At 59.4% G+C, this 113,419-nt stretch carries 109 protein-coding genes and 1 riboswitch; of the genes, 65 read left to right on the forward strand and 44 right to left on the reverse strand.

The features are described 5' to 3' along the window. Positions 1 to 247: 247 nt before the first annotated feature. From TU84_RS16550 to TU84_RS16580, 7 genes are all read left to right on the forward strand, one after another. Positions 248 to 1,690, forward strand: a complete 1,443-nt coding sequence (locus TU84_RS16550) for a TldD/PmbA family protein (RefSeq protein WP_048370833.1) — start codon at positions 248 to 250, stop codon at positions 1,688 to 1,690. Beyond that, positions 1,690 to 3,027: a TldD/PmbA family protein gene (locus TU84_RS16555; protein WP_048370835.1), complete on the forward strand. Its 1,338-nt coding sequence runs from the start codon at positions 1,690 to 1,692 to the stop codon at positions 3,025 to 3,027. Before TU84_RS16550 ends, TU84_RS16555 begins: the two co-directional genes overlap by 1 nt. 137 nt (positions 3,028 to 3,164) lie before the next feature. Continuing rightward, positions 3,165 to 4,595 carry a multidrug transporter subunit MdtD gene (gene mdtD, locus TU84_RS16560; protein WP_048370838.1) on the forward strand — a complete coding sequence of 477 codons (1,431 nt, stop codon included), beginning with the start codon at positions 3,165 to 3,167 and terminating at the stop codon, positions 4,593 to 4,595. Between the two features lie 217 nt (positions 4,596 to 4,812). Next, positions 4,813 to 6,150 (forward strand): ATP-dependent RNA helicase DbpA, encoded by a 1,338-nt coding sequence (dbpA, locus tag TU84_RS16565; protein ID WP_241486415.1) that lies wholly within the window; start codon positions 4,813 to 4,815, stop codon positions 6,148 to 6,150. Positions 6,151 to 6,260: 110 nt separating this feature from the next. Beyond that, the gene (locus TU84_RS16570) at positions 6,261 to 7,439 is read left to right on the forward strand and encodes a BaiN/RdsA family NAD(P)/FAD-dependent oxidoreductase (RefSeq protein WP_048370843.1); all 1,179 of its coding nucleotides are present in this window, start codon (positions 6,261 to 6,263) and stop codon (positions 7,437 to 7,439) included. Between the two features lie 129 nt (positions 7,440 to 7,568). Beyond that, the gene (gene yccS, locus TU84_RS16575) at positions 7,569 to 9,743 is read left to right on the forward strand and encodes a YccS family putative transporter (RefSeq protein WP_048370844.1); all 2,175 of its coding nucleotides are present in this window, start codon (positions 7,569 to 7,571) and stop codon (positions 9,741 to 9,743) included. A gap of 74 nt (positions 9,744 to 9,817) precedes the next feature. After that, on the forward strand, positions 9,818 to 10,270 hold the full coding sequence (locus tag TU84_RS16580) for a GNAT family N-acetyltransferase (RefSeq protein WP_048370847.1): 453 nt from the start codon (positions 9,818 to 9,820) through the stop codon (positions 10,268 to 10,270). Here TU84_RS16580 and TU84_RS16585 read toward each other — a convergent pair. After that, entirely contained in the window at positions 10,267 to 10,563 is a 297-nt protein-coding gene (locus TU84_RS16585; RefSeq protein WP_048370849.1) for a winged helix-turn-helix domain-containing protein, read from the reverse strand. The two genes, TU84_RS16580 and TU84_RS16585, sit on opposite strands and share 4 nt — an antisense overlap. Positions 10,564 to 10,605: 42 nt before the next feature. Next, on the reverse strand, positions 10,606 to 11,100 hold the full coding sequence (locus TU84_RS16590; RefSeq protein ID WP_048370851.1) for a YgjP-like metallopeptidase domain-containing protein: 495 nt from the start codon (positions 11,098 to 11,100) through the stop codon (positions 10,606 to 10,608). 189 nt (positions 11,101 to 11,289) lie between these two features. Here TU84_RS16590 and TU84_RS16595 point away from each other — a divergent pair, with 189 nt between their 5' ends. Then, a complete protein-coding gene (locus TU84_RS16595; protein ID WP_048370853.1) occupies positions 11,290 to 11,682 on the forward strand; it encodes a hypothetical protein in 393 nt (130 codons plus the stop codon). Between the two features lie 129 nt (positions 11,683 to 11,811). On the opposite strand, the gene fba is transcribed toward TU84_RS16595, so the two are convergent. The 5 genes from fba to tkt form a co-directional block, all read right to left on the reverse strand. Beyond that, the gene (gene fba, locus TU84_RS16600; protein ID WP_007913760.1) at positions 11,812 to 12,876 is read right to left on the reverse strand and encodes a class II fructose-bisphosphate aldolase; all 1,065 of its coding nucleotides are present in this window, start codon (positions 12,874 to 12,876) and stop codon (positions 11,812 to 11,814) included. 231 nt (positions 12,877 to 13,107) lie between these two features. After that, complete coding sequence (locus TU84_RS16605) at positions 13,108 to 13,326, reverse strand: hypothetical protein (RefSeq protein ID WP_048370857.1); 219 nt, start codon at positions 13,324 to 13,326, stop codon at positions 13,108 to 13,110. A 32-nt stretch (positions 13,327 to 13,358) separates the two neighbouring features. Continuing rightward, the gene (locus TU84_RS16610) at positions 13,359 to 14,522 is read right to left on the reverse strand and encodes a phosphoglycerate kinase (RefSeq protein ID WP_048370859.1); all 1,164 of its coding nucleotides are present in this window, start codon (positions 14,520 to 14,522) and stop codon (positions 13,359 to 13,361) included. Positions 14,523 to 14,548: 26 nt separating this feature from the next. Next, the gene (epd, locus tag TU84_RS16615; protein WP_048370861.1) at positions 14,549 to 15,604 is read right to left on the reverse strand and encodes an erythrose-4-phosphate dehydrogenase; all 1,056 of its coding nucleotides are present in this window, start codon (positions 15,602 to 15,604) and stop codon (positions 14,549 to 14,551) included. 121 nt (positions 15,605 to 15,725) lie between these two features. Next, positions 15,726 to 17,723, reverse strand: a complete 1,998-nt coding sequence (gene tkt / locus TU84_RS16620; RefSeq protein WP_048370863.1) for a transketolase — start codon at positions 17,721 to 17,723, stop codon at positions 15,726 to 15,728. A 261-nt stretch (positions 17,724 to 17,984) separates the two neighbouring features. On the opposite strand from tkt, the gene TU84_RS16625 reads away from it, so the two are divergent. The 4 genes from TU84_RS16625 to TU84_RS16640 all read left to right on the forward strand — a co-directional run bounded on the left by TU84_RS16625 (position 17,985) and on the right by TU84_RS16640 (position 22,665). Continuing rightward, the gene (locus TU84_RS16625) at positions 17,985 to 18,980 is read left to right on the forward strand and encodes an ArsR/SmtB family transcription factor (protein ID WP_048370865.1); all 996 of its coding nucleotides are present in this window, start codon (positions 17,985 to 17,987) and stop codon (positions 18,978 to 18,980) included. Between the two features lie 19 nt (positions 18,981 to 18,999). Then, on the forward strand, positions 19,000 to 20,190 hold the full coding sequence (gene metK / locus TU84_RS16630) for a methionine adenosyltransferase (protein WP_048370866.1): 1,191 nt from the start codon (positions 19,000 to 19,002) through the stop codon (positions 20,188 to 20,190). A gap of 353 nt (positions 20,191 to 20,543) precedes the next feature. Beyond that, positions 20,544 to 22,181 (forward strand): NAD-dependent DNA ligase LigB, encoded by a 1,638-nt coding sequence (gene ligB, locus TU84_RS16635; protein WP_048370867.1) that lies wholly within the window; start codon positions 20,544 to 20,546, stop codon positions 22,179 to 22,181. Positions 22,182 to 22,269: 88 nt separating this feature from the next. Further along, positions 22,270 to 22,665: a DUF1090 domain-containing protein gene (locus TU84_RS16640; RefSeq protein ID WP_048370869.1), complete on the forward strand. Its 396-nt coding sequence runs from the start codon at positions 22,270 to 22,272 to the stop codon at positions 22,663 to 22,665. Positions 22,666 to 22,749: 84 nt separating this feature from the next. On the opposite strand, the gene TU84_RS16645 is transcribed toward TU84_RS16640, so the two are convergent. Then, a complete protein-coding gene (locus TU84_RS16645; protein WP_048370870.1) occupies positions 22,750 to 23,199 on the reverse strand; it encodes a c-type cytochrome in 450 nt (149 codons plus the stop codon). A 129-nt stretch (positions 23,200 to 23,328) separates the two neighbouring features. On the opposite strand from TU84_RS16645, the gene mltA reads away from it, so the two are divergent. Next, entirely contained in the window at positions 23,329 to 24,471 is a 1,143-nt protein-coding gene (gene mltA, locus TU84_RS16650) for a murein transglycosylase A (RefSeq protein WP_048370872.1), read from the forward strand. Between the two features lie 298 nt (positions 24,472 to 24,769). Then, positions 24,770 to 25,471: a 7-cyano-7-deazaguanine synthase QueC gene (queC, locus tag TU84_RS16655; protein WP_048370874.1), complete on the forward strand. Its 702-nt coding sequence runs from the start codon at positions 24,770 to 24,772 to the stop codon at positions 25,469 to 25,471. Positions 25,472 to 25,538: 67 nt separating this feature from the next. On the opposite strand, the gene TU84_RS16660 is transcribed toward queC, so the two are convergent. Both TU84_RS16660 and TU84_RS16665 read right to left on the reverse strand, forming a co-directional pair. Next, positions 25,539 to 26,414 (reverse strand): queuosine precursor transporter, encoded by an 876-nt coding sequence (locus TU84_RS16660; RefSeq protein WP_048370876.1) that lies wholly within the window; start codon positions 26,412 to 26,414, stop codon positions 25,539 to 25,541. Then, positions 26,404 to 27,003, reverse strand: coding sequence for a helix-turn-helix transcriptional regulator (locus TU84_RS16665; RefSeq protein WP_048370877.1), 600 nt, complete (start codon positions 27,001 to 27,003; stop codon positions 26,404 to 26,406). Before TU84_RS16665 ends, TU84_RS16660 begins: the two co-directional genes overlap by 11 nt. Before the next feature lie 353 nt (positions 27,004 to 27,356). Here TU84_RS16665 and TU84_RS25635 point away from each other — a divergent pair, with 353 nt between their 5' ends. Continuing rightward, the gene (locus tag TU84_RS25635) at positions 27,357 to 27,746 is read left to right on the forward strand and encodes a hypothetical protein (RefSeq protein ID WP_082148744.1); all 390 of its coding nucleotides are present in this window, start codon (positions 27,357 to 27,359) and stop codon (positions 27,744 to 27,746) included. Positions 27,747 to 27,789: 43 nt separating this feature from the next. On the opposite strand, the gene TU84_RS16670 is transcribed toward TU84_RS25635, so the two are convergent. Next, positions 27,790 to 28,176: an MAPEG family protein gene (locus TU84_RS16670; protein WP_048370879.1), complete on the reverse strand. Its 387-nt coding sequence runs from the start codon at positions 28,174 to 28,176 to the stop codon at positions 27,790 to 27,792. A gap of 309 nt (positions 28,177 to 28,485) precedes the next feature. On the opposite strand from TU84_RS16670, the gene TU84_RS16675 reads away from it, so the two are divergent. The 3 genes from TU84_RS16675 (at position 28,486) to TU84_RS16685 (ending at position 32,270) form a co-directional block, all read left to right on the forward strand. Continuing rightward, the gene (locus TU84_RS16675; RefSeq protein WP_048370881.1) at positions 28,486 to 29,751 is read left to right on the forward strand and encodes a cation:proton antiporter; all 1,266 of its coding nucleotides are present in this window, start codon (positions 28,486 to 28,488) and stop codon (positions 29,749 to 29,751) included. A 154-nt stretch (positions 29,752 to 29,905) separates the two neighbouring features. Further along, positions 29,906 to 30,277 carry a hypothetical protein gene (locus TU84_RS16680; RefSeq protein ID WP_048370882.1) on the forward strand — a complete coding sequence of 124 codons (372 nt, stop codon included), beginning with the start codon at positions 29,906 to 29,908 and terminating at the stop codon, positions 30,275 to 30,277. Position 30,278: 1 nt separating this feature from the next. Beyond that, a complete protein-coding gene (locus TU84_RS16685) occupies positions 30,279 to 32,270 on the forward strand; it encodes a pyrroloquinoline quinone-dependent dehydrogenase (RefSeq protein ID WP_048370884.1) in 1,992 nt (663 codons plus the stop codon). A 137-nt stretch (positions 32,271 to 32,407) separates the two neighbouring features. Here the strand turns inward: TU84_RS16685 and vapC are convergent, their stop codons facing one another. From vapC to TU84_RS16700, 3 genes are all read right to left on the reverse strand, one after another. Then, positions 32,408 to 32,806, reverse strand: a complete 399-nt coding sequence (gene vapC, locus TU84_RS16690) for a type II toxin-antitoxin system tRNA(fMet)-specific endonuclease VapC (protein ID WP_048370886.1) — start codon at positions 32,804 to 32,806, stop codon at positions 32,408 to 32,410. After that, a complete protein-coding gene (gene vapB / locus TU84_RS16695) occupies positions 32,806 to 33,036 on the reverse strand; it encodes a type II toxin-antitoxin system VapB family antitoxin (protein ID WP_048370888.1) in 231 nt (76 codons plus the stop codon). Before vapB ends, vapC begins: the two co-directional genes overlap by 1 nt. A gap of 80 nt (positions 33,037 to 33,116) precedes the next feature. Further along, positions 33,117 to 34,049, reverse strand: a complete 933-nt coding sequence (locus TU84_RS16700; RefSeq protein ID WP_048370889.1) for a LysR family transcriptional regulator — start codon at positions 34,047 to 34,049, stop codon at positions 33,117 to 33,119. 108 nt (positions 34,050 to 34,157) lie between these two features. On the opposite strand from TU84_RS16700, the gene TU84_RS16705 reads away from it, so the two are divergent. The 3 genes from TU84_RS16705 to TU84_RS16715 are packed head-to-tail and all read left to right on the forward strand — an operon-like array spanning position 34,158 to position 36,708. Then, positions 34,158 to 35,399 carry a D-amino acid dehydrogenase gene (locus TU84_RS16705; RefSeq protein ID WP_048370891.1) on the forward strand — a complete coding sequence of 414 codons (1,242 nt, stop codon included), beginning with the start codon at positions 34,158 to 34,160 and terminating at the stop codon, positions 35,397 to 35,399. A gap of 29 nt (positions 35,400 to 35,428) precedes the next feature. Next, complete coding sequence (locus TU84_RS16710; protein WP_048370894.1) at positions 35,429 to 35,779, forward strand: RidA family protein; 351 nt, start codon at positions 35,429 to 35,431, stop codon at positions 35,777 to 35,779. Positions 35,780 to 35,805: 26 nt separating this feature from the next. Then, complete coding sequence (locus TU84_RS16715) at positions 35,806 to 36,708, forward strand: transporter substrate-binding domain-containing protein (RefSeq protein ID WP_048370896.1); 903 nt, start codon at positions 35,806 to 35,808, stop codon at positions 36,706 to 36,708. A gap of 9 nt (positions 36,709 to 36,717) precedes the next feature. Here TU84_RS16715 and TU84_RS16720 read toward each other — a convergent pair whose 3' ends face one another. Further along, positions 36,718 to 37,359 (reverse strand): HD domain-containing protein, encoded by a 642-nt coding sequence (locus TU84_RS16720; protein ID WP_048370898.1) that lies wholly within the window; start codon positions 37,357 to 37,359, stop codon positions 36,718 to 36,720. On the opposite strand from TU84_RS16720, the gene TU84_RS26310 reads away from it, so the two are divergent. Next, positions 37,358 to 37,522, forward strand: coding sequence for a hypothetical protein (locus TU84_RS26310; RefSeq protein ID WP_164488148.1), 165 nt, complete (start codon positions 37,358 to 37,360; stop codon positions 37,520 to 37,522). The two genes, TU84_RS16720 and TU84_RS26310, sit on opposite strands and share 2 nt — an antisense overlap. Before the next feature lie 28 nt (positions 37,523 to 37,550). Continuing rightward, positions 37,551 to 38,516, forward strand: a complete 966-nt coding sequence (locus TU84_RS16725; RefSeq protein ID WP_048370900.1) for a GlxA family transcriptional regulator — start codon at positions 37,551 to 37,553, stop codon at positions 38,514 to 38,516. Positions 38,517 to 38,603: 87 nt separating this feature from the next. Here TU84_RS16725 and TU84_RS16730 read toward each other — a convergent pair whose 3' ends face one another. Further along, positions 38,604 to 39,323, reverse strand: coding sequence for a 16S rRNA (uracil(1498)-N(3))-methyltransferase (locus TU84_RS16730; RefSeq protein ID WP_048370902.1), 720 nt, complete (start codon positions 39,321 to 39,323; stop codon positions 38,604 to 38,606). A gap of 105 nt (positions 39,324 to 39,428) precedes the next feature. After that, positions 39,429 to 40,835, reverse strand: coding sequence for an adenosylmethionine--8-amino-7-oxononanoate transaminase (locus TU84_RS16735; RefSeq protein WP_048370904.1), 1,407 nt, complete (start codon positions 40,833 to 40,835; stop codon positions 39,429 to 39,431). Between the two features lie 286 nt (positions 40,836 to 41,121). Here TU84_RS16735 and TU84_RS16740 point away from each other — a divergent pair, with 286 nt between their 5' ends. After that, positions 41,122 to 41,673, forward strand: coding sequence for a cytochrome b (locus TU84_RS16740; protein WP_048370907.1), 552 nt, complete (start codon positions 41,122 to 41,124; stop codon positions 41,671 to 41,673). Positions 41,674 to 41,705: 32 nt separating this feature from the next. Continuing rightward, positions 41,706 to 42,284 (forward strand): YceI family protein, encoded by a 579-nt coding sequence (locus TU84_RS16745; protein ID WP_048370909.1) that lies wholly within the window; start codon positions 41,706 to 41,708, stop codon positions 42,282 to 42,284. A 70-nt stretch (positions 42,285 to 42,354) separates the two neighbouring features. Here TU84_RS16745 and TU84_RS16750 read toward each other — a convergent pair whose 3' ends face one another. From TU84_RS16750 to ahcY, 3 genes are all read right to left on the reverse strand, one after another. Continuing rightward, the gene (locus TU84_RS16750; protein WP_048370911.1) at positions 42,355 to 44,196 is read right to left on the reverse strand and encodes a DEAD/DEAH box helicase; all 1,842 of its coding nucleotides are present in this window, start codon (positions 44,194 to 44,196) and stop codon (positions 42,355 to 42,357) included. A 385-nt stretch (positions 44,197 to 44,581) separates the two neighbouring features. Beyond that, the gene (gene metF, locus TU84_RS16755; RefSeq protein ID WP_048370913.1) at positions 44,582 to 45,427 is read right to left on the reverse strand and encodes a methylenetetrahydrofolate reductase [NAD(P)H]; all 846 of its coding nucleotides are present in this window, start codon (positions 45,425 to 45,427) and stop codon (positions 44,582 to 44,584) included. 71 nt (positions 45,428 to 45,498) lie between these two features. Further along, the gene (gene ahcY, locus TU84_RS16760) at positions 45,499 to 46,908 is read right to left on the reverse strand and encodes an adenosylhomocysteinase (RefSeq protein WP_048370915.1); all 1,410 of its coding nucleotides are present in this window, start codon (positions 46,906 to 46,908) and stop codon (positions 45,499 to 45,501) included. Between the two features lie 22 nt (positions 46,909 to 46,930). Next, positions 46,931 to 47,037: riboswitch (S-adenosyl-L-homocysteine riboswitch) on the reverse strand. Positions 47,038 to 47,235: 198 nt separating this feature from the next. Between ahcY and TU84_RS16765 the strand changes: the two genes are divergently transcribed. Further along, entirely contained in the window at positions 47,236 to 47,637 is a 402-nt protein-coding gene (locus TU84_RS16765) for an acyl-CoA thioesterase (RefSeq protein WP_047279442.1), read from the forward strand. Between the two features lie 114 nt (positions 47,638 to 47,751). Next, a complete protein-coding gene (locus TU84_RS16770; RefSeq protein WP_048370919.1) occupies positions 47,752 to 48,600 on the forward strand; it encodes a formate/nitrite transporter family protein in 849 nt (282 codons plus the stop codon). 144 nt (positions 48,601 to 48,744) lie between these two features. Here TU84_RS16770 and trhA read toward each other — a convergent pair whose 3' ends face one another. The 9 genes from trhA to pilG all read right to left on the reverse strand — a co-directional run bounded on the left by trhA (position 48,745) and on the right by pilG (position 60,615). Further along, positions 48,745 to 49,362, reverse strand: a complete 618-nt coding sequence (trhA, locus tag TU84_RS16775; protein WP_048370921.1) for a PAQR family membrane homeostasis protein TrhA — start codon at positions 49,360 to 49,362, stop codon at positions 48,745 to 48,747. 174 nt (positions 49,363 to 49,536) lie between these two features. After that, complete coding sequence (locus tag TU84_RS16780; protein ID WP_048370924.1) at positions 49,537 to 49,971, reverse strand: hypothetical protein; 435 nt, start codon at positions 49,969 to 49,971, stop codon at positions 49,537 to 49,539. Then, positions 49,958 to 50,557, reverse strand: coding sequence for a transcriptional regulator (locus tag TU84_RS16785; protein WP_048370925.1), 600 nt, complete (start codon positions 50,555 to 50,557; stop codon positions 49,958 to 49,960). The genes TU84_RS16780 and TU84_RS16785 overlap by 14 nt, the downstream gene beginning before the upstream one ends. Positions 50,558 to 50,716: 159 nt before the next feature. Further along, positions 50,717 to 51,190, reverse strand: a complete 474-nt coding sequence (locus TU84_RS16790; RefSeq protein ID WP_048370927.1) for a chemotaxis protein CheW — start codon at positions 51,188 to 51,190, stop codon at positions 50,717 to 50,719. Beyond that, positions 51,183 to 57,101 carry an Hpt domain-containing protein gene (locus TU84_RS16795; RefSeq protein ID WP_048370929.1) on the reverse strand — a complete coding sequence of 1,973 codons (5,919 nt, stop codon included), beginning with the start codon at positions 57,099 to 57,101 and terminating at the stop codon, positions 51,183 to 51,185. The genes TU84_RS16790 and TU84_RS16795 overlap by 8 nt, the downstream gene beginning before the upstream one ends. Positions 57,102 to 57,125: 24 nt before the next feature. Beyond that, entirely contained in the window at positions 57,126 to 59,183 is a 2,058-nt protein-coding gene (locus tag TU84_RS16800; RefSeq protein ID WP_048370931.1) for a methyl-accepting chemotaxis protein, read from the reverse strand. Between the two features lie 53 nt (positions 59,184 to 59,236). Beyond that, positions 59,237 to 59,776 (reverse strand): chemotaxis protein CheW, encoded by a 540-nt coding sequence (locus TU84_RS16805; RefSeq protein WP_048370933.1) that lies wholly within the window; start codon positions 59,774 to 59,776, stop codon positions 59,237 to 59,239. A 10-nt stretch (positions 59,777 to 59,786) separates the two neighbouring features. After that, positions 59,787 to 60,164 carry a twitching motility response regulator PilH gene (gene pilH, locus TU84_RS16810; RefSeq protein WP_048370936.1) on the reverse strand — a complete coding sequence of 126 codons (378 nt, stop codon included), beginning with the start codon at positions 60,162 to 60,164 and terminating at the stop codon, positions 59,787 to 59,789. Positions 60,165 to 60,207: 43 nt separating this feature from the next. Continuing rightward, positions 60,208 to 60,615 carry a twitching motility response regulator PilG gene (gene pilG / locus TU84_RS16815; protein WP_048370938.1) on the reverse strand — a complete coding sequence of 136 codons (408 nt, stop codon included), beginning with the start codon at positions 60,613 to 60,615 and terminating at the stop codon, positions 60,208 to 60,210. Positions 60,616 to 60,955: 340 nt separating this feature from the next. Here pilG and gshB point away from each other — a divergent pair, with 340 nt between their 5' ends. The 7 genes from gshB (at position 60,956) to TU84_RS16850 (ending at position 66,963) form a co-directional block, all read left to right on the forward strand. Continuing rightward, positions 60,956 to 61,909 carry a glutathione synthase gene (gene gshB / locus TU84_RS16820; RefSeq protein WP_048370940.1) on the forward strand — a complete coding sequence of 318 codons (954 nt, stop codon included), beginning with the start codon at positions 60,956 to 60,958 and terminating at the stop codon, positions 61,907 to 61,909. A 77-nt stretch (positions 61,910 to 61,986) separates the two neighbouring features. Next, positions 61,987 to 62,886: an energy transducer TonB gene (locus tag TU84_RS16825; RefSeq protein WP_048370942.1), complete on the forward strand. Its 900-nt coding sequence runs from the start codon at positions 61,987 to 61,989 to the stop codon at positions 62,884 to 62,886. A 177-nt stretch (positions 62,887 to 63,063) separates the two neighbouring features. After that, entirely contained in the window at positions 63,064 to 63,636 is a 573-nt protein-coding gene (locus tag TU84_RS16830; protein WP_048370944.1) for a YqgE/AlgH family protein, read from the forward strand. Beyond that, complete coding sequence (gene ruvX / locus TU84_RS16835) at positions 63,636 to 64,076, forward strand: Holliday junction resolvase RuvX (RefSeq protein ID WP_048370946.1); 441 nt, start codon at positions 63,636 to 63,638, stop codon at positions 64,074 to 64,076. The genes TU84_RS16830 and ruvX overlap by 1 nt, the downstream gene beginning before the upstream one ends. 83 nt (positions 64,077 to 64,159) lie before the next feature. Then, positions 64,160 to 64,678, forward strand: a complete 519-nt coding sequence (pyrR, locus tag TU84_RS16840; RefSeq protein WP_048370948.1) for a bifunctional pyr operon transcriptional regulator/uracil phosphoribosyltransferase PyrR — start codon at positions 64,160 to 64,162, stop codon at positions 64,676 to 64,678. Between the two features lie 12 nt (positions 64,679 to 64,690). Continuing rightward, entirely contained in the window at positions 64,691 to 65,695 is a 1,005-nt protein-coding gene (locus TU84_RS16845; RefSeq protein WP_048370951.1) for an aspartate carbamoyltransferase catalytic subunit, read from the forward strand. Next, positions 65,692 to 66,963, forward strand: a complete 1,272-nt coding sequence (locus TU84_RS16850) for a dihydroorotase (RefSeq protein WP_048370953.1) — start codon at positions 65,692 to 65,694, stop codon at positions 66,961 to 66,963. The genes TU84_RS16845 and TU84_RS16850 overlap by 4 nt, the downstream gene beginning before the upstream one ends. Positions 66,964 to 67,062: 99 nt before the next feature. Here the strand turns inward: TU84_RS16850 and TU84_RS16855 are convergent, their stop codons facing one another. Next, positions 67,063 to 67,479, reverse strand: a complete 417-nt coding sequence (locus tag TU84_RS16855; RefSeq protein ID WP_048370954.1) for an NINE protein — start codon at positions 67,477 to 67,479, stop codon at positions 67,063 to 67,065. Between the two features lie 252 nt (positions 67,480 to 67,731). Between TU84_RS16855 and TU84_RS16860 the strand changes: the two genes are divergently transcribed. After that, positions 67,732 to 68,379: a C40 family peptidase gene (locus TU84_RS16860; protein WP_048370955.1), complete on the forward strand. Its 648-nt coding sequence runs from the start codon at positions 67,732 to 67,734 to the stop codon at positions 68,377 to 68,379. Between the two features lie 100 nt (positions 68,380 to 68,479). On the opposite strand, the gene TU84_RS16865 is transcribed toward TU84_RS16860, so the two are convergent. Beyond that, complete coding sequence (locus TU84_RS16865; RefSeq protein ID WP_048370956.1) at positions 68,480 to 69,472, reverse strand: type IV pilus twitching motility protein PilT; 993 nt, start codon at positions 69,470 to 69,472, stop codon at positions 68,480 to 68,482. Between the two features lie 57 nt (positions 69,473 to 69,529). On the opposite strand from TU84_RS16865, the gene TU84_RS16870 reads away from it, so the two are divergent. The 10 genes from TU84_RS16870 to TU84_RS16915 all read left to right on the forward strand — a co-directional run bounded on the left by TU84_RS16870 (position 69,530) and on the right by TU84_RS16915 (position 77,206). After that, positions 69,530 to 70,216: a YggS family pyridoxal phosphate-dependent enzyme gene (locus TU84_RS16870; RefSeq protein ID WP_048370958.1), complete on the forward strand. Its 687-nt coding sequence runs from the start codon at positions 69,530 to 69,532 to the stop codon at positions 70,214 to 70,216. A gap of 31 nt (positions 70,217 to 70,247) precedes the next feature. Further along, entirely contained in the window at positions 70,248 to 71,066 is an 819-nt protein-coding gene (gene proC, locus TU84_RS16875) for a pyrroline-5-carboxylate reductase (RefSeq protein ID WP_048370961.1), read from the forward strand. 11 nt (positions 71,067 to 71,077) lie between these two features. Continuing rightward, complete coding sequence (locus TU84_RS16880; RefSeq protein WP_048370963.1) at positions 71,078 to 71,665, forward strand: YggT family protein; 588 nt, start codon at positions 71,078 to 71,080, stop codon at positions 71,663 to 71,665. 152 nt (positions 71,666 to 71,817) lie between these two features. Beyond that, positions 71,818 to 72,957 carry a homoserine O-succinyltransferase MetX gene (metX, locus tag TU84_RS16885; protein ID WP_048370965.1) on the forward strand — a complete coding sequence of 380 codons (1,140 nt, stop codon included), beginning with the start codon at positions 71,818 to 71,820 and terminating at the stop codon, positions 72,955 to 72,957. A 7-nt stretch (positions 72,958 to 72,964) separates the two neighbouring features. Further along, positions 72,965 to 73,585, forward strand: a complete 621-nt coding sequence (gene metW / locus TU84_RS16890) for a methionine biosynthesis protein MetW (protein WP_048370967.1) — start codon at positions 72,965 to 72,967, stop codon at positions 73,583 to 73,585. A 25-nt stretch (positions 73,586 to 73,610) separates the two neighbouring features. After that, positions 73,611 to 74,033: a DUF4426 domain-containing protein gene (locus tag TU84_RS16895; RefSeq protein ID WP_048370974.1), complete on the forward strand. Its 423-nt coding sequence runs from the start codon at positions 73,611 to 73,613 to the stop codon at positions 74,031 to 74,033. Next, on the forward strand, positions 74,030 to 74,626 hold the full coding sequence (gene rdgB / locus TU84_RS16900) for an RdgB/HAM1 family non-canonical purine NTP pyrophosphatase (RefSeq protein WP_048370975.1): 597 nt from the start codon (positions 74,030 to 74,032) through the stop codon (positions 74,624 to 74,626). The genes TU84_RS16895 and rdgB overlap by 4 nt, the downstream gene beginning before the upstream one ends. Next, a complete protein-coding gene (hemW, locus tag TU84_RS16905; protein WP_048370976.1) occupies positions 74,623 to 75,837 on the forward strand; it encodes a radical SAM family heme chaperone HemW in 1,215 nt (404 codons plus the stop codon). The genes rdgB and hemW overlap by 4 nt, the downstream gene beginning before the upstream one ends. Before the next feature lie 9 nt (positions 75,838 to 75,846). Next, entirely contained in the window at positions 75,847 to 76,173 is a 327-nt protein-coding gene (locus TU84_RS16910) for a DUF3392 domain-containing protein (protein ID WP_019409176.1), read from the forward strand. 199 nt (positions 76,174 to 76,372) lie between these two features. Beyond that, positions 76,373 to 77,206, forward strand: a complete 834-nt coding sequence (locus TU84_RS16915; RefSeq protein ID WP_048370977.1) for a DMT family transporter — start codon at positions 76,373 to 76,375, stop codon at positions 77,204 to 77,206. A 44-nt stretch (positions 77,207 to 77,250) separates the two neighbouring features. Here TU84_RS16915 and trmB read toward each other — a convergent pair whose 3' ends face one another. The 4 genes from trmB to TU84_RS16935 form a co-directional block, all read right to left on the reverse strand. Further along, positions 77,251 to 77,973: a tRNA (guanosine(46)-N7)-methyltransferase TrmB gene (gene trmB, locus TU84_RS16920; protein ID WP_048370979.1), complete on the reverse strand. Its 723-nt coding sequence runs from the start codon at positions 77,971 to 77,973 to the stop codon at positions 77,251 to 77,253. 9 nt (positions 77,974 to 77,982) lie between these two features. After that, the gene (locus TU84_RS16925) at positions 77,983 to 78,777 is read right to left on the reverse strand and encodes a thiazole synthase (protein WP_048370981.1); all 795 of its coding nucleotides are present in this window, start codon (positions 78,775 to 78,777) and stop codon (positions 77,983 to 77,985) included. A 57-nt stretch (positions 78,778 to 78,834) separates the two neighbouring features. After that, positions 78,835 to 79,035 (reverse strand): sulfur carrier protein ThiS, encoded by a 201-nt coding sequence (thiS, locus tag TU84_RS16930; protein WP_048371198.1) that lies wholly within the window; start codon positions 79,033 to 79,035, stop codon positions 78,835 to 78,837. 80 nt (positions 79,036 to 79,115) lie between these two features. After that, complete coding sequence (locus TU84_RS16935) at positions 79,116 to 79,487, reverse strand: DUF423 domain-containing protein (RefSeq protein ID WP_048370985.1); 372 nt, start codon at positions 79,485 to 79,487, stop codon at positions 79,116 to 79,118. A gap of 44 nt (positions 79,488 to 79,531) precedes the next feature. Here TU84_RS16935 and mtgA point away from each other — a divergent pair, with 44 nt between their 5' ends. Then, a complete protein-coding gene (gene mtgA, locus TU84_RS16940; protein ID WP_082148745.1) occupies positions 79,532 to 80,290 on the forward strand; it encodes a monofunctional biosynthetic peptidoglycan transglycosylase in 759 nt (252 codons plus the stop codon). 227 nt (positions 80,291 to 80,517) lie between these two features. Here the strand turns inward: mtgA and rpoH are convergent, their stop codons facing one another. From rpoH to ftsY, 4 genes are all read right to left on the reverse strand, one after another. Further along, positions 80,518 to 81,372: an RNA polymerase sigma factor RpoH gene (gene rpoH, locus TU84_RS16945; RefSeq protein WP_048370987.1), complete on the reverse strand. Its 855-nt coding sequence runs from the start codon at positions 81,370 to 81,372 to the stop codon at positions 80,518 to 80,520. Positions 81,373 to 81,484: 112 nt separating this feature from the next. Continuing rightward, complete coding sequence (ftsX, locus tag TU84_RS16950) at positions 81,485 to 82,510, reverse strand: permease-like cell division protein FtsX (protein WP_048370988.1); 1,026 nt, start codon at positions 82,508 to 82,510, stop codon at positions 81,485 to 81,487. Next, positions 82,507 to 83,178 (reverse strand): cell division ATP-binding protein FtsE, encoded by a 672-nt coding sequence (gene ftsE / locus TU84_RS16955; protein ID WP_048370989.1) that lies wholly within the window; start codon positions 83,176 to 83,178, stop codon positions 82,507 to 82,509. The genes ftsX and ftsE overlap by 4 nt, the downstream gene beginning before the upstream one ends. Further along, on the reverse strand, positions 83,175 to 84,596 hold the full coding sequence (gene ftsY / locus TU84_RS16960; protein WP_048370990.1) for a signal recognition particle-docking protein FtsY: 1,422 nt from the start codon (positions 84,594 to 84,596) through the stop codon (positions 83,175 to 83,177). The genes ftsE and ftsY overlap by 4 nt, the downstream gene beginning before the upstream one ends. A 356-nt stretch (positions 84,597 to 84,952) precedes the next feature. On the opposite strand from ftsY, the gene TU84_RS16965 reads away from it, so the two are divergent. The 11 genes from TU84_RS16965 to TU84_RS17015 all read left to right on the forward strand — a co-directional run bounded on the left by TU84_RS16965 (position 84,953) and on the right by TU84_RS17015 (position 98,184). After that, positions 84,953 to 86,308, forward strand: a complete 1,356-nt coding sequence (locus TU84_RS16965) for a M16 family metallopeptidase (RefSeq protein ID WP_048370991.1) — start codon at positions 84,953 to 84,955, stop codon at positions 86,306 to 86,308. Next, on the forward strand, positions 86,301 to 87,791 hold the full coding sequence (locus TU84_RS16970) for a M16 family metallopeptidase (RefSeq protein WP_048370992.1): 1,491 nt from the start codon (positions 86,301 to 86,303) through the stop codon (positions 87,789 to 87,791). The genes TU84_RS16965 and TU84_RS16970 overlap by 8 nt, the downstream gene beginning before the upstream one ends. Then, positions 87,791 to 88,399 carry a 16S rRNA (guanine(966)-N(2))-methyltransferase RsmD gene (gene rsmD, locus TU84_RS16975; RefSeq protein ID WP_048370993.1) on the forward strand — a complete coding sequence of 203 codons (609 nt, stop codon included), beginning with the start codon at positions 87,791 to 87,793 and terminating at the stop codon, positions 88,397 to 88,399. Before TU84_RS16970 ends, rsmD begins: the two co-directional genes overlap by 1 nt. 180 nt (positions 88,400 to 88,579) lie before the next feature. Next, positions 88,580 to 89,833, forward strand: a complete 1,254-nt coding sequence (locus TU84_RS16980; RefSeq protein ID WP_048370995.1) for a M16 family metallopeptidase — start codon at positions 88,580 to 88,582, stop codon at positions 89,831 to 89,833. Between the two features lie 103 nt (positions 89,834 to 89,936). Then, positions 89,937 to 91,283: a M16 family metallopeptidase gene (locus TU84_RS16985; protein ID WP_048370997.1), complete on the forward strand. Its 1,347-nt coding sequence runs from the start codon at positions 89,937 to 89,939 to the stop codon at positions 91,281 to 91,283. Beyond that, positions 91,276 to 92,709: a M16 family metallopeptidase gene (locus TU84_RS16990; RefSeq protein ID WP_048370998.1), complete on the forward strand. Its 1,434-nt coding sequence runs from the start codon at positions 91,276 to 91,278 to the stop codon at positions 92,707 to 92,709. The genes TU84_RS16985 and TU84_RS16990 overlap by 8 nt, the downstream gene beginning before the upstream one ends. A gap of 82 nt (positions 92,710 to 92,791) precedes the next feature. Continuing rightward, entirely contained in the window at positions 92,792 to 94,147 is a 1,356-nt protein-coding gene (locus TU84_RS16995; protein WP_048371001.1) for a M16 family metallopeptidase, read from the forward strand. Next, positions 94,140 to 95,684 carry a M16 family metallopeptidase gene (locus TU84_RS17000; protein WP_048371003.1) on the forward strand — a complete coding sequence of 515 codons (1,545 nt, stop codon included), beginning with the start codon at positions 94,140 to 94,142 and terminating at the stop codon, positions 95,682 to 95,684. The genes TU84_RS16995 and TU84_RS17000 overlap by 8 nt, the downstream gene beginning before the upstream one ends. A gap of 44 nt (positions 95,685 to 95,728) precedes the next feature. Beyond that, complete coding sequence (locus tag TU84_RS17005) at positions 95,729 to 96,724, forward strand: hydrolase (protein ID WP_048371200.1); 996 nt, start codon at positions 95,729 to 95,731, stop codon at positions 96,722 to 96,724. Then, entirely contained in the window at positions 96,724 to 97,569 is an 846-nt protein-coding gene (locus tag TU84_RS17010) for an AraC family transcriptional regulator (RefSeq protein WP_048371005.1), read from the forward strand. Before TU84_RS17005 ends, TU84_RS17010 begins: the two co-directional genes overlap by 1 nt. A gap of 345 nt (positions 97,570 to 97,914) precedes the next feature. After that, positions 97,915 to 98,184 carry a hypothetical protein gene (locus tag TU84_RS17015; protein ID WP_048371007.1) on the forward strand — a complete coding sequence of 90 codons (270 nt, stop codon included), beginning with the start codon at positions 97,915 to 97,917 and terminating at the stop codon, positions 98,182 to 98,184. Positions 98,185 to 98,622: 438 nt separating this feature from the next. Here the strand turns inward: TU84_RS17015 and TU84_RS17020 are convergent, their stop codons facing one another. Then, positions 98,623 to 99,477: a sulfurtransferase gene (locus TU84_RS17020; RefSeq protein ID WP_048371009.1), complete on the reverse strand. Its 855-nt coding sequence runs from the start codon at positions 99,475 to 99,477 to the stop codon at positions 98,623 to 98,625. A 30-nt stretch (positions 99,478 to 99,507) separates the two neighbouring features. Next, complete coding sequence (locus TU84_RS17025; RefSeq protein WP_048371011.1) at positions 99,508 to 100,176, reverse strand: TetR/AcrR family transcriptional regulator; 669 nt, start codon at positions 100,174 to 100,176, stop codon at positions 99,508 to 99,510. Positions 100,177 to 100,332: 156 nt separating this feature from the next. Here TU84_RS17025 and TU84_RS17030 point away from each other — a divergent pair, with 156 nt between their 5' ends. The 5 genes from TU84_RS17030 (at position 100,333) to TU84_RS17050 (ending at position 104,909) form a co-directional block, all read left to right on the forward strand. Beyond that, positions 100,333 to 101,763 (forward strand): coniferyl aldehyde dehydrogenase, encoded by a 1,431-nt coding sequence (locus TU84_RS17030; protein WP_048371013.1) that lies wholly within the window; start codon positions 100,333 to 100,335, stop codon positions 101,761 to 101,763. 22 nt (positions 101,764 to 101,785) lie between these two features. Then, positions 101,786 to 102,331: a hypothetical protein gene (locus tag TU84_RS17035; protein ID WP_048371015.1), complete on the forward strand. Its 546-nt coding sequence runs from the start codon at positions 101,786 to 101,788 to the stop codon at positions 102,329 to 102,331. A 33-nt stretch (positions 102,332 to 102,364) separates the two neighbouring features. After that, positions 102,365 to 103,960 (forward strand): GMC family oxidoreductase, encoded by a 1,596-nt coding sequence (locus TU84_RS17040; RefSeq protein WP_048371017.1) that lies wholly within the window; start codon positions 102,365 to 102,367, stop codon positions 103,958 to 103,960. Positions 103,961 to 104,075: 115 nt separating this feature from the next. After that, a complete protein-coding gene (gene coaD / locus TU84_RS17045) occupies positions 104,076 to 104,558 on the forward strand; it encodes a pantetheine-phosphate adenylyltransferase (protein ID WP_047278434.1) in 483 nt (160 codons plus the stop codon). Between the two features lie 99 nt (positions 104,559 to 104,657). Further along, positions 104,658 to 104,909: a YfhL family 4Fe-4S dicluster ferredoxin gene (locus TU84_RS17050; RefSeq protein ID WP_003213796.1), complete on the forward strand. Its 252-nt coding sequence runs from the start codon at positions 104,658 to 104,660 to the stop codon at positions 104,907 to 104,909. Positions 104,910 to 105,001: 92 nt separating this feature from the next. On the opposite strand, the gene mutM is transcribed toward TU84_RS17050, so the two are convergent. Next, positions 105,002 to 105,814, reverse strand: coding sequence for a bifunctional DNA-formamidopyrimidine glycosylase/DNA-(apurinic or apyrimidinic site) lyase (mutM, locus tag TU84_RS17055; protein WP_048371021.1), 813 nt, complete (start codon positions 105,812 to 105,814; stop codon positions 105,002 to 105,004). Then, complete coding sequence (locus TU84_RS17060) at positions 105,815 to 106,627, reverse strand: HDOD domain-containing protein (RefSeq protein ID WP_174479335.1); 813 nt, start codon at positions 106,625 to 106,627, stop codon at positions 105,815 to 105,817. 201 nt (positions 106,628 to 106,828) lie between these two features. Here TU84_RS17060 and TU84_RS17065 point away from each other — a divergent pair, with 201 nt between their 5' ends. Continuing rightward, positions 106,829 to 108,025 (forward strand): class I SAM-dependent rRNA methyltransferase, encoded by a 1,197-nt coding sequence (locus TU84_RS17065; protein WP_048371023.1) that lies wholly within the window; start codon positions 106,829 to 106,831, stop codon positions 108,023 to 108,025. A gap of 102 nt (positions 108,026 to 108,127) precedes the next feature. On the opposite strand, the gene TU84_RS17070 is transcribed toward TU84_RS17065, so the two are convergent. Next, positions 108,128 to 109,813, reverse strand: coding sequence for a DUF4153 domain-containing protein (locus TU84_RS17070; protein WP_048371026.1), 1,686 nt, complete (start codon positions 109,811 to 109,813; stop codon positions 108,128 to 108,130). A 272-nt stretch (positions 109,814 to 110,085) separates the two neighbouring features. Between TU84_RS17070 and TU84_RS17075 the strand changes: the two genes are divergently transcribed. Beyond that, complete coding sequence (locus TU84_RS17075) at positions 110,086 to 111,225, forward strand: MFS transporter (protein WP_048371202.1); 1,140 nt, start codon at positions 110,086 to 110,088, stop codon at positions 111,223 to 111,225. Positions 111,226 to 111,452: 227 nt separating this feature from the next. Further along, positions 111,453 to 113,300, forward strand: a complete 1,848-nt coding sequence (gene ilvD / locus TU84_RS17080; RefSeq protein ID WP_048371027.1) for a dihydroxy-acid dehydratase — start codon at positions 111,453 to 111,455, stop codon at positions 113,298 to 113,300. Positions 113,301 to 113,419 lie beyond the last annotated feature (119 nt).

Below are 113,419 nucleotides of genomic sequence, written 5' to 3' on the forward strand. Positions count from 1 at the left end.
TCGGTTGGCACGTACTGATTGGTCGTCGTATTCTTTTTCATGGACTCGCCCTCGCTGTCGTTGGCTTCTAATAGAATGCCACCGTGGCGCACAGACGCCTCGGCTTGGGCGAGTCCATGTAATTACAGATCCATGACGTTTCATTCTCCCCCGCTTGCCCCCACCTCTACGCAGGCCTACTCTAGGGCCTCGTTTCGCGTCTCACTCCCCGCTGTACACCCGATTTCCCGCTTTCGGAGGTCCGTGCATGTTCGATTTCCACCCTCAGCTCAAGCAGCGCTTCGCCGCCCTGCGTACCCGAGCCGAGTTCTTTTCGCTGCGTTATGTACGTGAATCCGGGCAATACCTGTCGGTACGCAAGAACATCGCAGAACCGCCTTATTTCAATCACGATCAAGGGGCGATGCTGACCGTCCGGCTCAAGGGCGTGGAAGCCTACGCGGCCACCAACGATTTATCCCAGGCGGGGCTGCAAGCCGCGTTGGAACGTGCCGAAGCCCAGGCCCAGTTGATCGCCGACCACGCGCTGCTCGACCTGAGCCACGAGCCGGTGTCTAACGCCAAGTTTGATTACTGCTCGCCCGATCTCGACCAGGCGTTCCCGTCCCTGAGCGACTGCTATGCGCTGCTGGGCGCCGAGTCAGCCGCCGTGCCCAAGGACGAGCGACTGGTCAGTTGGGTCGCCTCGCTGGGGCTGACCCATGTCGAGCAGATCTACCTCAACAGTGCAGGCGCCGAGCTGCGTCAGGCGCAACGCTTTGTCTTCCCCGGCATGAGCGTGACCGCCTACGACGGCCAAGACAGCCAAAGCCGCACCCTGGGCCGCGATAACTTTGGCCAGCAAGGCGGCGCCGATGTGATCCGCCGCTGCGGGCTGATCGGCGCAGGCCCCACGGTGGCCGACCAGGCGCTGCAATTGCTGCTCGCCCCCAACACCCCGCAAGGCACCCGAGACCTGCTGCTGATGCCCGACCAGATGATCCTGCAGATCCACGAGTCCATCGGCCACCCGCTGGAGCTGGACCGGATCTTGGGTGACGAGCGCAATTACGCTGGCACCAGCTTCGTCAAAACCAGCGACTTCGGCAGCCTGCAATACGGCTCCAAACTGCTCAACGTGACGTTCGACCCGACGATTCCCGAGCAGCTCGCCAGTTACCGCTTTGACGATGACGGCACCCCGGCCAGCAAAGAATTCTTAATCCGCGAAGGTCTGCTCCTGCGCCCGCTGGGCGGCGCGCTGTCGCAGTTCCGCGCAGGCCTCGAAGGCGTGGCCAACAGCCGCGCGTGCAGCTGGAACCGCGCGCCGATTGACCGCATGGCCAACCTCAATATCGAGCCGGGCGATCAGTCCATGGCGCAGTTGATTGGCGGCATCGAGCACGGCATTTTGATGGCCAACAACCGCTCGTGGTCGATTGACGATGCCCGCAACAAGTTCCAGTTCGGCTGCGAATGGGGCCAGTTGATCGAAAATGGCGAACTCAAAGGTGTGGTGAAAAACCCCAACTACCGGGGTATTTCCGAGCAGTTCTGGCGCAACCTCAGCGCCGTGGGCGACGCCAGCACCTTTAAAGTGCTGGGCACGCCCAACTGCGGCAAAGGTGAACCCAACCAGGTGATCCGCGTGGGGCACGCGTCCCCGGCCTGTGTGTTCAGTCAAATTGATGTGTTTGGAGGGGATGCCTGATGGGTACGCCAATGAGTCAGGCCGAGCAGTTCGAAGGGTTGGTGGCGTGGCTGCGCAAGGCGCTGGTCAGCCCCGAGCAGTTCACCGTGGGCTACAACGCCGAAACCTCGGAATTTATTCGCTTCAATAAGGGCAAAGTGCGCCAGGCCGGTGTGGTTCAGCAAGCCAGCCTTAGCCTCAAGCTGATCAACGAAGGCCGCCATGCCAGCGTCAACGTGACCCTGGCCGGTGAGCCTGCGGTTGACCAACAACGCGTGGCCGATGCGCTGAAACAACTGCGCGACACCGTGCCGCTGCTGCCGGTCGACCCGTACCTGCTGCTCAACCCCGAGCCGTGGCACAGCCACACCGAGCAGGCCGAAGCGTTGCCGGACACCGCGCAGGTGCTGGATGAAATCCGCCGCGCCGCCCACGGGGTCGATCTGGTCGGTTTCTACGCCAGCGGCCCGATCAGCTACGGCTACGCCAGTTCACAAGGCGCGCTGGGCTGGCATGAGGCCAACAGTTTCAACTTTGACTGGAGCCTGTTCCACAGCAACGGCCAAGCGGTTAAAGCCAGCTACGCCGGTGCCCAGTGGGACAGCGAGCGCTTCGCCCAGCGCATGCAACTGGCCCGCGAGCAATTGGCGTTTCTCGACCGCCCGGCCCACGTGCTGGCGCCGGGTGAGTACCGTGCTTACCTGGCCCCCGCGGCACTGGAAGAAGTCATGAGCATGCTCTGCTGGGGCGGCTTTTCGGCCCAAGCGCTGGCCAGCAAATACAGCCCGCTGCAAAAGCTCTATGGCGGTGATGCCGAGCTGAGCCCGCTGGTGTCGCTGGACGAACACGTGAGCCAGTCGTTAAGCCCGGCGTTTTCCGGCGAGGGCTACCCGCGCCAGGACTTGTCGCTGGTCAAACACGGCAAGGCCGCCGAGCAACTGGTGAGCTCGCGCAGCGCGGCCGAATACGGCCTCAAGGTCAACGGCGCGCCGGGCAGCGAAGCACCCAGCGCACTGGCGATGGCGGCCGGGCAACTGGCGCAAGCCGACATCCTCAAGCAGTTGGGCACCGGGTTGTACATCAGCAACCTGTGGTACTTGAACTACTCTGATCAACCAGCAGCACGCCTGACCGGCATGACCCGGTTCGCCACGTTCTGGGTCGAAGACGGCGAGATCAAGGCCCCGGTCAACACCATGCGGTTTGATGACAGCGTGTACAGCCTGCTGGGTTCGCAGCTAGAAGCACTGACGGCAGAGCGGGAGCTGCTGGTCTCGGCCAGCACCTACGACCAACGCCAGACTGCATCGAATCTATTGCCGGGTGCAGTGGTCAAAAAACTCACGCTCACGTTGTAAGAGGCAGCATCACTCCAAATTGTGGGAGCGGGCTTGCTCGCGATGGCAGCGGCACGATGATGCAGGCATACCGAGTCGCCTGCATCGCGAGCAAGCCCGCTCCCACAGGTTTTTGAATGATCACAACAAGAGGTCCTATGCCCGAACGTCCGGTTCTCACGCCCGAAATTTTACGGTGGTTGCCTTGGGTAGTGGCCATCGCGTTCTTCATGCAGTCGCTCGACGGCACGATCCTCAACACCGCACTGCCGGCCATGGCCAGCGACCTCAAGGAAAACCCGCTGCGCATGCAAGGGGTGATCGTTGCCTACATGCTCACAGTGGCCTTGCTGATCCCGGCCTCGGGCTGGATCGCTGACCGCTTCGGCACCAAAAAAATCTTCTTCAGCGCCATTTTGCTGTTCAGCCTAGGTTCGCTGCTGTGCGCCTTGTCCGGCACGCTCAACGAATTGATCGCCGCCCGTGTGCTTCAAGGCCTGGGCGGTGCCTTGATGGTGCCGGTCGGGCGGCTGGTGGTGCTTAAGGCCTACCCGCGTTCAGAACTGGTGCGGATCATGGGCTTTATTACCATCCCCGGCCTGCTCGGCCCGCTGATCGGCCCCACCCTGGGCGGCTGGATGGTGCAGTACCTGAGCTGGCACTGGATCTTTTTGATCAACCTGCCGGTGGGCATGCTCGGCTGCTGGGCGGTCTGGAAAATGATCCCCGACTTGCGCGGCGACGGGCGCTCACGCTTCGATGCCTGGGGCTTCTTACTGTTTGGCGCGGCCATGGTGTTTATCACCATTGCCATGGAAGGCCTGGGCGAACTGCACATGCCGCACCTGCGGGTCATGTTGCTGCTGTTTGCCGGGCTGGCGTGCCTGGCGGCGTACTGGCTGCGGGCCGCCAACATCAGCAACCCGCTGTTTTCCCCGACGCTGTTTAAAACCAAGACCTTTGCCGTGGGCATTTTGGGCAACCTGTTTGCCCGCCTGGGCAGCGGCGCCTTGCCGTTTCTGGTGCCGTTGCTGCTGCAAGTGGCGCTGGGCTACTCACCGTCAGACGCCGGCATGAGCATGTTGCCACTGGCAGCCGCCGCCATGCTGGCCAAGTGGGGCGCACGGCCGTTGATCGAACGTCTGGGCTATCGCACGATCCTGACCGGCAACACACTGGCACTCGGCATCATGCTGGCCAGCATGGGCCTGGTCACGGCTCAAACCCCGTACCCGCTGCTGCTGACGATGCTGGCGATTTTGGGGGCCATCAACTCGCTGCAGTTCACTGCCATGAACACCGTGACCTTGATCGACCTGGACGATGCCAGCGCCAGCAGTGGCAACAGCTTGCTCTCGGTGGTGGCGCAGTTGTCGTTGAGCCTTGGGGTTGCCTGTGCCGGTGCCTTGCTGGGGGGGTTCTCGGGTGACGGCGCCGGTGACGACGTGCACACCGTGCTGGGGGCGTTCCAGTTGACGTTCCTGACCGTCGGCATCATGGCCATGCTGGCGGCGGCGATATTCTTGCAACTGTCACCGCAGGATGGGCGCAAGCCCAAAGCCAACTCGGAGCATGAGCTGGATCATTAACCCGTTCACTCTGTAGGAGCGAGCTTGCCTCGCGATCTTTTAAAAAGATCAAAAGATCGCGAGACAAGCTCGCTCCTACAGAATCCTTGGTGACTTCTCGTCCAGAATGTTCGGGCATTGGGCAACGGGCTGTTACACTGCGCGACATTTTGTTTTGCAGGCCAGTCCCGTGACCACCATTGCCACCGCTTTCAACACGCTCCCCCTGTCCGCCGCCATGCTGGCTAACCTCGACTCCCTCGGTTATGCCCAGATGACGCCGATTCAGGCGCAGAGCTTGCCGGTGATCCTCAAAGGCATGGACCTGATCGCTCAGGCCAAGACCGGCAGCGGCAAAACCGCCGCCTTCGGCATCGGCCTGCTGAACCCGATCAACCCGCGCTACTTCGGCTGCCAGGCGCTGGTGATCTGCCCTACCCGCGAACTGGCTGACCAGGTGGCCAAGGAAATCCGCCGTCTGGCCCGCGCCGAAGACAACATTAAAGTGCTGACCCTGTGTGGCGGCGTGTCGTTCGGCCCGCAAATCGGCTCGCTGGAGCACGGCGCGCACATCATCGTCGGCACGCCGGGGCGTATCCAGCAGCACTTGCGCAAAGGTTCGCTGGTGCTCGACGGCCTGAACACGCTGGTGCTCGACGAAGCCGACCGCATGCTCGACATGGGTTTCTACGACGCCATCGAAGACATCATTGTGCAGACCCCGGCACGCCGCCAGACCCTGCTGTTTTCGGCCACTTACCCGGTGGGCATCAAGCAGTTGGCCTCCAAGTTCATGCGCGACCCGCAGCAAGTCAAGGCTGAAGCGCTGCACACCGACAGCCAGATCGAGCAGCGTTTCTACGAAATCGCACCCGACGAGCGCATGAGCGCCGTGACCAAAGTGCTGGGGCACTTCCGTCCGCAGTCGTGCGTGGCGTTCTGCTTCACCAAGCAGCAGGTACAAGAAACCGTTGATCACCTGACCTCCAAAGGCATTTCGGCGGTTGGCCTGCACGGTGACCTGGAACAGCGCGACCGCGATCAAGTGCTGGCAATGTTCGCCAACCGCTCGACCTCGGTACTGGTTGCCACTGACGTAGCCGCCCGTGGTCTGGACATCGACGCGCTGGACATGGTGATCAACGTTGAGTTGGCGCGTGATTCGGAGATCCACATTCACCGCGTGGGCCGTACCGGCCGTGCAGGCGAAAAAGGCATCGCGATCAGCCTGGTGGCACCGTCTGAAGCGCACCGCGCCCAGGCCATCGAGCAACTGCAAAAGGCCCCGTTGAACTGGGAATCGCTGGACACCCTGACCTCCAAGGGCGGCGCCCCGTTGCTGCCAGCCATGAGCACTCTGGTGATCGGCGCAGGCCGCAAAGACAAAGTCCGCCCGGGCGACATTCTGGGTGCCTTGACCGGCGACGCAGGCATCCCCGGTGCCCAGGTCGGCAAAATCGCGATCTTTGACTTCCAGGCCTACGTGGCCGTGGATCGCACCGTTGCCAAGCAGGCTTGCCAGCGCTTGAGCGAAGGCAAAATCAAAGGCCGCTCGCTGCGCGTTCGGGTGTTGTAACCCCCCCCCTGTAGGAGCGAGCTTGCCTCGCGATCTTTTGATTTTTAAAAGCAAAGATCGCGAGACAAGCTCGCTCCTACACGATTATCTGAAGTTTTGAGGACACCGCTTTGCGTACCACCGACGTTGTGATTATTGGCGCTGGCGCCGCAGGTTTGATGTGCGCGCTGACCGCTGCCGGGCGTGGGCGCAAGGTGTTGCTGATCGACCACGCCAACAAGGCGGGCAAAAAAATCCTGATGTCGGGCGGTGGTCGCTGCAATTTCACCAATATGTACACCGAGCCGGGTAACTTCCTGTCGCAGAACCCGCACTTCTGCAAATCAGCGCTGGCCCGCTACACCCAATGGGATTTCATCGAACTGGTGAGCAGGCACGGCGTGCCTTACCACGAGAAAAAACTCGGCCAGCTGTTTTGCGATAACAAGTCCAGCGACATCCTTGAGATGCTCCTCAGCGAGTGCCAGCAAGCCGGTGTCAGCCTGCACCTGGACACCTCGGTTGAGCAGATCGAAAAAACCGACAGCGGTTACAGCCTCAAGACCACGCTGGATCAGTTGAACTGCCAGTCGCTGGTGATCGCCACCGGCGGCTTGTCGATCCCGACGCTGGGCGCCACCGGGTTTGGTTACCAAGTGGCCAAGCAGTTTGGCCACACCTTGCTGCCGACCCGCGCAGGGCTGGTGCCGTTCACCATTACCGATCAGCTCAAAGAGATTTGCAGCGAACTGTCGGGCACCTCGGTGGACTGCCTGGTGAGCTGCAACGATCAGAGTTTTCGCGAGAACATTCTGTTCACCCACCGCGGCCTGAGCGGCCCGGCGATTTTGCAGATTTCGTCGTTCTGGAACAGCGGTGACACGGTTGAGATCAACCTGTTGCCGGATCTGGACGCGCTGAGCTGGCTGCAAGCGCAACAGGCCGAACGCCCGAACAGCGAACTGAAAACCCTGCTCGGGGAAATCTTCACCAAGAAGATGGCCAACTTGCTGGCCGAGCATTGGTTCGTGTCCAAACCCATGAAGCAATACACCCCAAGCGAACTGGCCGACGTGGCTAACAAGCTGGCGTGCTGGACTGTCGTGCCCGCCGGGACCGAAGGCTATCGCACCGCCGAAGTCACGCTGGGCGGCGTGGACACCCGCGAAGTGTCGTCCAAGACCATGGAATCGCTAAAAAGCCCGGGGCTGTATTTTGTCGGCGAAGTACTGGATGTGAGCGGCCACCTGGGCGGTTTCAACTTCCAGTGGGCGTGGGCGTCGGGGTATGCCGCCGCGCAGTACGCCTGACACAGGCGTACCTTCAACGCGGGTTTGCATTCAGGCAAAAAATATTTTCTGTCCGATGTGAACAGTGCCATTGCACTAGCGTCTTATCTGGCTCAATTTAGCGAATCTCGAGCCAGGCACCGCCACTCCATGTCATCGACCTCTTTCAGCCAATCACTGCGCCGCTTGTGGGCGCGGGACAAGTTCAGTTACAGCGTCCGGGTGTTCATCGCCCTGACCGGCAGCATGGCTTTTTGCTGGTATCAGGACGAGATGTCGCTGCTGATTCCTTTGTTCCTGGGGATTATTGCCAGCGCCCTGGCCGAAACCGATGACAGCTGGCAAGGCCGCCTGAATGCGTTGCTGGTCACGCTGGTGTGCTTCAGCGCCTCGGCGCTGAGTGTCGAATTACTCTTCCCCTACCCTTGGCTGCTGGTCATCGCGCTGGCCCTGGCCAGTTTTGCCCTGACCATGCTCGGGGCGCTGGGTGAACGGTACGGGGCGATTGCCTCGGCCACGTTGATTCTGGCCGTGTACACCATGATCGGCGTGGACCAGCGCGGCGGCGAAGTCACCGATTTCTGGCACGAGCCGCTGTTGCTGGTGGCCGGTGCGGCCTGGTACGGGCTGCTCTCGGTGCTGTGGCAGGCGCTGTTTTCCAACCAGCCGGTGCAGCAAAGCCTGGCGCGGCTGTTTTGGGAACTGGGCCTGTACCTCAAGCTCAAGTCGGCACTGTTCGAACCGGTGCGCAAGCTGGATGTAGAAGCAGGCCGCCTGGAGCTGGCCCGACAAAACGGCCGTGTAGTGGCCGCGCTCAATACCGCCAAAGAGATTATTTTGCACCGGGTCGGCAACTCGCGGCCGGGCTCGAAAATCAGCCGTTACCTCAAGCTGTACTTCCTCGCGCAAGACATTCACGAACGCGCCAGCTCGTCGCACTACCCGTACAACGCACTCGCCGATGCGTTCTTCCACAGTGACGTGATGTTCCGTTGCCAACGCCTGCTGCGCCAGCAAGGTGTGGCCTGCCAGCGCCTGTCGGAGTCGATCAAGCTGCGCCAGCCGTTTGTCTATGACGACAGTTTTGCCGAGGCCTTGGGCGACTTGCACGCCTCCCTCGAACACTTGCGCATCCAGAGCAACCCGGCCTGGCGCGGGCTGCTGCGCTCACTGCGCGCGCTGGCGGCCAACCTCGGCACGCTGGACCGTTTGCTCAGCGATGCGAGCAACCCCGACGCCCTGGCCGACGCCACCGACAGCAGCCTGCTGGACCGTTCGCCGCGCAACCTCAAGGACGTGTGGTCGCGCCTGCGTCAGCACCTCACACCGACGTCGCTGATCTTTCGCCACGCCCTGCGCCTGCCTTTGGCGCTGAGCATCGGCTTTGGCATGGTGCACTGGATTCACCCAAGCCAAGGCTACTGGATCATCCTCACCACGCTGTTTGTCTGCCAGCCAAGCTACGGCGCGACGCGGCGCAAGTTCAGCCAGCGGATCATCGGCACGGCCATCGGTCTGGCGGTGGGCTGGGCGCTGTTCGACCTGTTCCCCAACCCCATCATTCAGTCGCTGTTTGCGGTAGTGGCCGGGGTGGTGTTCTTTACCAACCGCACCACGCGTTACACCTTGAGCACGGCCGCCATTACTTTGATGGTTCTGTTCTGCTTCAACCAGGTGGGCGACGGTTACGGGCTGTTCTTGCCACGGCTGTTCGATACCTTGGTGGGCAGCGTGATTGCGGCGGCAGCGGTGTTCCTGTTCTTGCCGGACTGGCAGGGCCGTCGGCTCAATCAGGCGCTGGCCAATACCTTGAGCTGCAACAGCCAGTACCTGCGCCAGATCCTCCAGCAATACGCCCAGGGCAAAAGTGACGACCTGGCCTATCGTCTGGCCCGGCGTAACGCCCACAACGCCGATGCGGCGCTGTCGACCACGCTGGCCAACATGCTGATGGAGCCGGGGCATTTCCGTAAGGACGCCGACATGGGCTTCCGCTTTCTGGTGCTCTCGCACACCTTGCTCAGTTATTTGTCGGGGCTGGGCGCGCATCGCGGCACTGAGCTGCCGGCAGAGCTGCGCGAGCAGTTGATCGAAGGCGCCGGGCGGCGCATTGCTGACAGCATCGACCAGATTGCCCAAGGCTTGAGCGCCAAGCTGCCGGTGCCGGTGCAAAGCGACGAGGAAGAAAAACTGGCCAATGAGCTGGAGCAGATGCCGGATGACATTGATGAGAACCTGCGGCTGGTGCAAACCCAGTTGGCGCTGATCTGCCGTCAACTCGGCCCATTGCGCACCCTAGCTGCACATTTGGTCAAAGCTCCGTAGGATTTATCGCAGCTTGGCGCCAGTCAGTATCACGCCTACTATCGGGCCATCGTTTCGATAACAAGGACAACACCGTGACCACTGACTGGCTCTGCAAACACCACGACGATCTGGGCAAAGAACAGCTCTACGCCATTCTGGAGCTGCGCTCGGAAGTCTTCGTCGTTGAACAGAAATGCGCGTATCAAGATGTCGACGGCCAAGACCTGTCGGGCGATACGCTGCACGTGATGGGCTGGCAAGACGACAAGCTGGTGGCCTACGCCCGCTTGCTCGACCCCGAATCCCAAGGCGGCGACGTGGTCATTGGCCGGGTGATCATTGCACCCCAAGGCCGCGGGCAAAAGCTTGGGCACCGCCTGCTGGAAGTGGCGCTGGAAAACATCGAAGAGTATTGGTCCGGGCAACCGATTTTCATGTCCGCGCAAGCGCACTTGCAGCCATTTTATGAGCAGCACGGGTTTCGGGCCGAAGGCGAGACGTACCTTGAAGATGACATCCCGCACATCGGCATGCGCCGTGCTTAAGGGTAACCGAGCACCTGCTTGATCTGCTCCAGGTGCTGGCCGACCCAGGCTTTGTCGATCGGCCCCCAGCTGTGAATCAGGTAGCGCCCGGCATGGTTGCGGGCGCCGTCCTGTTGTTCAAACTCACACACGATGTCCAGATCGGCCAGGGCGGCAATGGTGTCCTGGGCCGTACGGCGCGGCATGCCGGTGACATCGGTCAGCGCTGGCACACTGCTGGCGGTTTGGCTGTCGATCAACCAGGCCACGTACAAACGCCGGTAAAAACTGCTTTTGGTTTTACTGACTTCCATTCAGAACTCCCGTTATGTAGTACGCCACCTGTAGGTGCGAGCTTAAGTGCGGGCATCGCGCCAGGTCAGGTACACCCGCAGGTCAAACTCCAGTTGGTGATAACCCGGCAGCATGTGTTCGCACAGTTTGTAGAACGCCTTGTTGTGGTCGGACTCTTTGAGGTGCGCCAGTTCGTGCACCACGATCATCCTCAAGAACTCTGGCGCAGCTTCCTTGAACAACGAGGCCACGCGCAGTTCTTTTTTGGCCTTGAGCTTGCCACCCTGCACCCGCGAAATAGTCGTGTGCAAGCCCAGCGCACGGTGGGTGAGGTCGAGGCGGTTATCAAACAGCACCTTGTCAAAGGACGGCGCGTTGCGCAGGTATTCCTGTTTGATCTCGTGCGCGTAGGCATACAAGGCCTTGTCGCTCTGCACCGCATGGCGCTGTGGATAACGCTCGTTCAGGTAGCTGCCCAATTGGTCGCGCTCGATCAATTGGCGCACTTGATCCTGCAACGATTGGGGGTAAGCCTGGAGGTATTTGAGAACGGTCATGGGGCGCCAACGCACAGCGTAAAAGTTCGCCAGTGTAGCGAATCCAGCTTTTATGGCTACCTTGTCAGACTTTTACGTTGCCAAGAGGCGGACACTTCCGAGAAAGCGTGGGGACCGCAAGCGCTGCTTGCCGCATGGAAAGGCCGGGGGCTATCTTCTTGAGTCGCCGATGATCCCCGTGGAAGAGACATGAAAAAGACGACGCCCGACGGTCCTAAAGCAAAACGCATTCAGCGTGATGATCATCTGCACGATGATGCAACCCAAGACCTGCTCCAACGCCTGCGCGAAGACCCTCCCGTAGACCTGGAGACCTTGCAGCCGACACTGGCGCAAGGCATCAGCCCTGAGTCACCGTTTGCCGTGCTGGCAGATGTTCGCGCCCTGCAAGCTTTGCAGCACGTGTCGATCATGCTCAAGGGGGCAGAAGAGGTGTCGGATGAAATCACCGAAATGGCCAGCGGCATCGAGCGCGGGCTGGTGTGGTCGCTGGTGCACTCGGTCGAGATGGCCCGCTCACTGGTGGACGCCCTGCTCAAGGGCAACGGCATAGATCCCGAAAAAATACACCACACCTTGTAGGAGCGAGCTCGCCTCGCGATCTTTTGATCGTTTAAAAGATCGCGAGACAAGCTCGCTCCTACAGATGAATCCGTGTACCAGGCACAAAAAAGCCCGCATCGCTGCGGGCTTTTTCATGACGCTTAAGGCTTAGTTGACCTTGGCGTTCAGCTCACCTTTGAGGTAACGCTGGTACATGGCTTCCAGGGAGATCGGTTTGATCTTCGAGGCATTGCCAGCGGTGCCGAAGGCTTCGTAACGGGCGATGCACACGTCGCGCATGGCCGTTACGGTAGCGCCGAAGAACTTGCGCGGGTCGAACTCGCTTGGGTTGGTTGCCATCAGGCGACGCATGGCGCCAGTCGAGGCCAGACGCAGGTCGGTGTCGATGTTGACCTTGCGCACGCCGTACTTGATGCCTTCAACGATTTCTTCAACCGGCACGCCGTAGGTTTCTTTGATGTCGCCGCCGTACTGGTTGATGATCGCCAGCCACTCTTGTGGCACCGAAGACGAACCGTGCATTACCAGGTGAGTATTGGGGATGCGCTTGTGGATTTCTTTGATGCGGTCAATCGCCAACACGTCGCCGGTAGGTGGCTTGGTGAACTTGTAAGCGCCGTGGGAAGTGCCGATGGCGATGGCCAGGGCGTCCACTTGGGTGCGTTTTACGAAGTCTGCGGCTTCTTCCGGGTCGGTCAGCATTTGGCTGTGATCCAGAACGCCTTCAGCGCCGATACCGTCTTCTTCGCCCGCCATGCCGGTTTCCAGGGAACCTAGGCAGCCCAGCTCGCCTTCAACCGACACACCGCAAGCGTGCGCCATGGCAACGGTTTGCTGAGTCACGCGAACGTTGTAGTCGTAGTCGGTAGGGGTTTTACCGTCTTCGCCCAGCGAGCCGTCCATCATGACCGAGCTGAAGCCCAGCTGGATGGAGCGCTGGCAGACGTCAGGGCTGGTGCCGTGGTCTTGGTGCATGCACACCGGGATATGCGGGAATTCTTCGATGGCCGCCAGAATCAGGTGACGCAGGAACGGCGCACCTGCGTACTTGCGCGCACCGGCCGAAGCCTGAACGATCACCGGGGAGTCAGTCTTGTCAGCGGCTTCCATGATCGCGCGCATCTGCTCAAGGTTGTTGACGTTGAAGGCTGGAACGCCGTAGCCGAATTCGGCGGCGTGGTCCAACATCTGGCGCATGCTGATAAGTGCCATTGTGTGTGTCTCTCCCGGACAAGGGTCGTTAATCGTGCAAGCCTGCCGTAGCGGCGGCTGCGATTCAAGTTATTGCAGATCGGGGGTTGGCCCCGGTGCTGCGAATTCGATGCGGCTGAAACGTTACAGCTCCAGCCCTGGCTGGTCGGCCCTATGTAGGAGCGAGCTTGCCTCGCGATCTCTTAAAAATTCAAAAGATCGCGAGGCAAGCTCGCTCCTACAGTATTAGCCTCAAGGGCACCCGCGCCCTTTTGAGGCTTGCGGGGTCTCGTATTTTTCCAGCGCTTCAGGCCCTGAGCGTTTATTGACCAGCGGCACGCTCTGCGCCTGCCAGTCGGCCTGGTAGCAACCACTCTCTTCGGGAGTGGCGGCCTCTGCCGGCGGCGGGGCCGAACCGGCGCAACCGGCCAAAAAGCCCGCAACTATCAACAGCGGTAACAACTTGACCATGTCCATGCTTCCTTTCAGGGCCTGAGTCATAGTCAGGCTTTGGCGCGGCTTTCCAGAATTTCAACAGCAGGCAGTACCTTGCCTTCAACGAACTCCAGGAAGGCACCGCCACCTGTAGAGATGTACGAAATTTGATCAGCAATGCCGTATTTGTCGATGGCTGCCAAGGTGTCGCCACCGCCAGCAATCGAGAAGGCTTCGCTGTCAGCAATGGCCTGGGCCAACACTTTGGTGCCGTTGCCGAACTGGTCAAACTCGAACACGCCTACCGGACCGTTCCACAGAATGGTTTTGGACGATTTCAGCAGGTCAGCGAAGTGCGCTGCAGTTTGCGGACCAATGTCCAGGATCATGTCGTCAGCGGCCACGTCGCCGATCAGTTTGACGGTCGCTTCGGCTGATTCTGCAAATTGCTTGGCAACCACAACGTCGGTTGGCAGCGGCACGTTGACCTTGGCCGCGATGGCGCGGGCAGTGTCCAGCAGGTCGGGTTCGTACAGCGATTTGCCTACCGGGTGGCCGGCAGCCGCCAGGAATGTGTTGGCAATGCCGCCGCCAACGATCAGCAGGTCGCAGATCTGGCTCAGGCTGTTCAGCACTTCGAGTTTGGTCGACACCTTGGAGCCGGCAACAATGGCCGCCATTGGCTTGGCCGGGGCGCCCAGGGCTTTGCCCAGCGCTTCCAGTTCAGCAGCCAGCAACGGGCCCGCAGCGGCAACCTTGGCGAACTTGGCAACGCCGTGGGTCGAGCCTTCAGCGCGGTGCGCTGTACCGAAAGCGTCCATCACGAACACGTCGCACAGGGCGGCGTATTGCTGGGCCAGTTCGTCAGCGTTTTTCTTTTCGCCCTTGTTGAAGCGCACGTTTTCGAACAACACGATGTCGCCCGCTTTAACGTCGACGCCGTTCAGGTAGTCGCTGACCAGCGGCACTTCGCGGCCCAGGGCTTTGCTCAGGTAGTCAGCGACTGGCTTGAGGCTGTTCTCGGCCGAGAACTCGCCTTCAGTCGGACGCCCCAGGTGCGAGCAGACCATAACCGCTGCGCCTTTTTCCAGGGCCAGCTTGATGGTCGGCAGCGAAGCAAGGATGCGCGCATCGCTGGCGACAACACCGTCCTTTACCGGGACGTTGAGGTCTTCGCGGATCAGTACGCGCTTACCTTGGAGATCGAGGTCGGTCATCTTCAACACGGTCATGGGTCGCAGTTCCTGAGTTTCTAATGTTAGAGAGCGGGTTTAGGGTGAGTGATGTGCAAATAGTGCTCGGCCACATCGATCATTCGATTGGCAAAACCCCATTCGTTGTCGAACCAAGCCAGCAGGTTCACCAGCCGTGGGCCGGAAACGCGGGTCTGGCTGGCATCGACGATGGCCGAATGCGGGTCGTGGTTAAAATCGCAACTGGCGTGCGGCAACTCGGTGTACGCCAACAGGCCTTTGAGCGGGCCGCTGGTCGCCGCCTCGCGCAGTACACGGTTAACTTCGGTGGCGTCGGTGTCACGCGCCGTGACCAAGGTAATGTCCAGACATGACACATTCAGGGTCGGCACACGTACGGCTTTGGCTTGAATCCGCCCGGCAAGTTCCGGCAATAAACGCTCAATACCTTTGGCGAGGCCGGTGGACACCGGAATCACCGACTGAAACGCCGAGCGTGTACGACGCAGGTCTTCATGGTGGTAGGCATCAATCACCGGCTGGTCATTCATGGCCGAGTGGATCGTGGTAATCGATACGTACTCAAGGCCGAACGCTTCGTCGAGCAGGCGCAACAGCGGCACGCCGCAGTTAGTGGTGCACGAGGCGTTGGACACCAGGCGCTCGTCGCCGGTGAGGGTGTGCTGGTTGACGCCATACACGATGGTCGCGTCGACATCAGCTTCGCTGGCCATTGGCTGCGAGAACAGTACACGGGGTGCCCCGGCATCGAGAAAGCGCTGGCCGTCGGCACGGGAGTGATAGACGCCGGAGCATTCCAGCACCAGATCCACGCCCAGCGCGGCCCAGTCGATACCTTCGGGGGTGGCACTGCGGAACACTTTCACGCAGTCGCCATTGATATGCAGGCAGTCGCCTTCGATCCGTATGTCGCCGGGGAACCGGCCATGGGTGGAGTCGAAGCGCGTCAAATATTCGAGGCTGGCCATATCGGCCAAATCATTCAGTGCAACAATTTCAAACCCGGCAGCCGCCCCTCGCTCAAACAACGCACGCAAGACGCAACGACCAATCCGGCCGTAGCCGTTGAGTGCAACTTTGTAAGGACGCAGTTGAGGCATGGGGTTCTCTTATCAGGGTGTAAACACAACGATCCCCCGTAGGAGCTGCCGCAGGCTGCGATCTTTTGATGTTTAAAAGATCGCAGCCTTCGTACCTCGGCAGCTCCTACGGGGGGATTGCTTAGTCTTCCAGCAGCTCTTCAGCCTGACCCAGGATGTTTTCCACGGTGAAGCCGAACTCTTCGAACAAGGCAGGCGCAGGCGCCGACTCGCCGTAGGTGGTCATGCCGATCACGCGGCCTTCCAGGCCCACGTACTTGTACCAGTAGTCTGCGTGGGACGCTTCGATCGCAATACGCGCGCTAACCTGCAGCGGCAGAACCGACTGCTTGTAGCCTGCATCTTGAGCTTCGTACACGCTGGTGCATGGGATCGACACCACACGGACCTTGCGGCCTTGCTCGGTCAGTTTCTCGTACGCCTGAACGGCCAGGCCGACTTCGGAACCGGCCGAGATCAGGATCAGCTCAGGCTCGCCTGCGCAGTCCTTGAGTACGTAACCACCGCGGTTGATGTTGGCGATCTGGCCAGCATCACGGGTTTGGTGGTTGAGGTTCTGACGCGAGAAGATCAACGCGGACGGGCCGTCGTTGCGCTCCAGGGCGTATTTCCAGGCCGCTGCAGATTCCACTGCATCGCATGGGCGCCAGGTGTCCAGGTTCGGCGTGGTACGCAGGCTGGTCAATTGCTCAACCGGCTGGTGCGTCGGGCCGTCTTCGCCCAGACCGATGGAGTCGTGGGTGAACACATAGATCACACGCTGCTTCATCAGGGCCGACATGCGGATGGCGTTGCGGGCGTATTCCATGAACATCAGGAAGGTCGCGCCGTAAGGCACCAGGCCGCCGTGCAGGGCAACGCCGTTCATGATGGCGCTCATGCCGAACTCACGTACGCCGTAGTACACGTAGTTGCCGCTGGCGTCTTCAGCGCTCACACCTTTGCAACCTTTCCACAGGGTCAGGTTGGAACCGGCCAGGTCAGCCGAGCCGCCCAGCAGTTCAGGCAGCAGCGGGCCAAAGGCGTTGAGGGTGTTTTGGCTGGCTTTACGGCTGGCGATGGTTTCGCCTTTGGCCGCGACTTCAGCGATGTAGGCGCTGGCCTTGGCATCGAAGTCGGCAGGCAGCTTGCCGCTCAGGCGACGGGTCAGTTCGCTGGCCAGTTCCGGGAACTCGGCAGCGTAGGCGGCGAAGCGCTTGTCCCACTCGGACTCAACGGCAGCACCGGCTTGCTTGGCATCCCATTCGGCGTAGATATCGGCCGGAATTTCAAACGGGCCGTGGTTCCAGTTCAGCGCAGTGCGGGTCAGGGCGATTTCGTCGTTGCCCAGTGGAGCACCGTGGCAATCTTCTTTGCCTTGCTTGTTCGGCGAGCCAAAACCGATGGTGGTTTTGCAGCAGATCAGCGTTGGCTTGTCGCTTTTACGCGCGGTGTCGATGGCGGTTTTGATTTCTTCAGGGTCGTGACCGTCAACGTTGCGGATCACTTGCCAGTTGTAGGCTTCGAAACGCTTTGGCGTGTCGTCGGTGAACCAGCCTTCAACTTCGCCATCAATCGAGATGCCGTTGTCGTCGTAGAACGCGATCAGCTTGTTCAGGCCCAGGGTGCCGGCCAACGAGCCAACTTCGTGGGAAATGCCTTCCATCATGCAGCCATCACCCAGGAACACGTAGGTGTGGTGATCGACAACGTTGTGGCCAGGACGGTTGAACTGCGCGCCCATGACTTTTTCAGCCAGGGCAAAGCCCACGGCATTGGCCAGGCCCTGACCCAATGGGCCAGTGGTGGTTTCAACGCCCGGCGTGTAACCGAACTCCGGGTGGCCCGGGGTACGGCTGTGCAGTTGGCGGAAGTTTTTCAGATCGTCGATCGACAGGTCATAGCCGGTCAGGTGCAACAACGAGTAGATCAGCATCGAGCCGTGGCCGTTGGACAGCACGAAGCGGTCACGGTCAGCGAACGAAGGATTGCTCGGGTTGTGCTTCAGATAATCGCGCCACAGTACTTCGGCGATATCCGCCATACCCATAGGGGCACCTGGATGGCCGCTGTTGGCTTTTTGCACGGCATCCATGCTGAGTGCACGAATGGCGTTGGCACGCTCACGACGGCTGGGCATCGCTGTTCTCCTGGGTATTGAAAGTTAAATCGAAACGGAAAAAAGGTGAGCATTTTCCCTCACCCACCGCCTTCGGGGCAATGACAGATAGTCGCTTGAAGCGTTTTTCATGCGCTTAACCGTTCAACCTGTTGAAGATCGGACATTTCATTTCGTTATTGAGTGCAGGTCATCCGACCAACGAACCGGTTATCGATCAATATCAAAAAGTTTTGATATTGAACTTGCGAGGTGTGAGACGGGTAACTAGACTGCGCCCCCATGAACTTACGCGTGCCTTCTATCCGCCATGACGATTGCGACGAGCTCTCCGCCCTGTGCAAGGCCGGAGGTGACCCGCTGCGACTCAATGTGCTGCGCGCGTTGGCCAACGATTCATTTGGAGTGCTGGAACTGACGCACATATTTGCCACCGGCCAGTCAGGCATGAGCCACCACCTCAAGGTGTTGTCCCAGGCACAACTGGTGGCCACGCGTCGCGAAGGCAATGCCATTTTTTATCGTCGTGCCCTGCCCCACACCGAACTGCTGGGCGGCAAGTTGCATGCTGCATTGCTGGAAGAGGTCGACAACCTGACCCTGCCCGCCGACGTGCAAGCGCGCATCAGTGCCGTACATGGACAACGAGCAGCGGCCAGCCAGGACTTTTTCTCGCGTATCGCCGAGAAATTTCGAGCTCAACAGGACTTGATCGCTGGCGTGCCACAGTATCGGGACAGCGTGTTGACGCTGCTCGACAAACAGAGCTTCAGCCCAGCCGCCACGGCCCTTGAAGTCGGCCCCGGAGACGGCAGTTTTTTGCCCGACCTGGCCCAACGCTTCCAGCACGTCACGGCACTGGACAACAGCTCGGTAATGCTTGAGCTGGCCCGCCAGCTGTGTGAACGCGAGTCACTGAACAACGTCAGCCTGCTCTTGGCCGACGCGCTGCACGATGCGCACCTGCAGGCCGATTGCGTGGTGGTGAACATGGTCTTGCACCATTTCGCGGCACCGGCCGATGCACTCAGGCAACTGGCCACCTTGTTGAAACCTGGCGGTAGCCTGCTGGTAACAGAGTTGTGTAGCCATAATCAGGCGTGGGCCCGCGAGGCTTGCGGCGATCTGTGGCTAGGTTTTGAACAAGATGATCTGGCCCATTGGGCCACCGCTGCGGGACTCGTTCCCGGGGAAAGCCTCTATGTAGGCTTACGTAATGGTTTCCAGATTCAGGTCCGCCACTTTCAGCGGCCGGCTGGCGACACTCACCATCGGTAAATATTAGGAAACCGTCGAGATGAGCGAATACTCCCTTTTCACCTCCGAGTCCGTGTCTGAAGGGCATCCGGACAAAATCGCCGACCAGATTTCTGATGCGGTGCTGGACGCCATCATTGCTGAAGACAAGCACGCCCGTGTGGCCTGCGAAACTCTGGTGAAAACCGGCGTGGCAATCATTGCAGGCGAAGTCACAACTTCGGCCTGGGTTGACCTGGAACAGATCGTTCGTGACGTGATCACCGACATCGGCTACACCAGCTCCGACGTCGGTTTCGACGGCGCGACCTGCGGTGTCATGAACATCATCGGCAAGCAGTCCCCTGACATCAACCAGGGTGTTGACCGCGCCAAGCCTGAAGATCAGGGCGCCGGTGACCAGGGCCTGATGTTCGGCTACGCCAGCAACGAAACCGACGTGCTGATGCCAGCACCGATCACCTTCTCGCACCAACTGGTTCAGCGTCAGGCTGAAGCCCGTAAATCCGGCCTGCTGCCGTGGTTGCGCCCGGACGCCAAGTCCCAGGTCACCTGCCGTTACGAAAACGGTAAAGTGGTTGCCGTTGACGCCATCGTGCTGTCGACCCAGCACAACCCGGAAGTGTCGTACAGCGACCTGCGCGAAGGCGTGATGGAGCTGATCGTCAAGCACGTGCTGCCGGCTGAACTGCTGCACAAAGACACCCAGTTCCACATCAACCCGACTGGCCAGTTCATCATCGGTGGCCCGGTGGGCGACTGCGGCCTGACCGGCCGCAAGATCATCGTTGACACCTACGGCGGCATGGCCCGTCACGGCGGCGGCGCGTTCTCGGGTAAAGACCCGTCCAAGGTTGACCGTTCGGCGGCTTACGCCGGTCGTTACGTGGCCAAGAACATCGTGGCTGCCGGCCTGGCTGAGCGTTGCGAGATCCAGGTTTCCTACGCAATCGGCGTCGCTCAACCGACTTCGATTTCGTTGAACACCTTCGGCACTGGCAAGATCTCTGACGACAAGATCATCAAGCTGGTACGTGAAGTGTTCGACCTGCGTCCATACGCCATCACCACCATGCTCGACCTGCTGCACCCGATGTACCAGGAAACAGCCGCATACGGTCACTTCGGCCGCACGCCGCAGACCAAAACCGTTGGCAACGATACCTTCACCACGTTCACGTGGGAGCGTACCGACCGCGCTGAAGAACTGCGCGCCGCCGCTGGTTTGTAAGTAAGCCAGAAGCCCCGGACAGGTCACTGTCCGGGGCTTTTTTGTGCCTCACAACATCTGCCCGCTCCTATCAAACATAAAATAAGTGATTGATTCTAAAGGCCTTGTAGGAGCGAGCTTGCTCGCGATCTTTTGATCTTGATCTAAGAGCCCCCCTCACCCTAGCCCTCTCCCGAAGGAGAGGGAACCGATTGGGGGATGCTGAAGATATTCGGTGGCCTGTTTGCTGCGCGACAGCGCGGCGTCGAAGACGGGGCGGCAACGCCTACAGAAACACTCGGCAACCCTCCACCCTCCCGCGCTAAAAATCCTCCGCTAGCCTTAAGCGTTCACTCCGGGCAAGGACGCTCATGATGCTGGCCATACTCCGCGTTTTCAGTGGGCTTTTGCTCGCGCTTCTCAGTTTCAACACCCTCGCCAACCCCTGCGCCGACGAGCAAGCCCTGCGCCAGCAACTCAAGGTGTGGGACGACAGTTACCACCGCTTGGGGGTTTCTCTGGTCAGCGATGCGGTATACGACCAACTGCGCAGCCGCCTGCAACTCTGCGCAGCTGTGGATAACCCGTTGCAAACGGCAAGCGGCCCGATGGCTCATCCCGTGGCGCAAACCGGGCTGGCCAAGCTGGCAGATGAGCGCACCGTTGAACGCTGGATCAAGGGCCGTCAGGACCTGTGGGTGCAGCCCAAGGTGGATGGCGTGGCCGTCACGCTGGTCTACCAACAAGGGCAACTACAGCACGTTATCAGCCGCGGCGACGGGCTTAGCGGGCAGAACTGGACGGCGGCTGCACAGGTGATCAGCGCCATCCCGCAACGCTTGCCACAGCCTGTGGACATGTTGTTGCAAGGTGAACTCTATTGGCGGGTACCCGGACATGTTCAGGCCAAGGCGGGCAGCGTCAACGCGCGCAGCACCGTGGCCGGATTGATGGCCCGCCATGCGCTGAGCCCTGAACAAGGCCAGGGCATTGGCCTGTTCGTATGGGATTGGCCCCAAGGCCCGCACGCCCAAAGCGAGCGGCTGGCCCGTTTGGCCGAGCTGGGTTTTACCGACAGCCAAACCTACAGCCAGCCCATCGACCATCTGGACCACGCCCGGGACTGGCGCGAGCATTGGTTTAACACCCCGCTACCGTTCGCCAGCGATGGCGTGGTGTTGCGCCAAAGTCAGCGCCCGGCCGCCGAGCGTTGGCAAGCTAAACCACCCAACTGGGCCGCCGCATGGAAATACCCGCACGCCCAGGCGCTGAGCGAAGTGCGTAAGGTTACGTTCAACATTGGCCGCACCGGGCGTATCACGCCCATGCTGGAACTGATCCCGGTGCGCCTTGATGACCGCACGATCAAACGCATTAGCGTGGGCTCGCTGCAACGCTGGCAAGATCTGGATATTCGCCCCGGCGACCACGTGGCCATCAGCCTGGCGGGCATGACCATTCCTAGGCTCGACAGCGTGGCCTTGCGCGCCAGTGAACGAATTGAAGTCCTGGTGCCCCAGCCCAATAACTTCCATGCTTTGAGCTGCTGGTCGGCAACACCGGGCTGTGAACGTCAGTTTTTGGCGCGGCTCAATTGGCTCAGCAGCAAGAAGGGTTTGGCCATGCCGTTTGTCGGGCCCGGTACCTGGAATACGCTGATTCAAGCCGGTGAGGTCAATAACCTGCTCGATTGGTTGACCCTGGACGCCGCCCGGCTTGCTAACATTGGCGGCTTGGGCGAGCGCAGCAGCGAACGTTTGCTCGCCAGTGTGCACGCGGCGCGGCAACAACCGTTTGCTCGATGGGTCAAAGCGTTGGGCTTACCGCCCACCGGCGATGCGCCGTTGGGGCAATCATGGCAAGCGCTGGTCGCGCGCGATGAACAGGCCTGGCAGGCATATGCCGGGATAGGTACCCAGCGTGCTGCGCAATTGACTGAATTTATGCGTGAGCCGAACGTACAGGCTTTAAGTGAACAGTTACGGGCGGCCGGGATTGCCGGTTTCGACTAGAAACTGCCCACAGCGTTACGCGAGGCGTATGCTGCGTCCGGGTTTTTGAATTGTGTTTATTGTCATTATTTTTGTCACGGAGCTTTTTATGAAACGTTTTTCACCGCTTGTTCTCTTGACTGTTTGCGGCCTGCTGGCCGCCCCTGTGATGGCTGCCGACCCTGCTCCAGAGCTGACCGGTTGCGCCGCTAAAAAACAAGCCATCACCCTGCAACTTGAACAGGCACGCGCCCACGGCAACAGCAACCAAGCGGCCGGCCTGGAAAAAGCTCTGAGCGAAGTGACGGCGAACTGCACCGACGCGGGCCTGCGCAAAGAGCGTGAAAACAAGGTGCTCGACGCCAAGCACGAAGTCAGCAAGCGCCAGGCCGACCTGGACAAAGCCATGAAAAAAGGCGACCCGGAAAAAATCGACAAGCGCAAAACCAAGCTCGCCGAGTCACGTAAAGAGCTGCAAGAAGCGCTGGATCAGCTGGACAAGTAATTCGCTGAACCACCCTGTAGAAGCGAGCTTGCCTCGCGATCTTTTAAACAATCAAAAGATCGCGAGGCAAGAGATTGTGCCCACTCAGTGATTCCTGAATGCCTTGTGGCACGCACTGCACGTGTCCTGAACCTTCTGCACCGCAGGCGTCAGGTGGCTGGCTGAGTACGGCTGCTGCTGGCTGGCGATCACCAACGCTCCTGTCGCTGCTTCCAGCTCGCGGGCCAATGCTTCAAACCGTGCCTGTTGCTGCCAGACTGCGTCGGTGGCGCTGGTTTTATCGGAGTCCTTCACCTGCGGGAAATGCGCCCACGGCTGATACGCCAGCGCATCGAGCTGCATGGCGGCTTCAGCAAAGCGCGGACCGTTAAACGGTACCCGGCCCTTCAACATGCCGCTCAGCTCTTCACTGGTACTGAGCATTTGTTTGAAAATCGCTTTACGCTGACCCAGCGGTGAGTCCGGATCAATGCCGCCACACGCCGACAGCGTCAGGCAGGCCAGCAACACAATGCAACATTGTTTAAAAGTCATGGTGGCTTCACGTCACGAAAATCGGTCGCCAGTATCCTCGTGTCACTCGCAAAGACCAATACCCCTATTAAATATACGGGTTGCCTCGACGGTTATTTGACCTCGGCAACTCTTGAAGGAACCTCGCTGATGAGATCACTTTTCAAGCCGCTGGCGTGGGCGCTGCCGATTGTCATGCTGCTGGCCGGGTGCAATGGCACCGACAAAGACACCGCCAAACCGGCCCCGCATACCACCTACAGCAAGGCGGACTGGAGCGCGCTGCCGGAAGTGACCGGTGTTGACCTGCAAAACGGTTTCGCCTCATGGCGCAGCGCGTGCACACGGCTCAAGGCCGACCCTAACTGGGGCAGCCTGTGCAGCGCTGCCGCCAGCTTGCCGGCCAACCCGAGCGTGGCTGAAGTGAGCAGTTTTCTGCAAACCCACCTGGACGTTTACAGCTTGCGCTCGGCCGAAGGCAGTAGCGACGGCTTGATCACCGGCTACTACGAGCCGGTCTACCCTGGCAGCCTGAAACAGACCTCCGCGGCCCATGTGCCTATTTACGGCGTGCCGTCTGATTTGATCGTGGTGAACCTGGACAGCATCTACCCGGAACTCAAGGGCAAACGCCTGCGCGGTCGCCTTGAAGGGCGTGTGCTCAAACCGTACGACACCGCAGAAACCATCAACAACCAAGGCCTCAATGCGCCGGTACTGGCCTGGCTGACCGACCCGATGGACCTGCAATTTCTGCAAATTCAGGGATCGGGCCGCGTGCAACTCGACAATGGCCGCCAACTGCGCATCGGCTACGCCGACCAAAACGGCCACCCGTACAAACCGATTGGCCGCTGGTTGGTGGAACAGGGCGAGCTGAAAAAAGAAGACGTCACCATGGGCAGCATTCACGCCTGGGCAGTGGCTCACCCTGAGCGCGTGCACGAACTGCTGGCCAGCAACCCGAGCTACGTGTTCTTCACGCAAAACCCTGACAGCAACGAAGGCCCGCGCGGCTCGTTGAACGTGCCATTAACGGCAGGTTACAGCGTGGCAGTGGATCGCAGCGTCATCCCGCTGGGCAGCTTGCTGTGGTTGTCGACCACCCAGGCAGACGGCCAGCCGATCGTACGCCCGGTTGCCGCCCAAGACACTGGCGGCGCCATTGCCGGTGAAGTGCGCGCAGACTTCTTCGTAGGCACCGGCCCCGAGGCCGGGAAAATCGCGGGCGACATGAAGCAGAAAGGCAACATCTGGCTGCTGTGGCCCAAAGGCGCAGCGTTGCCGCAATAACAACCAATGCCTCTGTGGACCTGCCGCACCGTCTTCGACGCCGCGCTGTCGCGCAGCAAACAGGTCACCGAGTATCTTCAGCCCCCCCCAATCGGTTCCCTCTCCTTCGGGAGAGGGCTAGGGTGAGGGTTGCTCTTAGACCAAGATCAAAAGATCGCGAGACAAGCTCGCTCCTACACGATGGGGAGTCAGATAAGTCTTCTTCTATATCTAGAAAACTCCTGCAAATCCTCCCCCGCTTGTTCCTGCCCACCTCGCGGAATAGTCTCGACGCTCGCCCTATTTATCGAGACCTCACATGACTAACAAAGCGGTTATCGTCTTCAGTGGCGGGCAAGACTCGACGACGTGTCTGTTACAGGCGCTGCCTCTGTATGACGAAGTGCACTGCATTACCTTTGACTACGGCCAGCGTCACCGCGCGGAAATTGACGTTGCACGGGCGCTTTCCAAGCAACTGGGCGCCACTAAACACACCGTTCTGGATGCCTCTCTGCTCAATCAATTAACGGTCAGCAGCCTGACCCGCGAAGATATGGCCGTGCCCAACGCGTCAGCACCTGAAAACGGTTTACCGAGTACCTTCGTGCCAGGGCGCAATATTGTGTTTCTCACCCTGGCGTCTATTTATGCCTACCAGGTGCAGGCCAACACCGTGATTACCGGCGTGTGCGAAACAGACTTTTCAGGCTACCCGGACTGCCGCGACGCGTTCGTCAAATCACTGAACCAGGCCATCACCTTGGGCATGGCCTACGACGTACGCATCAAAACGCCATTGATGTGGCTAAACAAAGCCGAAGTGTGGGCGCTGGCCGATGAGTACCAGCAATTGGCCGTAATTCGTGACCAAACCCTGACCTGCTACAACGGCATCCAGGGCGCAGGCTGCACTCACTGCGCCGCCTGCAGCTTGCGGGCAAAAGGGTTGGCCGAGTACTTGAGCGACACAGCAGGTGTTCGCCAACGCTTGCAGGCAAAGCTGCTAAAAGCCGCATAGCGCCTTGCACGTCAGCCACTATCAACACGCTGGGCGTGTTGATAGTCAGCGAATCATTGCCGGGCGATTACCTGCTCTCCACCGTCATGTATTTGTTTAACAGCGCCCTCATGCCATACGCCGGGAACACGTTAAAAAATGCAAAGCTCACTTTGATAAGAATCTGGATAACGATCATGTCAAGGATGACACTGGTTTCCATAACGCCATAAAACGCCAGAAAGCAAAAAAGAAAACTGTCAATAATGACCGCGATAAAGGTGCTCAGGAACACCCGGAGAAACAAGAACCTCGAATTCGTCAATTCTTTAATCTTGCACAGCAAGTAGGTATTGACGTACTCCGATACCAAAAATGAAATTAACGACGCGATCAGCACTGAAGACAGGTGACCAATCACCTGGTTATAGGGCGCATCCAGTTTCCAGTCAGACAGCCCTGGCAGGTAAGTCGTTACGCTGAGCATGGCAATAATGAGTGCATTACTCACAAAGGCAAAAAATATGGCCCTTCTTGCAAGCCTGAGGCCATAAGACTCGTTGAGTACATCCACAATAAGAAAGGTCAACGGGTATAAAAAAGCCCCCGGTGTTACCACAATGCCCGGCCACTCCAGAAAAATTGGTTTGGTGGCCGCAATACTGGTGAATATGTAGAGGGTAAATAACAGCAGGTTCAAAACAACATAGATCATCCATGAACGTTCGTGACGGTCTTTGAAGTCGTAGGCGGTCACAGAGCCCTCTTGCGAGTAGAGCTTTTTATGAATTGTCTTGACCTCGGCCGGATTAAAATTATCCATCACCTCGCTGCTTATTAACTCAGACAGCTTAACTTTGATCACTTTACCGGTTGCCACCACCATGACAATGACCCGGCTTTTATGATTATCGAAGCCGAGCAGTTTGTACCTGGAGTTATCCGCTTCGCACTTACAGGTCATTGAAGCGCTCCTCGACGATATACCCGATCACACATAGCCCACTCGATTCAACCGACTGACCGTCCACGATACTGAGCCGCAAAGTGCCCGTGTCGTATGCCAAGTGGTCGCCAACCTTGTTCACACAGCCCTTGTGAACGATCAAGACATCACCGGCCCCATAAGATGCATAACGTCGATATTCCAAAATAACAGCCACCATGTTATGAGCCGAACCGAAATAGTAAGTGAGTGGAAAACGCGTCACCAATTCACCAATTGGCTTATCAAGACAACTGATTAATTGCCCTTCTTTTAGAACAGGTACAGCCGCCGGATTCATGTTCCCTTCGATTGAAGCACTCCGCTCCAGCGTTTCTTTTTCTTCAAAATCTATTCGTTCTATTTCTTCGTAAGACACGCCAAAAAAATTAGATATCTTGCGCACAGTGGAGTGCTGAACATTAGATACCTTACCTTCTAAAATATTGTAGATCGTGGTTCGTGTCAGGCCACTGGCAACACACAGTGATACCTGACTTTCTCCGCGACTCTTGATCAAATAGCGAATATTACTTTTTAAATTTTTATTCTTTTCTTTTCGATGCATCTTGCCCCCTCACACTGTACACGCCGAGCCTACGACTTACCTTCAACGCTTGAGACGGACTCATAGTGCAAATGTTTCGCCCATAAAACCAGCAAGGAAAACAAGACAAAAAATTTCATCTCACACGCAGTCTTTTTATCACGAATGAACTATCCGCCTAGCATGTAGGCAACTTGCACAGCCATAGCGTTAAAAACACGGCGAATTATCTGCACATATTTTTATTATTGATTACTTGAGATTAACCATTACTTTGGACACGTGTTAACTTTTATGAAAAGCACGTTTAATACTTATTGCACGCAGAACTGACACTCACCCAATAGCCATCCTCCCTACGCTTGGGGTTTCCCGTGAAAAAAGCATCTCCGGCTTCAATCGACTTTGTGCCAGAAGGCTCTGCAATTGACACGCTTGTGCTGGACCGCGCAGCCGCTGATCGGGCACTCGATTTCTATCTGCCCGATACGTCAATGCTCGATGTATCACCATCAGCCATTACAACACTCAAGGACAGCGCCAACCTTCAAGCCGCCTTGAGCTGTGCGTCTGATTTGCTGCGTTGCGCAGCGCGATCGGCCAATGAAGTCAGCAATGCGCTAAACGGAGTACAACGTGAACACGCGTTACTGATCATCAACAGGGTCGAAAAAGCCAGACACTACATTGAAAATTCTCTGGCCGGGCTGACAGCTTCGTGGGAAATGATCCCGGGACAACCCGATTGGCAGGCAACTGAGTGACTGACAGGGGGCGCTGGTTCGCCCCCGGCAGGACACACGCAAGTTACATCGACACAAAAAAGAAGCTGACAATCAGCCCCATGCCGACAAACCAGACAATCGAGCGCAACAGCGCCCAGTCGGCCAGGTAGCAGATGATGTACAGCAGGCGGCTGGTGATGAATAGCACCGCCAGCACATCGATGGTCACTGGTTGGGCGTTGCCCACGATGTCGGCAATGATCACCGCCGCCGCAAAGGCCGGGGTCACTTCAAAGCTGTTGAGCTGCGCGTTGTGGGCGCGTTTGGCAGACCCTTCTAGGGTGGCGAGAAACGCGCGCGGGTCATGGTTTTGTCGGGGGCCGAACTTGCCTTGGCTGAACTTGGCAATGCCAGTACAGACGTACGGCAAACACAGGGCAATCAGTACACACCAGAAGGCAACGGTCATGGGACTTTCCTTTTTAGAGTTTCATCACGAGCATGCCGATCAGCACCCGTCCACAGGCTAAGAGCGTCCGGCGGCCAAAAGGTTCTTGGCGCTGCTGGTGCTCGCTTGGTTGTAACAGCCGCGGTCTAAACTTCCAGCGATCTTTTGCGCTTTGCGTGGGTCCAAACAAACCACCGCCACCTGCACCAACGCCTACGCTTAACCCAGGGTGTGCCGGGTAAAGATGTGTCCCTGAGCGCTGCGATTACATCAAACACACAGTCCGACCCGTTCGGGCTTCCATTCACTCACGCCACCACAGGATCCCGGATGCTTGAGCTTGTTGCTGCGTTTATCTGCCTGACTTCACTACTCACGTATGTGAATTACCGTTTTATCGGCCTGCCGCCAACGATTGGCGTCATGGTCACTGCCCTTATGTTTTCGCTGCTGTTGCAGGGTTTGAGCTTTCTCGGCTATCCGGGGCTCGAAGACCGTGTGCAAGAGCTGATCGGCCAGATCGACTTCAGCGATTTGCTGATGAACTGGATGCTGTCGTTCTTGCTGTTTGCCGGCGCCTTGCACGTTAACTTCAATGACGTGCGCAGTTATCGCTGGCCCATTGGCCTGCTGGCCACCTTCGGTGTGCTGATCGCGACCACGGTCATCGGCAGCCTCGCTTATTACATTTTCGAGCTGTTCGGCTGGCATATCAGCTTCCTGTATTGCTTGCTGTTTGGTGCGCTGATTTCCCCGACCGACCCGATCGCCGTGCTGGGTGTATTGCGTACGGCCAACGCGTCCAAGCCGCTGAAAACCACCATTGTGGGCGAGTCGTTGTTCAATGACGGCACTGCGGTTGTGGTGTTCACCGTGTTGCTCGGCATCGTGCAACTGGGCGAAACCCCGAGCCTCAGCGCGACCGCCATGCTGTTCGCCCACGAAGCCATTGGTGGCGTGGTGTTTGGTGGTCTGATCGGGTACCTGGTGTACCTGATGATCAAAAGCATCGAGCAGTATCAGATCGAGGTGATGCTGACCCTGGCGCTGGTGATCGGCGGCTCGGCCATGGCCAGTGAGCTGCACGTGTCTGCGCCGATTGCGATGGTGGTGGCCGGTTTGATCATCGGCAACTTGGGCCGCAACAAAGCCATGAACGACATGACCCGTCGCTACATGGACGGCTTTTGGGAACTGCTCGATGACATGCTCAACGCGCTGCTGTTTGCGTTGATCGGTATGGAACTGTTGCTGCTGCCATTCTCGTGGCTGCACTTGCTGGCGGCTGGCGTATTGGCCCTGGCGATTCTGCTCTCGCGCCTGCTCACCGTGGCCCCGGCCATTGTGCTGCTGCGTCGCTGGCGCACCGTGCCGCGTGGCACCATCCGCATTCTCACTTGGGGTGGCCTGCGTGGCGGTGTATCGGTGGCCCTGGCCCTGGCGTTGCCGTTGGGCCCGGAGCGCGACTTGATCCTGAGTATCACCTACATCGTGGTGCTGTCTTCGATCCTGCTTCAAGGTCTGACCATCGGCAAACTGGTCAGCCACGTCACCAAAGATGCGCCAGCACCTGCTGAATCCGAACACGCGCATTAAGCCTCAAAGCCCCCGCTCTACCGGCCCGGGCTGCGATTGTTGATCGCCAACAATCGCGGCCCGGCGCTCATTTCGTCCTGTTCCCGGCGTTTCCCGTCAGCTTGGCTACACTCCTTTCAAAATGTAAAAAAGTACGTCACGAAAGGAGAAAGTGATGAGTTCGTCTGCTGCCTATGCACCACCCCGGCGCCATCTCGGCGCTTACATCGTGATCATCACCGCGTTGATTGCTTTGTGTATCACTGCGTGGCGGTTCTTTACGCCGTTATCCGGGATAACCGATTCCGGTGGCGCGATGGTCGCCATGCTGGCCGAGTTTGTGCTGTTTATCCTGGGCCTGTTACTGATCAAGACAGAGGCCGGAGGGGCCAGGGCTTTCTTCCTGTTCCTGGCTTGGGTAGGTGTTATCGGGACGTTTTTTGCCGCCTTGTTGCTACATGGCTGGTGGACTGCCGCCGTGCTGGTTGTGTGCGCTGTAGGTGTCCTCATTGAAACGTTTGGCAGCAAGCCAACAAGGAGCGCGTGAGATGAGCACAATGAAAAAGAACCTTTTGGCAGCACCTGCCCTTTGTATGCTTGCGGGCATTTCTACAGCCCATGCAGACACGACCTACGTGGTTCCACCGCCTCTTCTGGCGCAGTCCAGCGTCTCTGCTGAGGACGCCAAGCTGCCGATTCCGACCGGTAAAGAATGGGACACCTTCCACGGCCAGCTCAGCTCGCAGAAGTACTCGCCGCTGACGCAAATCAACAAGGACAACGTCGGGCAGTTGAAGAAGGTCTGGCAGTATTTCACCGGGGACATGTCTGACGGCACCGGTAAAACCCCGGCCACCGTCTGGTCCGCCACGCCTATCTTCGCCAACGACACGCTGTACGTGGGCACACCGTTCTACCGCATCATTGCCCTTGAGCCCGAGACCGGCAAAGAGAAGTGGGTGTATGACACCAAGTCCGCATTGGTGGCCGAAACCCAGCCCGCGCTGAAGTCCCGTGGTGTGTCCTATTGGCAGGAAAAAGACCCGCAAGCGGGTGTTGCCTGTCAGAAGATGGTGTACCTGGGCAACATGACCGCACAGTTGTACGCCGTTGATGCTGACACCGGCAAACCGTGCGAAAACTTCGGTAAAAACGGTGTTGTAGACGTTAACCAGTGGAACAAGCAGAACAACAAATGGCCGTTGTCGCAGTTGCAACCGCCAACCGTGATCGGCGACAAGCTGATCGTGGGCTGGGCCGGTAAAGACTGGGAATACGAAGTCGAATCGCCAGGCTCGCTGTTTGCCCTCAACGCCCGCACTGGCGAGCTGGAATGGGAATTCAAGCCGATCCCTGAAGAGGAAGCCGGCAAAACCGGTACCGCCAACATCTGGACCGCCATGTCCTATGACCCGGCGCTGGGGTTGCTGTACATCCCTGTGTCTTCGCCGTCGCCCAACTACTGGGGTGGCAACCGCACCAACCCGATTCCGCTGGGCACCTCAACCACGGCGCTGGATATCAACACGGGTAAAGTCGTGTGGTCGCGTCAGTGGGTTCACCACGATATCTGGGACTACGACATCAACTCTGCGCCGACGCTGATGGACATCACCGTGAATGGCAAACCTGTAGCGGCGCTGGTACAAGCGACCAAAATGGGCTTCCTGTTCACCGTGGACCGTCGCACCGGTGAAGACGTGTGGCCGATTGAAGAACGTCCGGTGCCTAAAGGCGAGGCCAAGGGTGAAGTCTACTCACCGACCCAACCGTTCCCGACCAAGCCTGCACCGCTGCTGGATCAGTCGAAAAAACCGGCCATCTGGAAAATCGCTGACATTGTCGGCTTTGGCCAGTGCAGCAAGATGTGGGACGGCCTGGAATACAACGGCATGTACTCGCCGCCCGGCCTCAAAGGCAATGGCGTGCTGGCCTACCCGGACAGCGCCGGTGGTGTGCAGTGGGGTGGCGTAGCGTTCGACCCGGTCAGCCAGGTCGCCATCGTCAACACCTCGCACATCGTGCAGATGATCAAGCTGTGGGATCGCGAGGCCTACGACAAACAGCCTAAAGAATCCGGTAACGAAAACGGCTTCTACCCACAAATCGGCGCGCCTTACGGCATGTCGTTGGTCAACGCGCAGAACTGGGCCGGCATGCCGTGCTGGGCTCCGCCGTTCGGTGAACTGGTGGCGATCAACATGCAGACCGGTGACGTGAAATGGCGTCGTCCGATGGGTGCTGTTCAACAGTGGGGCTGGTACATGCCGCCAGACATGGGTTCGCCAACCATTGGTGGCCCGGCGGTGACAGCCGGTGGCGTAGTGTTCATTGGCGCCTCGATGGACGCCAAGGTACGCGCCTACGCACTGGATGACGGTAAAGAACTGTGGTCTGACATCGTCATGGCCCCCGCCGTCGCCAACCCTGCGGTGTACGAATACAAAGGCAAGCAATACGTGGCCTTTGTCGCAGGCGGCAACTCGATCATGAAAGATCAAGTCGGCGACCAAGTGGTGGTGTACGCGCTGCCGAAGTAAGACTTGGCGAGTTGTGACTGGTGGGAGCGGGCTTGCTCGCGATGCTATCGATGCGGTGTGCCAGACAGGCCGCATCGCCTGCATCGCGGGCAAGCCCGACTCCCACACCTCTATGGGTATGACCCTAAATCAGGTTGTTATCTCCAGTCCTCGATACGCAAACCGGGAACACGTTCGAATTCTCGGGTGTTGTTTGTCACTAGAACCAAACCCAATGATCGGGCATGACCGGCAATCATCTGATCGTAAGGGCCAATCGGCGTGCCCAATTTTGCTAACTCAGCACGAAGCTGGCCCGTGTTGGCTGCGGCTTCCCAATCATATTTGAGCACCTCCAACCGTGCGGCAAAGCCCTCAACCACAGCTAAATTGCGCTGCGGGTTTGAAGATTTTTCCGCCCCGAACACCAATTCCATCAACGTCACGGTGCTGATGCATAACTGCCCGTGATGCGCGTTAAAAGCTTCACGCACATACTCAGGCCGGTTCTTGATTGTGAAAATACAAATGTTGGTATCGAGCATGAACTTAAGCATCAGAATTCATCCCGCTGTTGATCAGCCGGTTGTTCACGCTCGCTCATGAAGTCTGCTGTAACACCTTCGCCCTCAAACCAGCTGTCCCACGATTCCCCCGCCGGTGTGATTATTCGCGCTCTGCCTACGGCGATGATATCAACGCGTCTCACATCGTCAGGTAGCGCAGCCGCTTTAGGAAGTCTGACTGCCTGGCTTCGATTACTTTGAAAAACCGAACCTTGTTCCATGCTAAACCTCCGGGATATGTCGCTCGTATATCCCATCCTAGTTTTCGTCTCTTACAAGTCAATGCCCCATTAAGAAAGCATCAATCCCCCCGACGAGTGGCGTCAGCCCCTTCTATCCGCCGCAGCTGTTCATTGGCTCGCTCGGCGAACAATTCCAGTAACCCTTCCAGCAGATGCACCGGCGCTTCGTCGGCGCGGGTCAGGGCGTACAGGGTGATCGGCAATGCCGGGCTCAACGGGCGGATGACGGTGCTTGCCGCTGAGGCGCCCAAGGCGGTGAACGGGTCTATCACGGCCAGCCCCGCTCCCGATTCCACCATCGCTCGCGCCAGCGAGTAGGTCTGCACCGCAATGTTGATGCGCGGGGGCGGCTCGATGGTTTTCAGGTAGCTGTCCAAGCGCGCAAACAACGGATCGGCGCTGCTCAGGCCAATCAACGGGGCGTCCGCCAGTTCATGCAGCGCCAGCGACTCGCCCTCACGGTCTTCGCTCCAGTAACCCCGTGGCGCCAACGCGACCAGCACGCTGTGTGCCAACGCCTGGGCCTTGAGCCCCGGGTGGTCGGGCAGTTTCAAGGTCAGCGCTACGTCCAGTTCACGCATCAGCAGGCTTTGCACCAGTTCACGACTGTGTGCGCTCGCCAGTTCGCAGCGGCTGTCGGGGTAGCGGCGTGTCCACTCGCCAATCACTGGCGGCAACAAGGACAACGCCAACGCAGGCGTGCTGCCGATGCGCAAGCGATGCCCCGGTGTGCGCCGCAAGCTTTCGGCCAGACGCTGCACGCCTTGCACGCTCTCGCTGACTTTTTCGACCTCACGCTCCAGCAGCAAGGCCTCGGGGGTGGGCTGCAGTTTGCCGCGCACGCGCAAGAACAACGGAAACCCCAGTTGCATCTCGGCATGCTGCAGGACTTTGCTCACCGCAGGTTGCGAGACATGCAGCAACTGGGCGGCGGCGCTGATGGAGCCGGTCTGGCGAATAGCCTGGAATATTTCGATGTGGCGCAAGCGCATGGCAGCAGTCCATAACCTTTGTTTATGGGTGAAGCATCTTTAATCATTGTTCAGCGCCTGTCACCTGCCCCTAATCTGAAACCCGCACAACAGTGGGTAAGGACTGACATGGCACAGCGCGTTTGCATCATCGGTGGTGGAGTTATCGGGCTGGCAACGGCGTATGCGCTGGTGCGCGAAGGCTTTGACGTGAGTGTGATCGAAGCCCGCCCGACCCTCGGCAGCCAGACCAGCTTTGCCAATGGCGGCCAATTGTCGTACCGCTATGTCGCCCCGCTGGCCGATGCTGGCGTGCCGTTGCAGGCGCTGGGCTGGATGTTGCGCGGCGACTCACCGCTCAAACTGCGCCCGCGCATGGACCCGGCGCAATGGCGCTGGCTGGCCTCGTTTGTGGCCGCCTGCCGGGGGTCGGTCAATCAGCGCAATGGCGCACATTTGCTGCGTTTGGCATTGCTGAGCCAGGCCACGTTGCAGCAATGGCGCGAGGAAGATCATCTGGACGGGTTCCAATGGCGGCGTAACGGCAAGCTGGTGGCTTTTCGCGAACCGTCGCACTTCGCCAAGGCCCGGCAAAAAGTTATCCACAGCTCGTTTCAGCAAGCGCTCTCTGCCAGCGAATGCTCGGCCCTGGAGCCCGGTTTGCAGGGCTCCACGTTTGTCGGCGGCATTTACACCCCCGATGAAGAAGTCGGTGATTGCCACGCCTTCTGCCAACAGTTATTCGCCCGTTTACAGGCCTCGGGGCGTTGCACATTTCTGCTGGGCAAAACCGTCACCCGTTTGCATCACGAGCACGGTGTGGTCAAAGCCGTGCACATGGGTGACGAGGTGCTGCCGGTCGATCAACTGGTGCTCGCAGCGGGGCATAATAGCCCGGCCTTGAGCCTGCCGGGACTGAATTTGCCGCTGTATCCGCTCAAGGGGTACAGCCTCACATTGCCGTTGAGCGACCCCGGCAAAGCCCCCGATGTGAGCATCACCGATTACGACCGCAAGATCGTGTACGCGCGCATTGGCGAACAGTTGCGCATTGCCGCGATGGTCGACATCGTCGGTTTTGATGCCTCACTCGACCCCAAGCGCCTCGCGCAAATGCGCCAGCTGGCCCAAAGCACTTTCCCCGAAGCGGGCGATTACCAACACGCCATTGAGTGGGCAGGTATGCGCCCGGCCACCCCCAGCGGCGTACCGATTCTGGGCGCCAGCGGCTATCGCAACTTGTGGCTCAACCTGGGCCACGGCGCGCTGGGCTTTACCCTGGCTTGCGGCAGCGGGCGCTTGCTGAGCGAGCTGATTGCACACCGCAAAACCTCCATTGACCTGCAAGGTCTGGCCTTGCACGCCGCCTGACATTGACCCAAACCTTAAGGAAATGCCCGATGACGATTCACCGCATTCACAGCAATGACCGTTTAAGCGCCGCTGCGACCTATGAGGCGCTGGTGTTTCTGTCCGGGCAGGTGCCGACTGGTAGCGAGGACATTACCGCGCAGACCGAAGAAGTCCTGAGCAAGATCGACGCCTTGTTGGCCGAAACCGGCAGCAGCAAGGACCACATCCTCAACGCCACGATTTACCTGCAAAACATTGAGCGCGACTTCGCGCCCATGAACGCGGTGTGGTCTGCCTGGCTGTCTGCGGGCAAGGCGCCGACGCGCACCACGCTGCAAGCGCAACTGGCCCGGCCGCAGGTGCTGGTGGAAATCAGCGTGATTGCTGCCCGTCACTAATCAGCTTGAAACCGGAGAATAAGAAGATGAAAAAGCTCACCTTGATCAGTTGCACGCTGGGCCTTTTGCTCAGCCACTCACTGCACGCCAGCGAAGCGCCGTTGCAGGGCACACTCAAAAAAGTCGCTGATTCCGGGAGCATAACCCTGGGTTATCGCGATGCATCGGTGCCTTTTTCCTACGTAGGCGACAACACAGGCAAGCCGATGGGCTATTCGGTGGAGCTGGCGAACAAAATCGTCGAGCGCATCCAGCAGCAAATCGGCGGCGCGCCACTGAAGGTCAAATACAACCTGGTGACCTCGCAAACCCGTATCCCGCTGGTGCAAAACGGCACGGTTGATCTGGAGTGCGGCTCAACCGGCGTGACGGCCGAGCGGCAAAAACAGGTGGCGTTCTCGTATGGCTTTATCTACGTCAAAGGCCAGTTGCTGACCGCCAAAAACAGCGGCATTCAGGGCTTTGACGACCTGCGCGACAAGAACGTCGTGACCACGGCGGGCACCACCAATGAGCGCTTTCTCAAGAGCTACAACGCCGACCACAAGATGAACATGAACGTGATCAGTGCCAAAGACCATGGCGAGGCGTTCAAGATGCTCGAAACCGGCCGTGCTGTGGCCTTTTACATGGATGACGCGCTGCTCTACGGCGAACGCGCCAAAGCCCGCGACCCGCACAACTGGGTGGTGGTGGGTCACGAGCAGTCGCGTGAAATCTACAGCTGCATGGTGCGCAAGGACGACCCGCAGTTGCTGGCGGTGGTGAACCAGGCGCTGGCGGATCTGTACCAGTCGGGCGAGATCAACGGCATCTATCAGCGCTGGTTTGAGCAGCCGATTCCACCGAATGGCCTGAACCTGGAGTTCCCGATGACCGCCGAACTGAAGCAGATCATCGCCAAGCCAGTGAGCGATCCGGTGGAGTAAACCCCAGGCTTACGACACCCACGGCGACGTGCGGATGATCTCGACGAAGTTCAGTGGCTTGAAGCTTGGGTCGATGTCCACCAGCACGTCGGCGTTAACCGTGCCGAAGGTGGTGTCGGGGCGGTGTTTGAAGCCGTTGGCGAAGGCACAGAGGATGCATTCCTTGAAGCCTTCGCCACGCGGGTGCGCATGCACCACGGCTTCGCGTTGCTCAGTGGGGAACGCCGCGTAATCAATGCCCAGCACGTCCATTTCTACGCCCGCCGTCACCAGCGCCACGTTCGGCCGAAGGTGTTGCGGCACGCCCGGCGTGGTGTGCAGGGCAATGGACAACCAGACTTGTTCGACATCATCGTCGCTCAGGCCAAAGGGTTTCATGAAGGCTTTGGCGCTGTTGGCGCTGTCCACTTCAAACCGTTCGTTGTCACTGCGATGGCCTTCAACCAGGCCCAGATCATGGAACATCGCCCCCACGTACAAAAGCTCCGGGTCATAGGCCAATTGCTTGCGTTGGCCGCTCAGCGCGCCAAACAAAAACACCCGCCGCGAGTGGTTATAAAGCAGATCGGACTCCACATCACGGATGTATTCGGTCGTTGCTTTTGCCAAGGCGCTGTCCGGAATGGCGATGCCTGCGATGGTCTGACTCATGACGAACTCCTCGATCAAGCGCCGGGGTGGCGCTGTTGAGTTCAGTGTGGACCGCGTCCTCTATGGCAACAATCGTCACGCAGGTGCGATTCGTGCCAATCAGATGGCAATGCCGGCCACGCCTTTTAACAGGCTTGCCACAGCGGGCGGCGGCGGTATTTGATGTAACACCCCTCAGACGGCGAACCCTGATGACCTTGAAGATCGCATTGATCGTTTTCCCCGGCGTGCAGGCCCTGGATGTGACCGGGCCCATGGATGTGTTCGCCGAGGCCAATGTGTTTCTGCCGCCCGCTGAGCGCTATCAACTGGAGGTGCTGGGCCTTGAGGCAGGCTTGCTGGCCTGCTCCAACGGCTTGTCGATCCAGGCCCATCGGCATTTCACCGAGGCCAGCACCGCCTACGACCTGGTCTTGTGTGCTGGCGGCCCGGCCCTGCCCGATCAGGATTTTGGCCCGGCGTTTTATAGCTGGTTACGCACACTGTGCCGCCGCTCGCGACGCTTTGGTTCGATCTGTAACGGGGCGTTGATGCTCGCTCGCGCAGGCTTGCTGGACGGCCGACGTGTGACCACCCACTGGGGCGATGTTGCAGCCTTGGCGCGCCTGTGCCCGGGCGCCAAACTGGAAGCCGATCGCTTGTATGTGCAGGACGACAACGTGTTTACGTCGGCCGGGGTGACGGCCGGGATTGATCTGTCGCTGTATGTGTTGTGCCAGGATCATGGCCCCGAGATCGCACTCAGCGTGGCCAAACGGCTGGTGGTGTTTACCCAGCGTTCGGGCGGGCAGTCGCAGTTCAGCCCGTTTCTGACAGCGACCACCCCGGACGATTCGCCGGTGGCGGCGGTGCAACGGTTTGTGCAGGCCAATCTGCGTGCGGATCTGACCATCGGTGAACTGGCGCTAGCGGCCAACATGAGCCCGCGCAACTTCTCTCGGGTATTTGCCCGTGACACCGGTATTACCCCGGCACAATTTGTTGAAGGTGCGCGGGTGGATGCCGCCCGCGCATTACTGGAAAACCCGGCGCTGGCCCTCAAGACCGTGGCCTACGAATGCGGTTTTCGCGATGCGCATCACCTGCGCAGCGTGTTCATGCGCAGGCTGGGCGTGTCGCCGCAGCAGTTTCGGGCGAACTTCGCGGTGATGGCGTAACGAGTATTCCTGTAGGAGCGAGCTTGCCTCGCGATCTTTTGATCTTTAAAAGATCGCGAGGCAAGCTCGCTCCTACAGGTCAATCGTTTAGAAATCACCCCACAGTTGCTGGGCCACGGCCAGCGCGACTACGGGCGCCGTTTCGGTGCGCAGCACACGCGGACCGAGGCGGGCCGGCTGGAAGCCTGCCGTTTGAGCGTGCTCCACTTCGTTATCGGTCAACCCGCCTTCCGGCCCGATCAAAAACGCCAGGCGCGCAGGCTTGGCGTGGCTGGTCAGCGGCGCTGACACCGGATGCAGCACCAGCTTGAGGTCGGCTTCGGTGGTTTTGATCCAGTCACTGAGCAATACCGGCGGGTGAATCACCGGCACCCGCGAACGGCCACACTGCTCACACGCACTGATCGCCACTTGCCGCCAATGCGCGAGGCGCTTGTCAGCACGTTCATCTTTGAGCCGCACTTCGCAACGCTCACTCATGATCGGAGTAATTTGCGTCACGCCCAATTCAGTGGCCTTTTGAATCGCCCAGTCCATACGCTCACCACGGGACAACCCCTGGCCCAGGTGAATGGCCAACGGCGACTCAACTTGCCCGGCAAAGGTTTCGTCGAGCACCACGCGCACACGTTTTTTGCCGACTTCCAGCAAGCGCCCCAGAAACTCCTGACCCGAGCCGTCGAACACTTGCAGGGCATCGCCCTCGGCCATGCGCAGCACGCGGCCAATGTAATGCGCCTGGGCTTCAGGCAGTTCATGCTCACCGAGGCTCAACGGGGCGTCGATAAAGAAGCGGGACAATCTCATTTAATTTCTCTGAAAAAAAGCCCTCTGTAGGAGCGAGCTTGCCTCGCGATCTTTTGGCTTTAAAAAAAGATCGCGAGACAAGCTCGCTCCTACAGGGGATTAAAATTAACCCGGGTCGCGGAAGTCTGGATGGAAGTTCGCCGGCACGGCCACGCTGATGTCCGTACGCGTCGCGATGTCGATGCCTTCGCTGGCCACTTCAGCCAGAAAATCGATCTGCTCGGGGGTAATCACGTAAGGCGGCAAGAAATACACCACACTGCCTAACGGGCGCAACAACGCACCCCGCTCCAGCGCGTGCTGGAAGACTTTCAGGCCGCGTCGTTCCTGCCACGGGTAAGCCGTTTTGGTGGCTTTGTCCTGGACCATTTCTATCGCCAGCACCATACCTGTCTGACGCACTTCCGAGACATGTTCATGCTCGGCCAGGTGGGCCGTTGCGCTGGCCATGCGCTGGGCGAGTGCCTTGTTGTTTTCGATGACGTTGTCGTCTTCAAAAATATCCAGCGTGGCCAACGCCGCCGCACACGCCAGCGGGTTGCCGGTGTAGCTGTGGGAATGGAGGAAGGCGCGCAGGGTCGGGTAGTCGTCGTAGAACGCGCTGTACACCTCATCGGTGGTCAGGCATGCCGCCAGCGGCAAGTAGCCACCGGTCAAGGCTTTGGACAGGCACAGGAAGTCTGGCGTGATGCCGGCCTGTTCACAGGCAAACATTGTCCCGGTACGGCCAAAACCCACGGCGATTTCGTCGAGGATCAGGTGCACGCCATATCGGTCGCAGGCCTCACGCAACAACGTGAGGTACACCGGGTGGTACATGCGCATACCGCCCGCGCCCTGAATCAGCGGCTCGACAATCACCGCCGCAATCGTGGCATGGTGCTCGGCCAGGGTCTGTTCCATGGCCTGAAACATCGTGCGCGAGTGGGCTTCCCAGCTCACGCCTTCAGGGCGCAAGTAGCAATCGGGGCTCGGCACTTTGATCGTGTCGAGCAGCAAAGCCTTGTAGGTTTCGGTGAACAGCGGCACGTCACCCACCGACATCGCGGCCATGGTTTCGCCGTGGTAGCTATTGGTCAGCGTTACGAACCGTTTTTTGTCAGGCTGGCCGCGGTTGAGCCAGTAGTGAAAGCTCATCTTCAGCGAGACTTCGATACACGACGAACCATTGTCGGCATAGAAGCAGCGGGTCAGGCCTTGAGGGGTCATCTTGACCAGGCGCTCGGACAACTCGATCACCGGCTGATGGCTGAACCCCGCGAGAATCACGTGCTCCAGTTGGTCGACCTGGTCCTTGATACGCTGATTGATACGCGGGTTGGCGTGGCCAAACACGTTGACCCACCAGGAACTCACGGCATCCAGATAGCGTTTGCCTTCGAAGTCTTCGAGCCACACGCCTTCACCGCGCTTGATGGGGATCAGCGGCAACTGTTCGTGATCTTTCATTTGGGTGCAGGGGTGCCACAACACGGCAAGATCGCGCTGCATCCATTGATTATTCAGGCCCATTTCCACTCTCCTGGCGCTGGTTCCCGGCGTCTGCGGGCAAACAAGCCTGCAAGCCTATGCAATGCGCAAGCTCGTCACAAGTCATTACGTTTATCCATAGACACGCATATTTACATTCAAGGCACGGCTCGGCATAAAACACCGCACGCGGCTATTGTTAACGTTTGCTTAATGCATGATCCCCAGGCTACAGATCGTATTTATCGATGTTTTGCAGCAAAAAAATGCGCTTTCATTCGATAGGTAAACCATTAGTCTTAACGTCAATTCCCACAGGATGTTGGCAATGCAGCTACGTAACTCGTCTTCTCGCTATGGTGCCGTGAGTATTTTCCTGCACTGGTCAGTCGCGCTGGCCGTGTTTGGGTTGTTCGCATTGGGCTTGTGGATGGTCGGTCTCGACTACTATGACCCTTGGCGTAAAGAAGCGCCGGACCTGCATAAAAGCATCGGTCTGACGCTGTTGGCGGTCATGTTGATCCGTGTTGTCTGGCGGTTCATCAGCCCGCCGCCCCCTGCTTTAGAAACGTATAGCCCTGCAACCCGTATCGGCGCCAAGTTCGGTCACGCTTTTCTGTACCTGAGCTTGTTTGCCCTCATGATCGCGGGATATTTGATCTCGACGGCCGAAGGCGTGGGTATCCCTGTCTTCGGTCTGTTTGAAGTACCGGCACTGATCTCCAGCCTGCCCAATCAGGCTGATGTTGCTGGCGTTGTGCACCTGTGGCTGGCCTGGACCGTGGTGATCTTTGCTGTTCTGCATGGTCTGGCTGCCTTTAAACACCACTTCATTGACCGTGATGCGACCCTAAAACGTATGCTGGGCCGCAAAGCCTGATGCTCAACCTCAATTCAAAAGGAATAGAACGCATGTTGAAAAAGACGCTCGCTGCTCTGGCACTTGGGACTGCTCTGCTGACCGCCGGTCAAGCCATGGCTGCCGACTACACCATCGATAAAGAAGGCCAGCACGCTTTCATCGACTGGAAAATCAGCCACTTGGGCTACAGCTTCGTGCACGGCACGTTCAAGGACTGGAAAGGCACCTTCTCGTGGGATGCGGCCAAACCTGCCGACAGCAAAATTGACATCACTCTGCAAACCGCCAGCCTGTTCTCCAACCACGCAGAACGTGACAAGCACATCGCCAGCAAAGACTTCCTGGACGTCGCCAAATACCCTGAAGCGACCTTCAAGTCGACCAAAGTGGTGCCAACTGGCGACAAGACAGCTGACGTGACCGGCGACCTGACGCTGCATGGCGTGACCAAGCCTGTGACCTTCAAAGCCACATTCAACGGCGAAGGCAAGGATCCATGGGGCGGCGAACGTGCTGGCTTCAACGCTACCACCACGCTGAACCTGAACGACTTCGGCATCAAAGGCCCAGGCCCAACTGCTCAAACGCTGGACCTGGACATCTCGCTGGAAGGCGTGAAGGCCAAGTAATAGCGCTTTTAGATGGCTAAAAAAACGCCCCCAATCTTTCGGTCGGGGGCGTTTTTTATGCAGCGTTAACTCAGCGGTTGCGAGTCAACAGTGCAGGCTTCTCGCCACGAGGGCGGTTCGGCAGTTGATCCAGCTGCTCAGGGGTCAAAAAGCGATCGCTTTTGGACTCTTTGTGCATGATCTTCGGCTGGTTCTCACGTGGGCCTTTAACCGCTGGCTCTTGACGCGCAGTATCGCGCGCCGGGCGGTTGTCGCGACGGGCCTGGCCATCACGTGGGGCGCCGTTGCGTGGGCCGCTGCGCTTGGCTGGCGGGGTGCCAGTGCTGGCGCCGCTGCCGGTACGCGGGCCGTTTTGACGACCACCCGAACGGGCCGGAGTGCCAGCGCCTTGCGCCGGAGCGCCCGGACGACGGTCGCGGCCCTGGTTGTTTTTGTTTTGGTACGGGCTGACGTAATCAGCGCGGTTACCAAAGTTATCCACATCGTCATCACGGAACTCGTCCGGCGCACGGTTGGCGTCGGCACGAGGGGTTGGCTGACGCTGCTCACGGACAGGCTGGGCGCTGCGTGGCTTTTGCTCACGGGCTGGACGCTCGCCGCGTGCCGCTGAAGGTTTTTCTTTGCCCTTGTCTTTGCCTTTGTCTTTACGACCGCCGCCACCGCCCGGATTACCCGGACCGTCGCCGCGTGGGCCACGTGGCGGGTTGCGCGGGTTACGCACATCCGGACGCTCGCGCACTTCAGGCTTTTCAGCTTCTACGGCACTGGCGTCAAAACCCATCAGGTCGCCATCAGCGATCTTCTGTTTGGTCATGCGCTCAATGCTTTTGAGCAGTTTTTCTTCGTCGGGTGCGACCAGGGAAATCGCTTCGCCCGAACGACCGGCACGGCCCGTACGGCCGATACGGTGAACGTAGTCTTCATCTACGTTCGGCAGTTCGAAGTTGACCACGTGCGGCAACTGGTCGATGTCCAGGCCACGCGCTGCAATGTCGGTGGCAACCAGAATGCGCACAGAACCGGCTTTAAAGTCGGCCAGGGCTTTGGTACGCGCGTTTTGGCTCTTGTTACCGTGGATGGCCACAGCGCTCAGGCCGTGTTTGTCCAGGTATTCAGCCAAACGGTTGGCACCGTGCTTGGTACGGGTGAACACCAGCACCTGCTCCCAGGCACCTGCGGTGATCAAGTGGGCCAGCAAGGCACGCTTGTGGGTCGCAGGCAGGCGGAAAACACGCTGCTCGATGCGCTCAACCGTGGTGTTGGGCGGCGTCACTTCAATGCGCTCAGGGTTGCGCAGCAACTTGCCGGCCAGGTCGGTGATGTCCTTGGAGAACGTCGCCGAGAACAGCAGGTTCTGACGCTTGGCAGGCAAACGCGCGAGGACTTTTTTCACGTCATGGACAAAGCCCATGTCGAGCATCCGGTCGGCTTCATCAAGCACCAGAATTTCTACGTGAGAGAGGTCAACGCTGCCCTGGCCACACAGGTCGAGCAAACGACCCGGGCACGCCACCAGCACGTCAACACCGCGGGACATGGCTTGAACCTGCGGGTTCATGCCGACGCCGCCGAAGATGCAGGCACTGACGAACTTCAGGTCGCGGGCATAGAGCTTGAAGCTCTCGTGCACTTGGGCTGCGAGTTCGCGAGTCGGGGTCAGGACCAGCACGCGGGGTTGGCGTGGGCCGTGACGCTGGGATTTGTCCGGGTGGCCGTTGGGAAACAGCTTTTCCAGAATCGGAAGAGCGAAGCCGCCGGTTTTACCAGTACCTGTCTGGGCCGCTACCATCAAATCGCGACCTTGCAACACGGCGGGAATGGCCCGCTGTTGCACCGGAGTAGGCTCGGTATAGCCCGCATCTTCAATGGCGCGGACTAAAGCCTCGGAGAGACCGAGGGAAGCAAAGGACATGAGTAATCCTGTTCTAGTTAGGGCTTGGCCCAAAGGGATAGTCTTGCCTGGCGTGAATGGCGTTTAAGGTGACGCAATCCCGTCCGGTCCTGCTCCAGTCCTGAGGCTCATTCACATCGCTCGCGCGGGCTGGAAGCTGCGCAGTCACGGGGTTGAATGCCGGGTACAAGGACGAGCGGCCGGGCGTAAGCCTGGCGGAAAACCCGGAGTATAACAGAGCAATCACGGCGCGCCGATTTCATGCTGCTCAACGGTTTTGTAGGGGCACAGGCCATATAACCCGTGGGAGCGGGCTTGCTCGCGATGGTAGCACCACGGTTTATCAGCAAACCGGGTGACGCCCATCGCGAGCAAGCCCGCTCCCACAAGGGCGATGCCGTGTGGATCAGCGTGGCAGCTTCAGGTTGTTCCAGATCGCCAGGCTCGGCTCAGACTGGTTCAAGGTGTAGAAGTGCAGGCCCGGTGCGCCGCCATCGAGCAAACGCTCGCACATTTCGCTGATCACTTGCTCGCCAAACTTCTGAATGCTGGTCGCGTCATCGCCGTAGGCTTCCAGTTGCTTGCGAATCCAACGCGGGATTTCTGCACCGCAAGCGTCCGAGAAACGCGCCAACTTGCTGTAGTTGGTGATCGGCATGATGCCCGGCACGATCGGGATCATGACGCCGGCCGCACGTACGCGCTCAACAAAACGGAAGTAGCTGTCGGCGTTAAAGAAGTACTGGGTGATCGCACTGTCGGCGCCAGCGTTGGCCTTGCGCACGAAGTTGCTGATATCGTCTTCGAAATTGCGTGCCTGAGGGTGCATCTCAGGGTATGCCGCCACTTCAATATGGAAGTGATCGCCGGTTTCTTCGCGAATGAAGCTCACCAGGTCATTGGCATAGCGCAACTCACCGCTGGCCATCCCCATACCCGAAGGCAGGTCGCCACGCAGCGCGACAATACGCTTGATACCTGCACCCTTGTACTGGGTCAGCAGGCCACGCAAGTCGTCCTTGCTGTCACCGACACACGACAAGTGCGGGGCGGCAGGGACCTTGGCTTCGCTCTCCAGTTGCAGCACGGTGTTGATCGTGCGGTCACGGGTCGAGCCACCGGCACCGTAGGTGCAGGAGAAAAAATCCGGGTTGTAGGTCGCCAGCTGGCGAGCCGTGTTCATCAGTTTTTCATGTCCAGCATCGGTCTTGGTCGGGAAGAACTCGAAGCTGTAACGACGGTCTTGGGACATGGTCAAATCCTTGGCAATACAAAAGCCGAATACAAGCCCGCCCCCATCAGGGGGCGGGCTTGGCGATCCAATCAGTAACGGTACGCTTCAGGTTTGAACGGACCTTCAACCGTCACGCCGATGTAGTCAGCTTGTTGCTGGGTCAGTTGAGTGACCACGCCACCGAAGCCGCGAACCATTTCCAGGGCCACTTCTTCGTCCAGTTTCTTCGGCAGTACTTCTACGGTCAGACGCTCAGCTTGCAGTTCGGCAGGCAGGTCAGCGTATTTTTGGGCGAACAGGAAGATCTGCGCCAGTACCTGGTTGGCAAACGAACCGTCCATGATGCGGCTTGGGTGACCTGTGGCGTTGCCCAGGTTTACCAGACGGCCTTCGGCCAGCAGGATCAGGTAGTCGTCGTTCTGTGGGTCGAACTCGCCAGCGCCAGTGCGGTGTACCTTGTGCACTTGTGGCTTCACTTCTTCCCATGCCCAGTTTTTGCGCATGAAAGCGGTGTCGATTTCGTTGTCGAAGTGGCCGATGTTGCACACCACAGCGCGTTTTTTCAGCGCAGCCAGCATGTTCTTGTCGCACACGTTGACGTTACCGGTGGTGGTCACGATCAGGTCGATCTTGCCCAGCAGTGCAGCATCGATGCTGGCTGCGGTGCCGTCGTTCTGGCCGTTGATGAACGGCGAAACCACTTCAAAGCCGTCCATGCACGCTTGCATGGCGCAGATCGGGTCAACTTCGGAGACTTTAACGATCATGCCTTCCTGACGCAGGGACTGGGCCGAGCCCTTGCCCACGTCACCGTAGCCGATGACCAGCGCTTGCTTGCCGGACAGCAGGTGGTCAGTACCACGCTTGATCGCATCGTTCAGGCTGTGACGGCAGCCGTACTTGTTGTCGTTTTTGCTTTTGGTCACCGAGTCGTTCACGTTAATCGCCGGGATCATCAGCTCGCCTTTGGCCAGCATGTCCAGCAGACGGTGTACGCCGGTGGTGGTTTCTTCAGTCACGCCGTGGATCTTTTTCAGCATGGCCGGGTATTTCTTGTGCAGCAGCTCGGTCAGGTCGCCGCCGTCGTCGAGGATCATGTTGGCGTCCCAAGGCTGGCCATCTTTCAAGATGGTTTGCTCCAGGCACCACTCGTACTCTTCTTCGGTCTCGCCTTTCCAGGCAAATACCGGGATACCGGCAGCAGCGATAGCGGCAGCGGCCTGGTCTTGAGTCGAGAAGATGTTGCACGACGACCAACGCACTTCGGCACCCAGGGCAACCAGGGTTTCGATCAGCACGGCAGTCTGGATGGTCATGTGGATGCAGCCCAGAATCTTCGCGCCCTTGAGCGGTTGTTCTGCGGCATACCGACGACGCAGACCCATCAGGGCCGGCATTTCGGATTCAGCGATGAAGGTTTCGCGACGGCCCCATTGGGCAAGGGACATATCAGCGACTTTATAGTCGGTAAAACCTGCAGGGGTGTTTACAGCGCTCATTAAGAGCCTCCATTCGTTTAATCGCGAATGGGCGCCGTTGTGCGTTTAGTGCTTGCCCAGGGAACCCTGAACAAACAACGCCCCATCCGAGCCTGACAGGTTAAACCTGCTGCAGCGCCCCTCGGACAGGTGGCGGGAAAACGGTACCGGGTGAACATGACCGTTTTTGAAGCGAGGGAGATTATAGCCATCCGCGCCTGGGTTCCCAAGGGTTTATCCAAGGCTTTTTTATTTGCTTAATCGAGACCATAGTCCAAGGTTAATAGAGCTGAGCGCCGAGGTCTGACATCATGGCCGGCATCTAAGGCAAGACGGTCAGGAGCGAACATGAATTTTCACACCCGCAAATGGGTTAAACCCGAAGACCTCAACCCCAACGGCACCCTGTTCGGTGGCAGCCTGCTGCGCTGGATCGACGAAGAAGCGGCGATCTACGCCATTGTTCAGTTGGGCAACCAGCGCGTCGTGACCAAGTACATCTCCGAAATCAACTTTGTCAGCGCCTCGCGCCAGGGCGACATCATCGAGCTGGGCATCACCGCCACCGAGTTTGGTCGCACCTCGATCACCCTGACCTGTGAAGTGCGCAACAAGATCACCCGCAAAAGCATCCTGACGGTCGACAAAATGGTCTTCGTCAACCTCGGTGAAGACGGCCTGCCAGCACCGCACGGCCGCACCGAGATCAAGTACGTCAAAGACCAGTTCCAGGATGAAAATCAGGCCTGATTACCTTTGACCTTGTCCCCGCTGCTGCGGGCTGCGGCAGCGATTACAGGTTTTGAGTGAACAGCCACCGATGGCGCGTGTCGTACGCTTATACACGCCACCGGTCATGCGCTCATGAACACTGAAAACAGCGGTAAAACGCCCAATCTGTCGCCTGATGAAAAGCACGACATCAGCAAAAACCAGCCCCCGCGTGCCGCTGTCCTGCACGAAATCATTCGCCTGCAAGGTGATCAGGAGCTGGAGCGCAGCATTGCCGCCCTGTTCTGGTCAGCCCTGGCGGCGGGCCTGACCATGGGCTTGTCGTTGATGGCCATGGGCTTGCTCAACTCTCGACTGCCCGACGCCGAAGGGTTCAAGGTCATCGCCAGCTTTGGTTACTGCGCGGGTTTTTTGGCGGTCATTCTCGCTCGCCAGCAATTGTTCACTGAAAACACCCTGACGGCGGTATTGCCGATCATGAGCAAACCCACCCTGAATAACTTCGGGCGGTTGTTCCGGCTCTGGTCCGTGGTGCTGATCGGCAACCTGATGGGTACTTTTCTGGTGGCCTACGTGATGCTGCATTTGCCGATTTTCGATACCCCGACCGACGAGGCCTTTCTGGAAATCGGGCGCAAGGTCATGGAAAACGACGTCAGCCAAATGTTCGCCAAAGGCATTGTCTCGGGCTGGATGATTGCAACCATGGTCTGGATGATCCCGTCCATGGAGAGCGCCAAGATGTGGATCATCATCCTCATCACCTACCTGATGGCGCTCGGTGACTTTACCCACATCGTGGTCGGCACCGCTGAGGTGTCCTATCTGGTCTTTGCGGGTGAATTACCGTGGAAAGACTTCTGGCTGATCTTTGCCGGCCCGACACTGGCTGGCAACATCATCGGCGGCAGTTTTATCTTCGCCCTGATCAGCCACGCGCAAATCCGCAGCGACACCAAAAAGCCGCTGAAAAAAGCGTAATACGGCCTTTTGAACTTGGCTATTGAGCGGGTATACGGCCGCTGCGCGCCCGATCGCAGCAACGCAAATCTGTAGGAGCGAGCTTGTCTCGCGATCTTTTGATCTTTTTAAAAGTTCGCAAGACAAGCGAGCGCCTACAGTCGTCTAGATCACGTAATGCGCGATGGCCACAAAGTGCAGCAGGCTGCCGCAGATGACAAACAGGTGCCAAATGCCGTGGGCATGCCGCAGGCGGTGATCGAGGGCAAAAAAGATAATCCCCACGGTGTACATCACCCCGCCCGTGGCCAGCCAGATAAAACCCGCGGTCCCTAGCGCAGCCAGCAAAGGCTTGACCGCCACCAGCACAATCCAGCCCATCACCGCATAAATCACGATCGACAAAATGCGCGCTTCAGAACGCGGCTTGATCTCTTGCAGCATGCCGATCACCGCCATGCCCCAGACAATCCCGAACAGCGACCAGCCCCACGGCCCGTGCAGCGTCACCAGGCAAAACGGCGTGTAACTGCCGGCAATCAACAAGTAAATCGACAGGTGATCAAACTTCTGCATGATCACCTTCGAACGCCCACGCACGCTGTGGTAAACCGTCGACACGCTGTACAGCAGCACCAGCGTCACGCCATAAATGGCCGCGCTGACAATTTTTTGCGGACTCCCGTCCAGACACGCCACCACCAACAACCAGATACTGCCTGCCGCAGCCGCCACAGCCCCCACAAGATGGGTCCAGGCGTTGAGCTTTTCCCCGTGATACATGTGCAACATCCTCAATAGCCGATAGTGCGACTGTGCCACTTGTTACAACATAAGGGCCAAGGTCGTGACCTTAAAGGGCAAGGGGTGATCCTCAGGCGCCACACCTGAACGGGCGCCACTTAACTGGCCCGCAGGCCAGGCTTTTGAGCGATTGAACGATCACCGTCAATAAGTCTAACTACCAAAAGTCTGACTCTTTAACCCCTTGACCCGTTCAAGCAGGTGTTGGGTGCTGCTGATCAAACCTTGCAGCAATGCCTCATCTTCATCCATGTAGCCTTCGTATTCAGCGAGATTGCGCCTTTCATGGCACAAGGCAAAAAGCCGGACCTGCACTTTGTCTGTGCCTGCGGTGTGAATGAGGCTTTGAAAGACTAAATAACGTCGGTCTGACCGATAGCCACAGAGGCGCAAAGCGGTGAGCGCAATGCCATGGGCTGCGTTGTACGCAAGGTCAAAGCGGCTGGAAAACGACAGTTGTGCATTGCTTGCATCTTTCAGGCGATCAATTGCAGAACGCATCAGCCCTTCGCACTCTTTGCCGTCGGGTGGTTCAGCTTTCAGCCCTCCACTGCGTACGAGATTTTCCAGACTGTCATTTTTCTCCATCCTTGGGCTCCAGTGGATCTCGACCTATCAGCGTGATTTTTTCCTGCTGCCCTACCCGCTGTACAAAACTGTTCCCCGCAGCCATTTTGGCGGCCCAGTCTTGCGCGCTGTAAAGCGTAGGATTGATGGTGCGACCGAGCGCTCCTTCAAGCGGCATCAGGCACTCCATAACGTCACTGTAGTGCAGGTCTTCACCAATGAGCATGAGGTCAATATCGCTGGCCGCATGGGCCTGGTCCTTGGCAATCGAGCCATACACAAACGCCCATTGCAGTCGCTCGAAAAAGGGCTCAAGGGCTGCACGCAGCGGATCAGAGAGCCCGGCAGTCTTGCGCAGAATGCTTAGCAACTCATTGAAGATGGGGCACAAGGCATTTGCCTGATAGTGAGCCTGGTTTCCTCGTCGGGTGAGCGTGAGGATTCCTGACTGCTCAAGACGTGTTAGTTCACGCATCAAGCTGCCTTTTCCTACCTGCGCCCAACGCGCTATTTCATTCACATAAAAACTCTGGTCAGGCTTGCCAAACAGCAAGCCCAATACTTTCTGTTGCGTATTAGTAAACAGCGCATCGCTTAGAGACAACATGGTTACAACCCACAATAAGTCCCAAAAAGGGAACGATAGGTCCCTTTTTGGGACTTATCAAGTCGCCACTTATGGTTTAAAGACTGCACAGCCCTCTGTAGGAGCGAGCTTGTCTCGCGAGCTTTTCAACGATCAAAAGATCGCGAGGCAAGCTCGCTCCTACAGAGGGTCCGGTGTTTCTGGCTCACTACCCGACAGCACCAGCCTCTCCAACCCCAGTAAATCCGGGATTTTTGCCACGCTCTCGCCCACTTGCACCGCCGCCCGTTCGAACGGGCTGAGGGGCACGTCGACGAAGCTCAGTTGGCTGTCGAGCCGGTAGGAGCGCGGGATGCCTTGCACCACCAGGCCGATGAATTTGAGGCGCGGGTCGCCGCTCAGGGTGTTGAGGATGACGATGCGCGCGCGCTCGCCGATGACCAAGGGGCCGCCGCAGGCCGCTTCGAAGCTGATCAAGGGCAGTTCGCGGTCGCGCCAGTTAATTTGCCGGACGTGCCAGGACGGCGAGTCGATGCTCGGCTCGCCACGCTGCCAGTCGATCAGTTCGGCAATCGCCACGTTGGGCAAGAGCAGGTAGCGGTCGGCCAGCGGCAAGAGCAAGCAGGTCAGGCTGCCAACGCGGTGATCAAGCATGGAAGTTGCTCCAGTAGGCAATGCGCTCCAGCAACACCGACTCTTGATACGGCTTGCCAAGGTAGTCGTTGACGCCAATCGCCATCGCGCGGTTCTGGTGCTTTTGCCCGGTACGCGAGGTGATCATGATGATCGGCAGGTCTTTGAGACGCGGGCTGTTGCGCACGTGGGTGGCCACTTCAAAGCCGTCCATGCGCGGCATTTCGATGTCCAGCAGCATCAGGTCCGGGATGTGGTCTTCGAGCACGCTCATGGCGTCGACGCCGTCTTTGGCCGTGATGACGTTCATGCCATTGCGCTCCAGCAAACGGCTGGTCACCTTGCGTACGGTCACTGAGTCGTCGACCACCAAAACCAGCGGCGGGCGCACCGCCGGGGTGAATTCCAGTACGCCGTTGGCTTCATTGATCGCCTGCTGCAAGGGCTGACGCGCCTGATGCGCACGCAGGTAGGCGAGCAGGTCAAGGATCAGCACCACGCGGCCGTCGCCCAAAATGGTCGCCCCTGACACACCTTGCACCCCGGTAAATTGCGGCCCAAGGCTTTTGACCACGATTTCACGCGAGCCCGCCAGCGCATCCACGTGCAAGGCCACCCGCTGGTCATTGCAATGCACCAGCAACACCGGCAGTGAATGGTTTAGACCGATGAGTTGGGGTTTGCCCACGGTTTGCAGCAATTCGCCCAGGTAACGCAGGTCGTAATCCTGGCCCGCGTAGTGGTACATGGGCGGGTCGAGCTGGTAATAGTCTTCAAGCTCGTTGGGCATCACACGCACCAGGCCCTCAACGGTGTTAAGCGCGATGGCGTATTGCTCGTCGCTGCACTGCACCATCAAGGCACGGTTGAGTGACACGCTGAACGGCAGGCGGATTTGAAAGTGCACCCCTTGGCCCGGCACCGAGTCGATGGTCATGTTGCCGCCCAGTTGGCGCACTTCTTCGTGAACCACGTCCATGCCGACGCCGCGCCCGGAAATCTGGGTGATTTTTTCAGCGGTAGAGAAGCCCGGCTGCAAGATGAACTGCAACACGTCACGGTCGCTGAGCATCATTTGCGGGTCCAGCAAACCGCGCAGGATGGCCTTGCGCCGCACCGCTTCGAGCGGTACCCCGGCGCCATCATCGCGAATGTCGAACACCACGTCGCCGCCTTCGTTGGACAGCTCCAGGGTAATCAGCCCCTGCGCCGGCTTGCCGCTGGCCTCGCGGACGTCGGTAGGCTCAAGCCCGTGGTCCACGGCATTGCGCAACATGTGTTCGAGCGGCGCGACCATGCGTTCCAGTACATTGCGGTCGATTTCAGCTTCGGCGTTGATCACGCTGAACTCGACCTGCTTGCCCAGCTCCGAGGCCACTTGGCGCACCACGCGTTTGAGGCGCGGCAACACCCGTTCGAACGGCACCATGCGGGTGCCCATCAGGCCTTCCTGCAATTGGGTGTTCACCCGCCCCTGTTTCTGCAACAGGCTGTAGGCGTCCTGATTGCGCGCCGCCAGGGTGGCCTTGAGGTCGAGCAAGTCCGAGGCCGACTCAAACAGCGCCCGCGACAGTTGTTGCAGTTGGGAATGGCGGTCCATTTCCAGCGGGTCAAACTCGTCGTAAGCCAGGCCATCGACTTCGGCGTGCTGACGGCTGTGAATGCGGCTTTGGGTCTCGGTGTCGAGCCGACGCAACTGATCGTGCATGCGCTCGAGGGTGGTCTGCATTTCGTTGAGGGCGATTTTGCCGTCATTGACCTGCTGCTCCAGACGCCCGCGAATCATCGAAGTTTCGCCCGCCAGGTTGACCAGGTCTTCAAGCAGTTCGGCCGGGACCTTGAGCATGTCCAGCCCCGTGCGCTCGGCTTCGGGAAGCAACCCGGCGGCGGGGTCAGGCTTGTTCACCGCCGGGCTCTGGACGGCTTGCCGGACGCTGCGCTCAACCCGCTGGATATGCTCGATCAATACCTGCGGCGAAGGCACCGGCTGGCCGCTGCGCAGGGCGTCGAGCATCTGCGCCAACTGGTCGTGGCTGCGTTGTAGCAAGGTAAACAATTCAGCGCTGGGCGACAGAAAACCCAACGAAATGTCTTCAACCAGGGTTTCCAGCTCGTGGGCAAAATCCCCAATGGCGCTGATTTCGACCATCCGCGCCCCGCCTTTAAGGGTGTGCAGGTCGCGCAGCAGGTTTTCGTCTTCAACGGTGTTTTGCGGCTCGGCCTGCCAACGCACCAAGGCCGCACCGGAGCTTTCCAGCAGGTCAAACGCCTCTTCCAGAAAGATATCCAGCAGCTCCGGGTCGATGCCGTTTTGCGGCCCGGCAGGCGTTGCCGCTAGCGTGGCGTTACTCGGCTCTACAGAGGCCGCGCTGCTGTGCCGAAGGGTACGAATGGCCTCGATCAGTTCAGTGGGTTCGTCCAGAGGCGTGTGGTGACGCAGTTGTTCGAGCATCACCAGCAGTTGCGCATGGCAGAGTTCCAGCAGGCGCGCCAGCGTCGGGCTCTCGCTCAAGCGGCGGTCCAGCAGCCCTTCGTATAAGTGCTCCAGCTCGTGGGCCAGATCGCCAATCGGCACGATACCGGCCATGCGCGCGCCGCCCTTGAGCGTGTGCAAGTCGCGTTGCAGCGAGGACAACGGCGCCAGGTTGTCAGGCTCATTGATCCAGCGCCGCAACGCATGGCTGGTGCTGTCGAGGATATCCACCGCCTCTTCGATAAAGATGGCGACGATTTCATCGTCCTGCGCGTCGTCCTGCTCGGCGTCCAGCTGCGCCGTGGCGGCGCCCAGTTCTGTGATGTCCAGGGTCTGGTTGCCTTCACGGCGGATCAAGCCGGTGGCGTCCGGCGCCAAGCCTTCATGCAGCAGCGCCTGTAGCGCGTCGATGCGTTGCGGTTGCGGGGTGATCTCTTGCCCGGCGGCCAATTGGTCGAGCATGTTGATCAGCGCTTCCTGGGCCTCGTCGGCCTCTTGAAAGAACCGCTCGCTGACCACCAGGCTGCTTTCTTCTACTGCGCCATACAGGTCGAGCAAGGCTTCGCACAGCGCATCGACGGGCTGCAGGTCGAGCAAAAAGGCCGACTCGCCCAGGTCGGTCAGTTGGTCCAGCAGACGCTGGAGGCCGTCGCGCTCATGGGGGTGCTGCCGCCAGTGGCGCAACAGCGTTTCGGCCTCGAACAGAATGTCCATGCTCTGGCCCAAAAACTCGCTGACACGCTGCGGGTCCCGCGGGGCCGTCAACGTGCCCGAAGGCGCATTCAGGGCCATGTCCAGGCGTTTGCTGACCCATTGCCCGGTGCGTTCGATCAAGGCCCGGGCACCACGGATCTCGGCCAGCGGGTCGAGGTCCAGCTGTTTGAGGCCGCGATGCAGCAAGCTGTCGGCCTCAAGCAGCAAGTCGATTTCTTCGACGTCCAGCTCAAGGTGATGGGCCTTGTACTCACGTACCAGGTAATCCAGCGGCGCCGCCAGCTCGGCCATTCTCAGCACGCCCGCCATGTGCGCGCTGCCTTTGAGGGTGTGCATGGCCAACTGCAAATCGTCAGTGGCGTACAGCGGTACGTGCTCGCTGGCCAGGTCCAGAAAGTGGTTGAGGCTGTTGAGGTGGGTTTGCGCTTCCTGGCGGAAGATATCCAGCAATTGCGGATCAAAACTGGCGCTCTGCTGCTCGATCTGGAGCGGCTGCGGGCGCCCCTTGGACAGGCTGTGGGCACGGGCCGCGAGCTGGTCGACATCATGATGCTGACGCTGGCTGTGGTCGGCAAACTCCTGGATCAATTGCGGCAGCAGTACCAGCGCCTCTTCCAGCAATTGATCAATCGCAGGGGACGGCGCGACCTTGCGTTCGATCACCCGGTTGAGCAAGTTCTCAACCGCCCAGGCCAGTTCCGCCAGCACCAGCGCACGCACCATGCGCCCGCTGCCTTTGAGCGTATGGAAGGCACGCCGCAGTTCGGCCAGCGCAGCGCTGTCTGCCGGGTTGGCGATCCATTGCGGCAAGGCGTCGTGCAGGGCAATCAAGACTTCGTCAGTCTCTTCCAGAAAGACTTCCAGCAGTTCTTCGTCCACCGGTTCTTCGTCTACCGGCGGCGGCAACAAGCTCTGCGGGATGTGCTGCGCGGGGGGATTCAACGGCAGCGGACCGGCCAATACCTGCGCCAGGTTTTGTATCACCTGCGGGTCTTGCGAGGTCTGCACCGCAGGCTTGGCCTTGGCGGCAGGCAAACTCAGCGACTCATCGAGCACCAGCACATTGCGCTTGGCGGGCGCGTATCCCAGCGCTGTCAGGCTCTTTTCTGCGCGCTCCAGCACCTTCTCGCTCGCAGCGCCGGGGTCCAGCGCCAAACGTTCCAGGTAGTACTCGATGCTGATCAACGCATCCGCCAGTTGATCAAGCTGCGCGTCGGCGGGCAGCGGGCCCGCCAACAGATGTTCTTCGACAAAGTCGTGGCAGCTGTTGAGCAAGCCAGCAACCCGGCGTAGCGGGATCATCGCCAGCGCGCCACGGATCTGCGTCAGCAAGCCCAGCAACGGTTGCAGGTGCTGGCGGTCGTGGCCGTCAGACAGAAAATCAGTGATCAGGTCTTTGACCTCTTCAAGGCCAATGCGCGCCTCTTTGATCACCAGTTGGTGAATCTGAATCAGGTCCGTGGTGGGCAGGCGGCTTTCTTCTCGCGAAGACGGCTCGACATTGCCGACCATCCCGGCCAGCGTGGCTTCGACGTACAGCAAGGCGGCGGCCACATCCATCAACACCGCGTCTGTCGGCTCGCGCTGCCCTTGGGCGATGCCCTGAACCACCGCCAATTGGTCGATGATGACTTTTCGCGGCTGGCCAAAACCGAGCACCGCCAAGGTGTCGGCGATCTGGCGCAACGGCGCCATCAGGCTGCTCAACTCGGAGACGTGCAAACGGTCACTGCGCACAAACAGATCGAGGCGTTCCTTGACCCGCACCAGCTCTTCGCACAAGGCCGACACCACCGAGCGCATGGCGTCACGGTCAGGCCCCGCCAGCCGCGCCCGCTCTTCGTCGACCATGGCCGCGTCGGGCATGGCTTCGTCCAGCTCGTAACGGTTTTTCAGCGCAAGCATCTTGGTGGTCGGCTGTTCGGCCTTGGCGATGTAAAACAGCAAGCTTGTGAGCAGTTCATCCGGCGCTGGCTGGTTGACGCCCTCAATACCTTGCGCCAGCAAGCGATTGAGTTCTTTGTCGGACTCATTGAGCAAGCTGCGCAACGCCGGACTATTGGCCACGCGGCCGCGCAACATGCCGTCCAGCAAGGCTGAGGCGACTTTCCACAAGGCGTTGATGGGCGCGCCTTGGCACAGACTTTCAAGTTGGCTGAAGACATTGGCCAGGCGCTCCAGATTGCCGCGCACATCTTCCTCACCCTGCAAACCGTTCAACGCGGCTTGCAGGGCGTGGCGCAGGGTCATGATCTGGCGCGGCCATTCCGCGGGGATCAAGTGCGCGAGGGCGGCCTGGTCCAGTGTCGGCAATGTCTGTAAATCGGGACTGAACAGGCTCGTTTCTGACAGTAGGCTTTCGCCACGGGCGGTGCGTAAATCGTTGATTAACGGCAGCACCACCAGCGGCCAGTCACGCCGGGCCGTGTGAACGCGGTCCAGGTACAGCGGCAACTGGTTGAAGGCTTGCATCAACAGACGCAGGGCTTCTTCGCTCTGGCTGACCCGGCCCTCCTGCAAGGCGACCACCAAGTGTTCGGTTTCTTCGGCCAGCAGGGCGGCGCCATAAAACTCCACCATCAGCAGGCTGCCGTGCACCTGATGAATACATGCCAGGCACTGCTCCAGCGCCTCGGCAGAGGGCTGCAAGACATAGTCCTCAAGCGCCGTGCGCGCCTGTTTCAAGGTGTCGGCAATCTCGTCTTTAACCCATTCGAGGGCTACGTAGTCGCGCCGGTCAACCATAACAACTCCAGTCTGAATGTCGCACTACTGCGGCTCTCGGGGTTTTGGCGAGGCGGGCAAGGTGAAACCGGACACCGAGCGGCGCAGTTGGCTGGCCATCTTGGCCAGGTTACCAATGCTGTCGGCGGTGGCGGTCGAGCCGGACGAAGTTTGATGGGTGATTTGCTGAATGACGTTCATGGTCAGGGAGATCTGCGCAGCCGAGCTGGTTTGCTCTTGCGCCGCATTGGAGATGCGCTGAATGAGGTCAGCGAGGTTTTGCGACACCCCTTCAATCTCTTCCAGCGCCACCCCGGCATCGTGGGCCAAGCGCGCACCGCGCACCACTTCGGTGGTGGTTTGCTCCATGGAAATCACCGCTTCATTGGTGTCGGCCTGAATGGCCCGCACCAGCGTCTCGATTTGCCGGGTCGCCGCCGACGAGCGCTCAGCCAGACGCTGCACTTCGTCCGCCACCACGGCAAACCCGCGCCCGGCATCACCGGCCATGGACGCCTGAATAGCGGCGTTCAACGCCAGAATGTTGGTCTGGTCGGCAATGTCATCAATCAGGCTGACAATGTCGCCGATTTCCTGCGAAGACTCGCCCAACCGTTTGATGCGCTTGGCCGTGTCCTGGATCTGGTCGCGAATGTTGTCCATGCCGCGAATGGTGTTGTGCACCACTTCGTTGCCTTTGTTGGCAATCGCCACCGAACGCTCCGCCACCGCCGAAGACTCAGAGGCGTTGGCCGACACTTGATCAATCGATTGCGCCATATGTTGCACCGACCCGGACGCCTCGGCGATCTGCTGCGCCTGATGCTCCGAAGACTCCGCCAGTTGCATGGCCGAGGCCTGGGTTTCCTGCACGGCGGCCGCCACCTGGCCCGCCGTCAGGTTGATGGTGGCCACCAGTTCGCGCAGTTGGTCGATGGAATAGTTGATGGAGTCAGCAATCGCCCCAGTAAAGTCTTCGGTAACCGAGGCGGTCACGGTCAGGTCGCCGTCGGCCAGGTCTTCGATTTCGTCGAGCAGCCGCATGATCGCGTTCTGATTGCGCTCGTTCTTTTCAGCGGTTTCACGCAGTTGGCGATTGGTCTCGCGCACCATCACCAGCCCGATCAGGATGATCGACGCCAGCGCCAGCAGGCCCAGAACGTAGCCACCGATGATGTCCAGCGAGCGACCGTTGGCCAAGTTTTCAAAACCGTTGGCCAGGGTTGAGGCTTCATCGAGCAGGGTTTGCGACAGGCTGAAAATGGTGTTGGCGGCTTCACGCACGTGGAACAACTGGGGCGAGGTTTCGAGAATTTCATCCACCGAGCCCGAGACAAACTGGAACAGCTCGGAAATCTCCAGCAGGCGGGCGCGGGCGTCCTTGTCTTCGACTTTAGGAATGCGCAGCCCGTCATTGCCTTCGAGCATGCCGTTGAGCACTTGGCCGAAACGATTGGCATCACGGCCAAACGCATCGGCCGCCTGCGCCGCCGTTTCATCGCCCGCCAGCACCGTGTTGACCGCGCCTAATATGCGCTCGGCCAGCAACGACTGGCGCTGCGCCAATGCCACCTGGCTGGCCGGGGCGCCGCGCTGCAGCAAAATTTCGACGACTTTTTCGTACTCAACCTGGAGCTGCGGCACGGTCTCGGCCAAGGTAGCCGCCACTTGGTGCAACGACAGCACGGTTTGCTCGCTGGCCAGAATTGCGTTGGTGCTGTCCAGCAACTGCTCCCAGTCGCGCTGAACCGACTGCATTTCTTTGTGCACCGCTACCGGTGCAGGCGGCAGGCCCGTGCTGGGGTCACCTTTTTGCAGGTACTCCCAACGCTGGCTGAAGTCGTTGCGCGCATCGCCCAGCAACTTGAACGCGGCGGCTTTGCCAGCGGCGGCTTCAGTGGCGTTTTTGGCGATGCGCTGGGACAGCACGCGCAGCTCGCCCGCGTGGCTGATGTATTGCTTGTCGTAGTTGGACTGGGTGTTGAGGTAAGCAAAGTTGGCGAACAACAGCATGATGAACACGATCAGGGCGATAAAAAGCACGATGATCTGCGAACGACTGCGCGACCCTTCCAGTGGTTTAGCGGTATTGGCTGTGCTCATCAGTCAGGCCTTGGCATCCCGTAGTAAAGCAAAAGGTAAAACGCGTGCCCCACTCACACCGCGACGGCCCAGAACTGGGGCGCGTGGGCCAGCACGAACGGGCTGAACACCCACCACTCTGGCTGGCCGGCAAAACGTCCCTGGATAAAAGGCACCAACAACAGGTTGGGTAACGCCTGCACGTGGGTGTCCAACTCAGTTTGGTCAAAGTGCTGCATGCCCAGCACTTCATCCACCTGCAAGCCGACAAACACGTCTTTGTATTCCAGCACCATCACCCGCCGTTGCTTGCGCAGGGGCGACGGCTCAAGCCCGAAAAAGCTGCACAGATCAATGATCGGCAACAATTGCCCACGCAGGTTGGCCACCCCTTTAACCCACGGCTTTACCCCAGGCAGCAAGGTAAACCGTGGCTCGTGGAGGATCTCGGCGATTTCGCCCATGGGCGCCACAAAACAATGCTCGCCCATCCGAAAACCGATGCCGCTCCAACTCCCGGCTTGTGCCTGCACCGGCGCCAGACCTGCTGCCAAAGCGCGGCAGCGTTGGTCTATCTCAAACAGCAGTTCGAAGGCGGTCAGTGAGTCAGGCATTGGCAGGCCGTCATTGAGGGCGGCTGTCAGCCAGCACGTTCTTGAGCGTCAGGATCAGCTTTTGTTCGTCCACCGGTTTGGTGATGTAAGCCTTGGCGCCCTGACGCGTTGCCCAGACCATGTCGGTTTCCTGGTCTTTGGTGGTCACCATGATGACCGGAATATGGTTGGTTTCCGGGTCTTTGCTCAGTTGGCGCGTGGCCTGAAACCCATTAAGACCGGGCATCACGATGTCCATCAGCACCGCATCGGGTTTTTCCTGACGGGCCAGGGCCACGCCATCAGCGCCGTTTTCAGCCTTCAGCACAACATGACCATGTTTTTCCAACATGCCGGTCAGTTTGAACATTTCGGTCGGCGAGTCATCGACGATCAGAATGCGAGCCATGGTGTTCCCCATCTAAAAGGTAATCGGCCCTCGGGGCCGAGCGTCATTGAACGTTCGGGACGATATCAAAACCCGGTACATGGGCCTTGATCGCATTCAGCAGTTCATCTCTGCTGAAGGGCTTGGTCAAAAATTGATCAGAGCCGACAATGCGTCCCTTGGCCTTGTCAAACAAACCGTCCTTGGAGGACAACATGATCACCGGGGTCATTTTGAACGCCCGGTTGTTCTTGATCAGGGCGCACGTCTGATAGCCATCCAGGCGCGGCATCATGATGTCGACAAAAATAATGTGTGGATGATGATCAACAATCTTGGCCAACGCATCAAAACCGTCGATGGCCGTAATGACCTCGCAGCCCACGTTTTTCAGCAAGGTTTCAGCGGTCCGGCGAATGGTTTTCGAGTCATCGATCACCATCACCTTCAAGGCGCTGGAATGCGTGTCCATATGTGCCCTACCATCGCCACGGCGACCCGTTTTGTTACAACTGTGTCGCCTAAAACCGCAAATCCTTGAAGGACAAGGGCTGTAAGCACTGTGCGAGCCTTTTTAGCACAGTCGCGACCTGCAATACACACCTCTCACTGATCGCTGAAACACATCGTAGGAGCTGCCGAAGGCTGCGATCTTTTGATGTTGGCAGATCAAAAGATCGCAGCCTTCGGCAGCTCCTACGCGGTTTTTGGCCAGCAATCGACACTATGTCGCTTGACCAAGCCCCTGCTCAGCGCCACTCTGGCGCCACTTTTCTACGCCTTTTGCCCACTATTTAATCGAGGAATTTGCCATGAGCGTTCGAGTCGGGATTGTCATGGACCCCATTGCGGACATCTCCTATAAAAAGGACAGCTCGCTGGCCATGCTGCTGGCCGCACAGGCACGTGGCTGGACCCTGTTTTATATGGAGCAGCAAGACCTTTACCTGACCGAAGGCAAGGCCCGCGCGCGCATGAAGCCGCTGAAAGTGTTCGCCAACCCTGAAAAGTGGTTTGAGCTGGAGGCCGAGGCCGACACTGCCCTGAGCGATCTGGACGTGATCCTGATGCGCAAGGACCCGCCCTTCGACATGGAATTTGTGTACACCACCTATCTGCTCGAACAAGCCGAGCGCGACGGTGTGCTGATCGTCAACAAGCCGCAGAGCCTGCGTGATTGCAACGAAAAGCTGTTCGCCACCCAATTCACCCAATGCACACCACCAACCGTGGTCAGCCGTCGCGCTGACGTGTTGCGTGAATTCGCCGCCCAGTACGGCGATGTGATCCTCAAGCCGCTGGACGGCATGGGCGGCACTTCGATCTTCCGCCACCGGGTCGGTGATCCCAACCTGTCGGTGATCCTCGAAACCCTGACTGCCAACGGCACCCAGCAAATCATGGCGCAAGGCTACTTGCCGGGCATCAAGGACGGCGACAAGCGCATCCTGATGATCGACGGCGAGCCCGTGCCTTATTGCCTGGCGCGGATCCCGGCACAGGGCGAAACCCGTGGCAACCTGGCCGCTGGCGGCCGTGGCGAAGCCCGCCCGCTGAGCGAAAAGGACCGTTGGATTGCAGCCCAAGTCGGCCCAACCCTGCGTGAAAAGGGCCTGTTGTTTGTAGGATTGGACGTTATCGGTGAGCACCTGACCGAAATCAACGTCACCAGCCCGACCTGCATCCGGGAAATCGACAACGCCTTTGGTACCAACATCGGCGCACTGTTGATGGACGCGATTGAGCGCAAGCTTGCCGCACGCTGATCTGCGACCTCCAGAAAAAGACCAACATTGCGCTATCATGCGCAGCCTGTGAAACCCGCGATGTTGGTCTTTTTGCCATGACACTCCCCAGCGACCTGCCCCCTGAACTGCGCCACACCGGCGTGCGCGCAGCTGATCGCCTGGGTTTTGCCCTGTTTATCGCAGCCCTGCTGCATATCGCGGTGATTGTGGGCGTGGGTTTCAGCGCCAGCGAGCCCAAGCCAATCAGCAAAACCCTGGAAATTACCCTCTCGACGTTCAAGAGCGAAAAAGCCCCGGAGAAAGCTGACTTTTTGGCACAGGACAATCAGCAAGGCAGCGGCACGCTGGACAAAAAAGCCGTGCCCAAGACCACTGAAGTGGCGCCGTTCCAGGACAACACCGTCAAAAAGGTCACCCCGCCCCCGGCCGCCAAGCCGGAGCAACCCAAGGCCGCGCCCAAAGCAGCCGTGACCACCGTGGCGCCCAAGCCTAAAAAAGCCCCGAGCGAGCCGCAAAAAACCAAGACTGAGGCGGCGCCCAAGGCCAATATTCCGACGTTCGACAGCTCGCAGCTGTCCAGCGAGATTTCCAGCCTCGAAGCCGAACTGGCCAACGAGCAGCAGCTGTATGCCAAGCGCCCGAAGATCTACCGCATGAGCGCGGCCTCGACCATGCGCGACAAAGGCGCCTGGTACAAAGAAGACTGGCGCAAGAAAATCGAGCGCGTGGGCAACCTCAATTACCCCGAGCAGGCCCGCCGCGAAAAAATCTACGGCAAATTGCGCCTGCTGGTGTCGATCAACCGCGACGGCTCGTTGCACGAGGTGCTGGTGCTTGAGTCCTCCGGGCAACCGCTGCTGGATCAGGCCGCGCAACGCATTGTACGACTGGCAGCGCCTTTTGCACCGTTTACCGGCGACCTGGCCGATATCGACCGTTTGGAGATCATTCGTACCTGGCGCTTCGGCCCGGGGGATCAGTTGTCGAGTAATTAACCTTGGCAGAACTCTGTAGTCGCTGACGCAGGCTGCGATAAGGTCCGCAGGAGCTTCGTTGTTGATTCAAAAGCAGAGGGCCGCTGCGCGCCCCATCGCAGCCTTCGGCAGCGACTACAAAGGCTTTTATCATCCGCCAACTTGTCAGTTCACCTTGTCAGCGCCACACTTACGCCCATGAAAAAGCACACGCCAACGTACCTCAAGCACCAATTGCTGATGGCCATGCCACATATGGCCGACCCTAACTTTGCCCACACGTTGACGTATATCGTCGAACACACGGCCAATGGGGCCATGGGGCTGGTGATCAACCGCCCGATGGATCTGAATCTGGCGGACATTCTTGAGCAGTTGCGCCCCGATGTGCTTTCGTCGCCTCTATGCCAACACATTCCGGTCTACGGCGGCGGCCCGGTGATGGTTGATCGCGGTTTTGTCTTGCACCCCGCCACGATGAACTTTGACGCCACGGTCGAGCTGCAGGACGGGCTGGCCCTGACCACTTCGGTCGACATTCTGTTCAGCATTGCTGACGGTCGCGGCCCGCAGCGCAGCCTGATCTGCCTGGGCTACGCCGGGTGGGACGCCGGCCAGCTGGAGGCCGAACTGGCCGACAACGCCTGGCTGACCTGCCCGTATTCAAGCGACATTCTGTTTGCAACCTCCAGCGATGATCGCCTCGACGCGGCCGCCAAACACCTGGGAGTAAACCTCAATTTGTTAACCAGTCAAGCAGGCCATTCCTGATGGCTAGCCTTCGTTTATTGCTGGGTTTCGACTACGGCACCCGCTCCATCGGTGTCGCCGTGGGCCAGATGGTCACCGGCCAGGCCCGCGAGTTGTGCAACCTGAAAGCCGAAAACGGTATTCCCAAGTGGGAAGAGATCGAAAAGCTGATCAAAGAGTGGCAGCCCGACGCCATGGTGGTCGGCATGCCGCTGAACATGGACGGCACCCCGAGCGAGTTCTGCGCCCGCGCGCAAAAATTTGCCAACCGCCTCAATGGCCGCTTCAATCTGCCCGTGTTTACCCACGATGAACGCCTTACGACCTTCGAAGCCAAGGGCGAACGCCGTTCTCAGGGCGGCCAGCGTGGCAGTTATCGCGACAACCCCGTCGATGCCATCGCCGCCAAATTGGTGCTGCAAGGCTGGCTCGACGAACACCCGGCACCACCTCAAGCCTGACGCTGCGTTTGCCTCACTGACGCGCCCCATTGTTTGCGCCCGCCGCCGCACGCTTTGCCACGCGGGCCTGTTAAGGAGCCACCATGATATTGCCTGTCCCCACTGAACTGATCTCCCAGATGGCCGTTGACCTCAAAACCCATCTGGAACGTCGCGGCATCACCGAGCCGCGTTTTATCGGCATTCGCACGGGCGGTATCTGGGTTGCTCAGGCGCTGCTGCGCGCGCTGGGCAGCGACTCGCCGCTGGGCACGCTGGACGTGTCGTTCTACCGCGACGACTTCAGCCAGAACGGCCTGCATCCGCAAGTGCGCCCCTCGGACCTGCCATTCGAAATTGAAGGCCAGCACCTGGTGCTGATCGATGACGTGCTGATGAGTGGCCGCACCATCCGCGCCGCGCTCAACGAGCTGTTCGACTACGGCCGCCCGGCCAGCGTGACCCTGGTCAGCCTGCTGGACCTGAACGCCGCCGAGCTGCCGATCCGCCCGAACGTGGTCGGTGCGACCTTGTCACTCAAGCCCACCGAGCGGGTGAAATTGTCCGGCCCGGAGCCGCTGACCCTCGAACTTCAAGATTCATCTCTAGAACCCGCCCTTTAAGAGACCATTGCGATGACGCCTCCAGACGCCAAGCGCCCGCTACAGCTCAATGATCAGGGCCAGCTGCGCCACTTCCTGTCGCTCGACGGGTTAAGCCGCGAGTTGCTGACTGAAATCCTCGACACCGCAGACTCGTTCCTTGAAGTCGGCGCCCGAGCGGTTAAAAAAGTCCCGCTGCTGCGCGGCAAGACCGTGTGCAACGTGTTCTTTGAAAACTCGACCCGCACCCGTACCACGTTCGAAATGGCCGCCCAGCGCCTCTCGGCTGACGTGATCACGCTGAACGTGTCGACCTCGTCGGCGAGCAAGGGCGAAACCCTGCTCGACACCCTGCGCAACCTGGAAGCCATGGCCGCTGACATGTTCGTGGTGCGCCACGGAGACTCGGGCGCCGCGCACTTTATTGCCGAGCACGTATGCCCGCAGGTCGCGATCATCAACGGCGGCGACGGCCGCCACGCGCACCCGACCCAGGGCATGCTCGACATGCTCACGATTCGTCGGCACAAAGGCGGCTTTGAAAACCTTTCTGTGGCCATTGTTGGCGACATTCTGCACTCACGGGTGGCGCGCTCGAACATGATCGCCCTGAAAACCCTGGGCTGTAAGGACATCCGCGTGATCGCGCCGAAAACCCTGTTGCCGATCGGGATCGAGCAATACGGCGTGAAGGTGTACACCGACATGAACGAAGGCCTGAAAGACGTCGACGTGGTGATCATGTTGCGCCTGCAGCGAGAGCGCATGGCCGGTGGCCTGCTGCCGAGCGAGGGCGAGTTCTACCGCCTGTTCGGCCTGACCACCGCACGCCTGGCGGGCGCCAAGCCAGACGCCATCGTCATGCACCCCGGCCCGATCAACCGTGGCGTGGAGATTGAGTCGGCGGTGGCCGACGGCCCGCACTCGGTGATCCTCAACCAGGTGACTTACGGCATCGCGGTGCGCATGGCGGTGTTGTCCATGACCATGAGCGGGCAAACCGCCCAGCGCCAAATCGAACAGGAGAAGGCCCAGTGAAACTCAGCATTCTCGGCGCCCGCGTCATCGATCCTGCCAGCCAACTGGATCAAATCACCGACCTGCACCTGGAAGCCGGCAAAATCGTCGCCATAGGCGCCGCACCTGCCGGCTTCACCCCAAGCCAGACCCTCGACGCCAAAGGCCTGGTAGCCGCACCGGGGCTGGTTGACCTGAACGTCGCCCTGCGCGAGCCGGGTTACAGCCGCAAAGGCACCATCGCCAGCGAAACCCGTGCCGCTGCGGCCGGTGGCGTGACCAGCCTGTGCTGCCCGCCACAGACCAAGCCGGTGCTCGACACCTCGGCAGTGGCCGAACTGATCCTCGACCGCGCCCGCGAAGCCGGCAACTGCAAAGTGTTCCCGATTGGCGCCCTGAGCAAAGGCCTCGACGGCGAGCAACTGGCCGAGCTCATTGCCCTGCGTGACGCCGGTTGCGTAGCCTTCGGCAACGGCCTCAACAGCTTCAGCAACACCCGCACCCTGTGCCGGGCGCTGGAATACGCGGCGACGTTCGACCTGACGGTGATCTTCCATTCCCAAGACCGTGACCTGGCAGAAGGCGGCATCGCCCATGACGGCCCGATGGCGGCTTTCCGTGGTTTGCCGGGCATCCCGGAAACCGCCGAGACCGTGGCCCTGGCCCGCGACCTGTTGCTGGTTGAACAAAGCGGCGTACGGGCGCACTTCAGCCAGCTGACCAGTGCTCGCGGTGTGGCGCTGATTGCTCAGGCGCAGGCACGCGGCTTGAAAGTGACCGCCGATGTGGCGCTGTATCAGCTGATTTTGACGGATGAGGCGCTGGTGGATTTCTCCAGCGTGTACCACGTGCAACCGCCGCTGCGCACCCGCGCTGACCGCGACGGACTGCGTGCAGCAGTGAAATCGGGCGTGGTGCAGGCGATTTCCAGCCATCACCAGCCACACGAGCGTGACGCCAAACTGGCACCGTTCGGCGCCACTGAACCGGGCATGAGCAGCGTTGAACTGCTGCTGCCATTGGCAATGACGTTGGTAGAAGACGGTTTGCTGGACTTGCCGACCTTGCTCGCACGCCTCAGCGCGGGCCCGGCCCAGGCTTTGCGCCTGCCCGCTGGCAGCTTGACGGTGGGTGCTCCGGCTGACCTGGTGCTGTTCGACCCGGCCGCCTCAACCGTGGCCGGTGAGAAGTGGTACTCCAAGGGCGACAACTGCGCGTTCCTCGGCCACTGCCTGCCGGGCGCCGTGCGTTACACGCTGGTGGATGGGCGGATCAGTTACGAGGGCTAAGGCGCCATCTGACCTTTGTAGGAGCGAGCTCGTCTCGCGATCTTTTGATTGTTTAAAAGATCGCGAGGCAAGCTCGCTCCTACAGGTTTTGACGTTGGCTTAACGACGATCAGCGTTCTCAATCGAGATCTGGTCGTTCAAGGTCCAGAAGTCATACAGCACGCCAATCAGGAAAAAACCGCCCGTCAGCAGGTAGAGGATCCCGGTGATCCACTTGCCCATGTACATGCGGTGCACGCCAAACACTCCCAGGAACGTCAGCAGGATCCACGCCACGTTGTAGTCTGTGCTCCCCGCGGTAAACCGCAGGTCGGCTTCACGGTCCATGCTCGGGATCAGGAACAAGTCGATCAGCCAGCCGATCCCCAACAAACCAAACGTGAAAAACCAGATCGTCCCGGTCACCGGCTTGCCGTAATAGAAGCGGTGCGCCCCCAGAAAACCAAAAATCCAGAGCAAATAACCCAGCACCTTGCTGTGGGTATCGTGCTGTGTTGCGTCTCGATAGCCGCTCATAAATGCCCTCTTTGCCAGTGATAGAAAAAATTTCTGATTTTTTTTGTGACTTTTTTACTGTCTCGCAACAGGTAAAAGTGTCTTACAAAAAATGGCTCAAAGCCTTGTACTACCTGACCTGTACCGTTTTCCTGTGACAATTTGCCACTGTCCTACGCCCTTTTGACCCTGAAGTCGAGTCGACAAACGGCCTGAGAAAGGACAAAAAAGCTGTTATAAAGTTTCGCGCTAATAACCATTGAGCCCTGCCGAATGCGTCCTTTATTCAAGACATGGCTAACCATTTGCCTTTTAATGCCACTGGCCGCCCACGCCACCAACCGTGAGCAACATCTTCCGTCCGGCTTCACTGGCTACACCGCAAAGTCATCTGCGAGTGCGCCTTATGTTGCCACTAACAGCAAAACCAAGGCTGTATCACGCCCAACAGCGAGTAAAGCCCACCGCAAGGCCCCCGGCAAAATTGCCACTGCTTCTTTGGCTGCCGCCAACAAGCAAAGCAGTGCCGTACTGAGCCGCGCCGTGAATGTGTTGGGTACTCCTTATCGTTGGGGCGGTAGCAGCCCAAGTAAAGGGTTTGATTGCAGCGGTTTGGTGAAATATGCGTTTAACGACGTAAAAGCCGTTAATTTGCCGCGCAGTTCCAGCGAAATGGCCAGCGGCCATGGGCAAAAAGTGGAACGCAAGGATTTGAAGCCCGGCGACTTGCTGTTTTTCAACATCAAGAGCCGCACGGTCAACCACGTCGCCATTTATCTGGGCAACGACCGGTTTATCCACGCGCCGCGTCGCGGCAAGTCGGTGACCATCGACACCCTGAAAAAGCCTTACTGGCAGAGCCACTACGTGGTCGCCAAGCGTGTGTTGCCTAAAGAGACCCTGCGGGTCGCTCAGCGCTAAACCCTGTGGGAGCGGGCTTGCTCGCGATGCGGACAACGCGGTTTATCTGTTAACCGCATTGATCCAATCGCGAGCAAGCCCGCTCCCACAAGGGTTGGCGCTAATCTATCAAGCCGTTTTCCTTCAGCCGCTTCAGGCTCATCTCCAGTGTCTGCATCCCTGCAGCCGCGCCGGTCTGGATCGCCGAGACCATCTGCGCCACTTTGTTTTCCCGGATCAGGTTACGAATCGCAGGCGTAGCCAGCATGATTTCGTGCGCCGCGACCCGGCCTCCGCCTACCCGCTTGACCAATGTTTGCGCAATCACCCCTTGCAGTGACTCAGACAGCATCGTGCGCACCATGGCCTTTTCATCGGCGGCGAACACGTCAATGATGCGGTCGACGGCTTTGGCTGCTGATGCGGTGTGCAGTGTGGCCAGCACCAAGTGCCCGGTTTCTGCTGCCGTCAGCGCCAGGCGGATGGTCTCCAGGTCGCGCAGTTCTCCGAGCATGATCACGTCCGGGTCTTCACGCAGCGCCGCCCGTAGCGCCGCCGCCACGCTGTGGGTGTCGCGGTGCACTTCGCGCTGGTTGATCAGGCACTGGCGGGGCGCGTGCAGGTACTCAATCGGGTCTTCGATGGTAAGGATGTGCTGTTGGCGGGTTGCGTTGATGTGATCAATCATTGCGGCCAGGGTGGTGCTCTTGCCCGAGCCCGTCGCGCCGGTAACCAGTACCAGCCCCTGTGACAGGCCGCAGAGCCCTTTAAACACCTCACCCAGCCCAAGCCCTTCCAGGCTGGGGACTTGCGCCGTAATGCTGCGAAACACCGCCCCGGCTCCACGCTGCTGCTCAAAGGCATTGACCCGAAAGCGTCCCAGTCCGGGCACTGCGTATGAAAAATCAGCTTCGTGGGCGGATTCAAAGGCTGAACGCTGTGCGCTATTCATCACGCTGTGGATAAGTTCACGCACCGCGGCCGGGGTCAGCACCGGCAGGTCGCTACGTTGTATTTCTCCGTCCACCCGCAGCATGGGCGCCACGCCCGCTGACAGGTGCAGGTCTGATGCCCCGTGTTTGACGCTGAACGCCAACAGGTCGGCGATATCCATACCCCCTCCCAATTCCAGTAGAATGCCGCAGACTTTTCCAACGGCGGGCTTAATTGAATGTCCACGATAGCAGGCAACATTGCTCAGGTTGAGGCGCGTATCCGTGCAGCGGCAGAGGCTGTGCAACGTGATGTAACGAGCATTCACTTACTCGCGGTCAGCAAGACCAAACCCGCAGCCGCCTTGCGCGAGGCGTACGCCGCCGGCATTCGCGATTTTGGCGAGAATTATCTGCAAGAGGCCCGTGCCAAGCAGGTCGAATTAACCGACCTGCCCTTGAGTTGGCACTTCATCGGCCCCATTCAATCGAACAAGACGCGTGAGATCGCCGAGCATTTTGCGTGGGTGCATTCCGTAGACCGCTTGAAGATTGCCCAGCGCCTCTCGGAACAACGCCCGGCCGACTTGCCGCCGCTCAATATCTGCATTCAGGTCAATGTCAGCGGTGAGGCCAGCAAGTCAGGCTGCACGCCCGAGGACCTGCCAGCCCTGGCGGCGGCAATCCAGGCGTTGCCACGTTTGACGTTGCGCGGTTTGATGGCGATTCCGGAACCCACCGAGGTGCGCGCCGAGCAAGACGTCGCGTTTGCCAAGGTACGATCATTGCAACAAAGCCTGAACATGGGGCTCGATACACTCTCCATGGGCATGAGCCACGACCTGGAGTCGGCCATTGCCCAAGGCGCGACGTGGGTGCGTATCGGCACCGCGTTGTTTGGCGCCCGCGATTACGGCCAGGCTTGAGACACTCGCCCAACTTTTATAAGGATCGGTTATGAGCAAAACGCGTATTGCCTTTATCGGGGCCGGCAACATGGCTTCCAGCCTGATCGGCGGCCTGCGGGCCAAAGGGCTGGATGCTGCACAGATCCGCGCCTGCGATCCCGGCGCCGAGACCCGGGCCAAGGTCGCGGCCGAGCACGGCATTGAGGTATTCGCCGACAACGCGCAGGCCGTGCAAGACGCTGACGTGATTGTGATTGCGGTCAAACCGCAAGCCATGAAAGCCGTGTGCCTGGACCTGCGCCCGCACCTCAAGCCGCATCAATTGTTGGTGTCGGTAGCCGCCGGCATCACCAGCGCCAGCCTGCTGAACTGGGTCGGCGCACAGCCGCTGGTTCGCTGCATGCCGAACACTCCGGCCTTGCTGGGCAAGGGCGTGAGCGGCCTGTTCGCCACTGACTCGGTGACCGCCGAACAGCGTCAGCAAGCCGACGAGCTGCTGTCTGCCGTGGGCATCGTGGTATGGGTCGACACTGAAGCACAGATCGACGCCGTGACCGCCGTGTCGGGCAGCGGCCCGGCGTATTTCTTCCTGCTGATCGAAGCCATGACCGCCGCTGGCGTCAAGCTCGGCCTGCCCCGTGAAGTGGCCGAGCAACTGGCGCAACACACCTCGCTGGGGGCTGCCCACATGGCCGTGTCCAGCGGCATCGACGCGGCTGAGCTGCGCCGCCGGGTGACTTCGCCCGCGGGCACCACCGAAGCGGCGATCAAGTCGTTCCAGGCAGACGGCTTTGAAGCCATCGTCGAAAAAGCATTGAGTGCCGCCGCGCACCGCTCGGCCGAAATGGCCGAACAATTAGGTCAATAAAGGAGCACATGATGTCTGGACTTAATGGCGCTGCCATTTTTGTGATTCAAACCCTGGGTAGCCTCTACCTGCTGATCGTGCTGCTGCGTTTTATCCTGCAACTGGTCCGCGCCAACTTCTACAACCCGCTGTGCCAGTTCACCGTGCGCGCCACGCAACCGCTGCTCAAGCCGATGCGCCGGGTGATCCCGAGCCTGTTCGGGCTGGACATGTCATCGCTGGTGCTGGCCATTCTGGTGCAGATGGTGATCTTCGCCGTGGTCCTGACGCTGAGCTACATGTCCTTCAACATCCTCGGGCTGCTGGCCTGGGCGCTGATTGGCGTGTTTACGCTGTTTTTGAAGGTGTTCTTCTTCGCCATCATCATCAGCGTGATCCTCTCGTGGGTTGCACCGGGCGGCGCCAGCCCGGCCGCTGAGCTGGTTAACCAGATCACCGAGCCCGCCCTGGCTCCGTTCCGCCGTATGCTGCCGAGCATGGGCGGCCTGGATATCTCGCCGATTCTGGCGTTCATGGTCATCCAGTTGCTGCAAAGCTATGTCATCCCGCCTTTGGCGATGTACGTCGGCATGCCGGTCGTGCTGTTCGGCCTGATCTAACGAAAAAACCTGTAGGAGCGAGCTTGCCTCGCGATCTTTTAAAACATCAAAAGATCGCGAGACAAGCTCGCTCCTACAGAGGTTTGAGCATTGCTTGCCGCTCTGCCCCCCGCTCATTAGACTTACGCCTCATTTGAATGAGAGCAGGGTCAATGCCAGCTGCCTTTCCCCCCGATTCCGTTGGTCTGGTCGTGCCGCAAATCGCGCACTTCAGCGAACCGCTGGCGTTAGCCTGTGGCCGTTCACTGCCTGCCTATGATCTGATTTACGAAACCTATGGCCAGCTCAATGCCACGGCCAGCAATGCCGTGCTGATCTGCCACGCGCTTTCCGGGCATCACCATGCCGCCGGTTACCACAGTGCCGACGAGCGCAAGCCCGGCTGGTGGGACAGCTGCATCGGCCCCGGCAAGCCGATCGACACCAACAAGTTCTTCGTGGTCAGCCTCAACAACCTCGGCGGCTGTAATGGCTCTACCGGCCCGAGCAGCCTCAACCCGGAAACCGGCCGCCCGTTTGGTGCTGATTTCCCGGTGCTGACCGTGGAAGACTGGGTGCACAGCCAGGCCCGTCTGGCCGACCGTTTGGGCATCAACCAGTGGGCCGCCGTAATCGGTGGCAGCCTGGGCGGCATGCAGGCGTTGCAGTGGAGCATCAGCTACCCGGATCGCCTGCGCCATTGCCTGGCCATTGCTTCGGCGCCCAAATTATCCGCGCAGAACATCGCGTTCAACGAAGTGGCGCGTCAGGCCATCCTCACCGACCCTGAGTTCCACGGCGGCTCGTTCCAGGAGCAAGGCGTGATCCCCAAGCGTGGCCTGATGCTGGCGCGCATGGTCGGGCACATCACTTACCTGTCCGATGACTCCATGGGCGAAAAATTCGGCCGTGGCCTGAAAAACGAAAACCTCAACTACGACTTCCACAGCGTCGAGTTCCAGGTAGAAAGCTACCTGCGCTATCAGGGCGAGGAGTTTTCCGGGCGTTTCGACGCCAATACCTACCTGTTGATGACCAAAGCGCTGGACTACTTCGACCCGGCCGCCAACTTCAACGACGACCTGGCCAAAACCTTTGCCGGGGCCAAGGCACGCTTTTGCGTGATGTCGTTCACCACCGACTGGCGCTTCTCGCCGGCACGCTCGCGTGAGCTGGTGGATGCGCTGATGGCGGCGAAAAAAGACGTTTGCTACCTCGAGATCGATGCACCGCAGGGCCATGACGCCTTCCTGATTCCGATCCCGCGCTACCTGCAAGCCTTCAGCAATTACATGAACCGAATAGACCTGTGAGAACGCCATGAGAGCCGACCTGGAAATCATCCAAGACTGGATCCCCGCTGGCAGCCGCGTACTCGACCTCGGTTGTGGTGATGGCGAACTGCTGAGCTGGCTGCGCGACAACAAGCAAGTCACCGGCTACGGCCTGGAAAACGACCCGGACAACATTGCCGAGTGCGTGGCCAAAGGCATCAACGTGATCGAGCAAGACCTGGACAAAGGGCTGGGCAACTTTGCCAGCAACAGCTTTGACATCGTGGTCATGACCCAGGCGCTGCAAGCGGTGCACTACCCTGACCGGATCCTCGACGAGATGCTGCGCGTCGGCCGCCAGTGCATCATCACCTTCCCGAACTTCGGTCACTGGCGTTGCCGCTGGTATCTGGCCAGCAAAGGTCGCATGCCTGTTTCCGAATTTCTGCCGTACACCTGGTACAACACGCCGAACATTCACTTCTGCACCTTCGAAGACTTTGAAGAGCTGTGCCGTGAGCGCGAAGCCCGCGTGATCAACCGCCTTGCTGTAGATCAACAACACCGGCACGGATGGGCGAGTAAGTTATGGCCTAACCTGTTGGGTGAGATTGGCATTTACCGTGTCAGCAGTCCTGGCCTGCAGGATCATCAAATCGCGGTTTAAATCAGGGTTCACAAGGAGAAGGGCTATGGGTCGGATTGGATTACTGCTGCTGTCGATGTGCTTCGCCGTTCAGGCGATGGCTGCGGGGGCCACCCAGGTGGGCGGCACCGTGGTGAACTACAACGCCTTCATGACCAACTTCCTGAGCCCTGAGATCACCGCCAGGTACGGCCTGCAACGCAGTGACCAACTGGGTGCGCTGAACTTCAACCTGTCCAAAGATGATCAAAAAATAGCCAGCACGATCAAGGGCACTTACCGCGAAACTGGTGATAAAAAAGCTAAACCGCTCACCTTCAAACAGGTGATCAATGACCAGGGGGCGATTGATTACTTCGCCCAGTTCCCGGTCCAGCCCGCTAAAGTCTATGTGTTCGCCATTGAGCTTAAGGTCAACGGCGAAACCAAAGACATCGAATTTTCCCAAGAGGTCGCTCCGCTCCAATGATTAACCTTACGCAACTGGTTTTGGCTAGCCACAACGCCGGCAAACTCAAAGAACTTCAGGCCATGCTCGGCGAGTCGGTGCAGTTGCGCTCGATTGGAGAATTCAGCAGCGTTGAGCCGGATGAAACCGGCTTGTCGTTCGTTGAAAACGCGATTCTTAAAGCGCGCAACGCGGCACGTATCTCGGGCTTGCCGGCACTGGCAGACGACTCGGGGCTGGCGGTGGACTTTCTCGGGGGCGCACCGGGCATTTACTCGGCCCGTTATGCCGACGGCAAAGGCGATGCGGCGAACAACGCCAAGCTGCTCGACGCCTTGAAAGACGTGCCAGAAGCCGAGCGCGGCGCGCAATTTGTGTGCGTGCTGGCGCTGGTACGCCACGCTGACGACCCGCTGCCAATTATCTGCGAAGGCTTGTGGCACGGCCGCATCCTGCACGCGGCCAGCGGCGAGCACGGTTTTGGTTACGACCCGCTGTTTTGGGTGCCGGAGCGCAACTGCTCCAGCGCTGAACTCAGCCCGGCCGAGAAAAACCAGTTGAGCCACCGCGCCCGCGCCATGGACTTGCTGCGTCAGCGTTTGGGCCTGAAATGACCCATGACACCCCTTCACAGCCGCTCTATCTGGGTGCGGCTGGCTTTACTCAGCAGGCGCCGCGCGCGCCGCTGACGCAACTGCCACCCCTGTCGCTGTACATCCATATTCCGTGGTGCGTGCGCAAATGCCCGTACTGCGACTTCAACTCGCACACTGCAAGCCCGGTGCTGCCCGAAGAAGAATACGTCGACGCGCTGCTGGCCGACCTCGATCAAGACCTGCACGCGGTCTATGGCCGCGAGCTGAGCTCGATCTTTTTTGGCGGCGGCACGCCGAGCCTGTTCAGCGCCCAGGCGCTGGGCCGCTTGCTCAAGGGGGTCGAAGCGCGCATCCCGTTTGCCAGCGACATCGAAATAACCCTCGAAGCCAACCCCGGCACGTTTGAGCAAGAAAAGTTTGTGGCCTACCGCCAACTGGGGATCAATCGCCTGTCGATTGGCATCCAGAGTTTTCAGCAAGAAAAACTCCAGGCGCTGGGCCGTATCCACAACGGTGACGAAGCCGTGCGCGCCGCCGGGATGGCGCGTCAGGCGGGCTTTGATAACTTCAACCTCGACTTGATGCACGGTTTGCCCGATCAGAGCCTGGAGGACGCCCTGAGCGACTTGCGCCAGGCCATTGCCCTCAAACCGACACACCTGTCGTGGTATCAACTGACGCTGGAACCCAACACGGTGTTCTGGAACAAGCCGCCTGATTTGCCCGAAGACGACACCTTGTGGGACATCCAGGAAGCGGGCCAGGCGTTGCTCGCCGAACACGGCTACGCCCAATACGAAGTGTCGGCCTACGCCCAGCCAGGTCGCCCGGCGCGGCACAACCTGAACTACTGGAGCTTTGGCGACTTTATCGGTATTGGCGCTGGCGCTCATGGGAAATTGAGCCATCCTGATGGCCGAATCGTCCGCACCTGGAAGACCCGTCTTCCAAAGGACTACCTCAATCCAGCCAAAAACTTTCAAGCCGGTGAGAAAACCCTGACAGCGGAAGAGCTACCGTTTGAGTTTCTAATGAACGCCTTGCGTCTGACCGACGGCGTCGACTCATCGCTCTACCCGCAGCGCACCGGTTTACCTCTTGAGAGTTTGAACGAGGGACGGCAGGCGGCAGAACAAAGCGGCTTATTGCAGGTCGAACCGACACGCTTGGCGGCGACCGCCCGAGGGCAGTTGTTTCTCAACGACTTGTTACAGCACTTTCTGATCTAAGGAACGCGAATGGACTTGGTACTTGACCTGCTTGCCACCGTGTCACGCTGGAGCCGCAGCCATCTCTCCGAGATATCCCTGGCCCTGATTGGCTGCCTGCTGGTGCTGTTTGGTGCGGACTTTAAAGGGTGGGTTGAACAGCGTCTGGGCAGCATCGCCGGTGCCTTGCGCGTTCCCTTGATGGCCCTGCTGTGCCTGATCGGCAGCGGCGCGGCCCTGATCTACGCCACCCCATGGGTTGAGCGCGGCCTGAGCCAATTCAACAACTACAGCCTTGCGCCGGTGTTGTTGGTAGTACTGGTGTTGATCGGCGTAGTCGCAGATCGCCGCGGATAACCCCGCCCCCCCTGTAGGAGCGAGCTTGCCTCGCGATCTTTTGATCTTTTAAAAGATCGCGAGGCAAGCTCGCTCCTACAGAGGATTGCGTTTTTTACGCCAACTTCTCGAACTTCAAATCCCACACGCCATGGCCAAAGTTAAAGAGCACTACTGAACAGACAAACTTCCGTAATTTACGCAGTCACGGGCTTTAGTTATGTCACTGACGGTATTTGAAATAGTCCTCGTAGCCGCCGTTCTACACGCGTCATGGAACGCCATTGTTAAAGCTGGCAAGAACACGGTATTAACCATGGTGCTGGTGACCGCTTCAGCGGCGCTATGGGCTGTTGTTTTACTGCCTGTTCTTCCTTCCCCAAGCCCAGAAAGCTGGCCCTATATTGCGCTGTCTGCAGCACTGCAAATCGCATATTTTGCACTGGTCGCAAGAATCTATCGCATTGCAGACATGAGCCAAACTTATCCAATAATGCGCGGTGCGGCACCGCTTATTGTTGCTCTCGCCGGTACCCTTTTCCTCGACGAAACCTTGTCCAACCCTGCCTGGCTGGGTGTCTGTATTATCTGTTCGGGTATTTTAATAATGCTCTGGAGCGGGGGGCAAAAGAGTCGGGAAGGTTTAATACTCGCGCTATTAAACGCTTTGGTTATTAGCGGCTACACATTAGTCGATGGTATTGGCGTACGGTTATCCGCAGCACCAGCGTCTTACACGCTCTGGATATTTCTGATTACTGGCGCATCTATTGGCTGCTGGGCAACACTCACTCAATGGTCGCAGACGCGTCACTATCTGCGGCTCAATTGGCACTTGGGTGCTGTCGGAGGTCTTGGCACTCTGGTTTCTTATGGGCTGGCCTTATATGCAATGACTCAGGCCCCCGTAGCCGTCGTGGCCGCGCTGCGTGAAACATCAATTTTGTTCTCAGCCGTCATCTCATGGCTGATTCTGAAAGAACACATCACGGTCGTACGTTGCGTGTCCGTATGCGTGATTGCAATCGGGGCAATCACGTTACGTCTGGCTTAGAAACCGGCCTCCAAGCAGGGGGAGACCGGCACTTTAATAAATACTTACGCCAACTTCTCGAACTTCAAATCCCACACGCCATGGCCAAGACGTTCGCCACGGCGTTCGAATTTGGTCACCGGGCGCTCGGCCGGGCGTGGGACGCACTGGCCGTCTTCGGCCAGGTTGCGGTAACCCGGCGCGACGTTCATGACTTCCAGCATGTACTCGGCATACGGTTCCCAGTCGGTCGCCATGTGCAGCACGCCACCCACTTTCAGCTTGGAACGCACCAGTTCGGCAAACGATGCCTGGACGATGCGGCGCTTGTGGTGACGGCTCTTGTGCCATGGGTCCGGGAAGAACAGCAGCAGGCGGTCGAGGCTGTTGTCAGCCACGCAGCGGGTCAGGACTTCGATCGCGTCGCAGTCGTAAACCCGCAGGTTGGTCAGGCCTTGGGTCAGCACGCCGTTAAGCAGCGCGCCCACACCCGGACGGTGAACCTCGACGCCGATGAAGTCTTGCTCAGGCGAAGCCGCCGCCATTTCCAGCAGGGAGTGACCCATGCCGAAGCCGATTTCCAAGGTGCGCGGGGCCGAGCGACCAAACACCTGGTCGTAATCGACCGGCGCATCGGCCAGCGGCAGCACGTACAGCGGCGCGCCTTGATCCAGGCCGCGTTGCTGGCCTTCGGTCATGCGCCCGGCACGCATCACAAAGCTCTTGATGCGGCGGTGCTGGCGGTCGTCGCCTTCTTCCAGGGTTGGGGTGTCGAGTGATTCAGTCATCAGTGGCTCTTACTTGATCAGACCATCCAGCGGCGAGGAGGCGCTGGCATAGAGTTTTTTCGGCATGCGCCCGGCCAGATACGCCAGACGGCCCGCCACAATGGCGTGCTTCATGGCTTCGGCCATGATGATTGGATGCTGGGCGTTGGCGATGGCTGAGTTCATCAGCACGGCTTCGCAGCCCATTTCCATGGCGATGGTGGCGTCGGAGGCAGTGCCTACGCCCGCGTCCACCAGCACCGGGATTTTCGCTTCTTCCAGAATGATCCGCAGGTTGTACGGGTTGCAGATGCCCAACCCCGTGCCGATCAGGCCCGCCAGCGGCATGACCGCGATGCAGCCCATGGCTTCAAGCTCGCGGGCGATGATCGGGTCATCGCTGGTGTACACCATCACGTCAAAACCGTCCTTGACCAGCACTTCGGCGGCCTTGAGGGTTTCGATCACGTTCGGGAACAGGGTTTTCTGGTCTGCCAGCACTTCAAGTTTGACCAGGTTGTGGCCGTCGAGCAGCTCACGGGCCAGTCGGCAGGTTCGCACGGCTTCAACCGCGTCGTAGCACCCGGCGGTGTTCGGCAGGATGGTGTAGCGATCTGGCGGCAACACGTCGAGCAGGTTCGGCTCGCCGGGGTTTTGCCCGATGTTGGTACGACGCACAGCGACGGTGACGATTTCTGCGCCCGAGGCTTCGATGGCCAGGCGGGTTTCTTCCAGGTCACGGTATTTGCCGGTGCCTACCAGCAAACGCGACTGGTACGTACGGCCGGCCAACACGAAAGGCTTGTCGCTGCGAACATTGCTCATCGGGAATCCTCTTCTGATTGTGTGCACTGTGGACAGGAGTGAAGCGGGGCCAGGTGACTAGCCGCCACCGATGGCATGAACCACTTCGACCTGATCGCCTTCTTTGAGCACCGTTTCGCCATGCTGGCTGCGCGGCACGATGTCCAGGTTAAGCTCGACGGCGACACGACGGCCTGTCAGTTCCTGGAGGGCCAACAAGCCAGCGACGGTCTCGCCGTCCGGCAGTTCAAAGGATTCACCGTTCAACTGAATGTGCATGCGCGACGCTGCCATCATTTTTAGGGGTCAGCATTCTAGCCCGATCAGTCAGGGCGACCCAAGCCATTCGTCCTACAGACTTAACTAACGCGCCAGGCGGCCAGCCCCAGGCATAACCAGCCCGCCAAAAAGCCGAGGCCACCGATGGGGGTAATCATCCCCAGCTTGCTGATGCCGGTCATTGTCAGCACGTACAAACTGCCGGAGAACAGCACAATGCCCAGCGCAAAACAGATACCGGCCCACGTCACCAGCCGGCTTTGCAGTTGCGTTGCCAGCAGCGCGACGCCGATCAAGGCCAGAGCGTGGACCAGTTGATAGGTCACGCCGGTATGAAAAATAGCCAGGTATTGCTCACTCAGGCGGCCTTTCAGGCCATGGGCCGCGAATGCGCCGAGGGCAACGCCGGTAAAGCCAAAGAAGGCGGCCAACATCAGGAAAACACGCAACATGGTTCACTCCCTTCAGGGTCATCGAATAGCGCAGGGTCTGTATAATGGCCCGCTCAACGGGTTCGGCCAAGCCATCTATGCTGCGTAATCTTCTACATCGCGTCCTTAAAGCCCTGCTGTGGTTTGCAGCGGGCAGTGCGTTGCTGGTGCTGATTTTCCGCTGGGTGCCGCCGCCGGGCACCGCGCTGATGGTCGAGCGCAAGGTTGAATCGTGGTTCGACGGCCAGCCCATTGACCTGCAACGCAGCTGGCGGCCCTGGGATGACATCTCCAACGAGCTGAAAGTCGCGGTGATTGCCGGCGAAGATCAGAAATTCGCCGAGCACTGGGGCTTTGACTTCAGCGCGATCAGGGCGGCGTTCGTGCATAACGAAAAGGGCGGCACCGTGCGCGGCGCCAGCACGCTGAGCCAGCAGGTGTCGAAAAACCTGTTTTTGTGGTCGGGCCGCAGTTGGCTACGCAAAGGGCTCGAAGCCTGGTTTACCGGGTTGATTGAGCTGTTGTGGCCCAAGCAGCGGATCCTTGAGGTGTACCTCAATAGCGCCGAATGGGATGAAGGGGTGTTTGGCGCACAGGCCGCGGCACAGCATCACTTTGGCGTCGACGCCAAAAACCTCTCGCGCCAGCAGGCCAGCCAGCTGGCCGCCGTATTGCCCAACCCGCGTAACTGGAGCGCCAGCCACCCGACGCCCTACGTGGCCAGCCGCGCTGCCTGGATTCGCCAGCAAATGCGCCAATTGGGCGGCGACAATTACCTCACCACCCTGAACACCTCCCGCAGCGACAAGCCCTGGGCGGAGTAAACCAACTGGAACTGCCGCATCGTCTTCGACGCCGCGCCGTCGCGCAGCAAACAGGCTACCGACTATCTCTAGCATCCCCCAATCGGTTCCCTCTCCTTCGGGAGAGGCGTGGTGAGAGGCGTCTTAGATCAAGATCAAAAGATCGCGAGGCAAGCTCGCTCCTACAGGGTATTTGCCCACAAACAAAAACGCCCCGATCAGATCGGGGCGTTTTTTTGACAGTCGCGTTAAGCGGCGATCGAGAGTTTGAGCTTGTTCATCGCGCTTTTTTCCAGCTGACGAATACGCTCTGCAGACACGTTGTACTTTTGCGCCAGGTCGTGCAGCGTGGCTTTCTCTTCAGCCAACCAGCGCTGATACAGAATGTCACGGCTACGGTCGTCCAACACTTCCAGCGCTTCGTGCAGGTTGGTGTTGGAGTTGTCGGTCCAGTCAGCATCTTCCAGTTGACGCGCCGGGTCGTACCGGTGGTCTTCCAGGTAGTTGGCTGGCGACTGGAATGCACTGTCGTCGTCAGCTTCTGCTGCCGGATCAAAGGCCATGTCCTGACCGGTCAGGCGGCTTTCCATTTCGCGCACTTCGCGAGGCTCTACGCCCAGGCTTTCAGCCACGCGATGGACCTCTTCGTTGTTCAGCCAGGCCAGACGTTTTTTCTGGCTGCGCAGGTTGAAGAACAGTTTGCGCTGGGCCTTGGTGGTCGCGACTTTCACGATCCGCCAGTTACGCAGAATGAACTCGTGGATCTCTGCCTTGATCCAGTGCACGGCGAACGACACCAGACGCACACCCATTTCGGGGTTAAAGCGTTTGACCGCCTTCATCAGGCCGACGTTACCTTCCTGGATCAGGTCTGCCTGAGCCAGGCCATAACCCGAGTAACTACGGGCAATGTGTACAACAAAACGCAGGTGGGCGAGCACCATCTGCCGAGCCGCCCCCAAATCCTGCTCATAGTAGAGACTCTCGGCCAGTTCACGCTCCTGCTCAGGTGTCAGCAGTGGAATGCTGTTCACCGTGTTGACATAGGCCTCCAGGTTCGCACCGGGGACCAACGCATACGCAGGTTGCAAAGAAGTGGTCATACGAATAAACCTCCGTCTCACATAACTCGTGCAGTTCAGCACTGCGAAAGTTGACCGGAAACTGTTAAAAAAGTTCCGAAAAAAGCTGAAAAGGTCAACATGTATAAAGCAATTACTTAGGCGAAAGCTCACGTAAGTGACGTGCGACTGCAATCCATGCACCGATATACCCTAACAGCACCGCGCCAAGCAATAGCGACAGACCATCGGCTACCGGCACTCCGGCCAGCGCAAAATCGCTGCCATACAATCCCGCCAGCCCGACAACCGCGTCGTTGAGCCAGTTCAAACCGAATGCCAACACCCCCCAGGAAAGAATCCCGGCGCCAAACCCGTAAAGCGCGCCCATGTACAGAAACGGCCTACGCACGTAGCTGTCTGTACCACCGACCAGCTTGATCACTTCAATTTCGATCCGACGGTTCTCGATGTGCAGACGAATGGTGTTACCGATCACCAGCAGCAACGCCGAGACCAGCAAAACGGTCAAACCGAACACAAAACGGTCACCCAGCTTGAGGATCGCCGCCAAGCGTTCGACCCAGACTAGATCAAGTTGCGCCTGTTGCACTTTCGGCAACTCGGAAAGTCGTTCGCGCAGGGCTTCAAGGGTGGCTTTATCGACCTCATTGGGGGTCACCAGCACCACGCCCGGCAACGGGTTGTCCGGCAGCTCTTTGAGCGCTTCGCCCAAGCCAGACTGCTGCTGGAACTCATCCAGAGCCTTTTCGCGGCTGATGAATTCAGCGTCCGCGACCCCCGGCATACCTTTTATCTGATTGCTTAATTGTTCGCCCTGCGAGTTGCTGGCATCCATTTGCAGGTACAGCGAAATTTGCGCAGCGCGCTGCCATGAACCGCCCAGGCGCTCGACGTTGTTCAGCAACAGCGACAAGCCCATCGGCAAGCTCAGGGCGACGGCCATCACCAAACAGGTAAAAAAGCTGCCAATCGGCTGCTTGCCCAAGCGGCGCAAGCTGTCCAGCAGACTGGCGCGGTGCGACTCGACCCAGGCGTGGAACAACATCCCAAAGCTGGGGCCGTCGTCTTCGTCGTGTTTTTTCTTTTTCGGCGGCTGTGGATCGGCCGCCTTGGGTGCCACACGCTCGGACACCTTGGAACTGCGAGTGGCACTCATTGCCCGGCCTCCCCGTCGCCAATCAATCGGCCACGCTGCAAGGTCAGCATGCGGTGGCGCATGCGCGCGATCAGCGCCAGGTCGTGGCTGGCAATCAGTACGCTGGTGCCCAAACGGTTGATGTCTTCAAATACGCCCATAATTTCCGCCGCCAAACGCGGGTCGAGGTTGCCGGTAGGTTCATCTGCCAGCAGCAAGGCTGGACGATGGACGATGGCTCGGGCAATGCCGACGCGTTGTTGTTGGCCGGTGGACAAGTCGCCGGGGTACAGCTCGGCTTTGTCCGACAGCGACACGCGGTCCAGCGCGGAGTCCACGCGCTTGGCGATTTCCGGCTTGGACAAGCCCAGAATCTGCAACGGCAGCGCGACGTTGTTGAACACCGTGCGATCAAACAGCAACTGGTGGTTCTGGAAGACCACGCCGATCTGGCGACGCAAAAAAGGAATCTGCGCGTTGCTGATCTGGCTCAGGTCCTGGCCCGCCAGCAGCAATTTGCCGCTGGTAGGGCGCTCCATCGCCAGCAACAGCCGCAGCAGCGTGCTTTTGCCCGCGCCGGAGTGGCCGGTGACAAACAGAAACTCGCCGCGACGGACCCGGAAGCTCAGCTCGTGCAGGCCCACGTGTCCATTTGGATAGCGTTTACCGACCTGCTCGAAACGAATCATGGACGCTCCCGCTCCGCAAACAGAGCCTGAACAAAAGGTTCGGACTCAAAGGTACGCAAATCATCGATGCCTTCACCGACGCCGATAAAGCGGATCGGGATATTGAACTGCTTGGCCAGGGCGAAGATCACCCCGCCTTTGGCCGTGCCGTCGAGCTTGGTCAGCGCCAGGCCGGTCAAGGCTACGGTCTGGTTAAACTGCTTGGCCTGGTTGATAGCGTTTTGCCCGGTGCCGGCGTCGAGCACCAGCAGCACTTCGTGCGGCGCCTCTTCGTCGAGCTTGCCGATCACCCGGCGGACTTTTTTCAGTTCTTCCATCAGGTTGTCTTTGGTGTGCAGACGACCGGCGGTGTCGGCGATCAACACGTCGATGCCCCGCGCCTTGGCAGCTTGCACCGCGTCAAAGATCACCGAGGCCGAGTCGGCGCCCGTGTGCTGGGCGATCACCGGGATGTGGTTACGCTCGCCCCAGACCTGCAACTGCTCGACCGCTGCGGCACGGAAGGTATCACCGGCCGCCAGCATGACTTTTTTGCCTTCCAGTTGCAGTTTTTTCGCCAGCTTGCCAATGGTGGTGGTTTTACCCGCACCGTTGACGCCGACCACCAAAATTACAAACGGCTTGTTGCGGGCTTCGATTTTCAGTGGCTGCTCAACCGGCTTGAGCATGGCGGCCAGCTCGTCCTGCAACGACTTGTACAGCGCGTCGGCGTCGGTCAGTTGCTTGCGCGCGACCTTCTGCGTCAGGTTTTTGATGATCACCGAGGTCGCTTCAACGCCCACGTCGGCCGTCAGCAAACGGGTTTCGATTTCGTCCAGCAGGTCGTCATCAATGACTTTTTTGCCGAGGAACAGGCTGGCCATGCCTTCGCCAATGCTGGCGCTGGTTTTGGACAAACCTTGTTTGAGGCGGGCAAAGAAACCAACTTTGGCTTCTGCCACAGGAGCAGGTGCAGGCGGCTGGACCACGGGCGCAGGTGCAGCCACCACGGCAACCGGAGCGGCAACAGGTGCTGGAGCTGGAGCTGGAGCAACCGGCTCAGGCTCAGGCAGGGTCTCAACCACCTCAAGCACCGGCTCAACGACTTCAACCACCGCAACCACAGGCTCTGGCTCTGGAATCGGCGGCACGATGTGCGGCGCTTCCACGTCTTCGACCAGGGCAACCGGCTCCTCGGGCACCGGCAACGGCGGCCATGGCTCAGGTTTGGCCGCTTCAACCACAGGGGCAGCGACCACTTCTGGCACGGGCTCGACCACCACCGGTGTGGCTTCGATCAACGGCTCGGGGGTGACTTCAGGCGCAGGCGCTGGCTGTTCAACGACGGTTTCCTGCGGTTTTCTGCGCAGCCATCCGAACAGGCCTTTCTTCTCGCCAGCCGCAGCTGGGTTCTTCTTGTCGTCGTTGGAACCAAACATGGAGGACGGCTATCTCATCGTAGCGACGCGCCACTGTGGCGCCCCGGCAAATAATATTCGGTGTGAAAAAGACTGTTTTTTTGTCAGCTCGTTCGCACACAGCTTATTCAGGGTGTAAAGAAACACCTCTATAACTTCGTCTTATCTCGGACATGGAACGGGAAATACGGCAAAAAAAGGAAATTTACCGGGATACCTCCACACTTCCAAGTCGGCTCCTATACTGCCCGATCACAGGTTGTCTGATCGTGGCGGGCTTGATAGGCGTGGCCGCCAGTAAAACGGATCAGTATCCTAGCACCTCCTCCCCCGCAGACGCTAAGGCCAAGCGGGCAGCCCAACAGGTTTAAAAACGAATGAATCATCTCGCCCGCTGCGCTGCTGGCCTGTTGCTCAGCACCGTTTTGCTCCCGCTATCGGCCTTTGCCGCCGATGCGCAACCCACCCATGAGTTCCGTCTGGACAATGGCCTTAAGGTCATCGTGCGCGAAGACCACCGCGCACCCGTGGTGGTCTCGCAGGTCTGGTACAAAGTCGGTTCCAGTTACGAGACGCCCGGCAAGACAGGCCTGTCCCACGCCCTTGAGCACATGATGTTCAAAGGCAGCAATAAAGTCGGACCCGGTGAAGCCTCGTTGATCCTGCGCGACCTCGGCGCCCAGGAAAACGCCTTCACCAGCGATGACTACACCGCGTATTACCAGGTGTTGGCCCGCGACCGCCTGGGCGTTGCCTTTGAGCTCGAAGCCGACCGTATGGCCAGCCTTCGCCTGCCGCCCGAAGAGTTCAAGCGCGAAATCGAGGTGATTAAAGAAGAACGTCGCCTGCGCACCGACGACCAGCCGATGAGCAAGGCGTACGAAATTTTCAGCGCCATGGCCTACCCGTCCAGCGGCTACCACACACCCACCATCGGCTGGATGGTTGACCTGGAGCGCATGAACGTTGCCGAACTGCGCGCCTGGTACGAAGAGTGGTACGCCCCCAACAACGCCACCCTGGTGGTGGTCGGCGACGTAACCCCGGATGAAGTCAAAGCCCTGGCCCAGCGCTACTTTGGCCCGGTGCCAAAACGTGACATCCCGATTGCCAAAGTGCCGCTTGAACTGGCCACGCCCGGCGAGCGCCTGCTCAAGATCAACGTGCAGACCCAACTGCCTAGCCTGATGATGGCTTTCAACGTGCCGAGTATCGCAACCGCCAAAGACCCGCTCAGCGCCAACGCGCTGCGCCTGATCGCGGCGCTGCTGGACGGCGGCTACAGCGCGCGCATGTCCTCGCAGCTTGAGCGCAAAGAGGAGTTGGTGTCGGGCGCCTCGTCCAACTACAACGCCTTCACCCGTGGCGACAGCCTGTTCCTGATTACAGCCATGCCTAACAGCCAGAAAAAAGTCACCCTGGCCCAGACGGAAGCCGGTGTATGGCGCCTGCTGGACGACCTGAAAAAGACCCCGCCGTCAGCCGAAGAACTCGAGCGTGTGCGCGCTCAAGTGATTGCCAACCTGGTGTACGAGCGCGACTCCATTACCTACCAGGCCACCTCGATTGGCCAACTGGAAACCGTCGGTCTGTCGTGGAAGCTGATGGACAGCGAACTGGCTGACCTGCAAAAAGTCACCCCGGCCGATATTCAGCAGGCCGCACGCACCTATTTCACTCGCGACCGTCTGAGCGTTGCGCACGTACTGCCCGAGGAGAAAACCCATGAGTGAGCGTAAAGGTCCACGCTTCGCCCTGCTGGCCCTGACCACGGCGGTTCTGGTGGGTGCACTCGGCTACTCCTTCATCAGCCCGAGCGAGTCGGTTGCCGGCCCAACCCTGGATTCGGCCAAAACCGAGCGCAAGCTTGAGTCTCTGGCAGAACTCGACGGCAAGGCGCCGACCAACCGCAAGCTGGACATCCAGACCTGGCAAACCGCCGAAGGCTCCAAAGTGCTGTTCGTCGAAGCCCGGGAACTGCCGATGTTCGACCTGAGCCTGACCTTCGCGGCGGGCAGCAGCCAGGATGGCAACACGCCTGGCATCGCCGTGCTGACCAACGCCATGCTTAACGAAGGCGTGGCCGGCAAAGACGTCAGCGCCATTGCCCAAGGCTTTGAAGGCCTCGGTGCAGCGTTTGGCAATGGCGCCTACCGCGACATGGCCATCACCTCGTTGCGCAGCCTGAGCGATAAAGACAAACGCACCCCTGCGCTCAATCTGTTTGCTGAAGTGGTGGGCAAACCGACGTTCCCGGCCGACTCGCTGGCGCGGATCAAAAACCAGCTGCTGGCCGGTTTTGAAGTCCAGAAGCAAAACCCCGGCAAACTGGCCAGCAACGAGCTGTTCAGCCGCCTGTACGGCAACCACCCGTACGCCCACCCGACAGATGGCTCTGCGCAAAGCATCTCGGCTATTACCCTCGACCAGATCAAGGCCTTCCACAACAAGACCTACACCGCAGGTAACGCGGTGATTGCGATTGTGGGTGACCTGTCCCGTGCCGAGGCCGAGGCCATGGCGTCGCAAGTGTCAGCAGCCCTGCCAAAAGGCCCGGCCGTGGCCAAGATCGCCGAGCCGGTTGAGCCCAAAGCAGGCGTCAACCACATCGAGTTCCCGTCCAAGCAGACCCACTTGCTGCTGGCCCAACTGGGCGTTGGCCGCGATGACCCTGACTACCCGGCGCTGGTGCTGGGCAACAAGGTTCTGGGTGGCGGTGGCTTCGGGACGCGCCTGATGACCGAAGTGCGTGAAAAACGCGGCCTGACCTACGGCGTGTACTCCAACTTCAGCCCGATGGAGGCCCGTGGCCCGTTCCAGATCAATCTGCAAACCCGTGCCGAATTGAGCGAGGGCACGCTCAAACTGGTCGAAGACATCCTGGCCGACTACCTGAAAAACGGCCCGACACAAAAAGAACTCGACGATGCCAAGCGTGAGTTTGCCGGCAGCTTCCCGCTGTCGACCGCCAGCAACGCCGCCATCGTCGGCCAACTGGGCGCGATAGGCTTCTATGACCTGCCGCTGGACCACCTGGAAAAACTCCGCGAGCAGTCCCAGAATCTGACCACCGAGCAAGTCAAGAACGCCATGAGCAAGCACTTGAGCGCCGACAAAATGGTCGTAGTGACCGCCGGCCCAACCGTGCCGCAAAAACCACTGCCACCTCCTACCGACAAACCTTCAGAGCAACCTCTTGGGGTTCCGGAGCATTAATGGCAAAGCCAAAAAACACATCGCACTCAGGTGCAGGTCAATTACGCATCATTGCCGGGGAATGGCGCAGTCGCAAACTCGACTTCCCCCATGTAGAAGGTCTGCGCCCAACGCCAGACCGTGTTCGTGAAACGCTGTTCAACTGGCTCGCGCCGTACATTCAGGGCGCCAGAGTACTGGACGTGTTCGCCGGCAGCGGCGCACTGTTCCTGGAGGCCCTGTCACGCGGTGCGGCCAAGGGCCTGGCCCTGGACAGCAACCGTGAGGCCATCTCCAACATCCGCGAAAACATGGGCATCTTGCGCTGCACCACCGGCCAGGTGCAGCAAACAGACGCCCTGCGTTACCTGGACGCGACCCCGAGCGATACCTTTGACGTGGTGTTCCTCGATCCACCGTTTAACAAAGAGCTGCTCAAGCCTGCCTGCGACCTGCTGGAGCAGCGCGGCTGGCTGACAGATGACGCCTGGATCTACACCGAAAGCGAGCTGCGCCCGTCCGAGTTGGGCTTGCCCGGCAACTGGCGTCTGCACCGCGAGCAAAAAGCCGGGGGCGTGAACTACGCCCTGTGGCAGCGCGATGCGGGTCAGGCACCGGCAGCGCAGTAACAACCGCTGATCTGTGCAATCGTTGCCGCGCATTACGGCAACGATTGCACACACCCTTGCTCTATCTATGTACCGCACCCCGCGCCCTGCGCCATTGCATTCTGTCCGTTCTCACTGATCATTCGCCCCGTGTGCCTCCGCACATCGGCTGGCGTGTTCAAAAACAACGGAATGTGAAACATGACCATTACTGCTGAAAAACCCACTCACGCCTACACACTGGATAACGGCCTGCAGGTGATCCTGCGCCAGGACAACCGTACGCCAGGCATCTGCGCCTCGCTGTTCCACAAGGCGGGCACCGACCATGAACACGCAAACCAGCGCGGGCTGGCGTACCTGGCCGGTGGCGCGACCTTCAAGGACAAAGACCTTGAGCGAAAAATCGGCGCCACTGCCAATGGCTGGATCGATTACCACCTCAGCGCCTACAGCCTCGAAGCACCCAGTGCCGAGCTTGCCACCGTGCTGCAATTGCTCGCTGCCCGAATGGAGCCTCAAACACTGTCCCGGGAGCGCCTCGATAAAGGCATTAAACACGCCTGCAAGCTCGAAGAAAGCGAACCGTACTTCAGCTCCGATTACTGGATTACCTCGACATTCGAGGAGCTGATTTTTCCCCAGGCACGCACCGTGTACAAATTCGGCAATGTCGACGACCTTGCACGCATCACGGTGGCCGACGTGCTGAGTTGGCATGAAGAAGGCTACGCACCCAACAACTCGATTCTGGTCATTGCAGGCGATATAGCGCTCGATGACGTCCAGCCGCTGATCCAGCACCTGTTTGCCGACCTCGCACCTTTCGAAGGTTTTGCCCCGGCAGAGCAGCCCGCACATTCGTTTACAGGCGAGGAACGCAGGCTGGTTCAACGTCTTGATACGCCACTGCCACGGCTGCAAATGGCCTTTAACACGCCAAGCCTCGCAACCCCGGGCGCCATCGGCGACATCCGCGCCCTGCAAGTGATCAGCGCCCTGCTGACCAGAGGCCCGCAGGCATGGCTGCCACTGCGTTTGTCTGAAGACAAGCACACGTTGTCCAGCGTGATCAGCCGTCTTCCGGCCTATCGCCGCAACGATGACCTCTTCCTGCTGGCGGCCACCCTGGGCGTAGACACCTCGCTGTCGGTGCAACAGGTAGAGCTGGAAATCAAACAACTGCTGGAATCACTCAAAACCCATGCACTGGATGCCGAGACCTTGAAGTACGGCCAACAGCAGGCCCTTGAAAGCCTGGAAGAACAAGACACCCTCGAAATACAAGCCTCGATCCTGGGCAACCTGGCCGCCATCGACCTGCCATGGACGCTGATCGACAGCGAAGCCGGGCAGATCCACAACGTCACGGCAGATGACATCCAGCGCGTGGCCAACAGCTACTTCAGCCCGGAGCGCCTGAGCGTCGCACACAGCCTGCCGCGCGAAGACTGATACCCGAATGCCCCAGGCGCGCTACGTATATACCGCCTAGCAGTACCCGCCTTGATCCAACCTGTTCTGACCTTATTTACAGAACACTCAAGGATCCTTGCGGATGAAATCCTCTCTTTTGTTTCGCTGGCTAATCACCTTGTGGTTGCCAGCGACCGCCTGCGCCCACGCGGCACCGGTTACCCACACGTTTACCCTCGACAACGGCCTAAAGGTCATTGTTCGCGAGGACCACCGCGCTCCCGTGGTGGCCTCGCAGCTTTGGTACAAAGTCGGCGCCAGTTATGAGCAGGAAGGGCAAACCGGCTTGTCCCATGCTCTGGAACACATGGTCTTCAAAGGCAGCAGCAAACTGCCCCGGGGCGAAGCCTTAAAAGTGCTTGAATCGCTGGGCGTCAGCGCCAACGCAATCACGCGCCCCGATGCAACGCTTTACACACAGTTGCAGGCCACCAACCGCCTTGCGGTGTCACTCGAAATCCTTGCAGACCAAATGGTCAGCGCACGCTGGAGTGACGCCCAATTAAACATCGAACGGCTGATCATCCAGAGAGAACGCCGTTCGACAGTCGACAGCAACCTGTGGAACTTGCTCAATGAGCGGGTCAAAACCATTGGTCATGTGGCAAGTACCTACAAGAACCCTGTGCTGGGCTGGATGCATGACATCAACCGGCTGAACAACCCGCTGCTCATGCAGTGGTATCAAGACTGGTATGCACCCAACAATGCCGTGCTGGTCATCGTCGGCGATGTGACGCTGGAGCAGGCCAAAGCACTGGTGACGCAACAGTTCGGCGCAATCGCTGCGCGCCCCTTGCCCACGGTCAAGCGCCCCATTGAATTGACCCATCTGGGCCGACGCGGGCTGCACCTTCGCTTGCCCAGCCCCAATGCAAAGCTGGTGATGGCCTTTAATGTGCCCAGTTTAAACACCGCACAAGACCCGCAAACCGCCTTTGGCCTGTTACTGCTCAACGAACTGCTGGCCAGCAGCGACAGCTCGCTCATCAAAGCCAGCCTGATGCATCAACAAGGCGTGCTGGCCGGGACGTACTCCCATTACGACCTGCTGAACCGGGGCGATGGCCTGCTCAGGATCTGGGCCGAAATCAGTCCGTCACGCACCGAGTCACCGGAGGCGGTTGAAGCCTTGATCTGGACACAGCTCAAAGCGCTCAAAGCCGCCCCGGTCAGTGCGCAAACGCTGGACCGCGCCAAGCGCAGGATCATCACCAAACGCCTGTACGCCCACGACCAGATCGAGAAGCAGGCCAGCGAAATAGGTGAATTGGAAAGCATCGGGCTGCCCTGGTCGACCCTCGACGCACAGGAACTAGCCCTGCAAACCCTGACGCCTGCTGACATCCAGCAATTGGCCACAACCTACCTCACCGAAAACCGCTTCAGCGCCGCCTACATGCCAAGGCCGGAGAAAAAACATGACTAATGCCTTCACGTTGACACGCCACCCTTTGGTGCCATTGGCACTTATTGCCACCCTGCTGCTGAGCCTTTGCCTGAACGCTCAGGCACAGGCAACAGAAGGCCCAACAACGGCCTTGCAGAGTTTGCAAACCCTGGATGACAGCCACATTGCAGCTCGCCCGCTGAGCATTCGTGCCTATGCGACCCACGAACGCACCCGCGTGCTTTTTATTGAGACCCACGCGCTGCCCATCGTCGATATCAGCGTGCGTTTCTCGGCGGGCAGCAGCCGTGATGGCGCTTTACCAGGGCTGGCGAACCTGACCTTGAAGCTCTTGAACCAGGGAGTTGAAGGCATGGACGCCAAGGCTATCGCCGAGACGTTTGACCAATTGGGCGCACAACTGACGGCTTCGGTAGACAAGGATGAAGCACGGTTAACCCTGCGCACACTGAGTGACGGCGAGACACGCAAGGCGGCGATTGACCTGTTCACGCGGCTGATCGCACAGCCCGCTTTTGCCCCGGACGCCGTCGAGCGGACCAAAGCGTCGGCGCTCAATGCCATCGGGCTGGTGCAGCAAAACCCGACAGCGCGCCTGCAACAGACGCTGCATGCGCATGTGTATGGCAATCACCCTTATGCCCGCCCCGTCGAAGGTAACGCCCAGAGCCTGGCCTTGATAGACGCCGGGAAAGTCCGGGGCTTTCATCAAAACGCCTACACCGCGGCCAACGCGCTGCTGGTCATCGTGGGGGACATTTCAAATGATGAAGCCACAGACCTGAGCATCGCGATCAGCCAGGCCCTGCCCCAAGGCCCCGCACTGGCGCCTGTTGAACTGGCCATGGACCTGACATCACCGCCCGGCCATACACACCTCGAAGCCCCCTACAGCCAGACCTTGATCATGCTGGCGCAGCCGAGCGTACCGGCGAACCACCCGGATTACGTGGCGTTGCAAGTGGCCAGCCTGATATTCGGCGGTTCCAACAGCAGTCGTCTGATCAATGAGCTGCGCCACAAGCGCGGGCTGAGCTACGCCGCCTCGGCCTTTATACCGCTCTGGCAAGCGGGCGGGCCCTGGACCATCAGCCTGCAAACCGCCCCCGATCAGCAGGATGCCACCCTCGCGCTGGTCAAAACGCTGTTTGCCGAGTGGCTGCGCGACGGCCCCACCGAAGAGGAATTGGTCGCCGTCAAACGACGGTTGGCAGGCAACTTGCCGCTGACCAGCGCCAGCAATGCACAAATGGTTCAACAGTTGCTGCTTATGGGGGCCCACGACCTGCCCCGAAATTTCGACGCGCTGGTCATGCACGCCCAAAAGCTGTCGCGTCAAGACATCAAAGACGCCATCAATCGTTACTCCAGGGCCGATAAATGGAAGGTCGCAAGCCTCGGCCCAACGGTCGAACAACGCCCCTTGTCAGCCGTTCAACCCTGAGCGTATTGCGTACTTATGTAACGCACCTGCCGCCCGGGTTTATCGCAACCTGTCCTGACGAACCCTCGTCAGGACACCCACCATGAAAAGACTCATCGCCGGGCTGCTGCTCGGCGTCATGCTCCATCCCCTGCTGGCATCGGCCAGCAGCCCACCGCCCATTCATGAGTTCACACTCGATAACGGGCTCAAAATCATTGTTTACGAAGACCACAACGCCAGCCTGGTGCTGACCCACTTGTGGTATCGCATCGGGTCAAATCAGGAAGAGCCGGGCCAAACCGGCGTGTCCCATGCGGTGGAACACATGCTGTTCAATGGCAGCAGCAAGCTCTGCACAGGCGAGTCAGGCCATATTTTGCAGAATCTGGGCGGCAGCCAAAATGCCATGACCCTGAATGACGCCACGCTGTTTTTCCACACCGTGCCCCCGCATGCGCTGGGTGTCAGCTTTGAAATGCTGGCGGACCAAATGAGTACGGCTCACCTGTCTGCGACGGTTTGGAGCGGCGAACGTGAAATCATCAAAAACGAGCGCACCGAAGCCTCTGATCACCACCCCATCAAGCGCGCCATCGAAGTCCCCCGGCGCCTGGCCCTGCCGGCCAGCGCAGCAGGCAACCCGATCATTGGCTGGCGGCATGATCTGGACCGCCTGCAAACCGAAGAGGTAAAGCGCTGGTATCAACGCTGGTATGCCCCCAACAACGCGGTGCTGGTGGTCGTCGGTGACATCACCCCCCAGCAGGTCAAACAACTGGCCGAACGGTATTTCGGCCCTATTGCCCGCCGGGCGCTGCCCTACAGCTCAACCCCCATCGACCTGGCGATGCCCGGCGAGCGCAGCATCACGCACTACATCCCCCAGCAAATACCCGTGCTGTACATGGCCTTCAATGTGCCGAGCCTCGCCACTCAAACAGACCCGCGAACAGCACCGGCACTGGAGCTGATTTCCGAAATGCTGGGCGGCGCAAACAGCTCGCTGTTCGAGTCGTTATTGGTGCGCAAGGAAGGCTTGGCAGACACCACCACTGTTCATTACCAGGCGGTCAGCCTCGGCGATGAGCTGTTCAACATCAGCGCGCTGCCCAACCTCGAAACAGCCGTTTCGCTTGAAACGCTCAAGGCACTCCAGACGCGGATTCTGGCCATTATCGACTCATTGAAAACCGCCCCGCCAAGCCTTGAAGACCTCGAACGCGCGCGGACTCAGATCACGGCACGGCGCGTGTTCGAGCAGGATGAGCCGCAAAACCGCGCCCTGCAGATTGGCATGCTGGAAATGGCCGGGCTGTCCTGGCGCACCGAACAGGCACGGCTCGATGCCTTGAACGCCATCACCCCGCAAGACATTCAACGCACAGCGCAGACCTTTCTGGTCGCAGACCGGTTAATCACCAGCTACGCGCTGCCTGAGGAGTCAGCTCATGAATAATGCCCAACGTATCGCACGCGGCACCCTCGTCTGCCTGTTCGCACTGTCGGGCATTTTTTTGGCGGCGGGCTGTTACGTGCGTGCAGCAGACATGCCCGGCCCCACATTACCGTTGCAATCGCTGCGCGAACTTAAAGAACCCGCAGGCGTGCCCCACGCGCCCAGCATCCAGTCATGGACACTCAAGCAAGGCAGCCGCGTGCTGTTTGTGGAAAATCATCATTTGCCCATGGTCGACCTGAAAATCAGCTTTGCCGCGGGCAGTTATTACGATGGCGAAACACCGGGGCTGGCGGCCATGACCCAGGCCCTGTTCAGCGTCGATTCGGCGCGCAAACCTGCCGACGAGATCGCCCGCGGGTTTAACCGGTACGGCGCGCTAATAACCCACGGGATCAATGCCGAGCAAAGCTACCTGACCCTCAGAAGCCTGAGCGCACCCGAGGTGCTTGCCCCGGTGCTGAGCCTGTTTACCGAAACCCTGACACAGCGCTCTTTCAGCGAGCAGAACTTGTCTCGAATAAGGCGATCCTTGCAGGCAGACCTCACGCTTGAGCAAGTGTTTGCCCAGGCGCGAGCGCTGGCCAAGATTCGTGAAGAGCTGTACCCCGGTCAGCCGTTATCGCGCTCAGTCAACGGCACCCACGACAGTCTTCAACGCATACAAGCCGCGCAGGTTCGCAGTTTTTTTCAGCGGGCCTATACCGCAGCCAACGCCCAAATGGTGATCGTCGGCGACCTCACGCCCGAGCAAGCCAAATTACTCAGCCAAACCTTAGCCGACGCGCTGCCGCAAGGGCCGGCGCTGCCCGCGCCGCAAAGGTTTGTCACTCAGGTCAACACTGGCAGAACCCTGCACATTGAAGACAGCACGAGCCAGACCTTGCTGGTCATGGCACACAATGTTGTGCCCAATCAGCACCCGGATTCACTGGCCCTGCAGGTAGCCAATGTGATGTTCAATGGCGTTTTAAATAATCAACTACGCGAGAAACACAGCGTCACCTACGGAGTGCAGTCCGATATCGAACATGCCCAAGGCGCCACGGCCTGGATCACCCAGTTCAATACGCCGCCCCACTACAGTGAGCAAGCCTTGGCCCATGCCAAAACGCTGTTTGAGCAGTTCCTCAAGGATGGGCCCACGCAAGAGCAGCTGGACAGCATCAAGAAATACCTGCGTCAGGCGCTGCCACAACTGCTCGCGACCAACAGGAACCTGCTCAAGGAACTGGAGGACATCAACCGTTTCGACCACACCCTGGACTTCACTCACAAAATAACCGAGATCCAGAAAATGACCGCCGGACAGATAAAAGCCGCCATGAACCGGCACATGAACGCCGATGCCTGGGTCACCCTCACCCTCGGCCCCAGCGTTGCCCAGCAAGCTCTGCCCGAGGTCAGCATGAGTGAGAACAACGGACAGCCGCTGTGCAATTCGACCAATTGGATGAGCACCGCACAACACACACTGCTTGGGCCGCAGGCCGCGTTGTGGCAACTTAAGCACTTTCCGATACCTGTCACCGACTGAGAACTTAAGTGCGCGCCCTCGCTTCCCCTGCGTTACCCGTGGAACTGTTCACACCAGCTTCTGGCCTCGGCAACCCTCATTTGCAAACGCTGTGGGGGCCGCTGTGGCGCACCAAACCTGTTGTTGAACATCAACGCGAGCGCCTGTGGCTCGAAGATGGCGACTTTCTCGACCTGGACTGGCACGGTACGCCGTCAGCCCATGAACCACTGGTGCTGGTGCTGCATGGCCTGACCGGCTCCTCGGCTTCTCACTACATTGCAGGCCAGCAGAGCGCCCTGGCAAAACAGGGCTGGGCCAGCGTGGCCCTGAACTGGCGCGGGTGTTCGGGGGAGCCCAACCTGCTGGCACGCAGCTACCACTCCGGCGCCAGTGAAGACCTGGCCGCGACCGTTGCGCATTTGCGGGCGCGCTACCCGCTGGCGCCGATCTATGCCGTAGGTTACTCACTGGGCGGCAACGTGCTGCTTAAATACCTGGGCGAATCGGGCAGCGCCAGCGGCCTGCAAGGTGGCGTCGCGGTCTCGGTGCCGTTTCGCCTCGACCAGTGCGCCGACCGCATCGGCATGGGCTTCTCCAAGGTGTACCAGGCGCACTTCATGCGTGAAATGGTGGCCTACGTCAAAATCAAACAGCGCCAGTTCCAACAGGACGCCAAGCACGAAGCGCTGGCCGCACTGGCCAAGCTGGGCACCCTCAAATCGCTGAGCAAACTGCGCACCTTTTGGGAGTTCGACGACCGGGTCACCGCGCCGCTCAACGGTTATCAGAGCGTCGACGACTATTACCGCCGCGCCTCCAGCCGCTACTTCCTGGGCGCCATTGAAACGCCCACGCTGATCATCCAGTCCGAGGATGATCCGTTTGTGTTCAAACACAGCATCCCCGAAGCCAGCGAACTGTCCGCCTGCACCGAACTTGAGCTGCACACCAAGGGCGGCCATGTGGGTTTCGTTGAGGGCTCGCCGAGAACGCCCAGGTACTACCTGGAACGACGCATTCCACAGTGGTTGGCCAGCCTCAAGCCTGAGTCTGCGTAATGAATGTGGAGCAAGGTGAGTCCATCCACTTTTGGCAAACGGCGCCGTTGAACGGCGTCGAATTGCTCACCGCGCGCTACATCGAACACCGCTTTGTGCCCCATGTGCATGATGGTTTTGTGATCGGCATGATCATGGACGGCGCCCAGCGCTATCGCTATCGCGGTGCAGAGCACCTGGCTGGCACCGGCACACTGGTGTTGATCAACCCGGACGAAGTGCATAACGGCCACAAAGGCCATGATGCCGGGTGGCGCTACCGTGCGTTCTACCCGGACAACGAGCAAATCCAAAGTCTGATGGAAGAGCTGAACTTGCCCGGCACCCACCTGCCCACTTTCAACGACACCCTGCTGCACGACCCGGAGCTGTTTCACGGGTTGCAGCAACTGCATCATTTGCTGGAAGGGCCGGAGTCGGCGCTGCATCAACAAACGCTCTGGCGACAAATGATGCTCGCCCTGCTCAACCGCCATGCCCGCCTGCCGATGCCGGCCAAGCCTGGCGTGGAACACCGGGCGGTGCGCCAGGCCAAGGAGCTGCTGCAATCGCGGCTGGCCGAACCGCCCTCGCTGGAAGAACTGGCGGCGGCGGTTAACTTGTCGCCCTTCCACTTTGCCCGCGTGTTCCAGCGCGCCACGGGCATGCCGCCGCACACCTGGCTGATGCAACAACGCATCGCCCATGCCCGCGGCTTGTTGCAACAAGGCTGCTTACCGCTGCAAGTCGCTACACAACTGGGTTTTGCCGACCAAAGCCATTTGAGCCGCCAGTTCAAAAAAGTCTACGGCGTCGGCCCGGCGGCCTACCGAGCGGCCAGTGCACAGCACGTACAAAGCCTGTAGACGGTGGTGTTGCAGATTTTTGGTGCCCACAAAATTGCCGGATTATTCGCACAGCTTTGCCAATTGCTGCCATTGCGCCGTGGCGCCTATAGTCAGCGTTCGCCTAAAAGGGCGACCGGGTTTGGCGACCTGGAGATGGAATTTTGGAAACCTAATGGTTGTTGTATTGGGCTAAGCGTGTATTTTGCTCGCAATGCTTTATGGCTACTGTGCGTGGGAGATCTTCGGGTCTGCCGGTTGTTTCCTAAATTCTCCCGGTTCGCCAACCCGCGCACGGTAGCCACCCATTTTTTGTTTGGCGACGAAAAGTGAGTGGCCTGAATGAAGAGTTTAGGAGAAGCACTTATGAACGAATTGACATACATCCCGCTTACCGCCATCGACTGCCTTACCCCCGCCTTGCTCATCGATCGCAACGCCCCTCTCGACGTATTGCACGCCAATGCCACCGCCCGCGTACTGGCTGTGACCCAAATGATGGAAACCTTCTCCAGTCGCGAAGTTCAAGACGCTGATGCCATTGATCTCAAACAGTTAGCCACCACCGCAATGATATTGCTGCGTGACGGTTGCGATCTGCTCAATGTTTTGGGCTGGCGTTTGCAACCGAAATAATTCACGCGAAGGCAAAACCGTGCAGGAGCTGTCGCCCCGTCTTCTACGCCGCGCTGGCGTAGCAAACAGGCCACCGACAATCGACAGCATCCCCCAATCAGTTCCCTCTCCTTCGGGAGAGGGCTAGGGTGAGGGGGCTTTTGATTCTTTTAAAGATCAAAAGATCGCGAGGCAAGCTCGCTCCTACGGAGTTATGCCTGCACGTTTGGCGGCGGTCTGCGGCCCGCATCGCTACAACAAAACCGTGTAGGAGCGAGCTTGTCTCGCGAGCTTTTAAAGATCAAAAGATCGCGAGGCAAGCTCGCTCCTACGGAGTGTTGCCTGCACGTTTGGCGGCGGTCTGCGGCCCGCATCGCTGCATCAGAACCGTGTAGGAGCGAGCTTGTCTCGCGAGCTTTTAAAGATCAAAAGATCGCGAGCAAGCTCGCTCCTACGGGGTCAATCCCCGGTTGCGACACCTCGTGCCGGGTCGTTGATCCATTCGCTCCATGAACCCGCATACAGTTTGCCCAGCGGGTAGCCCGCCAATCCCAATGCAAACAGGTTGTGGCACGCCGTCACGCCCGAGCCGCAATACGCCACCAGTTCATCCGGCGAGCGGCCCGCCAGTTGTTCGGCAAATCGCTGTTTAAGTTGCTCGGCTGGCAAGAAGCGCCCGCTGCTGTCGAGGTTTTCATTGAACGCCGCACATTGCGCCCCAGGGATATGCCCGGCAATCGGGTCAATCGGCTCAACCTCGCCGCGAAAACGTGGCTTGGCGCGAGCGTCGATCAGGGTCAACCCCGGCTGGCCCAAGCGCGCTTGCAATTGCTCAGCGCTCAGCACCAAGTGGCTATCCGGCTGACCATCAAAGGTGCCAGGCACAACATCGGGCTCGTCCGTGGTCAGTTTGAAACCCGCCGCATGCCAAGCCTTTAACCCGCCATCGAGAATAAACACGCCATCGCGCTTGCCCAGCCACGCCAGCAACCACCACGCACGGGCCGCAAATGCACCGGGACCATCGTCATACAGCACCACATCGCTGTCCTGGTTGATGCCCCATGCCCGCAGTTGTTCAAGCAAGGCGGACGGTTCAGGCAACGGATGGCGCCCCGTGACGCCTTTAATCACCGGGCCGCTGAGGTGACGCTCAAGGTCGGCAAATTGCGCACCGGCAATATGGCCTTCAACATAACTGCTGTGCCCGTATTCCGGGTCTTCCAGGGCAAAACGGCAATCCAGAATGACCAATCCGGGGTGCGCCTGACGTTCGTTCAGGGCTTGAGGGCTGATCAGTTGCGCAACGGGCATGGCGAACTCCTGAGGGGGATGGGAACAGCGCTACTGTACGACCAATGTCTTTTGCAATGGAACGTAATATTCCTTGAGCAACTCATCAACCGCAGCACGGTACGGCGGCGTTACATAGCCCGATTCCAGTATCAGCAGTTGGTAGATTCCGCGGGTCAGCGCCTCTTCGGACAGGTGGGTGGCGTTCTCGCGCGTGGTGCACAAAAACCCCACCCAGGACGTCAGGATGATCCAGGCATTGAGCGTCAGCGATTCGATTTGCTGGGGCGTCATGTCGAGAATGCCCGCCTGCACAAACCCCGAATAAATGGCTTGGCCCTGAGCCAGGCATTGCGTGGAAAAGCACCGATAACGCACGGCCAGTTCAGAGTCGCTGAGCAGCAGGTGTTCAATGTCACGGTACAAAAAGCGGTAACGCCACATGGCATTGAGCAGGTGCTTCAAGTAGTCGCGTTTGTCGCTGACGTCAGGCAAACGACCCTCGGGCGGGCGCAGAAAGTCCAGCACCAGCACCTCGTACTCGCTAAACAGCACCGAGATAATCGCCTGCTTGTTGGGGAAGTGGTAATACAGATTACCCGGCGAAATCTCCATGTGAGCCGCAATGTGGTTGGTGCTGACATTGCGTTCACCCAGCTGGTTAAACAACTCCAGGCTGGTATTGATGATGCGCTGGCTGGTTTTTAATCGTGCGGCCATGGATTGGTCTTCGATGAATATCGAAAAACATCTTAAAGCCTAACCACCGTGGCTCAAACAGCCCGAGTGGCAGACCCCCAATTGACAACATAGAGCGCAGGCTCTAAAAACATCTTGGCTCTTACGAGAACCCCAAACATCCGCAGGGAGCGAACGATGTCTACCGACAGTGCCCACCGCCACAGTTCCTCCAGCGCCTTGGACGATCTTCACAGCCTTCTCGCCCTGCAGCGAAAGGCCTATACAGCTCATCCGCTCCCACCAATAGCACAACGCCAGCAATGGTTGAAGAGCCTGCGTGTATTGCTGAGCCGCGAGCGCGAAGTGTTGATTGACGCCATCAGCCAGGACTTCAGCCACCGCAGCCCCGACGAAACCTTGTTTGCCGAGCTGATGCCCAGCTTGCAGGGCATTGACTACACCCTCAAACACCTCAAACGCTGGATGAAGCCGTCATCGCGTCATGTGGGCGTGATGTTCCAGCCCGCCAGCGCCAAGGTGGTGTATCAGCCCGTGGGCGTGGTGGGTGTAATCGTGCCGTGGAACTACCCGCTGTATTTGGCCATGGGGCCTTTGATCGGCGCTTTGGCGGCGGGCAATCGGGTGATGCTCAAACTCAGTGAGTACACGCCAGCCACCGGTCGTTTGCTCAAAGACCTGCTGGGGCGGATTTTCCCCGAGGACATGGTTGCTGTGGTGTTGGGCGACGCCGAGGTTGCCGTGGCGTTCTCCGGACTGCCCTTCGACCACCTGCTGTTCACGGGTTCGACCTATGTCGGCAAGCAGGTGATGCGTGCCGCCGCCGATAACCTGACCCCGGTGACGCTGGAGTTGGGCGGCAAATCCCCTGCGATCGTTTCGGCTGAGGTGCCACTCAAAGACGCCGCCCGGCGCATTGCCTGGGGCAAAACCCTGAACGCCGGGCAAACCTGCATCGCGCCCGACTATGTGCTAGTGCCGCACGAGCGGGTCGACGGGTTTATCGAGGCTTACCGCCAGGCCGTACTCGATTTTTATCCAACGCTGGCCGACAACCCCGACTACACCGCCATCATCAGCGAGCGCCAATTGGCGCGGCTTGAGCACCTGCAAACAGACGCCAGCGAAAAAGGCGCCCGGCTGATCCCGCTCTATGCCCAAGGCCAGGGGCGGCGCATGCCCCACGCGTTGCTGCTGAATGTGAACGACCAGATGCAGGTCATGCAGGACGAGATCTTCGGCCCGCTGCTGCCTGTTGTCGCGTACAGCACGCTCGATGAAGCGCTTGCCTACATCAACTCAAGACCTCGCCCACTCGCGCTCTATTACTTCGGGTACAACAAGGCCGAACAACAGCGCGTCATCGAAGACACCCACTCGGGCGGCGTCTGCATTAACGACACGCTGCTGCACGTGGCCATCGACGACCTGCCGTTTGGCGGCATCGGCCAGAGCGGGATGGGGCGTTACCACGGGCACGAAGGTTTCCTGACGTTCAGCCACGCCAAAGGGGTGTTGAGCAAACAGCGCTGGAACAGTTCGCTGGCGATTTACCCGCCGTATGGCCGGTCGCTGGTACGCCTGATTCAAAAGCTGTTTATCCGATAGCCTCAAACGGCGAGACCAAGCCATGCCGGAATTTCTGGAAGAACCGACGCTACTGTCCCGCCGTGGCGTTTTAAAAGTCGGCCTTTGCGCCTCGGCTTTTCTGGCCACTGCCGGGCTGGGCGCCAGCCTCAGCGGCTGCTCGGCTACTTTCAGCGCTCGGGGTTTCAGGGTGCTGCGCAGCACAGACCTGGTGTTTTTACAGGCGCTGGTGCCGGTGATGCTGGCGGGTAGCATTTCGCACACCTCCCTGCCGGGAGCGACAGACGCCACCTTGCACACGCTGGACAACAACCTGGCTCACCTCTCGCCAGAGCTGCTCAAGCTGACCTTGCAGCTATTCGACGTGCTGGCCATGCCCGTCACTCGCGGCCCGCTCACGGGGCTTTGGAGCAGCTGGGAGAAGACCACCCCCGATCAAATCCGCTACTTCCTGCATCGCTGGCAAAACAGCAGCTTGAGCCTGTTGCGCATGGGCCATGCCTCGTTGCTGCAACTGGTGATGATGAGCGGCTACGAAAAGCCCGAGTTGTGGCCCCATTGCGGGTATCCCGGCCCGCCGACGATTTGATTCACACAATAATAATTTTCATGAGACGTCCTTATGCCTGTACCCGATCTATTCCGCGAAGGCCTGGCACGCGGATGGAAAACCCATAACGGCTCAACCCTCGACAACGACCTGACGCTGGAAGCCGACATTGCCATTATTGGCAGCGGCGCCGGGGGCGGCACGACGGCTGAAATCCTCAGTAATGCGGGCTTCAAAGTGCTGCTGATCGAAGAAGGACCGCTCAAGACCAGCAGCGATTTCAAGCTGCTCGAAGGCGAGGCCTACACCAGCCTGTATCAGGAAGGCATCGGGCGCATGAGCAAAGACGGCGCCATCAGCATCCTGCAAGGCCGCGCGGTGGGCGGGACGACCCTGGTCAACTGGACCTCAAGCTTTCGCACCCCGGCGCCGACGCTGGAGCACTGGGCCCGCGAGCATGCGGTCAGCGGCCACAGCGAAGCCGCCATGGCGCCCTGGTTTGCGCAGATGGAGCAACGGCTCGGCGTGGCCCCGTGGTTGGTCCCGCCCAACGCCAACAACGAGGTGATCCGCACCGGCTGTGAAAAGCTCGGCTACCGCTGGCATGTGATCCCGCGCAATGTGCGCGGCTGCTGGAACCTCGGTTATTGCGGCATGGGCTGCCCGACCAATGCCAAGCAGTCGATGCTGGTGACGACCATCCCCGCGACCCTCGAAAACGGCGGCGAGCTGCTGTATCTGGCCCGCGCCCAGCGTTTGTTGATTGCAGGTGATCAGGTCACCGGCCTGGAGTGCCAAGCCATGGACAGGCGCAGCGTGGCGCCCACAGGCTGCACCATTACGGTCAAGGCGCGGCATTACGTGCTGGCGGGCGGCGGCATCAACAGCCCCGGCCTGCTATTGCGCTCAGAGGCGCCCGACCCGTTCAGGCGAGTGGGCAAGCGTACGTTTCTGCACCTGGTCAACTTCTCGGCCGCGCAGTTTGCGACGGCGATCAATCCGTTTTACGGCGCCCCGCAGTCGATTTACACAGACCACTTTCAGTGGCAAGACGGCGCAACCGGTCCCATGGGCTACAAACTCGAAGTGCCGCCCTTGCACCCGGCGCTGGCCGCCACCTTGTTTGGCGGCTACGGCGAAACCAACGCAGAACACATGGCGCAACTGCCCAACACCCACATGATGCTGGCCCTGATGCGCGACGGCTTTCACCCCGACAGCCCCGGCGGCAACGTTGAATTACGCAGTGACGGCAGCCCCGTGCTCGATTACAGCGTCACACCCTATAGCTGGGACGGGCTCAGGCGGGCGTTCCACAGCATGGCCGAGATCCAGTTTGCCGCCGGAGCCAGCGCGGTGATGCCGTTGCACAGCGATGCGCGTTACCTGAAAACCCTGGGCGAAACCCGCGAGCACATCAATAACCTGAGCCTTGAGCGGTATCGAACGCGCCTGGCCAGCGCCCATGTGATGGGCGGCTGCGCCATGGGGGAAAACCCGCACATGGCGGTCACCGACAGCCTTGGGCGCCATCATCAGTTACGCAATCTGTCGATCCATGATGGCTCTTTGTTCCCCACCAGCATCGGCGCCAACCCACAATTGTCGGTGTACGCACTCACCGCCAAACTCGCGACAGAGCTGGCCCAACGGCTTAAAAATCCGTGAAAAAGGAGTTAACTGGCGGCGTCTATAGTGCTTTCTTCTTAAATTGGCGACTTGGCCGACCGGGAATGCTGCGATACCATCCGACTCCCCAACGGATTCCCGCCAGGACGACGCGATGAACCGAGTGTTGTACCCAGGTACATTTGACCCCATTACCAAGGGGCATGGCGATCTGGTCGAGCGCGCCTCGCGCCTGTTCGATCACGTGATCATTGCGGTCGCGGCCAGCCCCAAAAAAAACCCGCTCTTCCCTCTGGAACAGCGCGTTGAGCTGGCGCGTGAGGTCACCAAGCACCTGCCCAATGTCGAGGTAGTCGGCTTCTCGACGCTGCTTGCGCACTTCGCCAAAGAACAGAACGCCAATGTATTTCTGCGTGGCCTGCGTGCCGTGTCGGACTTCGAGTACGAGTTTCAGCTGGCGAACATGAATCGCCAATTGGCACCGGACGTCGAAAGCCTGTTTCTGACGCCGTCCGAGCGCTATTCGTTTATATCGTCGACGTTAGTCCGTGAAATCGCGGCTTTGGGCGGCGATATCAGCAAGTTTGTCCACCCGGCTGTGGCTGACGCCCTGACCGAGCGGTTTCGCAAGAAGTAACCGCTGAAGCGGCGCCCGCGTGCACTGCGGGCGCCAATGCGGCACAATTGCCGCATTCGATTTTAGTTGCCCGGGCAAACCGCCCCGGCCGGAGTACCCATGTCCCTGATCATCACCGACGATTGCATTAACTGCGACGTCTGCGAACCCGAGTGTCCGAACGCTGCTATTTCCCAGGGCGAAGAGATCTACGTGATCGACCCGAACCTGTGTACCCAGTGCGTAGGCCACTACGACGAGCCGCAATGCCAGCAGGTATGCCCGGTCGACTGCATCCCGCTGGATGAAGCCCACCCGGAAACCGAAGAACAGCTGATGGAAAAATACCGGCTGATCACGGGTAAGGCGTAAGGGTTACCTCTGTAGGAGCGAGCTTGCCTCGCGATCTTTCGCTTTTAAAGATCAAAAGATCGCGAGACAAGCTCGCTCCTACAGGTTTGGGGTTACTTTTGGCAGCGGGGGCAGAACACGCTGGCTCGCTGGCCCAGTTTGACCTCGCGCAGTTCGGTGCCGCAGACCTTGCACGCCTCATAAGCACGGCCGTACACGAACAATTCCTGCTGGAAATAACCCGGCTGGCCGTCACCGCCGATAAAGTCGCGCAGCGTGGTGCCGCCCCGCTCTATCGCCGCCGCCAGAATCCGCTTGATCTCAATCGCCAGCTTTAAATAACGCACCCGCGAAATGCTCCCGGCCTCGCGACGCGGGTCAATGCCTGCGGCAAACAGCGCTTCTGTCGCATAGATATTGCCCACGCCCACCACCACCGCGTTGTCCATGATGAAGGGCTTGACCGCCATCGAACGCTTGCGCGACAGCTGGAACAACCGCTCGCCATCAAACAGGTCGGTCAACGGCTCCGGCCCCAGCTTGATGAGTAGTTCGTGGTTGAGCGGGTCAAGGCTCCAGAGCATCGCCCCAAAGCGCCGCGGGTCGGTGTAGCGCAAAGCCAGGCCCGATTCCAGCTCGATGTCGACGTGCTCATGCTTGAGCGCCGGCAGGCCCACCTCGACCAGACGCAAATTGCCCGACATGCCCAAGTGGCTGATCAACGTCCCGACTTCGGCATTGATCAGCAAATACTTGGCGCGCCGCTCAACCTGCACGATTTTCTGCCCGGACAAACGCACATCCAGGTCTTCGGGGATCGGCCAGCGCAAACGCCGGTCACGCACGATGACGCGGCTGACCCGCTGCCCTTCAAGGTGCGGGGCAATGCCCCGGCGGGTGGTTTCGACTTCTGGTAACTCAGGCATCTAGTCAGCCCCTAACTCGCGGATACTTTCTTTCACGTTCTCAAAGTCATACTCGGACAAACCAATGTAGTCCAGCACCAGATGGCTGATGCTGTTCCATTCATGGTCTTCACGCTGGTTGCCGAGGACGTTGGAGGACGCACAAATGTGCTCGGCCATTTTTAGCACCGCCAGCAGGTTTTTTAGCGGGCCGTTGCGCGAGGACTCGTCGCTGAAAATAGCCAGCGCATTGTGGTGGTTGGCAATCGCCTCGGTCAGGTGCGCCGGCAAGCGCCAGGATTTGGCCGTGTAGTAGCCGACCACCGCATGGTTGGTGTTGAAGTGGCGGTTTTCCGTGTCCACCACGCGATGGCCAGGGCCTGCGTTGGCGTAGCCCTGTTCCAGCACGTGCATGTAATCCGGGAAGCGCTTGAGCATCAGCGGGATGCCGCAATCGTGAAACAAGCCCAGCGCATAGGCTTCATCGGGCGCCGACATGCCGGTGCGCTTGGCCAGGCTCAGGCTGGTCATGGCAACGTCTTGGGCGGTGTCCCAGAAACGGTTGAGGGTGACGATGGTGTCGTCACCCATCTCGCCCTTGATCGACTGGGCATTGATCAGGTTGATCACCGTGCGGCTGCCCAGCAGCGTCACTGCGCGACGAATTGAAGCGATTTTGTTGGTCAGGCCGTAGTACGGCGAGTTGACGATTTTAAGCAGCGCGCCCGACAAGCCAGGGTCCTGAGCGATCAAGCGCGCAATCACCTCAAGATCCGGGTCCGGCATGTACTGCTCCATCTGCAAATCCACCATGATTTGCGGTTGAGGCGGCACGCTGATGCCTTGCAAAGCCTGACTGATCTGTTGCGATGAAAGCTCTGGGGGCATGTCTGCACACTCTGGAATAGGCGGCGATTCTAGCGGAATTTTCTGCGCGAATGGGCACGCGATCCGACGCAATACCGCGAATCAGCCAAGCTTGCAGGTGGCGTCTAAGGCTATAATCGCGCCCTTTTCAATACCCGGAGCGACTTCATGTCCCTGCCAAGCCTGCGCCTTAAAGCCAATGCCGATCGACGCCTGCGCGCCGGCCACTTGTGGGTCTACAGCAACGAAATTGATGTAGCCACAACCCCGCTTAACGGCTTTAAAGCCGGTGACCAAGCGCTGCTCGAAACCGCAGGTGGCAAGCCGCTGGGCATCGTGGCCATGAGCCCGAACAACCTGATCTGCGCGCGCGTGCTGTCGCGTGACATCAAGCTGCCCTTGGACAAGTCGCTGCTGGTTCACCGCCTCAACATGGCCCTGTCCCTGCGTGACCGTCTGTTCGACAAGCCTTACTACCGTCTGGTGTACGGCGATTCCGATATGCTGCCAGGCCTGGTGGTTGACCGTTTCGGCGACATTCTGGTGGTGCAGTTGGCCTCTGCCACCATGGAACGCCACAAAGACGACGTGGTTGCAGCGCTGGTTCAAGTGCTCAAGCCACGCGGCATCCTGTTCAAGAACGACTCGGCAGCCCGCGATGCAGAAGGCCTTGAGCGTTACGTCGAAACCGTCTTCGGTCTGGTGCCGGAGTGGGTGGCCCTGGAAGAAAACGGCGTCAAGTTCGAAGCACCGGTCATGGAAGGCCAGAAAACCGGCTGGTTCTACGACCACCGCATGAACCGCGCGCGTTTGGCCCCGTACGTCAAAGGCAAGAAAGTCCTCGACCTGTTCAGCTACATCGGTGGCTGGGGCGTGCAGGCAGCGGCGTTTGGCGCCAGCGAAGTGATCTGTGTAGATGCCTCGGGGTTCGCCCTGGACGGCGTTGATCGCAATGCCGCGCTGAACGACGTGGCCGACAAAGTTACCAGCATGGAAGGCGACGTATTCGAAGCCCTGCGCGAGCTCAAAGCCAACGAAGAACGCTTTGACGTGATCGTGGCGGACCCGCCGGCCTTCATCAAACGCAAAAAAGACCTGAAAAACGGCGAGGCGGCTTACCGCCGTCTCAACGAGCAAGCCATGCGCCTGCTCAACAAAGACGGGATTCTGGTCAGCGCGTCGTGCTCGATGCACTTGCCGGAAGACGATCTGCAAAACATCCTGCTGACCAGCGCCCGCCATCTGGACCGCAACATCCAGATGCTCGAACGCGGTGGCCAGGGCCCGGATCACCCGGTGCACCCGGCGATTGTCGAAACCCGCTACATCAAGAGCATCACCTGCCGTTTGCTGCCTAACACCTAAACCCCCTTGTGGGAGCGGGCTTGCTCGCGATTGGCACGACACGGTTTAACTGAAAACCGCATCGCCTGCATCGCGAGCAAGCCCGCTCCCACGGGTTTAGCATCAGGGCTTATCCACCCGCGGGCTCAGCACCGCACCGCCGATCTGCAACGACTGGTAACGCGGTTTCACCAGTTGGACTTCCCCTTCGCGAATCTTCTTGATCAATTCCAGCGGGTTGTCGTCCATTTCATACATCCCGGCGCGTAGCCACTTGCCTTGGGCATTGCGCTTGAAAAAGTACAGCGGGCCCGGCCACTCCTGCTTGGGCAACTGCAGCACTTCAAGCTGCCCGTCCTGATCCAGATCGACAGCCCACATCGCACACCCCGGATACCGGCACAGATGGCCAGCCATGCCCAGCGCATCGAACTGCTCGCTGCCTTCCACGCCAGGGCCGATCCACTCCAGCAACCGGTCGTTATGCGCAGCCCCGCTGCGGCCGATTTCGACGTCCTTGAGCCGCTTCAGCAACACCGCCCGCGCAGGCTCGGTGAGTACCTCGCCGCGCTCGACTTGCGCCAATAACCCTTCATACGCCTGCACGCCCGGCGCGCCCAAACGATAGCGCAAGGTGTCGGCATCAAAGGTCTCAACCGGGGTTTTACCGTTGAGCACGCGCTGCACCTGGTTCTGCGCACTGATCTTCAACGGGCTGAACCACGGCGTATGAATGCCCAGCAACAGCACCACGCACGCCAGCGCGATCCACGGGTTGCTGACCCGCAAGCTGCCCAGCCAGGTCGATTTCGAGGCAAACACGGCCCACAGCGCCGCCACACAATGGGCGAACACCACCAGCACCAGCAACATCGCCAGCACACGGCTAGGCGTCAGGCCGTATTGCTCAATGCGTAACCAGCTCGAATACCCGGCCAGCACCACCAGCACCGGCAAACACAGCAGGCACAGATCCACCATGCGCACGAGCCACAGCGGGTAGCCGCTGCTTTGATGTCCGTCCTGGAACACCCCGTTGAGCAAGAACAGGTTGGCCGCCACCAGGCACACCATGATCGGCGTCGAATAGCCGGTGTCCCAAATGGGCGCCAGACCGCTGAACGGCAAGGTAAACGTGAACACAATGGCGATCATTGAACTCAGCGGCAGCAAAAAGCGGCACAGCGTGAGCAAGATGCCGCGCAACAGACCAATCACCCGGTCGTTATCGCGGCCCATTTGCAGCCCCAGGGCAAACACCACCGCCGAGCTGACACAGACAAACCCATCGGTAAAAAACAGTTTGTTCAGCGCCACGATGCCGAGCATTTTGAACAGGCTGCCCCACAACAGCAGCAACGCCCAAAACACCGCGTTCAGCAGCAAGCCCAGCAACACGATAAACACCGTGTCCCAGGCATGCCGGAACAAATCTTCATAGCGCGGCATGCGCCCTTCGCGGGTCGGCCAACTCAAGATAAACGCCGTACAAATGTAGGCGATGACCACGGCAAAGCAGGTCCAGCTACCGCTCAACCAGTGGCTGTAAAGCCAGGTTTCGCTGTACTTCCAGAACACCCAGGCGCTGATCGCCGTCATCACGCAGGTAAGGCCCAGCACCAGCCAGACAGCGCCTCGCTGACGCACGTTGTCGCCCAGCAGCAACAGGTTGATCCCGCCCACCAGCACGGCGGTCACCAGCGCGTATTTGATGCCCGGCTCAGCAATGTCACTGGCCAGCCACAGTAAAAGCCCTTGCACCAGGCCAATGGCCAGACACCCATAAACGGATCGATTAAGGGTCAGCATTCAACATCCTTATTCATAGAAAGCGTTCGCCACTGTAGTCCCTGAGTGTAGTCACGCCCAGAGACGGGGGTAAAACCCGGCATGGCCGGCCTAGAGCGCGGCGACGCAGAGAAAAGTTTTTTCTTACAGAAATACAAGTACCGGCCTACTCAGGACATCGTTGTAAAACCAGCACCGGCGCAGAACACTGCCCGCCCTGATTAACACCGGACACATCAGTGCAGCCGCCCACGGACACCCCTGCAAAACCCCGCGCAACCATTGCCTTGCTGATGACAATGACCCTGCTCGCCGTCTTCCCCCTGGACGTGGTGCTGCCCTCCTTTCCGGCCCTGTCCAGCCACTTTCGCACTACACCGTCCGACGTCGCGCAGTCGGTGAGTATTTTCGCCATCGGCCTGGCCGTGTCGCTGCTGCTGATCGGGCCTTTGTCCGATATGTTTGGGCGTAAAAAGTTGCTGCTGACCGGCATTGCCCTCGCGACCATCGGCGCAACGGGCTGCCTGTTAGCCATGGATTTCGCCTGGTTTATGTTTTTCCGCGTGGTCCAGGCCGTCGGCTGCGGTGCATTTGCCCTGTCACAAGCGCTGATCCAGGACGTGTTCGCAGGGCGCGAGCTGGAGCGCATCCGGATCTGGATGGCCACCGGCGGCGGGATCTTCATTTCCTGCTCCCCCTTGGTCGGCACCTGGCTGCAACTGTACCTGGGCTGGCAAGGCAGCTTTTATGTGTTCATCGCCCTGGCGGTGGTGGTCTGGTGCTGGTCACTGCACCTGCTGCCCGAGTCTCGCAGCCGCCACAGGCCGTCAGCACGGCAGTTTTTCGTCGGGTATTGGCGGCTGTTTTCTGATATCCGCTTCGTCGGTTACTGGCTGATTTCGGCCCTGGCCTTTGCCTGCCACTTCTCGTTTATCGTCCTGTCGCCGCTGATTTTCATGGAGCACTTGCAGCTCTCGGCCTACCAGTTTGCCTGGGCCTTGCTGCTGTATGGCGCTGCGTATGTGGTCGGCGGCGTGATAGCCAGCGTGCTGCACCGCAAGCTCGCCAGCGAGACACAAATCACTGCTGGCCTGTGCCTCATCGCCGCTTCCGGGCTGGTGATGCTGGGGCTTACCTGGCGGTTTGGCGTATCTGCCATCACGGTGCTGATCCCCATGCTCATCTGCACCGCAGGTACCACCATTTGCAGGCCCATCGCCAACTCCAAAGCCATGAGCCTCTACCCGCAACTCGCGGGCACATCGACCTCCGCTGGTTGCCTGCTGATTTTCATGTGCGGCGGCCTCATCAGTCTGGTGATCAACCTGGCCGACGATCACCTCACCAGTACCCTGGCCGTGTGCTTTTTGATCCTGAGCGCCATCGCGCTCGGTTTGAATGGGCTGATCCGCGAGCGGGCGCTCGTCCCGTAGCCGCTATCTTCACGGTTTGGACCATTCCCTCCTACCGCCAGCCGTGTAGAATCGACGCATTCATCGCCAATCATCCCCGGCGGGTTTATGAGCTCAAGCCCAAGCGTGCGGCGATCCCGCAGCGTTCACGGCAACTAGTGGATACGTGGTCATTTTCTGTGTGATCCCCTAGCGATTAGAAGCTCACTTCCCTGTTTGTTACCTGATTAGCCGCCCGGAGCTGTTCCATGCCTGACTATCGTTCCAAGACCTCCACCCACGGCCGCAATATGGCCGGCGCCCGCGCACTGTGGCGCGCCACGGGGATGAAAGATGCCGACTTCAAAAAGCCGATCATCGCCATTGCCAACTCCTTTACCCAGTTCGTACCCGGCCACGTCCACCTCAAGGACATGGGCCAACTGGTGGCCCGCGAGATCGAACGGGCTGGCGGCGTTGCCAAAGAATTCAACACCATTGCCGTAGACGACGGCATCGCCATGGGCCACGACGGCATGCTGTATTCGCTGCCGAGCCGCGAGATCATTGCCGACGCCGTCGAGTACATGGTCAACGCCCACTGCGCCGACGCCATTGTGTGTATTTCCAACTGCGACAAAATCACCCCTGGCATGCTGATGGCCGCACTGCGCCTCAACATCCCGGTGATTTTCGTGTCGGGCGGGCCAATGGAAGCGGGCAAAACCAAGCTCGCCAGCCACGGCCTCGACCTGGTCGATGCCATGGTCATCGCCGCCGACTCCAGCGCTTCTGACGAGAAGGTTGCCGAGTACGAGCGCAGCGCCTGCCCAACGTGCGGTTCGTGCTCCGGCATGTTCACCGCCAACTCCATGAACTGCCTGACCGAAGCCCTGGGCCTGGCCTTGCCGGGCAACGGTTCGACCCTGGCGACCCACAGCGACCGCGAGCAACTGTTCCTGCAGGCAGGCCGCACCATCGTCGACCTGTGCCGCCAGTACTACGTCGAAAACGACGAATCGGTATTGCCGCGCAACATCGCCAACTTCAAAGCGTTCGAAAACGCCATGACGCTGGACATCGCCATGGGCGGCTCGACCAACACCATCCTGCACTTGCTGGCCGCTGCCCAAGAGGCCGAGATCGACTTCGACCTCAAAGACATCGACCGCCTGTCGCGCCATGTGCCGCAGTTGTGCAAAGTGGCGCCGAACATCCAGAAGTACCACATGGAAGACGTGCACCGCGCTGGCGGCATTTTCTCCATCCTCGGTTCGCTGGCCCGTGGCGGCTTGCTGCACACCGACTTGCCGACCGTGCACAGCGCGACCATGGCAGATGCAATCGCCAAGTGGGACATCACCCAGACCGACGACGAAGCCGTGCACACGTTCTTCCGTGCAGGCCCTGCCGGTATCCCGACGCAAACCGCGTTCAGCCAGTCGACCCGCTGGGACACCCTGGACGACGACCGTGAAAACGGCTGCATCCGCAGTGTCGAGCACGCCTACTCGCAAGAAGGCGGCCTGGCCGTGCTGTACGGCAACATCGCGCTGGACGGTTGCGTGGTGAAAACCGCCGGTGTTGACGAGTCGATCCACGTGTTTGAAGGCAACGCCAAGATCTTTGAAAGCCAGGACAGCGCCGTGCGCGGCATTCTGGCTGACGAAGTGAAGGCCGGTGACATCGTGATCATCCGTTACGAAGGCCCTAAAGGCGGCCCGGGCATGCAAGAGATGCTGTACCCGACGTCGTACCTGAAATCCAAAGGTCTGGGCAAAGCCTGCGCCTTGCTGACCGACGGCCGTTTCTCGGGCGGCACCTCGGGCCTGTCCATCGGCCACGCTTCGCCAGAAGCCGCTGCCGGTGGTGCGATTGGTCTGGTGCAAGATGGCGACAAAGTACTGATCGACATTCCGAACCGCTCGATCAACCTGTTGGTCAGCGACGAAGAACTGGCAGCACGCCGAGTTGCGCAGGACAAAAAAGGCTGGAAGCCGGTTGAAGTCCGCCCACGCAAAGTCACCACCGCCCTCAAGGCCTACGCCTTGCTGGCCACCAGCGCCGACAAGGGCGCGGTGCGTGATAAGGCGCTGCTGGACAAATTGGTGCCATAAGCCAACGCGTTACACAAAAATCCCGGCCATGTGCCGGGATTTTTGTTTGATACATCTGCCTGTAGGAGCGAGCTTGCCTCGCGAGCTTTTAAAAGATCAAAAGATCAAAAGATCAAAAG

The sequence above is a fragment of the Pseudomonas helleri genome (genome assembly GCF_001043025.1).
Lineage (GTDB): Bacteria > Pseudomonadota > Gammaproteobacteria > Pseudomonadales > Pseudomonadaceae > Aquipseudomonas > Aquipseudomonas helleri.

Coding starts and splice junctions, on each gene's coding strand:
- TU84_RS16670 (WP_048370879.1), bottom strand. CDS start 28,176: ATGACCGTTGCCTTCTGGTGTGTACTGATTGCCCTGTGTTTGCCGTAC.
- TU84_RS16895 (WP_048370974.1), top strand. CDS start 73,611: ATGGGTCGGATTGGATTACTGCTGCTGTCGATGTGCTTCGCCGTTCAG.
- TU84_RS16590 (WP_048370851.1), bottom strand. CDS start 11,100: ATGACCGTTCTCAAATACCTCCAGGCTTACCCCCAATCGTTGCAGGAT.
- rpoH (WP_048370987.1), bottom strand. CDS start 81,372: ATGACCACTTCTTTGCAACCTGCGTATGCGTTGGTCCCCGGTGCGAAC.
- TU84_RS16685 (WP_048370884.1), top strand. CDS start 30,279: ATGAGCACAATGAAAAAGAACCTTTTGGCAGCACCTGCCCTTTGTATG.
- TU84_RS17040 (WP_048371017.1), top strand. CDS start 102,365: ATGCCTGTACCCGATCTATTCCGCGAAGGCCTGGCACGCGGATGGAAA.
- ftsY (WP_048370990.1), bottom strand. CDS start 84,596: ATGTTTGGTTCCAACGACGACAAGAAGAACCCAGCTGCGGCTGGCGAG.
- TU84_RS16605 (WP_048370857.1), bottom strand. CDS start 13,326: ATGGTCAAGTTGTTACCGCTGTTGATAGTTGCGGGCTTTTTGGCCGGT.
- TU84_RS16860 (WP_048370955.1), top strand. CDS start 67,732: ATGCGTCCTTTATTCAAGACATGGCTAACCATTTGCCTTTTAATGCCA.
- TU84_RS17050 (WP_003213796.1), top strand. CDS start 104,658: ATGTCCCTGATCATCACCGACGATTGCATTAACTGCGACGTCTGCGAA.
- TU84_RS16870 (WP_048370958.1), top strand. CDS start 69,530: ATGTCCACGATAGCAGGCAACATTGCTCAGGTTGAGGCGCGTATCCGT.
- TU84_RS16925 (WP_048370981.1), bottom strand. CDS start 78,777: ATGAGCAATGTTCGCAGCGACAAGCCTTTCGTGTTGGCCGGCCGTACG.
- TU84_RS16665 (WP_048370877.1), bottom strand. CDS start 27,003: ATGCATCGAAAAGAAAAGAATAAAAATTTAAAAAGTAATATTCGCTAT.
- TU84_RS16750 (WP_048370911.1), bottom strand. CDS start 44,196: ATGTCCTTTGCTTCCCTCGGTCTCTCCGAGGCTTTAGTCCGCGCCATT.
- TU84_RS16880 (WP_048370963.1), top strand. CDS start 71,078: ATGTCTGGACTTAATGGCGCTGCCATTTTTGTGATTCAAACCCTGGGT.
- proC (WP_048370961.1), top strand. CDS start 70,248: ATGAGCAAAACGCGTATTGCCTTTATCGGGGCCGGCAACATGGCTTCC.
- TU84_RS16595 (WP_048370853.1), top strand. CDS start 11,290: ATGAAAAAGACGACGCCCGACGGTCCTAAAGCAAAACGCATTCAGCGT.
- TU84_RS16610 (WP_048370859.1), bottom strand. CDS start 14,522: ATGACCGTGTTGAAGATGACCGACCTCGATCTCCAAGGTAAGCGCGTA.
- trmB (WP_048370979.1), bottom strand. CDS start 77,973: ATGACTGAATCACTCGACACCCCAACCCTGGAAGAAGGCGACGACCGC.
- TU84_RS17075 (WP_048371202.1), top strand. CDS start 110,086: ATGACAATGACCCTGCTCGCCGTCTTCCCCCTGGACGTGGTGCTGCCC.
- TU84_RS16865 (WP_048370956.1), bottom strand. CDS start 69,472: ATGGATATCGCCGACCTGTTGGCGTTCAGCGTCAAACACGGGGCATCA.
- queC (WP_048370874.1), top strand. CDS start 24,770: ATGACTAACAAAGCGGTTATCGTCTTCAGTGGCGGGCAAGACTCGACG.
- TU84_RS17020 (WP_048371009.1), bottom strand. CDS start 99,477: ATGCCCGTTGCGCAACTGATCAGCCCTCAAGCCCTGAACGAACGTCAG.
- TU84_RS17000 (WP_048371003.1), top strand. CDS start 94,140: ATGAATAATGCCCAACGTATCGCACGCGGCACCCTCGTCTGCCTGTTC.
- yccS (WP_048370844.1), top strand. CDS start 7,569: ATGTCATCGACCTCTTTCAGCCAATCACTGCGCCGCTTGTGGGCGCGG.
- metX (WP_048370965.1), top strand. CDS start 71,818: ATGCCAGCTGCCTTTCCCCCCGATTCCGTTGGTCTGGTCGTGCCGCAA.
- pilH (WP_048370936.1), bottom strand. CDS start 60,164: ATGGCTCGCATTCTGATCGTCGATGACTCGCCGACCGAAATGTTCAAA.
- mltA (WP_048370872.1), top strand. CDS start 23,329: ATGAGATCACTTTTCAAGCCGCTGGCGTGGGCGCTGCCGATTGTCATG.
- TU84_RS16785 (WP_048370925.1), bottom strand. CDS start 50,557: ATGTTGTCTCTAAGCGATGCGCTGTTTACTAATACGCAACAGAAAGTA.
- TU84_RS16680 (WP_048370882.1), top strand. CDS start 29,906: ATGAGTTCGTCTGCTGCCTATGCACCACCCCGGCGCCATCTCGGCGCT.
- TU84_RS16825 (WP_048370942.1), top strand. CDS start 61,987: ATGACACTCCCCAGCGACCTGCCCCCTGAACTGCGCCACACCGGCGTG.
- TU84_RS16855 (WP_048370954.1), bottom strand. CDS start 67,479: ATGAGCGGCTATCGAGACGCAACACAGCACGATACCCACAGCAAGGTG.
- TU84_RS16915 (WP_048370977.1), top strand. CDS start 76,373: ATGTCACTGACGGTATTTGAAATAGTCCTCGTAGCCGCCGTTCTACAC.
- TU84_RS16585 (WP_048370849.1), bottom strand. CDS start 10,563: ATGGAAGTCAGTAAAACCAAAAGCAGTTTTTACCGGCGTTTGTACGTG.
- TU84_RS17015 (WP_048371007.1), top strand. CDS start 97,915: ATGAACGAATTGACATACATCCCGCTTACCGCCATCGACTGCCTTACC.
- TU84_RS17030 (WP_048371013.1), top strand. CDS start 100,333: ATGTCTACCGACAGTGCCCACCGCCACAGTTCCTCCAGCGCCTTGGAC.
- TU84_RS16675 (WP_048370881.1), top strand. CDS start 28,486: ATGCTTGAGCTTGTTGCTGCGTTTATCTGCCTGACTTCACTACTCACG.
- TU84_RS16735 (WP_048370904.1), bottom strand. CDS start 40,835: ATGGGCCTGAATAATCAATGGATGCAGCGCGATCTTGCCGTGTTGTGG.
- pyrR (WP_048370948.1), top strand. CDS start 64,160: ATGATATTGCCTGTCCCCACTGAACTGATCTCCCAGATGGCCGTTGAC.
- metW (WP_048370967.1), top strand. CDS start 72,965: ATGAGAGCCGACCTGGAAATCATCCAAGACTGGATCCCCGCTGGCAGC.
- TU84_RS16830 (WP_048370944.1), top strand. CDS start 63,064: ATGAAAAAGCACACGCCAACGTACCTCAAGCACCAATTGCTGATGGCC.
- vapB (WP_048370888.1), bottom strand. CDS start 33,036: ATGGAACAAGGTTCGGTTTTTCAAAGTAATCGAAGCCAGGCAGTCAGA.
- TU84_RS16935 (WP_048370985.1), bottom strand. CDS start 79,487: ATGTTGCGTGTTTTCCTGATGTTGGCCGCCTTCTTTGGCTTTACCGGC.
- epd (WP_048370861.1), bottom strand. CDS start 15,604: ATGCCTCAACTGCGTCCTTACAAAGTTGCACTCAACGGCTACGGCCGG.
- TU84_RS16705 (WP_048370891.1), top strand. CDS start 34,158: ATGGCACAGCGCGTTTGCATCATCGGTGGTGGAGTTATCGGGCTGGCA.
- TU84_RS16740 (WP_048370907.1), top strand. CDS start 41,122: ATGCAGCTACGTAACTCGTCTTCTCGCTATGGTGCCGTGAGTATTTTC.
- TU84_RS16550 (WP_048370833.1), top strand. CDS start 248: ATGTTCGATTTCCACCCTCAGCTCAAGCAGCGCTTCGCCGCCCTGCGT.
- trhA (WP_048370921.1), bottom strand. CDS start 49,362: ATGTATCACGGGGAAAAGCTCAACGCCTGGACCCATCTTGTGGGGGCT.
- TU84_RS16790 (WP_048370927.1), bottom strand. CDS start 51,190: ATGCTTGATCACCGCGTTGGCAGCCTGACCTGCTTGCTCTTGCCGCTG.
- TU84_RS17010 (WP_048371005.1), top strand. CDS start 96,724: ATGAATGTGGAGCAAGGTGAGTCCATCCACTTTTGGCAAACGGCGCCG.
- TU84_RS16640 (WP_048370869.1), top strand. CDS start 22,270: ATGAAACGTTTTTCACCGCTTGTTCTCTTGACTGTTTGCGGCCTGCTG.
- TU84_RS16980 (WP_048370995.1), top strand. CDS start 88,580: ATGACCATTACTGCTGAAAAACCCACTCACGCCTACACACTGGATAAC.
- mdtD (WP_048370838.1), top strand. CDS start 3,165: ATGCCCGAACGTCCGGTTCTCACGCCCGAAATTTTACGGTGGTTGCCT.
- TU84_RS16800 (WP_048370931.1), bottom strand. CDS start 59,183: ATGAGCACAGCCAATACCGCTAAACCACTGGAAGGGTCGCGCAGTCGT.
- TU84_RS16910 (WP_019409176.1), top strand. CDS start 75,847: ATGGACTTGGTACTTGACCTGCTTGCCACCGTGTCACGCTGGAGCCGC.
- TU84_RS26310 (WP_164488148.1), top strand. CDS start 37,358: ATGACGAACTCCTCGATCAAGCGCCGGGGTGGCGCTGTTGAGTTCAGT.
- TU84_RS16725 (WP_048370900.1), top strand. CDS start 37,551: ATGACCTTGAAGATCGCATTGATCGTTTTCCCCGGCGTGCAGGCCCTG.
- gshB (WP_048370940.1), top strand. CDS start 60,956: ATGAGCGTTCGAGTCGGGATTGTCATGGACCCCATTGCGGACATCTCC.
- dbpA (WP_241486415.1), top strand. CDS start 4,813: ATGCTGGCTAACCTCGACTCCCTCGGTTATGCCCAGATGACGCCGATT.
- metF (WP_048370913.1), bottom strand. CDS start 45,427: ATGTCCCAAGACCGTCGTTACAGCTTCGAGTTCTTCCCGACCAAGACC.
- vapC (WP_048370886.1), bottom strand. CDS start 32,806: ATGCTTAAGTTCATGCTCGATACCAACATTTGTATTTTCACAATCAAG.
- TU84_RS17070 (WP_048371026.1), bottom strand. CDS start 109,813: ATGCTGACCCTTAATCGATCCGTTTATGGGTGTCTGGCCATTGGCCTG.
- ftsE (WP_048370989.1), bottom strand. CDS start 83,178: ATGATTCGTTTCGAGCAGGTCGGTAAACGCTATCCAAATGGACACGTG.
- TU84_RS16805 (WP_048370933.1), bottom strand. CDS start 59,776: ATGCCTGACTCACTGACCGCCTTCGAACTGCTGTTTGAGATAGACCAA.
- hemW (WP_048370976.1), top strand. CDS start 74,623: ATGACCCATGACACCCCTTCACAGCCGCTCTATCTGGGTGCGGCTGGC.
- ftsX (WP_048370988.1), bottom strand. CDS start 82,510: ATGAGTGCCACTCGCAGTTCCAAGGTGTCCGAGCGTGTGGCACCCAAG.
- mutM (WP_048371021.1), bottom strand. CDS start 105,814: ATGCCTGAGTTACCAGAAGTCGAAACCACCCGCCGGGGCATTGCCCCG.
- TU84_RS16970 (WP_048370992.1), top strand. CDS start 86,301: ATGAGTGAGCGTAAAGGTCCACGCTTCGCCCTGCTGGCCCTGACCACG.
- mtgA (WP_082148745.1), top strand. CDS start 79,532: ATGGCCCGCTCAACGGGTTCGGCCAAGCCATCTATGCTGCGTAATCTT.
- metK (WP_048370866.1), top strand. CDS start 19,000: ATGAGCGAATACTCCCTTTTCACCTCCGAGTCCGTGTCTGAAGGGCAT.
- TU84_RS17035 (WP_048371015.1), top strand. CDS start 101,786: ATGCCGGAATTTCTGGAAGAACCGACGCTACTGTCCCGCCGTGGCGTT.
- ruvX (WP_048370946.1), top strand. CDS start 63,636: ATGGCTAGCCTTCGTTTATTGCTGGGTTTCGACTACGGCACCCGCTCC.
- rsmD (WP_048370993.1), top strand. CDS start 87,791: ATGGCAAAGCCAAAAAACACATCGCACTCAGGTGCAGGTCAATTACGC.
- TU84_RS16780 (WP_048370924.1), bottom strand. CDS start 49,971: ATGGAGAAAAATGACAGTCTGGAAAATCTCGTACGCAGTGGAGGGCTG.
- rdgB (WP_048370975.1), top strand. CDS start 74,030: ATGATTAACCTTACGCAACTGGTTTTGGCTAGCCACAACGCCGGCAAA.
- ligB (WP_048370867.1), top strand. CDS start 20,544: ATGCTGGCCATACTCCGCGTTTTCAGTGGGCTTTTGCTCGCGCTTCTC.
- TU84_RS16845 (WP_048370951.1), top strand. CDS start 64,691: ATGACGCCTCCAGACGCCAAGCGCCCGCTACAGCTCAATGATCAGGGC.
- TU84_RS16645 (WP_048370870.1), bottom strand. CDS start 23,199: ATGACTTTTAAACAATGTTGCATTGTGTTGCTGGCCTGCCTGACGCTG.
- TU84_RS16730 (WP_048370902.1), bottom strand. CDS start 39,323: ATGAGATTGTCCCGCTTCTTTATCGACGCCCCGTTGAGCCTCGGTGAG.
- TU84_RS16625 (WP_048370865.1), top strand. CDS start 17,985: ATGAACTTACGCGTGCCTTCTATCCGCCATGACGATTGCGACGAGCTC.
- fba (WP_007913760.1), bottom strand. CDS start 12,876: ATGGCACTTATCAGCATGCGCCAGATGTTGGACCACGCCGCCGAATTC.
- TU84_RS16965 (WP_048370991.1), top strand. CDS start 84,953: ATGAATCATCTCGCCCGCTGCGCTGCTGGCCTGTTGCTCAGCACCGTT.
- TU84_RS16745 (WP_048370909.1), top strand. CDS start 41,706: ATGTTGAAAAAGACGCTCGCTGCTCTGGCACTTGGGACTGCTCTGCTG.
- TU84_RS16765 (WP_047279442.1), top strand. CDS start 47,236: ATGAATTTTCACACCCGCAAATGGGTTAAACCCGAAGACCTCAACCCC.
- TU84_RS16995 (WP_048371001.1), top strand. CDS start 92,792: ATGAAAAGACTCATCGCCGGGCTGCTGCTCGGCGTCATGCTCCATCCC.
- TU84_RS16985 (WP_048370997.1), top strand. CDS start 89,937: ATGAAATCCTCTCTTTTGTTTCGCTGGCTAATCACCTTGTGGTTGCCA.
- TU84_RS16770 (WP_048370919.1), top strand. CDS start 47,752: ATGAACACTGAAAACAGCGGTAAAACGCCCAATCTGTCGCCTGATGAA.
- tkt (WP_048370863.1), bottom strand. CDS start 17,723: ATGCCCAGCCGTCGTGAGCGTGCCAACGCCATTCGTGCACTCAGCATG.
- coaD (WP_047278434.1), top strand. CDS start 104,076: ATGAACCGAGTGTTGTACCCAGGTACATTTGACCCCATTACCAAGGGG.
- TU84_RS16990 (WP_048370998.1), top strand. CDS start 91,276: ATGACTAATGCCTTCACGTTGACACGCCACCCTTTGGTGCCATTGGCA.
- ilvD (WP_048371027.1), top strand. CDS start 111,453: ATGCCTGACTATCGTTCCAAGACCTCCACCCACGGCCGCAATATGGCC.
- TU84_RS16710 (WP_048370894.1), top strand. CDS start 35,429: ATGACGATTCACCGCATTCACAGCAATGACCGTTTAAGCGCCGCTGCG.
- thiS (WP_048371198.1), bottom strand. CDS start 79,035: ATGCACATTCAGTTGAACGGTGAATCCTTTGAACTGCCGGACGGCGAG.
- TU84_RS16720 (WP_048370898.1), bottom strand. CDS start 37,359: ATGAGTCAGACCATCGCAGGCATCGCCATTCCGGACAGCGCCTTGGCA.
- ahcY (WP_048370915.1), bottom strand. CDS start 46,908: ATGAGCGCTGTAAACACCCCTGCAGGTTTTACCGACTATAAAGTCGCT.
- TU84_RS17025 (WP_048371011.1), bottom strand. CDS start 100,176: ATGGCCGCACGATTAAAAACCAGCCAGCGCATCATCAATACCAGCCTG.
- TU84_RS16700 (WP_048370889.1), bottom strand. CDS start 34,049: ATGCGCTTGCGCCACATCGAAATATTCCAGGCTATTCGCCAGACCGGC.
- TU84_RS16715 (WP_048370896.1), top strand. CDS start 35,806: ATGAAAAAGCTCACCTTGATCAGTTGCACGCTGGGCCTTTTGCTCAGC.
- pilG (WP_048370938.1), bottom strand. CDS start 60,615: ATGGACACGCATTCCAGCGCCTTGAAGGTGATGGTGATCGATGACTCG.
- TU84_RS16660 (WP_048370876.1), bottom strand. CDS start 26,414: ATGACCTGTAAGTGCGAAGCGGATAACTCCAGGTACAAACTGCTCGGC.
- TU84_RS16555 (WP_048370835.1), top strand. CDS start 1,690: ATGGGTACGCCAATGAGTCAGGCCGAGCAGTTCGAAGGGTTGGTGGCG.
- TU84_RS16795 (WP_048370929.1), bottom strand. CDS start 57,101: ATGGTTGACCGGCGCGACTACGTAGCCCTCGAATGGGTTAAAGACGAG.
- TU84_RS17065 (WP_048371023.1), top strand. CDS start 106,829: ATGTCCCTGCCAAGCCTGCGCCTTAAAGCCAATGCCGATCGACGCCTG.